Raw genomic sequence first — 115,343 nt, forward strand, 5'->3', positions numbered from 1 at the left:
AGGTGGAGATGCCGACGCCATTGTCTCGTGCCAGGCGCGCGACCTGTGTGGACTCACGAAACCAGCGCAGCACCAGAACCGCCTGGCTGAACACGCCCAGCGCCCGCCGGCCTCGACGTGTGCCCCGTTCACCCCGTTCGAGCAGCAACAACCGGGCCAGGTACTGGGCAAGTGCGCGCGGCACATCGAGCGTGGCACGATAAGTAATCACGTAGAGCCTCTGGTTCTCGGACTTGATCTTCGCAAATCCAGTCCTACCAGGGGCTCTACGCCTATCCACAGCCAGGCTTGACCCCAGCCGGTCGACGACAGCCAGCAAAGATCAACTTACCGAGAAAACCTCAGTAGTGTGCGATCTACATGGATCTTGGGTCTTTTTGCCGCTGGTAGTTCGGCTATGCCGAGCCCCCGAGTGACTGGTTGTGGGAGAGTCATTGACCAAGCACTCCGGTGGATCCCCGTTATCTGCGTGGCCTCCGTACATACCGAAGCGGGTGCCCGCCGGATGATCACCTCAGGTGGCGTCAACGTCCAGTACGATCCGGCCGCGGGTGCGGCCGTCCGCATGGAGCATCCGCCAGGCATCGGCGGCCTGCTCCAGCGGGAAGGACCGGTTGATGGTGATGGACAACTTCCCGGACTCAGCGAGAGCAACCAACTCGATCAGCTCGTCGGCATTCGCGCGTGCCCACACCAGATGGCCACCCTGGTCGGGAGCGGTGATGTCGGCCACGGAGGCGACCCGAGCGGGATCCTTCAAGACCCTCCGCGAGACTGCCACCGCGTCCCCGCCGTAGAAGTCGAGCGCCACATCGATGCCCTCTGGCGCGAGCCGACGCACCCGTTCGGCCAGGCCTTCGCCGTAGGTGATCGGTGTCGCACCGAGTTCACGCACATAGTCGTGGTTGCGCTCGCTGGCGGTGCCGATGACGTGTGCGCCCCGGGCCGCGGCGATCTGCACGCCGACCGTACCGACCCCACCGGCGGCACCGTGGATCAGGACGGTGTCGCCCTCGCCAATGGTGATGCGTTTGATGGCCTGGTAGGCAGTCAGCCCGTTCAGCGGAAGACACGCCGAATGCAGCCAGTCCCAGGATGCCGGCTTGCGCGCCAGAGTGCGGGCCGGGGCTGAAACCAGTTCGGCGTAGGTGCCGTTCTGCGCCCAATCCTTGACGACGAAGCCGATGACCTCGTCGCCGAGCTCGAACTCGGTGGCACCGAAACCGCGAGCCTCGATGACGCCGGCCATCTCGAAGCCCGGGATGAGAGGGAAGTGCGTCACCATGATGCCGTCGAGAGTGCCGATGCTGAGCTTTTCGTCGCCCGGGGTCACTCCGGCTGCCTTGACCCGGACCAGGAACTCCCCAGGCGCGACCGCCGGCGTCGGCTGCTCAGTGAGCTCCAGGGCGTCCGCCCCGCCGTAATGCGGGAGCGCAATTGCCTTCATGGTCACCTCATTTATTCTTCTGAACGGACGATGTTCTGTCAAACAGACAGAACTTGAGGACTGGGAGCTGCCCGGCATGATCTCCGCGACGAGTCGCAGGTCAAGTGGGCACCGCGCGGCATCCGTGCGGGCGCGAACTCTTCGGAACTGGACATTTGATCGCCCTGATCACCCACGACCGAGCTGGGCACGAAACCAGTCGCAGACGAACTCCGTGCGCTCGGCCGAATGGTTGTACATGGTGTGGTCGCCGTCGTCCCAAACCCGCAGGGTGGCGTGCGCCGACAGGTCGAGGAACACCTTCTGCTGGTCGAGGCTGACCAGTGGGTCGTTGCCGCCGTGCAGCACGAGCATCGCGGCGCTCGTATGGTCGACCGCCGGGTCGAGCCACAGGGTGCGGAATACGGCCGCGGCTTCGTCGTCGGTGTCGACGCCCAGGAGCGCCCGCGATTGTTCGCGCGCGGTGCGGAACGGCAGCGGTTCCGGCTTCGCGCTGGCCCCGTTGACGCAGCACGCGCCGAAACGGCTTTCGTGCACCGCTGCACGGGCGGCGAGCAGCCCACCGAAGCTGTTTCCCCACACCCCGTACGGGCCGTCGTAGCCGGTCCGGGCACGCACGGCGTCGAGTGCCGCGCTGAATGCTCGATCGACGGTCCCGTCGAGATGGAGTCCGCCGGCCATGCGTGTATCACCCTGGCCCGGCGCCTCGAGCAGGACGGTGGATAGCCCTCGCCGGGCCAGCGCTTCGGCCTGCTGGTGAAAGGCCGGTCCCCAGCCGCTCTGCCCACCGACGATGACGACCGTGGGGCCAGAGTGATCGCCACGGCGACGAACGAACCAAGCGGTGCAGTGACCCTGTCGGAACGGGATCGACAGCTGCTCCACGCGCAACTCGGTGTCGAGATCGGCCGCTGCCTGATAGGCCTGGGTGAGCCGGACGTAGAGCGCGCGTTTGGCCGGGTGGTCGGCGTTGAAGGCCATCTGCGCGAAGATCAGGGCGGCCGTTGCCCGGCGATAACAGGCGACCGCGGTCTCGACATCACCGCCGTCGGCGGCCGCCTCCGCGCGGGTCAGCTGCGCCTCGGCCAGGCGAGTTGCGGCTTCGTGCCACGGCTGCGAAATGGGCGCGTCGGCCAGGTGGGTGGCGTCCCAGTAGTCCATGCCGTAGTCGAGCATTCGGGTGATCGGCATGGCACGCAGCAACGCGGCCCGATGCTTGCCCGCCTCCTCTGCCGATTCGACAGCCTCCATCACCGCGCGGCTCCGTTTGTGAATCGCGGTCGTGTTGCGTTCTCCTGCCCTGTTGCGACCCGATCTCGCAATGGAATGACCGGCGCCGCCTCGGTGACGGTATTGCGCAACTCGCCGAGGCCTTCGATCGCGGCGACGACCTCGTCGCCCGGCTGCAGCCAGGGGTAGGTCGCCGAGTCGTGTGTGCGTGAGAGTTCCAGGATGCAGCCGGTGCCGCAGGTGCCGGAGCCGATCACGTCGCCGGGCCTTACTTCGGCACCGCGGGAGGCGTAGGCGATCATCTCGCCGAATGACCAGTGGATGTCTGACCACAGGGCGCGGGAGTAAGGGGCGCCGTTGACCGTGCAGGTCATTTCGAGACGGTGTCCATTGCCCTCGCGGAGGTCGGCGATCTCGTCCGGGGTCACGAAGTACGGGCCGAGGCTCGTCGCGGTGTCCTTGCCTTTCACCGGTCCCATCGACAGCTTCATCTCGCGCTGCTGTACGTCCCGGCCGCTCCAGTCGTTGAGCACGCAGTAACCGGCGATGGTGTGTTCGGCGTCCTTGGCGGTCAGGTCGCGGCCGCCGCGCCCCACCACGGCAGCGACCTCCAGTTCGAAGTCGAAACACTCCGCGCCCGGCGTCATCGCCACCGGCCCGCAGCCCAGCACGGCGTAGGGGTTGGAGAAGTAGAAAACCGGCAGCTCATACCAGTCCGGTTCCATCTCGAGGCCTCGCCAGGCCCGCCCGGCCCGGACATGCTGTTCGAAGGCGTAGAAGTCGCGGACGGTCGGAGGTGTCGCGATCGGCGACAGGGGAACGATGTCCGGCAGCGGCACGGTCGCGCCGCGCCGCAGCGCGGTCCGTCCGGCCGCGAGGAGCTCGGCGTCGCCGGCCTCGATGAGAGGCAGCAGGTCTGCCACACCGTCGACGATCCGGACCAGGTCGCCGTCCACCACGCCGACGCGTGCGGACGGGCCGTCCGCGTAGCGAACGAACTTCACTGCCTTACCTCCTTGGTTGCGGCTGTATCGGCTGCCACCGCTTGTTCGCGGGTCCAGGCGCGGTAACTCTCCTCGGTGAAGCCCGTCGCGCCGTGGCGCTCGACCGAAGCCCGGATAGTTTCCAGAAGCTCCTCGGGATCGGTCTCGATGTCGATGTGTTCAACGAAAGGCTGTCGTGCCACCAGCCCGGTCTGCCAGTAGACCTCACACCGATTTGCCTCCGGATCGTAGAAGTAGACGCCGACGGCATTACCGTGCGAGACGATCATGTCGAGCTGGACGTCGTGCTCCCGGAAACGCCGGTAGAAGCCGAGAATGTCCTCGAACCGGGCGCACCGAAACGACACCTGCTGGATGAGTTTGGTTCCGACCGGCGCGTCCCGGCCCTCAGCGAGAAGCAGTTCGTGATGTTCGGTGTCCGGACGGGCGGACAGGAACCAGATGCCGAGCCGTTCGTCATGGTCGGTGACCGTAAGCCCGAGTACATCGGTGTAGAACGCCAGCTGCCTGCTCACGTCGTGACAGCGCAGGCCCACATGGCCTAGTTCCGCGACGGCCGGCGTCGGGGTAGTCACGCGACCCCCTCAAGACGTTGTTCTGTATACCAGATCATGTTCTGCACAGTAACTCGGATTCGGCAGCTCGTCAATCTTGACATGTCCCGTATGACAGAACATCGTCTGCTGGGAAGAACATAGGCCGGCTGAAGTGCCGGGCAAGCGCAAGGAGGCGCCATGGCCGCTCGAAGTCCGTACCCGGTCGACGCGAACGCGTTACGGCTGGCCGGTGAACTCCGTAAACGACGCAGGTATTTGGTGGCCAAGCTGGGCCTGCCGTCGTTGGCGTGTTACCTCGCCTACCTGTCCTTGGTGACCTTCGGTCAGAGCTTCTTGCGGATCGGCGTGCCCGGCGGATTGAGTGTCGGCTGGGTTCTGACGGCTGTGATGCTGCTGCTGCCGTTGGTCGTGTGCGCCCTGTTCGCGCGTGGGGCCCGGCGTTCGCTCGACCGTTTGCGCGAGAGCGAAGCCGGAGAGGCAAGCGGCCGATGAGCGCGCGCACTGCGGCTCTCGTGCTGTTCACGGTGCTCGTCGTGGTGAGCATGACGCTCACCTGGCTGGCGGGACGACGGACGAGGACAGCTGGGGACTTCTGGGCGGCCGGCGGGGCGATCAGCCCAGCACGGAACGCGGTCGCGACTCTGGGCGACTTCATGTCCGGTTCAGCCCTGCTGGGCGTGATCGGGCTGATGTTCCTCTACGGCTACGACGCGCTGTTCTATCTCACGATTCCGCTCCTGGCCTGGATTCCGGTGATGCTGCTGATCGCTGAACGGCTGCGCAACCTCGGCCAGTACACACTGACCGATGTCCTCGTTCGCCGCTTCCGGTCCAGATCACTCCGGAGCGTTCTGGCGATCTCGACGCTCGTGATCTCCGGTATCTATCTTCTGGCCCAGATGGTCGTAATCGGGAACCTCTTCGCATTGCTATCAGGGATCGACTACACCGTCGCAATCGTGCTCGCCGGCGTGATCATGGTGCTGTACGTCGCCATCGGCGGGATGCACGGCGCGACGGTCATCCAGTCGGTGAAGGCTGTCCTGCTGCTGGCCGTGCTCGCCGGTATGACCGTGCTGCTGGTGATCAAGTTCGGCGGCGACATCGGCGGAATGGTGGCCAAGGCGGTGGCCCCGGCCGGCGGGACGGATCCCCTCCAACCCGGCAATCTACTGAAGGATCCCTGGAACATGCTGTCGGTCGGACTCGCCGCGACCTTCGGCGTTGCGGGCCTGCCTCATCTAATGATGCGGTTCTTCACCGTCCGGGACGCGGTCCACGCGAGGCGTTCGGTCACCATGACGGTCGCGATGATCACCGTTGCGAGCATTCTCATCGCCTTCATCGGGCTCGGCGCAAGCGCCCTCCTGCGGCCGGAAACGAGGGAACTCGCCGCCTCCGGCGGAAACCTGGTCACCCCTCGGCTCGCGGAGGTACTCGGAGGCGGCTCCGGTACCTTCGGCGGCGCCGTGACGCTCGGCATCGTGTCCGCGATCGCCTTCGCCACGGTCGTCGCCGTGGTGTCCGGGCTGCTGGTCAACGCCTCGAGCGCGGTGGTGCGCGACCTCTGGAACCAGTTCGATCGTCCCGGCCCACCCGATCGCGAAGTCGCTCGCGGACGTCTCACCTCGGTGGTGATCGGGGCCGTTGTCGTCGTGATCGCTGCGGTGCTCGGACCGCGTTACAACGCGGCCGTTCTCGTCACGCTGGCTTTCGGGATCGCGGCAAGTGCCAATTTCCCGGTTCTGCTGTTCGCGCTCACGTGGCGTCGGTTCACCACATCGGGAGCCGTCACCGGCGTCCTTTCCGGACTGGGCGCCTCGGTCATGCTGATGATCCTCGGCCCAACCCTGTGGCCTGGCGCCGATCCCCCGGTCAACCTCGCCGACCCGACTCTGATCGCCCTGCCTGTGGGCGTACTCGGCTGCGTCATCGGGACACTGCTGTCCCGCCGGTCGGCACGTGAGGAGTTCGACGAGGTTCAGATCGAGTCCGAACTCGGCAGAGCAACCATCGCGAACGTCACCGGCGAACGAATCGCCGGTGAGTCCGGCACCCCCAACACGGCCGCGAACTGATTAGCGAGATCCGCCGAGACGTCGACGGGGCACTGCGGCTATTCTGGCAGGCGCACAGCTAGTTCGATTGCCAGAACAGCCGCAGTGATGACGGCGAGATGGAGGGGTTGTGACAGTGCCGGCCGCCTACCCGGTGGAATCGATCGACAACGCCGCGCGGATCCTGCTGATGCTGGCGGACAATCCGTCGTTGCGAGTTGCCGACGTGTCCGCCGAGCTGGGGGTGGCCAGGTCGACCGCTCATCGGATGCTGACCACCCTGCAGGCCCGCGACCTGATTCGCCAGGACGCCCAGACCAAGGGCTACGGACCTGGGCCCGCCCTGGCCAGGCTCGGTATCGCCGTCATGGGGGCAGTCGCCCTCCGCGACGAAGCGCGTCCCGTGCTGGAAAAGCTCGTGGCAGACACCTCGGAGACGGCACATCTGCTCGTACTGGAAGGCACCGAGACCGTCTTCGTCGAAGGTGCGGAGAGCCAGCAGGTGATCCGTGCCGGGGTGCGTACCGGGCAGCGAGGTCCGGCGCACGCGTCCGCCGCAGGAAAAGCTCTGCTCGCCGAGCTTTCCCGCGACGAGTTGCGGCGCCGCTATCCGGGAGCGCGGCTGCGAGGCGGAACCGAGCGCGCAGTGAGCACACGTCGGGCGCTCGAGACCGAGCTCGAGAGGGTAAGGGAGACCGGCTACGCCACCAACACTGAGGAAAGCGAATTCGACCTCTGCGCGGTGGCCGCCACGGTACGGAACCGGCAGGGCGTGGCCTGCGGTGCGCTGTCTGTATCCGGCCCTGCGCGGCGGGCCGAGGCCAAACTAGCCCTCCTCAGCAGCGCTGTCGTCGCCGCCGCCACCGAGCTCGGTGCGCGGCTCAGTTAAGGCGCAGGCTGAGCGCGTCCGTTCTCCGGCCCGTGTTCATGATCACTTCGCGGGGACTGGCCGAGGAGACTCATTGTGTGGGCCAAAAGCCGGTAGTAACCCGTGATGACGGCGACTTCATAGATCGTCTGCCGGTCGAGCCGGGTCGCAGCTGACGTGATGGCGTGGTCGGCCGGCTGAGGGGAACTCACTAGATGCCGGGTGAGCTCGACGACGACCTGCTCACGACTGGTGAGTGTGGCCGTTTCGTTGTTTCTGAGCGCGTCGAATATGTCTTCACCGAGACCACAGGTCCGGCCAATGGCTTCGTGCGCGGCCTGTTCGAATTGGCTTCCGGTCACGTACGCCACGGTGAGGACGGCGATTTCTCGTTCGCGGTCGGAGAGCGTCGTTCGAAACCGGACTGCGGCACCGAGAGCTTGAAGCGGTCCGCCAACCTCAGGGTACTCGACCATGAGTCCGAACGGTCCACGGAGCGTCCCGTCCAGATTCCGCAACTCGAAGTGCTGCGGACCGCGCGCTCGCGGACCATAAAGAATAGCGTCATATACCGCACGCTGCTCGTCCGTCATCTCGGACGCGAACTGATCTTGCACAGTCTGAGCTCCTTACCTCGGGCGAATCGGTCGCCTGCCGACGCCGCGTGCGCGCAGACGCAGACCAGGCCGATCTCGGCCAACACCGTCCTCGGCCGAGTGCCATTATGAGAGTCGCAGCTACGGTGTCCGGCCGGGTCCCTGCCTCAGTGAGTCGGTCTGGGACGCGGCGCCGATGGTGCCACCAACTCATTATCCCAGGCCGCCAGCCCGATCCGGACATTCGGCAATGTGGGCCGCCGACGAAGTGCCAGTTGAACTGGTCCTTTTCCGACGGCCCTTCCCGAACCAGCTGTGCCCGATTTCCGCAACAGCTGACTCTCCAGCGCTCGTCATGATTGCCGTGTTGGATACTCGCGGTAGTGGATGTCCTCGTGGCAGGTGCCGACAGACGACCAGGGTCTTGCGGCGGCGAGCAGCCATTCACATGACCACGCAGATTACGGTCCCCGCCCCTTCGGCGGTTGAGATCCTTCAGCGCCCGGATCTGATGCACTTCGGCATATTTCTCGATCCGCAGAGCTCACAGGCATCAGGTCGCCGACCACATCACGACGGCCCACCGGCCACGGCAAGGCACGATGAGCCATGCGGTGGAAACCGGCACTCAACGCCTTCGCCATCACCTTCGAAGGCCCGCATCACGCCGGACAGCGACTAACCGACACCAAGACCAGACCCGCCGTTAACCGGAGAGTCCCATTCAATCAGGCACTTGTGCTAGTAGTACCTCTAAGGTGGAGCTAAGGGGATTCGAACCCCTGACCTTCTCACTGCCAGTGAGACGCGCTACCAACTGCGCCATAGCCCCGTATGTATGTTCGCGGCTCTCACCGCTGCCTGTGCGAAATAATGTACCCCATCGCCCACGGGCCTCCGCACAGGGGGTCCGCCTCGAGCGGTCGGCCCCGGTCGGACCCATCGCTGACGGTCCTCGTCACCCGTCGTTACACCTGGTCACGCCTCGTCGCGCAGGTGGGCGCTGATGGGGAGCACGAGCGGGGTGCCGGCGACCGGGTCGGACACCACCTTCGCGTCGAGGCCGAAGACGTCGGAGAGCAGGTCCTCGGTGAGGACCTCGTCGGGTGTGCCCCGGGACACGACGGCGCCGTCGTGCATGGCGACGAGCGTGTCGGCGTAGCGGGCGGCGAGGTTGAGGTCGTGCAGCACCATCACAACCGTGGTGCCGCGTTCGGTGTGGAGCCGGTGCACCAGGTCGAGCACGTCCACCTGGTGGGCCAGGTCGAGATAGGTGATGGGTTCGTCGAGCAGCAGGAGCGACGTCTCCTGCGCGAGGGTCATCGAGATCCACGCGCGTTGCCGTTGGCCGCCGGACAGTTCGTCGACGGCACGGTCGGCGTAGGCGCTCATGCCCGTGACGGACAGTGCGTGGGCGACGGCCTCCTCGTCGCCGGACGACCACTGCCGGTACCAGTGCTGGTGCGGCTGCCGGCCGCGGGCGACGAGGTCACCGACGGTCAGGCCGGCAGGCGCACTGGGGGTCTGCGGCAGCACGCCGACGGCCTTGGCCACGTCCTTGGTCGGCAACCGGTCGATGCGTTTCCCGTCGAGCAGCACCGATCCGCCGCGGGGACGCAGCAACCGCCCCATGCCGCGCAGCAGCGTCGACTTGCCGCAGCCGTTGGGCCCGATGATCACGGTGACGGACTCGTCGGCGACGTCGAGGGTCAGACCGTCGACGACGATCCGCTCGTCGTAGCCGAGGCGGACGTGCTCGGCCTGCAGTCTGGGTGTGGTCACGCGCGGGCCTCCTTGCGCGTTCGCAGGAACAGGAAGATCAGATACGGGGCGCCGAGGATCGCGGTGAGCACGCCGACCGGCAGCCCGGGCGTCACGGTACGGACCGCGAGGTCGGCGCTCACGGTCAGCAACGCGCCCAGCACCATCGAACCGACGATCGGAGGCTGCGGGCTGCGGACGAGTCGCAGCGCGATCTGCGGTGTGGCCAGCGCGACGAAGGTGATCGGCCCGGCCACGGCGGTCGCCACGGCCGCGAGGGCCGCTGCGAGCAGCAGCAACGTCGCCCGCGCCCCGTCGACGCGGATGCCCAGACCGCGGGCCGTGTCGTCGCCGAACTGCAGCCCGCCGAGGGTGTGCACGCCCGCGATCGTCACCGGCACCAACAGCGCCAACGCCAGTGCGAGCGGCCCGATCGCCTCCCAGCCGACGGCGGCCAGATTGCCGACGATCCACGTGGTCGCGCGCGTGGCGTCGTCGACGTCGCCGACGGTCAGCAGCCAGTACACGACGTTGTTGCCGATCGCGGCCAGGCCGATCCCGACCAGCACCATCCGGTAGCTGTCCAGCCCACGCCGCCATGCCAGCGCGTACAGCAGCAGGCCCGCGAGCAGGCCGCCAGCCAGCCCGGCCAGCGGAACGCCGAGTTCCGCCACCATGCCGCTCACCTGGCCCGCCGACCCGCCGAGCACGATGACCGACACCGCCCCGACGCCCGCGCCCCACGTGATGCCGAGGATGTCCGGGCTGGCCAGCGGGTTGCGCGCGACCGTCTGGAACAACGCTCCCGCCAGTCCGAACGCGGCGCCCACGAGCACACCGGCGAGCGTGCGGGGCAGCCGCAGGTCGAACACGATGCCCGTCTCGGCACGGTCTCCCCCGCCCGCCAGCGTGCGCAACACGTCCAGCAGCGCGATGTCCGAGCTGCCGCGCCCGATGTTCAGCGCGGCCACCAGCACCAGCAGCACCAGGCACACCACCGGCACGACCACCGACCGGGGCCGGAACGAGGCCGCCAGCCTGCCCACGCGCACGTGCTTGCGGCCGGGGACGGATGCGATGTCACGTACGGCACTCATATCTTGCTCAATCCTCGCCGCCGGACCAGATGGATGAACCCGGGCGCACCGACGGCGGCCAGCAGGATGCCGACCTCCAGGGTGTCGCCCGCGACAAGCCGCCCGAGCACGTCCGCCAGCAGCACCAGCACCGCGCCGAGCAGTCCGGCGCAGGGCACGAGCCACCGGTAGTCGGGCCCGGTGAGCGCCCGCGCGATGTGCGGCACGAGCAGCCCGACGAACGCGATCGGACCGCACGCCGACACCGCGGCACCGACGAGCAGCGTGATCGCGAGAATGCCGAGGAGCCGGGTGCGGCGGACGTTGCGGCCGAGTGCCGTCGACACGTCCTCCCCCAGCGCCAGGCTGTTCAGCCCCGGCGTGTTCGCCAGGGCGAGCACGAACCCGGCGATCAGGAACGGCGCCAGCTGCCCCGCCACGGCCAGTTCCCGGCCCGCGATCGACCCGACGTGCCAGAACCGGTAGGTCTCCATGCCCTGCCTGTCCGTGAGGACGATGGCCGAGATCAGCCCGTACAGCAGGGCGCTGACGGCGGCGCCTGCCAACGCGAGCGTGACCGGCGTCGCACCTCCGCGCACGGTGCCGAGCACGAACACGAGCACCGCCGCGAGCAGTGCACCGGCGAAGCCGAACCAGATGTAGGACCCAAGCGCGGTGACGTCGAACACGACCACGGCCGTGACCACGCCGAGGGCGGCGCCCTGGTTCACCCCGAGCAGGCCCGGGTCGGCCAGCGGGTTGCGGGTGTGGCCCTGCATCAGCGCGCCGCCGACGCCGAGCGCGAGGCCCGCGAGGATGCCGAGCACGGTGCGGGGCACGCGCAGCGACCGCACGATGATGTCGTCCTCGCCACCCGCGGGCGCGACCAGCGCCTGCCAGACCGCGTCGAGCGGCACCGGGTGCGCGCCGTAGGCCAGACTCGCCGCCGAGGCGAGCAACAGCGCCAGCAGCAGCGCGACCAGGCACAACAGCCGTCTGGCGCGCCGCCGGTGCAGCGCACGGCGGCCCGTCGGGGCCCGGTCCGCCGCGAGCGTGGCGTTCATCTCGTCCGCTCCTGGTTTCGTCGTGACGACCCTTTCGCACGGGGCGTCGCTCGTTTATGGTCCCGGAACCTGTTAGGGAAGCCTAACCGAAACGGAAAGGTGGGCAATGATGCTCTTGTCTCACAGACGGCCCGCAGCCGTCACGGCCGCGGCCCTCGGACTCGCGGCATGCCTGGGCCTGACCGCCTGCGCGTCGGAGGAAGGACCGTCGTCCGGCGGCCAGGGGCAGTCCGGCTTCCCCCGCACCGTCTCCGACGCCATGGGCGAGACGACGATCGAGACCCGGCCGCAGACCGTCGCGGCGCTGGACTCGAGCTTCGCCGACGCGGCGGCCGCGCTCGAGACCGAGGTCGCGGCGTACACGAAGTACCCGTCGTCCGACGGGCTGCCGGAGTACCTCGGTGACGACCGGCAGTACCTGGAAGGAGGCACACAGGTCGGAGAACTCGGTTCCCCCGACGTCGAGGCGCTGTACGACATCGCTCCGGACCTGATCGTCTCGGCCAAGATCCGCCACGAGCAGATCCACTCCAAACTGTCCAATGTGGCCCCGACGGTGTTCAGCGAGTCCACGGGCGCCACGTGGAAGGAGAACATCCGGCTGCTGGCCGAAGCGCTCGGCAAGGAGAAACTGGCCGAGCGGAAGATCAGCGCCTACGAGGAGCGCGCCGAGGCGATCGGTGACGCGATCGAGAAGAAGGAGGGCGAGACCCCCACGTACTCGCTCGTGCGGTTCATCGAGGGTGAGCAGACCGTGCGGCTGTACGCGAGCGACTCCTTCCCCGCGATCGTCATGCGTGACGTGGGCCTGAAGCGGCCGAAGGGCCAGCCGGACTCCTCCGACGAGATCAACGTCGACATCAGCCAGGAGGACATCGGCAAGCTCGACGCCGACCGCGTGTTCGTCTCCTCCTACGCCGACGAGACGCAGCAGGCGGCCGACCCGCGCGAGAAGTTCGAGTCGAACCCGCTGTGGGACCGACTGTCGGGAGAGATCACCGACGTCGACGACGAGACCTGGTACGTCTCGGTCAGTCTGCAGGGCGCGCACGCCATGCTCGACGACATCGCCGAGCAGTACGGCGTCGACCCGGCCCGCCAGTGACGTGAGGAGAGCCGGGGCGGACAGCGCGTTCCCGCCCCGGCTCTCGTCTCGGCCGTCACCGCTCCGCCCACGGCCGTCACCGGCCGTCGCGGGTCAGCTGTTTCCCGAGGTGAGCTGGTCGATCCAGTTGTCGGTCAGCTGCACGATCTCGCCCTGGTGCGTGACGGTCGGCGTGCTGAAGCCCTTGCCCCGCGGCCCTTCCTGCATCAGGTCCGGATTGTTCGCCGTCTTCTCGAACTCCGACGTCAGCTGGTCCTCGTACTTGCCGTTCCGGATGCCCTGGGCGAACGCGTCGCCCTCGATGCCGAGGTCGCGGCCGAGCTGGATGAGCTGGTCGTCGCTGTACCCGCGGCCGCCCTCGGCGGGCTGATTCTGGAACAGGCTGTCGTGGAACTCCGTGAACTTGCCCTCGTCGGCGGCCAACAGCGAGGCGTTCGCAGCGTCCAGCGAGTAGCCGGGCGGGTCGGACGCCTCCATCAGCATCGGCACCGGGTGCGTCCGCACCAGCAACGACCCGTCGTCGATCTTCTGCTGGATCTGATCACCGAACCGCTCGTAGAACGACCCGCAGGCCGGGCACAGGAAATCGGCGTAGATGTCGATGGTCGTCGGGGCGTCCTGGTCGCCGGTCTCGACGACGACGCCCTCCCGCTTCTCCGGGACGTCGGACTGCGTCTGCGCCGCCGGGATCTGCTGTCCCTCGGTCTCGTTCTTCGACGCGTTCGTCCACAGCACACCACCGACGACCACGGCGGCCACCAGGACGACCACGCCGACGATCAGGCCGATGCGCTTGCCGTCCGACATACCCGCCGAGCCCCGCGCCTGGGCCACGACGTTCTTACCCTGCTGCTGTTGCTGCTGCCGCCGCTTCCGTGCGTTGCGTTCCGCTCCGCCCACTGGGGTCCTTCCTCGCGTTTGGTCCCCTTCTAGGCTACGTAAACCGGGTAAAACCCCTGTCCAGGGAGGCGTGCATGGAGGTTCCGCAGCTGCCGGAGCTGCCCGCGGCCGCCGTCGCGGAGGACGTCTGCGCCGCTCTGGCCGGCGACGGCGCGGCGGTGCTCGTCGCACCACCCGGCACGGGCAAGACGACGCTGGTGCCGCTCGCGCTGGCGCAGGCGTTCGACGAGCAGGGCCGCGACGGGCGGATCGTCGTCGCCGAGCCGCGCAGGCTGGCCGCACGGGCCGCGGCGACCCGGATGGCCGACCTGCTGGGCGAACCGGTCGGCGAGACCGTCGGATACGCGGTGCGCGGCGACCGCCGCACCTCGGCGCGCACGCGCATCGAGGTCGTCACGACCGGCCTGCTGGTGCGGCGGGTGCAGCGTGACCCGGAGCTGCCGGGCGTCGCCGCGGTGATGCTCGACGAGTGTCACGAACGCCACCTCGACGCCGACCTGCTGCTCGCGCTGCTGCTCGACGTGCGCGCGGGCCTGCGCGACGACCTGCGGCTACTGGCGACGTCGGCGACCGTCGCCTCCGACCGGCTCGCCGCGCTGCTCGGCGACTGCCCCGTCGTCACCGCCGACGCGCGCACGTACCCGGTCGACGTGCGGCACTCCCCGCCCGTGCGTGGTGAACGCGCCGATGCCTGCGTCGCACGCACGATCACCACGGCGCTGGCCGAGACCGACGGCGACGTGCTGGCGTTCCTGCCGGGCGCCGCCGAGATCGGGCGGGTCACGCGCGCGCTCGATCTGCCCGGCGTCGACGTCCTGCCCCTGCACGGCAGGCTCTCGGCCGGCCGCCAGGACGCCGCGTTGACCGAAGGGCCACGGCGGCGGGTGGTGCTGGCGACCGCGGTCGCCGAGTCGAGCCTGACCGTGCCGGGCGTGCGTGCCGTCGTCGACTCCGGACTGTCACGGGTGCCGCGGGTCGACCACCGGCGCGGGCTGTCCGGGCTCGTCACCGTGCGGACTCCGCTGGCGATCGCCGAACAGCGGGCGGGCCGCGCGGGCAGGCAGGGCCCCGGCGTGGCGTACCGCTGCTGGCCCGAGTACGAGACGGCGAGCCTGCCCGCCTACCCCGAACCGGAGATCCGCACCGCCGAACTGTCCCGCCTCGCACTCGAACTGGCGTGCTGGTCGACACCGGACGGCCGCGGCCTGTCGTGGTGGGACCCGCCGCCCGAGGGCGCGCTGGCCGCGGGCGCGGAACTGCTGCGCACCCTCGGGGCGATCACCGGCGACGGCACCGTCACGACGCGTGGCACCCGACTCGCCGACGTCGGGCTGCACCCCCGGCTCGCGCGGGCGCTGCTGGACGGAGCCGACGAGGCGGGCGTGGACGTCGCCGCCGAGGTCGTGGCGTTGCTCGACGCCGGCTCGGCGGGAGACGTCGACGTCGAACAGGCGCTCCGGAACCTGCGCCGGTCGCGCTCACCCGAGGCGTCGCGGGCACGTCGCGAGGTCCGCCGCCTCACCGGGCTGGCCGGCCGATCGGCGCGGGACGGTTCCGAACGGGGCGGTTCCGAACGGGGCGGTTCCGAACAGGGCGCTGCGGGGGATGGCGACGTCGCCGCGGTCGTGGCGCTGGCGTACCCGGAACGGCTCGCCCGCAGGCGGGACGCGACGTCACAGGTGTATCTGATGGCGAGCGGCACCGCGGTGGAACTGCCGCCGGGGAGCGGGCTCGCCGACGCGGAGTGGCTGGCCGTCGCCGACGCCACGCGGGAACCCGGCCGCGCCCACGGTGTCGTGCGGCTGGCGGCGCGGGCCGACGAACAGCTGGCGACGCGTGTCGCCGCGAACCTGTTGACCGAATCCGACGAGGTCACGTGGACCGGCGGGGACGTGACCGCGCGGTCGGTGCGGGCACTCGGCGCGATCACGCTCGCCGAACGCCGGTTGGCCGATCCCGATCCTCAGCGCGTGCGCGCGGCCCTGCTCGACGGTCTGCGCGACGAGGGGGTCGACGTGCTGCCGTGGCCGGACGCCGCGGTGCGCCTACGGCAGCGGCTGGCGTTCCTGCACGCGCGGCTCGGCGAACCGTGGCCGGACGTCGGCGACGACGCGCTGCTCGCCCGCGTCGACGAGTGGCTCGAACCGGAGTTGTCGGCCGCGCGCCGCCGGGCCGACCTGGAGCGGATCGACACGGCGTCGGCCCTGCGCAGGCTGGTGCCGTGGCAAGAGGCGCGCAGGCTCGACGAGCTCGCCCCCGAACGGATCGACGTCCCGTCCGGATCCAGCGTCCGCGTCGACTACTCCGGTGACGATCCGGTGCTGGCGGTGAAACTCCAGGAGACGTTCGGCTGGCGCGCCACCCCGCGCATCGCAGGCGGCGCGGTACCGGTCGTGCTGCACCTGCTCTCCCCCGCGGGCAGGCCGGCCGCCGTGACGTCCGATGTGGACTCGTTCTGGGATTCGGGGTACGCCTCGGTGCGTGCGGAACTGCGCGGGCGGTACCCGAAACACCCGTGGCCCGACGACCCGCGCACCGCCACACCGACCCGGGGGACGAAACGACGGACGTGACCGTTCTCGGCCGGGCGTCAGCTGTAGAGCGACCGCTCCGGCCGGGCGGGCAGCCGATCGGCGAGTTCGGGATCGTCCTTGTAGTGCAGACCGAGGTTGACGGCCTCGCGGATCTGCTGCCGGTTCTCGCGCACCACCTCGGCGAAGAAGTGGTCGATGCGATCGTCGGCGAGCACTTCGAGCACGATGCGGATCACGGTGTCGGTCACCGAGTGGACGATCTCGTCGTGGAACGGCAGCCGCGAGAACCGGCCGGCCTGCGGATCGTTCTTGAGTTTCTCGGTGACGATCTCGCGCAGCATCTCCTGGTTCTGCGACAGCGATCGTGCCAGGTTCTCCGGGTAGTTGCCGGTCTCGAGGACCTTCACCACCTCGTCGAGCACGACGACCGTCACGGGTTTCTTGATGGCCTGCACGATCGTCGTCGAGTAGCGCTCGACGAGCTTCTGCGTGAACCGTTCCCCGAAGGCGCGATCCGCGGTGCGCGCGAGTCGCACGACCACGACGACGATGCGGAGCAGGCGGAACCCGCGCAGGGCCGGGTGGGCGATCGGGATCATGCCCAGGATCTCGTACCAGCCGCGGAGCGGGAACATCTTCTCCCAGCCCGCCTTGTGCCACCGCCACAGGAACTCGACGAGGAACACGCCGCAGATGGCCGTGTCGACGACGAAGATCGTGTGCGCGGTCTCCTCCGAGACGTCGAAGAACATCAGGTAGCACAGCAGCGCCACCGAGCCGACGGCGAGCACGAGCATCGCCAGGTCGACGAGGCTCGGCCTGCGCCCGGCCCGCGGCGTTCCGGTGGTCATGGGCGCACATTGTGCCACCTGTGATCACTCACACGCGTCCAGCGCGGCGATCACCCTCCGCAGCCGGCCTGTGCCGACGATCGGGTCGTCGTCGCCCGGATGAACGACAGCACCTGGGGTTGTGACACGGCGTAGGCGGCCTCGGGCAGCGGCGTTCTCATGTCCGAATCCGTGCCCGTCAGAATCCGTGCCGGTCCGAATCACTCCCGACCGAGTTCCGTCCACTGCTGCGCTGCGGGAGTCCACGTTCCGGCCGAAACGTCACGACTGAGGACGGGATCGAGCATGGAGCTCACGGTTCGGTGGGCCGCATCGAGATCGTCGTCGAGCCCGACGGTCCGGGCGAGCTGGCGAAACGGCACGCGCCACAGTTCCGGCGGCGCAGGCACAGCACGTAGAGGGTCGTGCGTACCGCGCGCCGAGAAGATCGTCTCCACGGCTCGCAGCAGCTGCTGGGCGTCGAGTGTGAAGGCCTGCGCGATGAGGGCAAGATCAACGAGGTCCTTGGCCCGGCTACTCGTCCGGCCGCCGTCGTAACCCGGGTACACGCGTGCAGTTTTTCCGCCACGTGGACAGCGAGCGGGATGACCGGCACTTCGACCGGCGCGATATCGGCGAAACCCAGCACCCGGGGTGTCGTCAGGATCGCGGCTTCCAGGTGCCGGATATCGTCAGGCCGTCCGACGTCGACAACGAACTTCTCGAACGGGCGACCGGCCAGGCTCGCCGTGACCCGGAACCGATGGGCACCGCCGAACCTGTCGGGCACGTCGCCGGACCGCTCGACGGCGAAACCGAAGAAGTCGCCACGGTCCTCACCGGCCGCATCGATGAGGACCTCAAGCAGGTCTTCCCCGTCGACCCAGCATGCCAGGTCGACGTCTTTCGTCGACCTGGCCCGGTCGTTCAACCTCAGATCGAGCGCAAACCCACCCTTGAGTGCCCATTCTGCGTCCGCGACCTCGACGAGACGAGCCAGAAAGCGGTCGAACGCCAGGCGCTTGCGATCTCTCGTGATACGCCCGCCGTCACCGTCCGCGCGCGCCTTCAGCCGATCCTCCAGTGCGCGGCGAAAGGCCGGACCGGTCGAATACCTCACGCGTCCACCCGCCCCGTCGTAGCATCGACGAACTCGCGCACGCGCTTCGACCGGCCGGCGGCGACCTGGCGAAGCCTCCGGCGGGTGGTGAGTCCACGAGCGAGGGCTTGTCGGACGGCCAGCTCAACCTGCTCGGGCTGTTCACCATCGTTCAGACTATCGACGATGGCACGTTCCGGGCTGGTCACAGCCATTCCCGCTACAGTGCGAACATCCCGAGGGGATAGCGGTTCGCCCTGGGTATGGACCCGTACTCCCGGCCGCGGCCGCTGTCCGCGGTTGGCACGAGGCACCGACACATGCACCACGTCCGGAATCAGGTCGGACAGCTCGTACAGCTCCAGAGCGCTGGCATGCGACACGACGGCCTGCGCGGACCTCAGCGGGAGCCACGCCGCCACGAGGTGTTCGACCGGACTCGACGGGAAACGCCGAAACCGGTACAAGCCCCGGCGCACGCGTTCGTACTGGCCTCCGGGTCGCGCGTGATGACTCAGCGTGCTCAGGTCCATCCCCACGTCCCGTGCCTGACCGGACGTGAAGTAGCCGGCCTGCGATTCCGCTACGCGGTACAGCTGATCATGATCCACGTCCGACACAACCGTGATACTATCCCATCAACGTCGGACACACTTCCCAGTCAGGTCGTCGTCGCCCGGATGAACGACAGCACCTGGGGTTGCGACACGGCGTAGGCGGCCTCGTTGACCTCGGCGCCGTGACTGCGGGTGTCGCTGAAGCCGTGGTGCGCCTCGGGGTACAGGTGGACGATGCTGGCCGCACCGGTGCGCGACTGCAGACCGTCCTGCAGCTTGGTGAACACCTCGTGCGGAACGATCGTGTCCTGCCCCGGGTAGAGCATCATCACCGGCGCGGCGATCCGCGGGGTCTCCTCGAACGGGTCGACCGTGTGGTTGTCCGCGGGCGTGGCGGGCACCGTCGGGTGATAGGCGACGACGTTGGCGAGCCGCTCGTCCCGCGCCCCCAGCAACAGTGCGAACCGACCGCCGAGGCAGTACCCGATCACACCCACCTTCTCCAGGCCGAGCTCGCCGAACATGTGGTCCAGCAGGCGCTGCATCTCGGCCAGGCACGTCTCGTCGTCGAGACCGTGCATCAGCTCGACCATGGTGTCGAGCTCGTGATCGTCCATGCTCACGCCGTGGAACGGGTCCCAGCTCAGGGGCGTGACGCCGGATTCGGCGAGCTCGGCCGCGAACTCGCGGACACGCTGTCCGATTCCGGTGATCATGGGAAGCAACAGCATCCCGGCGCCCGTCGGCTCGGCAGGCCGCGCCAGATGCGCGCCCAGGCCGCCGACACTGATCGTCGAAGTGTCGATCTCGTCTGCCATGGGTGCGAAACTATCCCTCACAGCCGCAGCCGCCGCGGAGGGGACCGATGACGACGGACCGCACGCTCGCCGAACAGCTCGACGGGCCTCGTTTCGACGGGTTGCCCGCCGGTATCGACGCCCTTCCCGACGAGCAGAAACAGGTACTCGCCGACGCGCTGCGGCACGCCAGGCGACGGCAGGCCGCGGCGTTGCAGGAGTCCGCCGACAGCGCGTTGTCGCACATCCCGTTCTTCATCCGCCCCGCGGTCCGCAAGGCGGTGGGACTGTGACCGGGGCGCTCGACCGGCTCGCCGCACGCGCCGAGATCGTCAAGCTCGCCCGCGTACTCGGCGAATCCGAACAGCGCCTCGAGTTCCTGCAGGACGTACCCGCCGCCGACATTCGCACGTTGCGTGACCAGGCCACCGAGGCCCTGCACGGTGCGCATCAACCCGTGCTGCGCAAGCTCGTGTCGGCCAGCGGCATCATCCCGGTTCCGGTGCTGGTGACCTTGGCGCAGAAGGCGTTCGGACCGCTGCTCAGCGCACGTCTGGCCGGCCTGATCGACGGCGACCGGGGCGTGGCGATCGCGCTGAAGCTGCCCGCGCCGTTCCTCGCCGACGTCGCGGCCGAGCTCGACCCGCGCCGTGCCGTCCACATCCTCTCCGAGCTGCCGACGGCGACCGTCTCCGACGTCAGCAGGGAACTGCGCAGACGCGAGGACTGGATCACCCTCGGCAGGCTGGTCGGCGGCGTGCCACCCGAGATCGCCGAGGCGGGCCTGGCCGAGCTGAACGAACGACAGGTCCTCGAGGTCGCGTTCGTCGTCGACGACAAGTCGTCCCTGAGCACGCTGGTCGCACGCCAACCGGCCGACCGGTGCGTCGCCTACGCCCGCGCCGCCGACGAGTACGACCTGTGGCACGCACTGTTCGACCTACTCGCCCACCTCGACGACGACCTGCGCGAACGGCTCGTCACCGCAGGTCTCGACGACGATCCGGAGCTCCGCTCCCGCGCCCGCCGGGCCGCCGCGGACCTCGGCGTCGAATCCCTGCTGACCTGACCGGCCGGGCGACGCCGCCGCTGGTCAGACCGCGCGGCGGCCGCAGCGCCAGACGGCCCACGTGAGCGGGACGCCGGGCCGGTAGGCGAGGTGGGTGGCCGACGGTGCGTCGAGCACGTGCAGATCGGCGCGCGCACCGGCACGCACCGTCCCCACGGCGCCGTCGCCGGCGTCACGGCGCAGCGCCCGCGCGCCGCCCGCGGTCGCCGCCCACACGGCCTCGCGCACCGTCAGGCCCATCTGCAGCACGGCCGTCGCCACGCAGAACGCCATGGACGTCGTGTACGAACTGCCCGGGTTGGCGTTGCTGGCCAGTGCGACGGTGGCGCCCGCGTCCCACAGTCTCCGCGCCGGGGCGAGGGGCTGCCGGGTGGACAGGTCGCACGCGGGCAGCAGGGTCGCGACGGTCGCCGACGAGGCCAGTGCGTCGACGTCCTCGTCGGTCAGGTGGGTGCAGTGGTCGACGCTCGCCGCATCGTGACGCACCGCGAGGCGTACGCCGGGCCCGGCGCCGAGCTGGTTGCCGTGCACCCGCACCCCGAGTCCCCTGGTCGCGGCCGCCGCCACGATGCGCTCGGACTGCGCCTCGTCGAACGCGCCCTCCTCGCAGAACACGTCGACCCACGCGGCGTACGGGGCGACGGCGTCGAGCATGTCCCCGCACACGAGGTCCACGTAGGACTCCGCGTCGGCCCCGGGCGGTACGAGGTGCGCGCCGAGATAGGTCACCTCGTCGGCGTGCCGGGCGGCGATACGGGCGGAGCGGGTCTCGTCCTCGACGGTCAGGCCGTAGCCGGTCTTCGTCTCCAGGCACGTCGTGCCCTGCCGGACGGCCTCGTCGAGGTGGGCCGTCAGGTTGGCTTCGAGGTCCGCGTCGCTCGCCGCGCGCGTGCGGGCGACGGTCGTGGCGATGCCGCCTGCCTGGTACGGCTCGCCCGCCATGCGCGCCTCGAACTCGGCGGTGCGGTCGCCCGCGAAGACGAGGTGCGTGTGGCTGTCCACCCAGCCCGGCAGCACCGCGCGCCCGCCCACGTCCACGGCGGCGTCGGCGGCGGGCGCCACGGCGGACTCGCCCACCCAGGCGATCCGGTCGGCCTCCAGCACCACCGCGGCGTCGCGCAGGATCCCCGGGCCGGGGTCGTTCGTGGTCAGCTCGCCGATACCGGTGACCACAGTGGACGCCGGATACTCAGTGGACGCCGCATATTCGGGGGACGCCGGCTGCTCGGAAGACGTCGAGTGCCGCGTGGATGCGGAGACGGCGGTGACGGGACGCGGTGTCGGGGTCATAGCAGCCTTCCGATCTCGGCCGCCAGGTCGGCGGCGGGATGTTCGACGCGGGTGTGCACCCCGTCGGATACCACGGGCCTGCCGGCGACGAGCACGTCGGTGACGTCCGCGCCGGTCGCGGCCAGCGGAGCGCCGCCGGGGGCCGCACCCGCGGTGCGGACCGAGTCGAGCCGCACGGTCACGAGGTCGGCCTGCCCGCCCGGCTCGATCCTGCCGACGTCGTCGAAGCCGATCGCGGCGTGGTCGGTCGCCGCGGCGACCAGGTCGTCGACGGCGAACCGGCCGCGCGCCTCCGCGGCCAGGCGTTCGTTCAGTTCCAGGGCCCGCGCCTCCTCGAAGGCGTCGATCACGGCATGGCTGTCGCTGCCGAGGCACAGCCGCACGCCCGCGGCCGCCAGCGCCGAGGCCGGCCCGATGCCGTCACCCAGGTCGCGTTCGGTCGTCGGGCAGAAGCACGCGCGCGTCCGCGACGCTCCCAGTGTCGACATGTCGTCGTCGGTCAGATGCGTCGCGTGGACGACGGTGGTGCGCTCGGCCAGCACGCCGTGCCGTGCCAACAGTGCCGTCGGCGTCACGCCGTGCACCCGCAGGCAGTCCTCGTTCTCGCCGCGCTGTTCGGACAGGTGGACGTGCAGCGGCCTCCCGGTCGCCCACTCGGCCACGGCCGACAGCTCCGTCGCGGGCACGGCGCGCACCGAATGCGCCGCCGTGCCGACGACGACGTGGTCACCCTCCGGCCGGAACGCGCCTACCCTGGACGCCCAGCCGTCGGCGTCGCCGTCACCGAAGCGCAGCTGAACGCCCTCGAGGGGCTTGTCCGGGCCACCGGAGAGGTAGCACGTGTCGAGCAGGCAGATGCGGATCCCGGCGTCGGCGGCCGCCGCGACGAGCGCGGCGCTCATCGCGTTCGGGTCGTCGTAGCGCCTGCCGCGCGGGCCGTGGTGCAGGTAGTGGAACTCGCCGACGCTCGTGTACCCGGCCAGCACCATCTCCGCGTAGACGGCCCGCGCGAGGCGGTAGTACGCGTCGGGGTCGAGCCGTTCGGCGAGGCGGTACATCAGCTCGCGCCACGTCCAGAACGTGCCGCGGTCGCCGTGCGTACGCCCGCGCAGCGCCCTGTGGAACGCGTGCGAGTGCGCGTTCGCCATGCCGGGCAGCGTCAGGCCCCGCAGCGTCGTGCCGCGCCGCGCTCTGCCGGGTTCGACCGCGACGATCGCCCCGCCCGCCACGTCGACGCCCACGCCCTCGGCCGGTCCGCCGGGCAGCCACGCGTACTCGCACCAGTACTCGGTCACCCCGTCCGCGCTCCCACTCACGCCGCCGATCCCGCTCACTCCGACAGCCCCGCTCACGCCGACAGCCCCGCCAACACGGTCGCCAGCGCCTCCGCACCGGCGTCCACGTCGGCGTCCTCGGCGAACTCCTCGGGGGCGTGGCTGACGCCGGTCGGGTTGCGCACGTACAGCATCGCCGCGGGCACGTGGCCCGACAGCACGGCCGCGTCGTGGCCGGCTCCCGTCGGCAGCGCGGGCACGCCGCCTAGCTCGGCCGACACCGCGTCACGCAGCGCCGGGTCGAACACCACCTCGTCGCCCCACGACTCCTCACGCAGCTCGACGGTGCAGCCCTCCGCCTCGGCGGCGGCCCTCGCCGCGGCCTCGACGTCCCGCACCACCGACGGCACGTCGGGTCCCCGGGCGTCGAGCCAGAGGTCCACGGTCGAGGCGATGACGTTGGTTCCGCCGGGGTTCGCCGCGACTCTGCCGACGGTGGCACGCGTGCCGGGGGCGGACGTGGCGATGCGGCGCACGGCGGCGACGGTCTCCGCGGCGGGCAGCATCGGATCCCGGCGGTCGTCCATCGGCGTCGCTCCGGCGTGATTGCCCTGGCCCGCGAACGTCAGCCGCCATCGGCCGTGTGCGATCACGGTGCTGCCGACGGCGACGGGCCGGCCGAGGTCGATCAGTCCGCGCCCCTGCTCGACGTGCAGTTCGACGAACCGGCCGATGCGGCCGACGAGTTCCGGATCGGCGCCGATGCGCTCCGGGTCGAGCCCGGCGCCGCGCACGGCGTCGGCGAACGTCGTGCCGTCGGGATCGCGCAGTCGCAGGGCCTTCTCCGCGGGCAGCGACCCGGTCAGCAGCCGGGAGCCGAGGCACGGCACCCCGAACCGGCCGCCCTCCTCCTCGCCGAACACGACGACGCCCAGTGGCTTCGCGGGCGTCACACCGCGCGCACGCAGTATGTCCACTGCAGACAGTGCACTCACGACACCGAGAGGGCCGTCGAACGCGCCACCGCCGGGAACCGAGTCGAGATGACTGCCGGTGACGACGGCGTCCGGTCCGGGATCTCCCCACCACGCCCAGAGGTTGCCGTTGCGGTCCTGTTCCAGGTCGAGCCCGCGTCGCCGCGCCTCGCCCGCGAACCACTCGCGCAGTTCGCACTCGGCGCCGTCGAACACGTGCCGGGAGTATCCGCCACGCATGCGGTCGCGCCCGACGTCGGCGATGTCGGCGAGCAGTCCGCTCGCCCTCGTCTCCGGTGTGCCTGTCACGTCCACCATGGTCACTGCCACATCGGGACGGTCAGGCCACCGGCCGTGGCGGCCTCCGCGGCACGCTCGTAACCGGCGTCGACGTGGCGCAGCACGCCGGTGGCCGGGTCGTTGCCGAGCACGCGTTCGAGCTTGCGTGCGGCGAGCTCGGTCCCGTCGGCGACGGTGACCTGGCCCGCGTGGATCGATCGGCCCATGCCGACGCCGCCGCCGTGGTGGATGGACACCCAGGTGGCGCCGGACGCCGTGTTCACGAGGGCGTTCAGCAGCGGCCAGTCGGCGATCGCGTCCGAACCGTCCATCATGGACTCGGTCTCCCGGTAGGGCGAGGCGACGCTGCCCGAGTCGAGGTGGTCGCGGCCGATGACGACGGGCGCCTTCAGCTCCCCGCTCGCGACCATCTCGTTGAACCGCAGGCCCGCGAGGTGCCGCTCGCCGTGACCGAGCCAGCAGATCCGCGCCGGCAGACCCTGGAACGACACCCGTTCACCGGCCATGCGGATCCAGCGGGCGAGGGACTCGTTCTCGGGGAACAGCTCCAGCACCGCCCTGTCGGTGGCGGCGATGTCGGCAGGGTCGCCGGACAGCGCGGCCCATCGGAACGGGCCCTTGCCCTCGCAGAACAGCGGCCGGATGTAGGCGGGCACGAAGCCGGGGAAGTCGAACGCCCGCTCGTACCCGGCGGCCTGGGCCTCGCTGCGCAGCGAGTTGCCGTAGTCGAACACCTCGGCGCCGCGGTCGAGGAACCCGACCATCGCCGCCACGTGCTCGGCCATCGACTCCCGCGCCCGGTCGGTGAACTCGTCGGGTTTGGCGGCGGCGTAGTCGTGCCAGTCCCCGACGTCCATCCCGGACGGCAGGTAGGCCAGCGGGTCGTGGGCCGACGTCTGGTCGGTGACGATGTCGACGTCGACGTCGCGGCGCAGCAGTTCGGGCAGGACCTCGGCGGCGTTGCCGATCACGCCGACCGACAGCGCGCGGCGGTTCGCCTTGGCCGTCGTCACGCGGGTGATCGCGTCGTCGAGGTCGGTGGCCAGCTCGTCGAGGTAGCCGGTTTCGAGCCGGCGCTGCGCGCGGTGCGGATCGCATTCGATCACCAGCGCCGTGCCGTCGTTCATCGTCACCGCAAGCGGTTGCGCGCCGCCCATGCCGCCGAGTCCCGCCGTGACCGTCAACGTCCCGGCGAGCGTGCCGCCGAAGCGCTTCTCCGCGACGGCCGCGAACGTCTCGTACGTGCCCTGCAGGATTCCCTGGGTGCCGATGTAGATCCACGATCCGGCGGTCATCTGGCCGTACATCGTCAGGCCCAGGTTCTCCAGTCTGCGGAACTCCGGCCAGTTCGCCCAGTCGCCGACGAGGTTGGAGTTGGCGATGAGCACACGCGGCGCCCACTCGTGGGTGCGCAGCACCCCGACGGGTTTGCCGGACTGCACGAGCAGCGTCTCGTCCTCGGCCACAGTGGCCAGGGTTCGGACAATGGCGTCGTAGCTGGCCCGGTCACGGGCGGCCTTGCCGGTTCCGCCGTAGACGACGAGGTCCTCGGGACGCTCGGCGACGGCGGGGTCGAGGTTGTTGCGCAGCATCCGCAGCGCGGCCTCGGTCTGCCAGTTCTTCGTGGTCAGGCTCATGCTTCCTCCACACAGCTCTGGACGGCACCGGAAGCGATGAGCTCCTCGGCCGCGGCGATCTCGGGGGCGAGGTGGCGGTCGGGGCCGGGACCGCCGACGCGGGTGCGCACCAGGTCGCGGACCGCACCGGTCACCGGGGCGGGCCGCAGCGGCGCGCGCAGGTCGAGGGCGCGCGCGGCGGTGAGCAGCTCGACCGCCAGTACGGTGCGCAGGCCGTCGACGCCGCGGCGCAGCTTGCGCGCCGCCGACCAGGCCATGGACACGTGGTCCTCCTGCATCGCGCTGCTCGGGATCGAGTCGACCGACGACGGAGTGGCCAGGCGCTTGAGCTCGCTGACGATGCCCGCCTGCGTGTACTGGGCGATCATGTGGCCGGAGTCGACGCCCGGATCGTCGGCCAGGAACGCGGGCAGGCCGTGCGACCGGGCGACGTCGAGCATCCGGTCGGTGCGGCGCTCGGCGATCGAGGCGACGTCCGCGACCGGGATGGCGAGGAAGTCGAGCACGTACCCGAGCGGCGCGCCGTGGAAGTTGCCGTTGGACTCGACGCGCCCGTCGGCGAGTACGACCGGGTTGTCCACGGCGGAGGCGAGCTCCCGGTCGGCGACCGCCTCGGCGTGGGCGAGCGTGTCCCGCGCGGCCCCGTGTACCTGCGGAGCGCAGCGCAGCGAGTAGGCGTCCTGCACCCGGGTGCAGTCGGGGCCGCGGTGGCTGGCGACGATCTCCGACCCCGCCAGCGCCTCGCGCATCCGACGCGCGGAGACGGCCTGTCCCGGATGCGGGCGCAGTGCCTGCAGGTCGTCGGCGAACACGCGATCGGTGCCGAGTTGCGCCTCGACGCTCATCGCCGCGGTCAGGTCGGCGACGTCGAGCAGTCCGGCGAGGTCGCGGGTGGCCAGCGCGAGCATGCCGAGCATGCCGTCGGTGCCGTTGGTGAGCGCGAGGCCCTCCTTCTCCGCCAGCGTGACCGGGGTGATCCCGGCGTCCCGGAGCGCGTCGGCTGCGGGCCGGACGGCACCGTCGGCGGCGACGACCTCGCCCTCCCCCATCAGCGCGAGCGCGACCGCGGACAGCGGAGCGAGGTCCCCGGAACAGCCGAGCGAACCGTGTTCGGGCACGACCGGGGTGATGCCGGCGTTGATCAGCGCGGCGAGGGTGTCGACGGTCGAGGTCCGCACACCCGTGTGACCGGTGGTCAGCGTGCGCAGCCGCAGCAGCATGAGGGCGCGCACCACCTCGGTCTCGACGGCAGGCCCGGCACCGGCCGCGTGCGAGCGGATCAGCGAGCGCTGCAGGTCGGCCCTGCGTTCCGGCGGGATGCTGCGCACGGCCAGCGCACCGAACCCGGTCGACACACCGTACGACGGCGTCGTCGCGTCGGCAAGAGCGTCGACGTGCGCGCGGGCGGTGGCGACGTTCTTCCGCGCCACCGCGTCGACGGCCACCCGGGCACCGCCGCGAGCAACGGCGACGACGCCGTCGCGTGTCAGCGGAGCGGATCCGATCACTACCTCGTTCGGCTCGTTCGGCATGCCCTCATTGCACCGCGCGGAGGGCGGGCTCATCAGCGCCGCCGGTAGGATTTCCGTCTCGGATCCCAGACAGGAGGGCTGATGGCGCAGGACAGAGCCTCCACCGACAGTGGCGGGAACGCCCAGGGAAACGTCCCTGCGCTGCGGCGCGGGCTCGCGCTGCTCGGCGTGCTGGCCCGGCACGCGGGACCGGTCTCGGCGGCGACGCTGGCACGCGAGGCGGGCGTCCCCCGGTCGTCGACGTACCACCTGCTCACCGAGCTGCAGGCCGCCGGGTTCGTCGTCCACCTGCCCGCAGAGCGACGGTACGGACTGGGCATCGCCGCGTTCGAACTCGGCTCGTCGTATCTGCGGCACGACCCGCTGGAACGCCTGGCTGGGCCGATCCTGCGCAGGCTCGTCGACGAGACCGGGCACACCGCGCACCTGGGCGTACTGCACGGTGGCGAACTCGTCTACCTCATCAAGGAACGCCCGCCACAGCCGCAGACGGTCGTGACCGACGTGGGCGTCCGGCTACCCGCGCATCTGACGGCCTCGGGCAGGGCGATGCTCACCCACCTGCCGAAGCCTCAGGTCAGGGCGCTGTATCCGACCGCGTCGGCGTTCGTCCGGCGCACCGGCAGAGGGCCGCGGAGTCTGGCCGAGCTGCGGACGACCCTGGCCGCCCACCACCGGCTCGGCTGGGCGATCGAGGACGGCCACGTGACGGCGGAGTTCGCGTCCGTCGCCCACCCCGCGTTCGACCACGGCGGCAGGCCGCTGGCGGCCATCAGCCTGACCTTCCGCCACCACTGCCACGACGGCGACGCGGGCGGTGATGGGTCGGACGGTGCCGGCGGGTCGGGCGGTGCCGGCGTCGAATGCGGGGCGACCTGGCCCGACCTCGCCGAGCGGGTCCGCCGCGCCGCCGCCGAACTCACGACCCGCATCGGAGGGCTGCCGCCCACCACCTGACCCGCTGCCCCGCAGTCACCCGGCACGCAGTCACGCAGTCACGCCGAGACCTTCTCCGGCAGGAACTCCTCGCCCTCGGCGGCGCCCGTGCCCGGCCTGCGCCGTTCCGGGGCGGTGCGGTGGTGGGTGGCGTACAACGTCAGGCCGACGAACGTGAGGCCGCCGACGAGGTTGCCGAGCACGGTCGGGATCTCGTTCCACAGCAGGTAGTCGCCGACCCCGAAGCTGCCGCCCATCATGAGCCCGGTCGGGAACAGGAACATGTTGACCACACTGTGCTCGAAGCCCATGTAGAAGAACAGCAGGATCGGCATCCACATGCCCAGGACCTTCCCCGGAACCGACGTCGACATCATCGCGGCGACGACCCCGGTCGAGACCATCCAGTTGCACAACACGCCCCGGACGAACAGCGTCAGCATGCCCGCGGCGCCGTGTTCGGCGTAGCCGACGGTCCTGCTTTCGCCGATCGAACCGAGCTGCTGCCCGACGTCGTTGGGGTCGACGCTGAACCCGTAGGTCACGATGATCGCCATCATCAGCGCCACGGTCAGTGCGCCCGCGAAGTTGCCGACGAACACCAGTCCCCAGTTGCGCAGTACCTGCTTGGCGCCCACGCCGCGCCGCTTGTCGAGCCACGCCAGCGGAACGAGCGTGAAGACACCCGTCAGCAGGTCGAAGCCCATCAGGTACAGCAGGCAGAAACCGACCGGGAACAGCAGGGCGCCGACCAGCGCGTTCCCGGTCTCCACGGTGACGGTCACCGCGAACGCGGCCGCCAGCGCGAGGATCGCACCGGCCATGTAGGCCCGGATCAGCGTGTCCCGTGTGGACAGGAACGCCTTGGACTCGCCCGCGTCGACCATTGCGCCGACGAACTCGCGCGGCTTCACGTAGGACACGACGTAGCTCCTCACCGAAAACACGGAAACACTCACTCGGGCGGCAGTGTCGCCGCATGTCGTGTCCTCCCCGTGTCACCACGTGAACTCCACGTCACGGAGACCGCACAGGCCATCACCTCGGCGGGGAGCCCGGGAATCCGGGAATGCCATCACCCACGCGGACCGTCCGGACGAATCGGGCCGAACGGTCGTTGACACTGGGCCGTTCGGCGCAGTCCCGGTTCGTCGGCACACTCGCCGATCGGCAGCCGTTCAAAGGTCGTTCATCGCGACCTGCAGAGCGGGACACGTCGGACGTGTGGGGTGAATTCGACCTTCCCGGACTTGCAAGGAGTGTCAGTAATGGTCGACCGACCCACCACCCCCACCGCCCTGTCCCGCCGCGGGTTCCTCCGCAGCGGCGCCGCCGTCGGCGCGACGTCCGCGCTGCTCGGCATGATGGGAGCCACGACCGCGTCGGCGAAGCCGGGACGTGGCCCGCGCCAGGCCGAGGACAACGGCGGTTACGGCCCGCTGCAGCCCGCGCCCGGTGGCGAGCTGCTGCTGCCCGCAGGCTTCTCGTACGTCGCGTTCGGACACACGGGAACGCCGATGAGCGACGGCACGCCCACGCCGGCCATGCACGACGGCATGGCCGCGTTCGCGGGCGAGGACGGGCTGATCCGCCTCGTGCGTAACCACGAGAACAGCGGGGGCGCGGCGTTCGCCTCGCCGTCGTACGACGCGGGCGCCGCGGGCGGCACCACGACGATGGTGTTCGACCCGGAGAAGATGCAGCTCGTCGACACGTTCCCGAGCCTCACGGGCACGATCCGCAACTGTGCCGGCGGTCCGACGCCGTGGGGTTCGTGGCTCTCCTGCGAGGAGACGTTCACGGGCCTCGACGTCGACACGCCGCACGGGTACGTGTTCGAGGTGCCCGCCGGCGCCGACAGCCCGGTGGACCCGGTGCCGTACAAGGAGATGGGCCGGTTCACGCACGAGGCCGTGGCGATCGACGAGGCCACCGGCATCGTGTACCAGACCGAGGACCGCGGCAGCGCCGGGTTCTATCGGTTCGTGCCGAACGTGCCGGGTGACCTGTCCGCGGGCGGCCGGCTGCAGATGCTGGCGATCAAGGACCAGCCGAACTTCGACACGCGGATCGGTCAGAAGCCGAACCGCAGGCTTCCGGTCGAGTGGGTCGACATCGACGACCCGGACCCGGACAGCGACGACAGCCTCGCCGTTGCGCGGCAGGGCTGGGCCAAGGGCGCGGCCGTGTTCGCGCGCCTCGAGGGTGCCTGGTTCGGCGACGGGTCGATCTACCTGAACTCGACGAGCGGCGGCGACGCCGGCATCGGCCAGGTGTGGGAGTACCGGGCGCGCGGCAACTCGGGCGGCCAGCTCGTGCTGGTGTACGAGTCGACCGACCCGGACGTGCTCGAGAGCCCGGACAACATCTGCGTCTCGCCCAACTCGGGCGGCCTGGTGCTGTGTGAGGACGGCAGCGGCAAGGACCTGCTGCGCGGTGTGACGAACCGTGGCGAGGTGTTCGACTTCGCCGAGCTCAACTCGTCGAACACGAGCGAGCTCGCGGGTGCGACGTTCTCGCCGGACGGGAAGATCCTGTTCTTCAACGTCCAGTCGCCGGGCATCACCTACGCCGTCACCGGGCCGTGGGAGCGCGGAGCGCTCTGAGTGAGCCAGTAGCGCGGAGAGCTCCGAGTGAGGCTGTAGTGCGGAGCGTTCCGAGTGAGGCTGTAGTGCGGAGCGTTCTGTACACCGAGTAGCGCGGAGCGCTCTGATCGACGTGGCGCTCCGCCGGTGAAGGCGGAGCGTGTGGACGGCCCCGGTGGTTTCGCGGGAACCGCCGGGGCCGTTCCGTCGCTGGTGACAGCTCCGTCGTTGGTGACAGTTCCGTCGTTCGTGGCAGCGACGCCGCCACCGATCACGTTCCTCCGGTAGGATGACGTCATCCGGTTTGTCCGGCCGTCGGCCGGATCCGGCGGAAGCGGCGTTCGTGCAGCGTCTCGCCTGCGGAACGGCGCAGCTGTCGAATGGCACAGCGGTTCGAATGGCACAGCGGTCCGCCGGGAACGCCGTGACCGGAATGTCTTGACGGTGACCTGCCAGGAAGGGCGATGGACGACAGTTGTAGTACCGGCACCCGGATCGTGAGCGAGAGCACCGCGAGGTGCCGCACATGATCTGGGCCCTCAGCCTCCTGCTCGGCATCGTCGTCATCCTGGCCGTGATCGCGGCCAACGGTTACTTCGTGGCGCAGGAATTCGCCTACATGGCCGTCGACCGTTCCCGGCTCGCCGCGCTGGCCGAGTCGGGCGACCGATCGGCGCAACGTGCGCTGGCGATCACGCGCCGCACGTCGTTCATGTTGTCCGGCGCGCAACTCGGCATCACCGTGACGGGCCTGCTGGTCGGTTACGTGGCCGAGCCGCTGGTCGGCAACGCCCTGGGGACGGCACTGGGTGGGGTCGGTGTGCCGACGTCGGTCGGTATCGCGGTCGGCACCGTGGCCGTGCTGGTGGTGTCGACGCTGGTGCAGATGCTGGTCGGCGAACTGTTCCCGAAGAACCTGGCAATCGCCGTTCCCGAACGTGTCGCACTGTGGCTGGCCGGGTCGACGACGCTGTATCTGACGCTGTTCGGCTGGCTCATCAGGTTCTTCGACGCCGCGTCGAACGCGCTGGTGCGGCTGCTGCGTATCGAGCCCGTCCATGACGTGGAGCATTCGGCGACGGCGCGCGACCTCGAGCACATCGTGGCCGACTCGCGCGCCACGGGCGATCTGCCCGCGGACCTGTCGGTGCTGCTCGACCGGGTGCTGGACTTTCCCGACCAGGACGTCGAGCACGCGATGAATCCGCGGGCACGGGTCGACGTGGTGGCGGCCGAGACCCCGATCTCCCGTGTCCGTGAGCTGATGGCCGCGGGTCACACGCGCTATCCGGTGGTCGACGAGGCGGGCGACGTTCTCGGCGTGGCCGAGTTGGCCGCCGTGTTGGCCCGGCCCGCCGACGACGAGACGCCGGTGTCGCAGCTGTGCCGCCCGCCGTTGCTGGTGCCGACGACGATGGCCCTGCCCGACGCCTACGCCCGGTTGACCGCGAGCCGCAACGAGCTCGCCTGTGTGCTGGACGAGTACGGCGGGTTCGCGGGCATCCTCACGATCGAGGATCTGGCCGAGGAGCTCGTCGGCGAGTTGCAGGACGAACACGACAGCCCGGAGCCTCCGCCGGTGACGGTGCAGGACGACGGCAGCTGGCTGGTCGGCGGCGACGTACACGTCGACGAGGTGGAGCGCGCTGTCGGTCACGACCTGCCGTCCGAGGACGTGGAGACGGTCGCGGGCCTGACGATCGCGGCGCACGGGGCGTTGCCTCCCGCGGGTGCGACGGTGCTGGTCGACCTGCCGCAGTCGGGGGCCGAGCTCGCCGAGCCGGACCCGCCCGCACCGCCGGTGCTGCGAGTGGACGTGCTCGACGTGGACCGTCACGTGCCGTCGCGGCTGCGGCTCACGCTGCAGTCCGCCGACACGTCGGCCGACGCCGACGGCGAGTCCGCGAGGGAGGAGGCACGATGAGCAACCCCTGGATCGTGGTCGCCGCGTCCGTGCTGATCCTCGTGGCCAGCGCGTTCTTCGTGGCGGTCGAGTTCGCCACGCTGGGGGCGAAACGCCATCGCCTCGAGGAAGCCGCCACGACGAGCCGTTCGGCGCGCGCCGCGCTGCGCAGTTCCCGCGAACTGACGTTGCTGCTGGCGGGCTGCCAGCTCGGCATCACCGGCTGCACCCTGGCGCTCGGTGCGGTCACCAAACCGGCCGTGCACCACGGGCTCACCCCGCTGTTGGAGGCGGTGGGCGCGCCCTACTGGCTGGCCGACGCGGCCGCGTTCACGATCGCGCTCGTCGCGATGACGTTCCTCCATCTGGTCGTGGGCGAGATGGCGCCGAAGTCCTGGGCGATCGCCTATCCGGAGCGGTCCGCGACCCTGCTCGCGCTGCCGGCCCGCGTGCTGGTGGCCACGACGCGGCCGCTGCTGTCGACCATCAACACGGCGGCCAACGCCCTGGTGCGGCGAGCCGGTGTCACCCCCGCCGACCAGGTGGCGACCGGGCAGAACCCGGAGGGACTGCGGCAGCTCGTGAAACACTCCGTCGAGGCGGGCACGCTCGACGACCTGTCGTCGGAACAGCTCTCCGGCGCGTTGGACCTGCAACGTGTGACGGTGCGCACCGTCGCGACGGGACCACTGGTCACGGTGCCCACGTCGGCGACGGCCGCGGCGGTCCGGGAGGCGGCCCGCGACTCCGGACACCGGCGCATCCTCGTGGGAGACGGCGACCCACGCTCGGTCGTCCACGTCCGCGACGCCCTGCTGCTGGCCGACGACGCGCCGATCGCGCCGGTGGCGTACCCGGTGCTCGACCTGCCGCCGGACACGCCGCTCTACACGGCGCTGACGCGGATGCGGGAGACGTCGCAGCACCTCGCCGTGGTCCGGACCTCCGGCGGCACCCGGGTGATCACGATCGCGGACATCCTGGGACGCGTGCTGCCGGGCGAGTCGACGACCGCGGACGCGGGCAGCGGCTGAGCGTCCCCGTCGGCACGGCACGGGACTCAGCCCTCGCCCGGCGGCCGTCCACGGCCGCCGGGCGTTCCCCACGACGAACGGGTCGCGCGTGGATCCGGCCACGAACTCGGCGTACGGGCCCGCGTCGAACGGCGCCGCGGCGTCCAGCGCGGCGAGTGCCTCGTCCGGCAGCCGCAGGTCGAGTGCGGCGACGGTGTCGGCGATCCGCTCGTCCGACCGGAACCCGATGAGGGGATGGATCGCGGGCGACCGTGTCCGGCTCCACGCGATCGCGACGCGGCCGGGCGTGGTGCCGAGGTCCCCGGCGATCTCGGTGAGCGCCGTCGCCACCCGTTCCCGAACGGGCGAGGCGCCGTCGCCGGGTGCGGTCAACGTCCCGTGGTCGAGGACTCCCCAGGCGGCGACGGTCAGCCCGAGTTCGTCGGCCATGGGCAGGATTTCGCGCTCGATGTCGCGGTTGACCAGGCTGTACGGCACCTGCACGGCTTCCGGCCGGGTCCAGCCGTTCCGGTCGGCGATCGCGTCGGCCCTGCTGATCGTCCACGCAGGCATGTCGGACAGGCCGACGTACCGGACCTTGCCCGCGCGGACGAGGTCGTCGAGCGCGCGCAGCGTCTCCTCGACGGGCGTGTGCGGATCCCAGGTGTGCACCCACAGGATGTCGACGTGGTCGGTGCGGAGCCGCCGGAGGCTGCGCTCGAGCGTCGCGACGAGGTTCTTGCGGTGCGCCCCGGCGGCGTTGGGATCGCCGGGATCACGGCTGAGCCCGAACTTGGTGGCGACCACGAACCGGTCGCGTCCGGTGATCACCTCGCCGAGCAGGCTCTCGCTCTCGCCGTACGCCGACGCCGTGTCGATGACGTTGCCCCCGGCGTCGGCGTAGGCGTCGACGATGCGGCGGGTCTGCGCCGCGTCGGGCAGCCGCATCGCGCCGAGGAACAGTTCCGAGACCCGCAGTCCTGTGCGGCCGAACAATCGATATCGCATACGCCCACCCTCGTCGACCGCGGCGATCGGAGGGAGGCCTCGACAGGGCCACCCTCGTAGACTCGGCGACGTGACCGGGGCGACGGGATCGGACGCCGCAGGGACGGACGCGGCCGCACCGGACGTGGTGGGGACGGACGTGGCGGGGACGGACGGCAACGCGCTGGGCACGTTCCTCCGCGCGCGGAGGGAGGCCGCTGCGCCCGAGACGCTCGGGCTGCCGAACGGCCCCCGCAGGCGGACGCCGGGGCTGCGGCGGAGCGAGCTGGCGCACCTGGCCGGGGTCAGCGTCGAGTACCTGACACGGCTCGAACGCGGCGCCGACCGCAATCCGTCCCCGCAGGTACTCGCCGCCCTCGCCAAGGCGCTCGAGCTGGGCGCCGACGAACACGTACACCTGTTGCGCCTGGTCAAAGGCGGTGACGGCCCGTGCACCGCGCAGCGGCCACCGCTCCGGCCCACCGTCGTGGCACTGTTGCGGGCCGTCGCGGGCACACCCGCCGCGGTGCTCGACCGCACCGGCGCCGTACTCGCCCGCAACGACGAGTTCGCCGTGCTGTACCCGCCGGACGTCGACAACCTGCCGCGCTTCGTGTTCACCGACCCGCGTGCACCCGAGCTGCTGCCGGACCGGGAGGCGATCGCCGACGAATGGGCCGTGCGGCTGCGCGCCGCCGCGGACCTGGGCGACGGCACCGCACGCGCCCTGGCCACGGACCTGGCGGCGGCCGCACCGGAGGGCTTCGCAGCCCGCTACGCGCGTGCGACCCGGATTCCCGCGTGGACCGGAACCGAACGCCGAACCGGTCCCGAGGGCCCGCAGACCTGGCGGTACGAGGCGCTGGAGATTCCCGAGACGGACGAGCACCGCCTCGTCGTGTACCTGCCGATGTGAACCCGCGACGCTGCGAACCCGTGACGCTGCGAACCCACGACGCTGTGTGAACCCGGCGGGCGTTCCGGTCGTCAACGCCACCGGACGACGTCGTCGGCCCAGGCGTCGAGGAGCGCGTCGTCGTGGCTGACGGCCAGCACACCGGTGCCTGCGGCGGCGACGCTCCGCACGAGGTGCACGAGCAGGGCGGTCGTGGAGGCGTCGACCATCGACGTCATCTCGTCGCAGATCAGGTAGCGCGGCCGCAGCACCAGCGCACGCGCCAGGCACGCGCGCTGCAGCTGGCCGTCGGACACCTCGTGCGGCCGCCTGCCCAGCAGTTCCCGGGTGAGGCCGACGGCCTCGGTCAGCTCGGCGACGATCCCGTCGTCCCTCCGTTTCGACGCGACGAGCGGCGCGCGGACGACGGCGTCCAGCGTCCATCGTGGATCGACGGCGAGTCGGGGTTGCTGGAACACCACGCCGATGGACGTGCGCTCCGCGGCCGAGACGCGATGCCGGAAACGCCGCACCGGCCGGCCGTCCAGTGTCACGCTCCCCGACCACGGCTCCAGCAACAACGCCAGCACGGCGGCGAGCGTCGACTTGCCGCACCCGCTCGGACCGGCCAGCCCCACCGTCGCGCCGGGGTGAAGCTCGATGTCGACGCCGTCCAGCACCGGCCGTCCCCGCCGATAACCGACGACCAGGTCCGTCGCGCTCAGCACGGCACGTGTCCCGCGATCAGCCGGCCACCCACGGCGACCGGTTCCGGATCACCGTTGCACGGCGGCCCCGGCGGGTCGGGCACGCGGGCGCAGAACGCGCACCCGCCGGGCACGTCGGTCAACTCGGGAGGATGGCCGGGAATCGGCTCGAACCCGCCGTCCGGCAACGCCCCCAGCAGCCCGCGGGTGTAGGGATGCCACGGGTCGGCGAACACCTCACCCGCGGGGCCCGCCTCGACGATGCGGCCCGCGTACATCACGGCGGCGTCGTCGGCCACGCGCCGCGCGGCCGCGAGGTCGTGGGTGATCAGCAGGACCGCCGTGCCCTCGGCGGCCGCCGCCGCGAGGCCGTCGGTGACGTGGTCGACGAGCACGCGGTCGAGGCCGGTGGTCGGTTCGTCGGCGAGCAGGACGTCGGGCTCACCGGCAAGTGCCAGCGCGAACCCGACGCGCTGGGCCATGCCGCCGGACAGCTCGTGCGGATACGCGTCGAGCGCGGCCGGGGAGAGGCCCGCGCGCTCGGCGAGGCCGTCCACGTCGCCGCGGGATGCGGCACCGCGCAGCGTGGTCCCGCGCAGCGTGGTCCCGCGCAGCTGCCGCACGGTCTCGGCCAGCTGGGCGCGGGCGGTGCGCACGGGCGTGAGGTGGCTCGCCGCCGACTGGGGCACGAGCCCGATCCGCCTGCCCCTGACCTGCCGGGACATGCTGCGCTCCGGCGCCGTGCACAGGTCGAGGTCGTCTCCGGGGCCGTGCAGCAGTGCGCGTCCACGCGTCTGCGCGTTCGCGGGCAGCAGTCCCAGCAGCGCCGACGTCAGGACGGACTTGCCGCACCCGCTCTCCCCGACCAGCGCCAGCACGCGACCCCGCCGTAGCCGCAGCGACACGTCCGTCGCCGCGTGCACAACCCCCGCTTTTCCCTTGCGTCCCAACAGGAATCGCACCGACAGCCGGTCCACGGTGAGCGCACTCGCGGGCTGCCGTGTTCCCGCCGACGTCGCCGCGTCCTCGGCGGACGTCGTCGTCACACGTGTGTCCGTCACAGGGCCAACTCCGATCTGCGCCGCGGGACGAGCCGGTCGCGCAGCGTCGCGGCGATCCCGGCCGTCGCGAGGGTGGTCAGCACGAGCAGCACCGACGGGAAGGCGACGTTCCACCAGCCGCCGAGCAACAACTCCGAGCGGGCGTCCGACAGGATGTTGCCGATGCTCGCCAGGTGTGGCGGCAGGCCCAGCCCGAGGAAACTCAACGCCGTCTCGTGCCACACCGCGTGCGGCAGCACGAGCACCGCCGACAGCGCGGCCTGCCCCGCGACGGCGGGAAGGATGTGCCTGCGCAGGATGTGCCCGCGCGTGGCACCGCCCGAGATCGCCGCGTCGACGAACGGGCGACGCCGCAGCGACAGCACCTCGGCGCGCACGATGCGGGCCACGGTGGTCCAGTGGGTGACCACGATGGACACGATCACGGCCGTCAGACTCCCCCGGTACAACGCCACGATGACGATGCCGAGCAGCAGGTGCGGGACGGCGTTGACGGTGTCGAGCAGGCGCATGAGCACCCGGTCGGGCCACCCGCCGAGGAACCCGGCCACGGCGCCGACGGCGGTCCCGAGCGTGATCGCCCCGACGGCGCAGATCGCCGCGACGAGGAGCGACACGCGCAGGCCCGCCAGTGTGCGGACGAACAGGTCACGGCCCGCCTGGTCGGTGCCGAACACGTGCTCCCCGCTCGGCGGAAGCCGCACCTGGGTGTAGTCGAACAGCTGCTCGCTCGCGGGCCACAGCCAGGGCACCACGATCGCCGCCAGTACCAGCACGCCGAGCAGGCCGGCACCGACGCCGAGCCGCAGCCGCGCCCGGCCGCCCGCTCCGCCGCGCGGCGTGCCCGCCCGGGTCCGAGCGGCCTGCCGCCACTGTCCTATCGCACCGGCGACGATCTCCCGTTCAGCCATCGGCACGCACCCTCGGGTCGGTCACCACGGTGGCGATGTCGGCCAGCAACGATCCGAGCAGCACCGCGACGGTCGCCAGCAGCGCGAGCACCGCCAGCAGCGGATAGTCGACGGCCAGGCCCGCCTCCACCATCGCCGAGGCGGCCCCCGGCCACGAGAACACGGTCTCCACCAGCACGGCGCCCGTCACGAGTTCGGGCACGCGGGTGCCCAGCACGTTCAGGAACGGCAGCAGCGCCGTCGGCAGCGCGTGCCCCGTGACGACCAGTCGTTCCGGCAGGCCCCGCGCCCTGGCGCCGATCACGTGGTCGTCGGCGAGCGCGGTGAGCAGCGACTGCCGCAGGTGCAGCACCAGCCACGGTGCCTGGGACACGCCGAGCACGAGCGCAGGCAGCACGAGATGCTCGGCGACCTGTGCAAAGGTGGCATCGGCGTCGCCGTCGGTCACCCCCGCGACCGGCAGCCACCCCAGGCCCAGCGAGAACACCCCGATCGCGGCGAACGCGACGACGAAGCTCGGCAGGCCCTCCATCCCCTGGCCGACCGCCGTCACGATGCGGTCGAGCAGACCGCCCTGCCGCCACGCGGTCACGACGCCGAGAACCAGCGCCAGTAGCGCGGCGACGACGATGCCCGTACCCGCGAGCAGGAGCGTCCACGGCAGCCGCTCGGCGAGCACGTCGGCCACGGGCTGGTGGAACACCCGGCTGGTGCCGAGATCACCGGTGACGATCCCGCCGAGCCAGTGTCCGAACCGGACGACGATCGGATCGTCGAGGCCCAGTTCGTCCCGCGTGCGGTCCAGCTGCTGGTCGCTCGCGGTGAAGACGTTCTCGCCGTAGTACTGGTGGATCGGGTCGAACGGCGATGCGGCACCCAGGAGGAACACCCCGCACGCGACGACGAGCAACACCGGCACCGCCAGTGCGATACGCCGCAGCACGAGCACGCCGACGGCACGGCGCCGGGACACGGCTCCACGCCCGGCCGCCACCCCGGCGCTCACGTCGGCGCTCACGACGCCGCCGTCCAGTTCTGCACGTTCCACCACGGTCCCCAGGTCAGGCCGTGCGTGTGCGGTTCGACCACCGGCCGGTAGCCGCGCCACCCGGCGTCGCGCAGCACGTAGCTGTGGTCGAGGAACGCCAGGAACACGAATCCCGGGTCGTCGCGCAGCTCCCGCTGCACGTCGCGATAGGCCCGGGTGCGCGGCCCTGGCGAGGACGCCGTACGCGCACGGTCCAGCGCATCGTCCACATCGGAGTCCGAGTAGAACCCGGGGTTGTTGTAGCCGTCGCCCCCGTACGACGAGTGCAGCAGCGGGTAGGCGACCAGGTCGGGTTCGAACGGATTGCCGCCACCGAGGACGACGGCATCACGCGCCATCCGCGGTTCGATCGCCTCCCAGCCGAGCCCTTCCAGGCGCACGTCGATGCCGACGGCGCGGGCGTCGGACGCGAACGCCTGCGCGAACAGTTTCCGCACTCCGTCGTCGGCGGGATACAGGAGCGTGAACGCCGCGCGGGTGCCGCCGCGGCTGCGGACGCCGTCGTCGCCGGTCCGCCAGCCCGCACCGTCGAGGATGCGGCGCGCCTCGGACCTGTCGAACGGGAACGCCGAGGACGGTTCGTGCAGCTGCTCGAGCACGGGCGGGATCGGCGTGCTCGCGGGCCTGCCGTGCCCCGCGAGGATCGCGTCGATCATGCCCTCCCGGTCGACGGCGTGGTTGAGCGCGCGGCGGACGGCGAGGTCCCCGGTGACGGGATGGCGCGTCGGGAGCGTCACGGCACGGTAGTCGGCGGTCCGGTGGTGGACGACGCGGTACCCGTCGAGGTCGCGCAGGGTGTCGGCGAGCGCGGGTGGGAGGGACGCGCCGTCGAACTCGCCCGCGCGCAGCCGCTGGGCGCGCGTGTTGTCGTCGCCCGCGAAGACGACCGTGATGGTGCGCACCGCCGGCCTGCCGCCCCAATGGTCGTCGTTGGCGGTCAGCACCATGCGGTCACCTTTGCGCCACTCGGCGAGTTCGTAGGGACCGGTCCCGACGGGGTGACTGCCGAACGACGAGGTGTGCAGCGGTTCCGGCTCCGCTCCGGGGCCGGGGTCCAGCGACTCCGCGGGCACGATGCCGAGCGTCAGTTTGTGCGGCAGCGGTGCGTAGCGGTGGACGAGGCCGAACCGGACCGTGTGGCCGTCGACGGCACGGACCGAGTCGATCATCTCGTACTCCGACGCCACGGTGGCCGCGTAGCGCGGATCGGCGAGCGCGCGGTAGGTGGCGACGACATCGGCGGCCGTGAACGCGGATCCGTCGTGGAACCGGACGTCGCGCCGCAGCGGCACCGTCCAGGTGAGCCCGTCCTCGGACGCCCGAGCGGGCCCGGCGGCGAGCGCGGGGCGGAGCTCGCGGTGGGCGTCGTAGTCGTACAGGCCGTCGAAGATCTTCGACGCGCCTTCCTGACCGTGGCCGAGCAGCGGGTGAAGACTCTCGTCCTCGTACGCCGCGGCCAGTACGAGGCCGTCGTCACCGGTGTCGCCACCACTGCCCTCCGGAGCGGCGCACGCGGCGGACATCCAGGTCAGCGCAGCGACGGCGCACACGAACGCGCGGCGGCGGTGCCTCCCTCTCCGCGGCATGCCCGCCTCCCCCGCACTCGCCGTCCACGTCGGTACGACAAATTATCTTTTCATATGATCAGATGACAACAACTGACCACGAGCGCGACCTCACGGGCCGGACGTCGCGAGCCCTCGGCCTACGCCGAGGCCGGACCGATCAGAGCGAACCCATGTCGGCCGACAGCCAGTGCTCGGGCCGCATCGTGATCACGGTGTGCTCGCCGAGATGCGTGCGCTCGAACTCCAGGAACTCCTCGGCCTGCTCCGCGGCCAGATACCGGACGGCCATCTCGACGGACAGGTCGTGATCGTCCTCCGAGAACTCCGCCGGGCCTTCCACGCTGACGTACCGGATGGTCGGCTCCACCCGCTGCACCATCAGGCTGAAGCGACCCGCAGCGCGAATGGCCCGCGCCTTGCGTGACTCGGGCCCGGTGCGGACCCAGAGATTTCCACCGGGCGTGTACTGGTACCAGATCGGCACGTTCAGCGGCGCCCTTTCGGCCGATTCGACCACGGACAGCGCGCCGATGTGCGGTTGTGCCAGGAATTCTTCGCGTTCTTCCTCTGTGAGCGCCATGACTCGACGCTAACGCCGACCACCGACATCCGCCGGTTTCGCCGACCCGGACGGACGGGCCGCGGCAGCAGGACCCACTGCGTCACCGCAGCGGCCGGCCGGCGTCACCGCAGCGGCCGGTCAGCGGCCGAGGAGCCTGCGGAACGACGCCTCGACGTCCGCGCGCTCGGGGAGCTGTTCGCGCACGATGCCCTGCAGCTGCCAGCCGCAGAACAGCACCGACAGCGCACGGCCGGTCTCCGCGTCGGTGTAGCCGGCGAACAGCTCGGCCAGCGCGGTGTCCCACTCCTGGCTGACGTGCTGCAGCGCGGGCCGGTGCAGCGCCGCGATGTAGAGCTGGTGTTCGACGATCGTCTCTGCCCGCGCCGGCCCGAGGTAATGCAGTACGAGTTCCGCGAGCGCCTCGGCGAGGTCGCCGCCGGCGTCCAGCCCCGCCGCCCAGATGCGCAGGTGTTCGACATCGTCGTCGGCCGCCTGCCGGAGCGCACTGACCAGGAGGTCGTCGAGCGTCTTGAAGTAGTAGGTCGTCGAGCCGAGGGGTACGCCTGCGGCCGCGGCGACCTTCCGGTGCGTCAGCTTCTCGACCCCGACCTCGGCGACCACCTCGATGGCGGCGCGTGCGATGCGCTGCCGCCGGTCCGGATCCCGCTGCCCGGCCGCGCGCACACCGGTCGACGGCGGCGTCGGGCCTGCGGAGCTCGTATCGGGGGTAGTCACGGTCTCGGAATCCTCACCTCGGACGTCTCACGTGCGGACCGTTCACCTTGCCATGCAGGGCGCCAGGAGCGGTGCGGCGCAGATCACCGGTTCTGCGAATCCACTGCTCGGCGGCATATTTTCGCCCACTCGAACGGCGCGGCCGAATCCGTTGGTGTACAGATGTACAGGTCTGGTGTTAGTGTCCTCCACCGTCGCCGCACGGCCCGCGAGAAATGCGGTCACGGGGAAATACTCCGCGACCGCCTCGCCCGCGCCGAGGACCGTTTCCACGCGCGGAATCGCCGGGGTACGGCGGCCACGGAAGACACGGCGGCCGCGGAAACGGTGTGCCGCACCGGATCCGCAGACCCGAGGCGGTCCCGGGAAACCGCGCGAGCACGCATGCGACCAGGCCGAAGCGGACGCGCGAGCCGCCGGTGAACGCTGCCGACGACACGAACACCGACGAACGAGGAAAAGGGGCGGAAACGACCATGCCGCACGCCGACAATTCGGCTGCCACGCTGTTCATCGACGGCGAATGGAGAACCGCCGCGGGCGGAGACACGAGGCAGATCCACTCCCCCGCGGACGGGACCCTCGTCGCCACGGTCGCCGAGGCGAGCCGCGCCGATGCCGAACACGCCGTGGCCGCCGCGCGCCGGGCCTTCGACGACGGCGCGTGGGCGTCGAGCTCGGCATGGGACCGCGGTGACCTGCTGTTACGCGTGTCCGACATCCTGGTGCGCGACAAGGCCGAGTTCGCCCGCGCGGAATCGCTCGACACCGGGAAACGGCTCGTCGAGAGCGAGTTCGACATGGACGACATCGCCGCCTGTTTCCGCTATTTCGGGAAGCTCGCGGGCACCGATTCCGGGCGGGTCGTCGACACCGGCACGCCCGATGCGATCAGCCGCGTGCAGTACGAGCCGGTCGGGGTGTGCGGCATGATCACGCCGTGGAACTTCCCGTTGCTGCAGGTGGCGTGGAAGGTGGCGCCCGCGATCGCCGCCGGTGACACGTTCGTGCTCAAGCCCAGTGAGCTCACACCGAGCACCGCGATCCTGCTCATGCGGGCGCTCACCGAGGCCGGGCTCCCCGCGGGCGTCGGAAACCTGGTGCTGGGCGCGGGCGCCGAGGTCGGCAGCGTGCTGGCCGAGCATCCGGACGTCGACCTCGTCTCGTTCACCGGCGGACTCCACACGGGACGCACGATCTCCGCGCTGGCGGCGCCGACGGTGAAGAAGGTCGCGCTGGAACTCGGCGGCAAGAACCCGAACATCGTGTTCGCGGACGCCGACTTCGACACCGCCGTCGACTTCGCCCTCACCGCCATCTTCCTGCACTCCGGCCAGGTGTGCTCCGCGGGCGCGCGGCTGATCGTGCAGAACGAGCTGCACGACGCGCTCGTCGACGAGATCGTGCGCAGGGCGGAGCGGATCCGCATCGGCGGCCCGTTCGACGACGACGCCGAGACCGGGCCGTTGATCTCGGCCGGACACCTGCGCAAGGTCGAGGATTACGTCGCCAGGTCCGTGGCCGAGGGCGCGGTCCTGCGCACCGGCGGCGGGCGCCCGGAGGGCGAGCGCTACGCCGACGGCCACTTCTACCTGCCGACCGTCCTCGACGAGGTGCAGCAGGGCTCGTATGCCGTCAGCGAGGAGTCGTTCGGGCCGGTGCTGACCGTCGAGCGGTTCACCGGCGAGGACGACGCCGTGCGGATCGCCAACGACACGCACTACGGCCTCGCCGGGGCCGTGTTCACCGGCGACCCCGCGAAGGCCCAGCGCGTGGCGAACCGGCTGCGGCACGGCACCGTCTGGGTCAACGATTTCCACCCGTATCTGCCGCAGGCGGAATGGGGCGGCTTCAAGCAGTCCGGAATCGGCCGCGAACTCGGCCGCGGCGGTCTGGGTGAATACCAGGAAGCCAAGCACGTCTATCAGAATCTGCGCCCCGGGCCGCAGCACTGGTTCTCCGGCGAATAGGCCGGAATCGCGGCACGGAAAACGATTCGCGGCACTTTCCGCACTACGCAGGAAACGACCACCCGGGAGAGGTGTGTCCGCACCCCGTCCCGGGAAAGGAGTTCAGGGCATGAGTGCGCCCAACCACGACGCCGGACTCGGCGAGTTCGGCTACACCAACAAACTGAAACGCAGTCTCGGCGGATTCCACACGTTCGCCGCAGGGATCAGCTACATCTCGGTGCTCACCGGCAGCTTCCAACTGTCCTACTTCGGACTCGGCCTCGGCGGTCCCGCCTACTGGTGGTCCTGGCCGATCGTGTTCGTCGGGCAGTTGCTGGTGGCGTTGAGTTTCGCCGAGCTGGCCTCGCGCTATCCCATCGCGGGCTCGGTCTACAACTGGGCGAAGAAGCTCGGCGGACGTCACGTCGGCTGGCTCGCCGGCTGGATGATGCTGCTGGCCTCGATCGTCTCGATCTCGGCCACGGCACTGGCCTACCAGAACACGCTGCCTCAGATCTGGGAAGGATTCCAGTTCGTCGGCGACGGCGGCAACGCCACGGACGCGGCCGTCAACGGCATCGTGCTGGCCATGCTGCTGATCCTGTTCACCACGCTCGTCAACGCCTACGGCGTGCGGCTCATGGCCCGGATCAACAGCACGGGCGTGTTCATCGAGCTGGTCGCCGCGGTGGCGCTGATCGTGGCGCTGGCGCTGGTCGTGGTGAACCCGCCGACCGTCGTGTTCGAGACCGCAGGCACGGAATCCGCGTACGGCGGCAACTACCTGACCGCGTTCCTCGTGGCCGGTATCGCCTCGTCGTACGTCATGTACGGCTTCGACACCGCCGCCTCGCTCGGTGAGGAGTCGATCGACCCGCACCGCAACGCTCCGAAGGCGATCCTGCGGGCGCTGATCGCGTCGTTCGTGCTCGGCGGTCTGATCCTGCTGTTCGGCATGATGGCCATCCGCGACCTCGACGCCCCCGAACTCGGCGTCTCCGGTCTGCAGTACGTGCTCAGCGACGCGCTCGGTCCGTTGATCGGCAGGCTGTTCCTGCTGGGCATCTTCGTGGCGATCACCGTCTGCGTACTGGCGGTGCACACCGCCGCGATCCGCATCATGTTCGCCATGGCCCGCGACAACGCGCTTCCCGGCGGCAAGCGGCTGGCCCGGGTCAGCCCGCGGTTCCAGACGCCGGTGCTGCCCGCCGTGTTCATCGGCGTGCTCGCGGTGGTGCTGCTGCTGGTCAACATCGGCCGGCCGCAGATCTTCACCGCGGTGACGTCGCTGGCGATCATCCTCATCTACATCTCGTACCTGTTGGTCACGATCCCGATGCTGGTCGCGCGCCTGCGCGGGAAGTGGAGGCCGACGAAGGAGGAGGGCCGGTTCAGCCTCGGCAAGCTCGGCCTTCCGATCAACGTCCTCGCCGTCGTCTGGGGCCTGGGCATGACGGTGAACCTCGCGTGGCCGCGCACCGAGGTGTACAACGCCGAACCGCCGCACCACTGGTACCTGCAGTACAGCGCCGTGTTGTTCGTCGGGATCGCAGCCGTGGGCGGATTCGCGTACTACTGGTTCGTCCAGCGCCACAAGGTCGGCGTGCTGGCCGACCACGCCGCCGGGACGTCCGCATCGGACTCCGCGGCGCCCGGGCCCGACGACGACACGACAACGCCGACGACCGACCGCGAAGCCTCGAGCCTCGCCTGAGCCGGAAGGGAATTCCCATGACCGATCAGTTCGACTACGTCGTGGTGGGCGGTGGCAGCGCGGGCGCCGCGGTCGCATCGCGGCTGTCCGAGGACCCCGACGTCACCGTGTGCCTGCTCGAGGCCGGACCGTCCGATGTGGGCGATCGCAACATCCTCGAGCTGAATCGCTGGATGGCACTGCTGGAGTCCGGCTACGACTGGGACTACCTCATCGAGCCGCAGGACAACGGGAACTCGTTCATGCGGCACGCCCGTGCCCGCGTGCTCGGTGGCTGCTCGTCGCACAACTCGTGCATCGCGTTCCGGGCGCCCGCCGAGGACCTCGACGAGTGGGAGTCGATGGGCCTGCCCGGCTGGGGCGCGAAGGACGTCTTCCCGCTGTACCAGCGGCTCGAGACCAACGACGGCCCCGGGGACCACCACGGCCGCAGCGGTCCGGTGACCATCCGGAGCGTGCCGCCGAACGACCCGTGCGGCGTGGCACTGCTGGAGGCGTGCGAACAGCAGGGCATCCCCACGACCGAGTTCAACTCCGGTACGACCGTGACCCACGGGGCGAACTGGTTCCAGATCAACGCCCGCGAGGACGGCACACGCTCGTCGTCGTCGGTGTCGTACCTGCACCCCGTCATGGACAGGCCGAACCTGGAGATCCGGACGAACGCGTGGGCGAAGAAGGTCACCTTCGACGGCACCCGCGCCACCGGCGTGCAGTACCTCGACGAGGACCAGATCCACACCCGCAGCGTCACGGCGCGTCGCGAGGTCGTGCTGTCGACCGGTGCGATCGACACCCCGAAACTGCTGATGCTGTCCGGCATCGGCCCGGCCGAGCACCTGCGCGAGTTCGGCGTCGGCGTGCTGGTCGACTCCCCCGGTGTCGGCTCCACGTTGCAGGACCATCCGGAGGGCGTCATCAGCTGGGACGCCAAGCAGGAGATGGTCTCCGATTCGACGCAGTGGTGGGAGATCGGCATCTTCACCCGGACCGACGAGGGCCTGGACCGGCCGGACCTGATGTTCCACTACGGCTCGGTGCCGTTCGACATGCACACGGTGCGGCAGGGCTACCCGACGTCGGAAAACGCGTTCTGCCTGACGCCCAACGTCACGCGGGCACGGTCGAGTGGCACGGTTCGTCTGCGCAGCAGGGACTTCCGGGACAAGCCCGCCGTCGACCCGAAGTACTTCACGCATCCCCACGACATGCGGGTGATGACCGAGGGCATCGAGCTGGCGCGCAGGATCGTCGACCAGCCCGCGATGCGTGACTGGGCCGGCGCCGAACTGTTCCCCGGGCTGGACGTGCGCACCGACGACGAGATCGCCGACTACATCCGCCGCACCCACAACACGGTCTACCACCCCGCGGCGTCCGTCCCGATGGGCGCCGAGGCCGACAAGCCGCTGGACGAGCGGCTGCGGGTGAAGGGGGTGCACGGACTGCGCGTGGCGGACGCCTCGGCCATGCCGTTCCTCGTGGCGGTGAACCCCAACATCACCACGATGGCCATCGGCGAGAAGTGCTCCGACATGCTCAAGGCCGACAACGCCTGACCGCGGGCGTCGCCGGCACCGTCCGACCCCGGGGCGGTGTCGGCACCGTCTCGCCGCGTCCGGGTGCGATCCCCCGGTGCCCGGACGCGGCGGCGCCTGCCCGCGTCGCGAAACCCCGAGCGAGTAGCGCTGTACCTCAGCGCGATCACCCTGGCCGAGTTGTCCGCCGGGGTGACCGCCGCGAGGACACCCGACGACCAGGCCGCCCGGCTACGTCGGCTGCAGTGGGTCGAAAGCAGCTTCGCGCCGATACCGTTCGATGCCGAGGCCGCGCGCTTCTACGCCCAGATCTACGCACGGGTCCGCGCCGAGGGGCGCAAGCCCCGCAGGCGACTCGCCGACCTCCAGATCGCCTCCATCGCCGGTGCACACCGCTGGCCACTCGTGACGCGCAATCCGGCCGACTTCACCGGCCTCGAATCCCTCGTCGAGCTCATCGCGGTGTGACCGCCGGTGTGCGTGACCGGGCGCGGGATGTGACCTGCGTCCGAGATGTCGGGTATCGGCCCGGCGGGGACGGCGCGTCGGCGATACTCCTGCGGTGACCTGGATGATCTGGCTCATCGGCGGGCTCGTGCTGATCGGCGCAGGGGTGGCGAGCGCGTATCTGCCGCGGCTGCGCGCACACGCGGAACGGAAACGCGCGGCCTGGGCGACGGCGAAAGCGACGATCGCCGCCGCAGAGGTGAGCCGCGACGCCTGCACCGCCGACGTCCCCGAAGCACGACGGCTGCTCTCCGAGGCCGAGGCGATGAGCGGCGGCCCGGACGCGGCCCGCGTCGCGACGGAGCTGGCCGAACGGGCCGACACGCTGTGGCGGGAGGCACGCCATGGCTGACCGCACCCTCGGAATCGTGCGCTGGCTGCTGGCGGGCCTCGCCGTCGCCGTCGCGGTGGTGTTCCTCCTCCACCAGCGCCAGGGAGACGTCGACGTCAGCTACGGGCAGTCGCCGTCGTCGGACTACGAGGAAGGTGACGCGGGCGAGCTGAGCGACCACTCCGTGCCCTCCACCGCCGAGATGGTCCGGCGCGTGCAGGCCGATCCCGTCGTCCGGTTGCCCGGGTCCGACGCGCAGTGGAACCGCGAGTGGCTGCGCGAGCACGTCGGCACCGGCGGTGTGCGGCTGCTGTTCGCCCCGCCGGGGCTCGACGAGCAGGAGACCGAGCGGGTGCTCGGCGTCGCCGAGGACCCCGCGCTCGCCGACGCGCCGTTCGAGCTGGTCACGGTCACCGGCACGAAGGTCCGCGGCGGCGTGTACACGGCCGCCGCCGACGACCTCGACGGGTTCCAGCGACAGTTCGCCGCGGGCGACGTCACCGGGCTGATCGCCGCGGTGATCACCGGCATGCGGGACGAGGGTGACGCTCCGACGGCTCCGCGCGTGACGTGGCGAGAACCGACCACGGCGGAGCTCGATGCGGTGGCCGCCGACCTGCAACGCGACCGGGTGCACGTCGCCGAGGGCGCGACACTGTCGGACGTGCCCGGCAACGCCTCGAACGCGTTCCCCGACACCGAACCGATGGTCGTCGCGCTGCCGCAACAAGACACCGCGCTGCAACAGGACACGGCGCAGCAGGACACGGGCCGGCCGGTTCCGGACTACGCACCGGCCCTCGCCGAGCGGTTCCCGGGCACGCCGATCGTCGTGGTGTACGGCTCGTACGTCGACTACGTCGGTCCACACCGCGAGGAGTTCTACGAGGTCGCGACCGCCGGGATGTACGGCATGCTGGGCGACCGCCTCAGCCGGTACGCCTACCCGCAGGACAACGTCCTGTTCGCATGGCTGAACAAGGTCACCGACATCCGGTACGCGGGCCTGTTCGACCGCGCGCTGCCCTACCAGCCGTTCGACCCGCTGAAGGTCACGATGCCCGCGCTGCCGTTCGTGTTCGGCGGCTGTGTGCTGGGCTTCGTCGTGCTGTCGGTGACCGCGCTGCGCCGCAGGCCCTCGCACGGCAGGCCGCCGACCGTGCGGATCGCCGCCCTGTCGGCGTTGTCGGTCGAGGTGTCCGGCCTGACCGGCGAGACCGGTAACCCGTCGTTGACCCGCGCGATCACGCACCTCAACGCGGCGAAGGAGCTCGACGGTTCCGCCGTGGGCACCAGGAACGCCCACAAACTGCTGGACAAGGCCGAAACCGAACTGGCGGAGACGGCGCGGCTGATCGGCCGCCGCGACTACGAGCCGCGACGCTACCTCGCGGGCTGGGGAGTGTGATCGGCGATGACCGTGTTGAGGAAACCGTTCACGCTGGCCGTGCTCGTCGCCGTCGCACTCGCGGGCTGGGCGGCGGTCAGCGGCGGGTTGTTCGACGGCGCCGTCGCGAGCAGGCTCCGCGCTTCGTCGGTCTACGCCGCGCCGGACTACGACCTGGACAGGTACGCCGCGGAGCGCGTGATCGGCAACCGCAAACTCACCGTCGCGTTCCTCTCCCCCGACGACGACGCGAGCGAGGTGTGCGACGACGTCGCGGGCGCCGCCGACGGCACCCTCTTCGTCGCCATGACCAGGGAGGGCGACGAGTGGTCGCCGTACGGGTGCAGCCACCACACCGACGACATCGGCACCGGCGTCGTCGCCGAATCCGTGATCTCCCGCGGCACCGACACGTTCGCCGACCGGCCGGTCGAGGCGCTGAAGGTCATGGTCGTCAACTTCGACCAGCTCGTCCGCTCCGGCCACGTCCCGGACGGCGCCCGCACGATCGACCCGCCGCTGCCGCGGTACCTGCTGGCGGGTGCGCTGCTCGGCGCGGTGGTGCTCGGCTCGGCGATCGCCTACGCCGTCGCACGCGCGATCGGCCGCCGCGCCGCCACCCGCCGCATCGACGCCGAGACCGGCGACGACGCCCGCAGCGTGCTGAACGCCGAGACGGGCGCGGTGTCCCGTGCCCTCATCGAACTGGACCGGACGTACACCCGCGCGGTCGGGGGCACGTCCACGGCGCAGCAGAACTTCGTCACGCGGTACCGCCACCTCGTCGACGAGTACGTGGCCCTGACCCGTGACGTCGCAGCCGCCGGTGACGAGGACGTGGACGCCCTCGTCGAGCGGGCACGTGAGCTGCATCGGACCGCCACCGAGCTGCAGGAGACGCCGTCGGCGCCCGTGTGACGACCGGTGCGGCCCGGCGGAAGCGCACGAGGGCGGGGACCGCCGGGTCCGGAGCCGGCGACCCTGGATCCAGGGGCTCGGCCGTCTCCGTGGGTCACTGATCGCTGGTCAACGGCACGAAGGCGACGGGCATCAGATCCTCGCGGCGCCCGCCCCGGACCCGGACGAGCTGCCCCGTGTCCCCGGAGCCCACCGGGCAGACCAACGTCCCGTCGGGGGCGAGCTGGTCGAGCAACGCGGGCGGGATGTCGCCTGCCATGGCCGCCACGGAGATCGCGTCGAACGGGGCTCGGTCCGGGGCGCCACGGGTGCCGTCCGCGGTGCGGATCTCGACGTTGTCGTGGCCGAGCTCGGCGAGCAGCTCGCGCGCACGACCGGCGAGTTCCGGCTGCCGCTCGATCGCCACGACCCGGCCGGCGCACAGGGACAGCACCGCCGCGGCGTACCCCGTTCCCGCCCCCACTTCCAGCACTTCGTCCCCGGAGCCGAGGTCCAGCATCTCCGCCATCCGGGCCACCATGTCCGGCGCCGAGATCGTCTGGCCCGCACCGATCGGCAGCGGGCGCTCGTCGTAGGCCTCCCCGGCGTGGTCCGGGTGCACGAACCGCTCACGGGGAACGACGGCCATCGCATCGAGCACGCGCGTATCGGTGACCCCGGCGCGCCGCACTCGCGCGACCATCGCCTCGCGGGCCTGTTCCGTGCTCATTCCGGGCGACCCCAGTTCTCGTTCTCGACAGTTCTCGACGGCGCTGGTCCTCGACGCCTTTCGTTCTCGACGGGCCTCGGCCCGTGACCTACCCGGCGAGGCGACCGCCGAATCACCCAGCGCCGCGTGTTGCGGATTCAGGGGACCGTGTTGCGCTTCCAGGAGATCGTGTTGCACGTCCAAGGCGCCGTGTTGCGCTTCCAGGAGACCGTGTTGCACGTCCAGGGGGCCGGCCGTCACGTGCCCGACGCTTGGTCGGCTCCGGAACCGGCGCCGTGACCCGGCGAACCTCTCGGCGACCGCCTGCAGCAGCGACCGCCGACAGGTCCGGACCCGGCGGGTGCGCCTCCGCAGTCGGCGAAGGTTCACCCGACAGCGTTCCTCACCCGACAGCGTTCCTCACCCGGCAGCACGCCTCACTCGGCCGGCGACTCAGCCGACGGTGAGGTTCAGGCGCGCATCGGTCACCAGCCCGATCAACGCCTCCCGGGTGAGCGTGTCGCTGGGGTGGCTCTGGGCGCGCAACACCAGCCCGTCGGTGCGGTAGTGGACAGCGGTCACGGTCGGCTCGTCGGCGGTCGGGAACTCCTCGGAACGCGCCTCCGCGCGGTACACCCGGACGATCGATCCGTTCGCGCCGTTCCGTGTCGCGACCAGTTCCCCCGGGGCGCTCGGGGAACGCCATCCGACGTCCTCGGCCACCGGCCCCTCGTGGCCGAACCGAACGAGACTGACGACGACCCGGTCCCCTGTGGACCGGTCCACGTAGGCGCTTCCCAGCTCCGGGGGACAGTTGACCGTTTCCATCGGGCCGCTCGGGCCCTCCTCGGTGAGGTCGATGTCCGGGAAGTGCTCCGCCAGCACATCCGGCATCGCGGCGCGGATGTCCTTCATCGTCTCGTCGGCACCGGGAAACGTACGGGAACCGGGGGCGAATCCCCGACCGGTGGGCTCACCGCCGCCCGGTTGCGCAGGCAGCTCGTCGATGTTCCGGCAGATCTCCGCCCGCTCGGGCTCCGCAGCCCGCCCGGACGTCGCCGAGTCCGCCGTGCCCGGCCCCGCGGCGGCGCGCCCGAGCCCTTCCCCCGGACCCGCCGACGTCAGCGCACCGATGGTGACAGCGGCGACGGCCACCACGGCCACCGCCGATCCCCCTGCCTGCAGCCGCCTGCGCCTGCGGGTGCCCGTGCGAGTGACGACCTCGTCCGGGTCGAACCCCAGCGGCGGCTCGTCGGCCACCGCGGCGCGCAACCGCTCGCGCATCTCCTCGTCGTTCATGGTGTGTACCTCCGCAACCCTGTCGTGGCCCCGCCCGCGGTGACGTAGTCGACCGCTGCCGACTCGGTTCCGAGCGCGGCCCTCATGTCGGCCAGTCCTCGTGCGGTCTGGCTCTTGACAGTGCCTTCGGAGCAGGCGAGCGCCTCCGCCGTCTCGCCGACGGAGAGCGACTCGAAAAATCGCAGCACCAGTACTGCCCGTTTGCGCGGCGCGAGCGTGCCCAACGCCCGTATCAGCTCGGCACGCAGTCCTTCCTGTTCCGCGGCGTCGGCGGGCCCCATGCCCGGGTCCGGCCGCTCGGGAACGAACTCGCCGCGGCTCTCGGAACGCCGCCACGGTCGGCGTCGCTCGTCGAGCCAACAGCGAAGGAGGATCTTGCGGGCGTAACCGACCGGATGATGCGCCCTCGACACCCGCTTCCAGGCGCCGTACATCTTCATCAGCGTCGTCTGCACGAGGTCGTCGGCGAGATGCCAGTCGCCGCACAACAGGTACGCACTACGGCGCAGCGCCGCCGAGTGGGCGCGGGCGAACTCGCGAAACCGTTCCTCATCAGACTTCCGCATCCGTGCTCCCTTCCAACACCACTACTGCATACGGGCACGGAGCCGGGAAGGTTGCCCGCTGCGCCGAAACGGATCGGTCACGGGACGTCACGCACGGCCGGGGCACGTGCCGAAGGGACGGTCACGACTGCGGGTCGACGCAAGCCGGGGCCGTGGCCACACCCGGCCACGGCCCCGGCGAAGGAGTGTCAGCTGCGCGCGTCGACGCCGAGCGCGTCGATCACCGCGAAGAAGACCTCGGTGTTGTCGAGTACGCCGTTGAAGCGGTCCTTCTCCCCGCCGAATAAAAAGTGACAAAACGGAATACGAAATCACAAAGGTGTCGATATATCGCAAATGTCACTCGCGAATATTCGTTTCATTCAGAAAGGAATCTTGACGGTGGCCGCGACCTCCGGCACACACAGGTTCACACCTGTTCGATGTCGAGTGCGGCGCCCGACCCGACGTGGTGTCACACGGCGAAGAAGTCCCCGACGACCTGTCCACCACCGCGCGCGGCGACCTCGTCGTGTACCCAGCCGCCGATCGCGACGTCGAGTACGCCCAGTCCGAACGGCGAGAACAGCGCCGGCGTCCCGGGTTCGCGCGTGAGGTCGCCGCGCACGACGTCGGCGATCGTGCCGTGGACGAACTCCCGGTGGCCGACCTGCTGCTCGGCGAGATGCAGCGACGTCCGCTCCCGCACGGCGTGGTCGACGTCGTCGGTGACGTTGGTGGAGGCGAGTACGAGCTCGGGCGCGAAGTCACGGAGGGAGATGTGCAGCACCACCGGAGCGTCGGCGAGCAGCGCGGGATCGGTCAGGTGCGGCGTCCCGGCCACCGTGGCGACCACGACCAGGTCCGCGCCGGCGAACGCGCCGGAGACGTCGTCGGCGACCGTCACGGGCGCGGCGGGGCCGTCGGCGGCGAGGACGTCGGCGAACCGCTGGGCGTTACCGCGATCGGTGTCGAACAACGCGAACTCGCCGATCTCCCACGACAGGTCGCGCAGGAACATGCGCACGTGGTCGCTGATCAGACCCGTGCCGACGAACCCGACCCTGCCCGCCCGGCGCTCACCGAGCAGTTCCTGCGCGCCCAGCACGGCGGATGCGGCCGTGCGCGTCGCGGAGACGATCGACGCCTCGAGCAGCGCGTACGGGTAGCCGGTGTCGTAGTCGTTGAGCACCATCACCGCCGAGGCACGGGGAAAGCCGTGCGCGACGTTGCCGGGGTAGCTGGCGATCCACTTGATGCCCGATCGCGGCGCGGCACCGTCGTCGAGGAACGCGGGCAGCGCGATGATCCGGTCCCGTGGCCGGTCGGGAAAGCGCAGGAAACTCGAATGCGGATTGGTGCTCGCACCGTCGGCGTGCGCCAGGTAGGCGGCACGGACGGCATCCAGGGCGCCTTCGCGGTTCCCCTCGATCGTCGCGGTCACGTCCGCGGCTCCGATGACGCGCAGTCCTACGGGCGGGCGCGGGCCGGTCTCGATCGATCCCTCGGTCACGTGCGGTCCTCCTCGTCGGTGTCAGTGGTTCTCGGAGTGCCGGTGGCCCTCGATGACGAGCCGGGCCGCGGCGACGGATTTGCGTACCACCAGTTCGGGCGCGTACCCGTGCTTCGTGAACACGCCGTCGAGCCAGAACATGCCGTAGCCGTGGGCCTGCGTGAACAACTGCTCCATGAGCTCGAGTGCGTTCTCGGGCCGGTCGGACACGGCGAGACACAGCATGAGGAACTGGTCGGTCAACCGCCGGGTCTGCTCGTGCAGTTCGATGTACTCACCGCTCTGGAGCCCGCCGGTGTAGATGACGTTCATGCCGGCGCGGCGTTCGATGACGTACTCGGTGTAGGCACCCGCCGCGGCGGAGAGCGCCTCGGCCGGGTCGGCGATGCCCTCGGCCGCCGCGGCGACCCGGTCGGCGAGCCTGCTCGCGACGGCGGTGGCGACGGCGGCGAGCAGGCTCTCCCGCTCGGGGAAGTGGCGGTAGGGCGCGCCCGGGCTGACCTGCGCACGCCGGGCCACCTCGGCCACGGAGAACCCGGCGACCCCCTGTTCGGCGATGAGGTCGAGCGCGACGCGGACGAGCTCGTCGCGGAGCTCGCCGCGGTGGTACCGGTCACCCATGGCCGTGAACACATTTCTGTATCGGAATATGTAAGACCCCTCTCACGTCGTTACGTGAGAGGGCCCTTACTTCGGGGCTCGTGATCGAGTATCGCAGGAGTTCTGATGAGCACAACGACGCACGCCATCGCCGCACCCGGCCCTGGCGCACCGCTGGAGCGGACCACCATCGAGCGGCGCGACCTGCGGCCCGACGACGTCCTGATCGACATCGCCTACGCGGGTATCTGCCACAGCGACATCCACCAGGCGCGCGGTGAGTGGGGCGAGGCGATCTTCCCGATGGTGCCCGGGCACGAGATCGCGGGCACGGTCGCCGCGGTCGGCTCCGCGGTGACCGAGTACCAGGTCGGCGACCGAGTCGGCGTCGGCTGCATGGTCGACTCGTGCGGCGAGTGCGAGTACTGCCGGGCGGGCACCGAGCAGTTCTGCGTCAAGGGCAACGTGCAGACCTACAACGGCGTCGGCTTCGACGGCGAGCCCACCTACGGCGGCTACAGCCGGCAGGTCGTGGTCAAGGACGCCTTCGTGTGCCGGATCCCGGACGGCATCGGCCTCGACGTCGCCGCGCCGCTGCTCTGCGCGGGCATCACGACGTACTCGCCGCTGCGCCAGTGGGGCGCGGGCCCCGGTAAGAAGGTCGCGGTCGTCGGCCTCGGCGGCCTGGGCCACATGGCCGTGAAGATCGCCGCCGCGATGGGCGCCGAGGTGACGGTGCTGAGCCAGAGCCTGAAGAAGCAGGAGGACGGCAAGCGGCTCGGCGCGACCGAGTACTACGCCACCGCCGACGAGTCGACCTTCGACGTGCTGCGCGGGCGGTTCGACCTGATCCTCAACACCGTGTCGGCACAGATCCCGGTCGACGCCTACCTCGGGCTGCTGCGCACCGGCGGCGCGATGGTGAACGTCGGCGCACCCGGCGAGCCGCTGTCCTACAACGCGTTCTCGCTGATCGCGGGCAACAAGGCGCTGGCCGGTTCGATGATCGGCGGCCTCCCGGAGACCCAGGAGATGCTGGACTTCTGCGCCGAGCACGGCATCGGCGCGGAGATCGAGACGATCTCGGCCGACGACGTCAACGAGGCCTACGAGCGCGTGTCGGCCAGCGACGTGCGCTACCGCTTCGTGATCGACACCGCCACGATCGGCGCCTGACACCCGTCGCCGGAGGCCCCGGAGACAACTCCTCCCGGGCCGCCGGCGGAGGGCGGCTATAGGGTGCCGAGCGTGAGTGCCACCACGCTGGGAGCGGACGTGAACACCGACGCGGACGGGAAGGACCCCGACGCACCGGCCCCGGAGCAGCCCGCGGGCGGTGTCGCGCGCCGGGTCGCACGTCGGATCGGACCGTCCACCACGGCCGTCGCGTGCTACGTCGCCATGATGGCGCTGTCGTGGCTGCTGGTCGAGGTGGCCGGCCTCAGCCCGCTCACCCTGCGGGGCGCGGTCACGCCGATCGCCGCAGGAGCCGTGGTCGCCGTCATCGCGATCGCGCTGGCGATCCGGTTCGCCTCCGACCGCCTCGCGGGCGCGGTCGCGGGCGTGTACGCGGGCTGGATCGGCCTGGTGCTCATCAACGCGCTTCACGGCACGCCGTTCGGCCACAACGAACTGCACAACTGGGACACCCTCCGGATGTCCGCGCTGGCCAACCGGCTGACGACCACGTGGGGCAGCACCGACGCGTTCCTTCCCGGACTGCCCTCCGAGTACCCCGTGCTGTACCCGTGGCTGGTGGCGCGTGCCTCCGAACTCCTCGACCGGCCCACCTGGAGCCTGGTCGGGGCCATGGAGATCCTGTTCATCTCGGCATCGGCGCTCGTGGCCTTCCTGCTGTGGCGCAGGCTGACGACCCCGCCCGTCGCGCTGGCGATGGCCGCCGTGGCGCCTGTCGTGTTCATGCACGGCCACAAGAGCTACGAGATCCTCACCCTCGCGGTGTTCGTGCCGTGGGTGCTGGCCACGTTCGCGGTCCTGTCGCGCGACCGGGGCGGTCTGCACTGGCTGCCCGCGGGCGTCATCGGCGGGCTGTTCGTCTGCACGTACACCGGCTACCTGATCTTCGGTGTGGCGGGCGGAATGGCGATCATCGCCGCGCGGCTGCTGCGACCGAACCGCAAGCCGTACCTGCTCCATCTCCTCGGCGTGCTGGTGACCTCGGTCGTCGTGTCCTCATGGTACGTCGTCCCGCTGGTGTGGGCCTACCTCACCAAGGCGCGCAACGTCGTCGCCGACACCTATCCGAACATCGTCATCGGCCAGGAACCGGTCCCGCTCCCGTTCCTCGAGGCGACCCCCATCGGGCTGCTGACACTGGCCGGACTGTTCGGCCTGTTCTGGTACCGCACCCGCGAATGGTGGGCCCTGCCCATGCTGCTGTTGCTCGGCGGCATCTACCTGTACTGGGCCGTCTACATGGTTCAACTGGTCGGCAACGGGCACACCGGGTTCCTCGTGAAGATCCCGCGCATGGTGACCATGGTGCTGGCGACGGCGGGCGTGCTCACGCTCGTGCGCGTGGCCAGACCGCTGGCCGAACGGTTCCGGCTCGTACCTCCACGCAGTGTCGGCGTCGCCGCACTGGCCGTGCTGCTGGTGTCGTCGGGGCTGCTGGCGTGGGACAAGTGGACACCGGGAAATCCCAAGGGTTTCGCCGACGCGGAACCGCGGGTGCAGGAGTCGGAGCTCCACCCCAATCCCGCCCTCTTCGCCCACATGCAGCCGGGTCCGGACGGCCGGCCGTCCCGGTTCGTCCCGGAGGACCTGGTGGCCACGCCGATGCCGGCGAACCGGATCGCCGCCGAGGTCGAGGCGCGGCTCGGCCCCGACGCTCGGCCGATGTCGCTGTCGACCGACATGCGGCTCTACGCCTACGAGCTCTGGTGGGGCTACCTGCAGCGCGGCCACTACTCGGCCAACAGCCTGATGCGCTACACCGAGCGGTCGGCCGAGCTGGAGAAACTCGAGGCGATCACGGACCCGGCGCGGTTCGCGGCCGCGTCGGCCGACACGCGGTTCGGCGGCATCGACGTGTTCCTGCTGCGGAAGAACCCCGACGGCTGGTACTTCAACAACCGCGTCACCTTCGACCCCGCGTCGTTCCGCGGCGGCGCGTTCGACATCGTCGACGACCTGCCCTCGGGCCTCGTGCTCGCCGTGCGGAATCCCTGACCAGGGGCCTCACTCGAGCAGGCCCATCAGACCGGGCAGCCCGAGCGACAACTCGGGCACGAACGTGACGGCCAGCAGCACCAGGAGGAGTCCGGCGAAGTACGGCAACAGCTTCGGTACGACCTGTTCGATGGACACCCCGCTGACGCCGGTGCCGACGAACAGGACCGACCCCACGGGCGGGGTCATCGTGCCGATGCACATCGCGAGGATCAGCACCATGCCGAAGTGGACGGGGTCCATGCCGAGTTCCTCGGAGATCGGCAGCAGGATCGGCGTGAAGATGAGGATCGCGGGCGTGATGTCCATGAACGTGCCGACCACGAGCAACACGAGGAGCATCAGCAGCAGGACGATCGTCTTCGAGTCGGCCACCGACAGCAGCGTGTCCGTGAGCGCCCCCGGGATACCGGTGTAGGCCATCACCCACGACATGCCCGCGGACGCGGCGATGAGGAACATGACGATGCCGGTCGCGGTGACCGTGCGGGTCACGACCTCCGTGAAGTCGCGCCAGGACATGCTGCGGTACGCCAGCGCCAGCACCAGGGTGTAGAGCACCGCGATGCCGGCACCCTCTGTCGCGGTGAAGACGCCGAAGACGATGCCGCCCACCACGACGACGATCAACAGCAACCCGGGCACCGCCCTGAGCAGCACCCGCGCCGCCTCCGCCATTCCGACGCGGCCCAGCTTCGGGTACCGCTGCCGCCGCGTGAACACGTACGCGATCGCCATGATCACGAGGCCCATGAGGATGCCCGGCACATATCCCGCCATGAACAGCGCCGACACCGACACCCCGCCCGCGACGGTGGAGTAGACGATCGCGGCGGTCGTGGGCGGGATGAGCAGGCCGGTCGGGGCGGACGCGACGTTCACCGCCGCACCGAACGCCGGGTCGTAGCCCGCTTCCTTCTGGCGGTCGTGCAGCGTGCTGCCGACCGCGGCGGCCGACGCGACGGCCGAACCGGACAGCGACCCGAACAGCGTGTTGGCCAGCACGTTGGTGTGGGCCAGCGCTCCCGGAACCCGGCCCACGGCGACGAGCGCGAGGTCGACGAGCCTGCGGGCGATGCCGCCGGTGTTCATGATGTTGCCCGCGAAGATGAACAGCGGGACGGCCAGCAACGAGAAGCTCTCGATACCGACGTTCAGCTGCTGGCCGACGACGTAGGTGGCGTCGTCGGCTGGCAGGAACATCAGCGCGGTCACCAGTGAGGCGACACCGAGCGAGACCGAGATCGGCACGCCGGAGAACAGCAGGATGAAGAAGGCGCCGAACAGGATGGCGGCGGCGGTCAGAGCGCCCATCAGTCTGTCCCCTCCGTCTCGGTCGGGACCTCACCGGTGAGGTCCTCCCAGATGTTGAGCACCTGCGCGAACACGATCGCCACACCGGCGATCGGCCCGATCGTGTAGACCAGGCCGCGGGAGATCCCCAGCAGCGCCGAGTAGTTCGTGGCCGCACCGAGCGCGAGCATCGTGCCGCCGATCACCAGCACGACGACGGCGAACACCAGCACGAGGACGTCCGTGCCGACGATCAGCCCGCGCTGCACCGGAGGTGCGAACTTGTCCCGCAGGAACAGCAGCGACATGTGTTTGCGGTGCAGGAAGGCGTACGCGGCGCTGATCAGCGACGTCCAGATGAGGGCGTAGCGCACGAGCTCCTCGGTGAAGGCCGCGGGCGTCCCCAGCACGTAGCGGGTGAACACCTGGTACAGCACCAGCAGGGTCATGACGACGAGCAGGGCGCCCGCGACGGCGGCGAGGACGCCGCCGAGCACCCGCCGGACCCGGTTCAGACGATCGTGGGTGGTCATAGGAGATCCTCAGTCCCTTCCCGACTCGATGACGGAGAGGAGCCGTGCGACCTCCGGATACTGCTCGGCGTACCGGTCGACGACCGGCTGCGTGGCTTTCCGGAAGGCGTCGGTGTCGACGTCGGTGACGAACCGGACGCCCATCTCCTTCGCCTCGGCGACCGACTCGTCGATGCGTTTCTCCCACGCGACCTTCTGCCGCTCGGTCGACGCGCGAGCGGCCTCGGAGAGCAGTTGCGCATCGGCCGGGGAGAGCCGGCCCCACGTCTCGGTGCCGATCACGAGCATGTCCGGGATCCAGGTGTGCTCGGTCATCGAGAACACTTTGGACACCTCGCCGTGTGCGCTGTCGGTCAGCACGGTCTCGTTGCTCTCGGCGCCGTCGATCAGCCCGGTCTGCAGCGACGTGTAGGTGTCGCCGAAGGCCATCACGACCGGTGCGGCTCCGAGCGCGCCGACGAAGTCGGTCTGGGACCGCATGTCCTGCACGCGCAGCTTCAGCCCCCGCAGGTCCGCCGGCTTCCGCACGGGAGTGTTCCGCGTGTAGAACGACCGCGCACCCGAGCTGTAGTAGGTCAGTCCGACGAATCCCTTGTCGGCGGTGGAACGGAAGTAGTCCGCCATCTCCGCCGAATCCATCACCTCGTAGAACTCCCGCTCGGAATCGAACAGGTACGGCAGGCCGAAGGTGTGGTAACCGGGGTCGTAGGTCGCCAGGCCCGGAGCGCTGACCCGCGTCATGTCGACGATGCCCTCGTGGAGCTGGCCGAGCACGCTCGGTTCGTCGCCCAGCTGGCCGTTGCCGTAGATCTTCACCTCGATCCGGCCGCCGCTGCGCCGCTTCACGTCCTCGGCGAACGAGTCGAGTGCCTGCGAGGTGACGTGGTCGTCGCCGAGGTTGTTCGCCAGGGTCAGCACCAGTGGGTTCTCCGGCGTCGCCTCGGCGCTCGTCCGCGCGCCCGACGCGGGCGCGCACGCACCCACCGCCGCGACGAGGATCAGGGCGATGATGCCGCTCATGCCACTGATCAGTCGGTTCCTCATGCCTGCCTTCCTCACATGCCGATCATGTCGACGGGCTCGAACGAGACGTCGACGGTGAGATCACAGCCGGGGTCGGGGGTCTTGATCAGCACGGACCCGAGTCCGATGTCGTAGTGCCAGCCCACCTCGGCGGCGTCGAACCGGCCGCGGTGCAGGTACTGCGGGATGCGCTCGCCGTCGACGTCGACGCGGTGCGGACACTTCCCCGGCCGGACGACGTCGAACAGCAGCCGCTCGACCGGGCTGCGGTACTCGCCGCGCCGCGACAGCTGCAACCGCACCCGCTCCCCGGCGCTCATGCGGACCTCGGTCTCGCGGAACGCGCCCCGTTCGTGATCTCGGGTGAGGCCGTCGTCCTCGTACAGCGTGAACTCGCCGTCCCGCTCGGGGACGCAGATCAGCCGCAGGTCCGTCACCTCGTCGCGGGTGGCGCTGTCCACGCGGCTCTCCGCCATCGGCACGATGCCGCCACCGCGCAGCAGCAGCGGGATGGAGGCCAGGTCCACCGGCTTGTCCACGACCCGGCCGCCGTCGTGACGCTCCCGGGTCCAGAAGTCGTAGAACACCTCGCCCGCGGGCAGGTACGCGCTGCGGGTGTCGGCGCCCGGGTCGAGCACGTTCGCGACGAGCAGCGCGTCGCCGAGCATGAAGTCCTCGAAGACCTCGTCGACGGCCGGATCGTCCTGGAAGGCGCTGACCAGTGGCTCCATGAGCGGCCCGCCGGTCACCGTGGCCCGCGCCGTGAGCGAGTACAGGTACGGCAGCAGCCGGTAGCGCAGCCGGACGGCGTCCCGGACGTAGCGGGTGTGGTCGGGGTACATCCACGGCTCGGTCACCGTGTTGTCGGAGTTGACCGAGTGGATGGAGAAGCGCGGCTGGAAGACGCCGTGCTGCACCCAGCGGACCAGCAGCTCCGGATCCGGCGCGGGCCCGTGGAACCCGCCGATGTCGCAGCCGTGGTGCGGGAAACCGGACAGTCCCATCCCGAGGATCGTGGCGACGTTGTGCCGCAACGACTCCCACGACGTCGAGTTGTCGCCGGCCCAGCTCTGGGCGTAACGCTGGATGCCGGCGTGCCCGGACCGGCACACGATGAACGGCCGCGCGTTCGGAGCCGTCTCCGCGACGGCGTCGCGGCTCACGTGGCACATGAGGTTCGACATGACGCTGCGCAGCCTGCCGATCGTCGCGCCCGCACCCTCGAAGTCCACTCGGGAGTCGGTGTCGACGATGCCGTCGTACTCGCAGTTGTCGTTCCACACCGACGTCGTGCCCTTGCTCAGCACCGCGTCGATGAGCCATCGCCGCCACGCCTCACGCGCGGCGGGTTTGGTGAAGTCGACGAACCGGCCCGGCCCGCCCCACCAGGCGCCGACCGCGGGTCCCTCGCCGTGGACCGCGGCGGCGTCGGCGCTACGGGTGACGAAGACGTCCTCGTCGCGGAACTGCTCGAGTCCGGGGTGGACGTCGAGCACGCCGGGCTTGACGTTCGGCGACACGGTGATGCCGCGCTCGGCCATCGCGGCGAAGAACCCCTCGGGATCGGGGAACCGGCGCTCGTTCCACGTGAACACGCACCGTTTCGGCCCGGCCTCGGTGTCCTGGGTGGTGTATCCCGACGAGAGCTGGAATCCGTCGACGGGGATACCCTCTTCCCGTGCGATGTCGATGAAATCGGTGATCGCCCTGTCACCGTCGGAGTCCATTTCGGAGTAGTACATCGACGAGGCCAGGTAGCCGAGCGCGTATTTGGGCAGCAGCGGTGGCCTGCCGGTCAGCATCGTGTAGCGGCGCACCACGTCCCGCATTCCCGGGCCCGCGATGAGGAAGAGGTCGACGTCGCCGCCGTCGGCGCGGTAGCGGCTGTGCGGGGGCCAGTAATTGCTCCGCTGCCTGCCGAGGTCGAATTCGCAGTCGTAGGTGTTGTGGTAGAAGTAGCCGACCGCTTTCCGGTTCTCGCGGTTCAGCTTGAGATAGAACGGGATGTGCTTGTACAGCGGATCGGTTTCGCGCGGGTCGTAACCGAGCGCGTCCTTCGGGCTCATCGTGACGAGTTTCTGCGCCTTGTTCAACGGCCCCGTGGTCTCACCGAAACCGTAGAAGGCGTCGGCGGCGGAGATCTCGCTCGTGTGGCTGCGGCGACCGTTCGCGTCGGCCAGGTAGCCGAGACCGGCGACGTCGGAGTGCAACAGCGCGCCCTCGTCGTCGTGGACGCGGATCCGGAACGGGTCCTTCTCGATGTCCACCCGCAGGTTCCCGCCGGTCATGCGGACGCGGTCGCCCAGGTCGTCGAGCTCGAACGGCGCCGGGGTCACGCAGGTCCGCTCGGTTCCGAAGAACGCGTCGAGCCGATCCGGCCACGCCGTCGTGGTCAGCGTGTAGGACTCTTCGGCGAAATCGCCGTCGAAACCGGCTCGAATACGCAGAATGCCGTCGGCCACGACGACGAGTCGGATTTCCACACCGTCGGTGTGAATCCGGACCCACTCGCCTGCCCGCTGCACTCGCTCGACTCGTGATGTGACACGCACGGGAACTTCTCTCGATCCGACGAATTGCTGACTGTCACCGGCGGCGGGTCGTTCCCGGGGAAACGGCCACGTCCCTGCCGGGCCCACCGGCCCTGACGTGTTCACCAATCATGAACGGTTCCGTCCCGCAACCGGTTCACCGGCAGGTACGCCCGCTCGTACGGGTACCGCGCGGCCAGTTCCTCGTCGACGTGGATGCCGAGACCGGGTTCCTCGCTCGGACGCAGACCGCCGTGGGCGAACTCGTACGTCGGGCCGAACACGTCGTGGGTCTCCCGGCTGTGGACCATGTACTCCTGGATGCCGAAGTTGTGCAGTGCCAGGCCGAGGTGCACCGCGGCGGCGAGCCCGACCGGCGAGACGTCCGTCGGACCGTGCATGCCGGACTTGATCTGGTACATGGCCGCGTAGTCCATGATCCGCCGCACGCTCGTGATGCCACCCGCGTGCGTGATCGGCGAGCGCACGTAGTCGATGAGCTGTTCGCGGATCAGGTGCTGGTAGTCCCAGATCGAGTTGAACACCTCGCCGATCGCCAGCGGAGTGGTCGTGTGGTGACGCACCCACCGCAGCGCTTCCTGGTTCTCGGCGGGCGTGACGTCCTCGAGCCAGAACAGGTCGTAGGGCTCCAGCGACGTGCCCAGCTTGGCCGCCTGGATCGGCGTCAGCCGGTGGTGCGCGTCGTGCAGCAGGGCGATGTCCTCGCCGAACTCGCCGCGGACCGCCTCGAACACCGACGGCACGTGCCGCAGATAGGCGCGCGTGTCCCACGTTTCCTCGGCGGGCAGCGCCGCACGGCGGGCGGGTTCGTAGTCGTAGCGGTCGTCGCTGTCGCCGCCGCCGACCGACGCCGCCGCGCTGGAGGCCACGCCGTACACCGAGTCCAGCCCCGGCACGCCGGTCTGGATGCGGATGGCGCGGAACCCCTCGTCGAGGTGTTTGCGGACCGAGTCGAACAGCTCCGGGATGTCCTTGCCGCTGGCGTGGCCGTAGACCAGGCACCGCTCCCTGCTCGCACCGCCGAGCAGCTGGTACAGCGGCAGTCCGGCGACCTTGGCCTTGATGTCCCACAGCGCGGTGTCCACGGCGGCGATCGCCGCCATCGTCACCGGACCGCGCCGCCAGTACGCGCCCCGGTACAGGTACTGCCAGGTGTCCTCGATCGCGTGCGCGTCGCGGCCGCTCAGCAGCGGCACGACGTGGTCGGTGAGGTAGCTCGCCACGGCCAGCTCCCGCCCGTTCAGCGTGCCGTCGCCGTAGCCGACCACTCCGTCATCCGTGGTGATCTTCAGCGTGACGAAGTTGCGTCCGGGGCTGGTGACGATGACGTCCGCGCGCTCGATGAGCACTGGTCCTCCTTGACTGCACACGACGAGTGGTCGCCGGGCCGGCCGTGCGCACACGGCCGGTGGGCGTGGCCGGGGGCTCGCGATCGGTTCAACGTAAGAGCCGCCCCGTAGACTGACAATCAGTTGCCATTTGTTGCCACAGGCACGACCCGTCGCGGAGGTATCGGTAGTGGGCGAACCCAGGCCGACGATCTACGACGTGGCCCGGCACTGCGGGGTCGCGGCGTCGACCGTGTCCCGCACGTTCTCCCACCCGAGCCGGGTCAACCCCGCGACCCGCGAGAAGGTCCGCGCCGCCGCGGACGAGATCGGCTACGTGCCGCGGCCGCTCGCCCGCGCGGAGGCGCCCGGCCGGGCACGCACGATGACGCTGGTCGTCACCGACATCGCCAATCCGTACTACGCGCCGCTGATCAAGGCCGCCCAGGCGCAGGCGCTGACCGCGGACTACACGCTCGCGCTCACCGACAGCGACGAGTCGCCGCGGGTCGAGGTCAGCAACCTGCGGCAACTGCTGGCGACCACGAGCGGGGCGATCCTGGCCACCTCGCGGTTGTCCGACGACGTCATCCGCCAGCTCGCCCAGCACCGCCCCCTGGCCATCGTCAACCGGGAGATCGACGGCATCCCGAGCCTGGTCGTCGACACCGCGGGCGGGATGCGCAAGGCGGTGCGCCACCTGGCGGCCATCGGCCATCGCCGCATCGCGTACCTGTCCGGCCCGCGCAACTCGTGGATCAACGGCGCGCGCTGGCAGGCCGTGCGCGAGGAGTCGGCCGCACTCGACCTCGACGCGACGTTCCTCGGGCCGCACCCGCCGACCCGGCAGGGCGGCCACGAGGCGGCCGACGCGCTGATGTTGCAGCGCACCACCGCGGCGATCGCCTACAACGACCTCATCGCGATCGGCACCCTGCAACGACTCCAGGCGGCAGGGGTGAACGTGCCCGCGGACTTCAGCCTCATCGGGTGCGACGACATCTTCGGCGTCGACCTCACCGTGCCCGCGCTGACAACGATCTCGGGGCCGACCGAACGGCTCGGCAGGGCCGCCGTCGACGTGCTGCACACGCAGCTCGTCCACCACACGACACCGGAGTCGGCGCTGTTCGACGCCCACCTCGTGACCCGGGGCTCCACGGCTCCGCCACCCACCGGCGACCCCACCCGGTGACATCCGGCCCCGGTCGGTGACGGACGCGTGGATGACAACTGACGGCAACCAGTTGCACTCACTGCGCACGGCGGCGAGGCTGCCCGCATGCACGGCGGCACGGCAGACACACCCGACTCCTCGTCCGCAGCCCGGCCCGTCCGGGAGACCAGGAACCTGGGCTCGGCGAACGCGCCACGCGACGTCCCGCGCGGCGGGCGGGCTCCGCTGACTCCACACCCGGACCGGCTGTTGCCACCGGAGCCCGTGCAGCGCGGCATCGCGCGGCGGCTGTACGAAAGCGTCCGCGACCTGCCGGTGATCAGCCCGCACGGCCACGTCGAGGCCCGGCTGCTCGCCGACGACGAGCCGTTCACCGACCCGGCGTCGCTGTTGGTCACCCCGGACCACTACGTGACCCGCCTGCTGCACGCCCACGGCCTGACCATGAACGAGCTCGGCGCGCGTGACGGCGACGGGGCCGAGCAGGCGACGCCCAGCGAGGTGTGGCGCGCCTTCTGCGAACACTGGCACCTGTTCCTCGGCACGGCGTCGCGGCAGTGGATCGAGGCCGAGCTCCACGACGTCCTCGGCGTGACGGTGCAGCCCTCCGCCGACACCGCCGACGAGCTCTTCGACGAACTCACCGAGCGGCTGCGCCTGCCCGAGTTCCGGCCGCGGGCGCTGTACGCGGCGTTCGGGATCGAGGCGCTGGCCACCACCGACGACCCGGCCGACGATCTGGCCCACCACCGCGCGCTCGCCGAGGACCCGTCGTGGCCGGGCCGCGTCGTGCCCACGTTCCGCCCGGACCGCTACCTGGATGCGACCGCACCCGGCTGGCCCGCGGCGTTGGACGCACTCGCGGAGGCGAGCGGGATCGACACCGGCGACTACACCGGCCTCGTGCGGGCGCTGGAGAACCGCCGGGAGTACTTCCGCGCCCACGGCGCCACGGCGACCGACCACAGCGCTCCCGACGCCCGCACGGCGTTCCTCGACGGCGACGAGGCGCAGCGGCTGTTCCAGCGGGTCCGCGCCGGAACGGGCAGCCATGACGACGCGCGGTTGCTGTCGCAGCAGCTGCTCGGCGAGATGGCGCGCATGTCCAGTGAGGACGGCATGGTCATGGCGTTGCACACCGGCGTCCAGCGCGGCCACCACCCGGAGACGTTGCGCCGCTTCGGCCCCGACACCGGTCACGACATCCCGTTGCAGGCCGAGTTCACGCGGGCGCTGCAGCCGATGCTGGAACGGTTCGGCACCAACCCGCGGTTCCAGACGGTCGTGTTCACCCTCGACGAGACCGTGTTCTCCCGCGAGCTCGCACCGCTGGCCGGGTTCTACCCGTCGGTGTACCTCGGGGCGCCGTGGTGGTTCCTCGACGCGCCCCGCGCGATGCACCGGTTCCGCGACGCGGTCACCGAGACGGCCGGTTTCTACCGCAACGCCGGGTTCATCGACGACACCCGCGGGTTCTGCTCCATCCCGGCACGCCACGACACGGCCCGCCGGGTCGATGCGGCCCACCTGTCCGGTCTGGTCGCCGAGCATCTGATCGGCGAGGACGACGCCGCACAGGTGATTCACGACCTGCACGACCGTCAGCCCCGCGCGGCGTTCCGACTCTGATGCCGACTCCGCCGACTCCCCCGCCGCGGCTCGCGCGCGCCTCCGCCGGGGCGCGCCCACCGGCCCCGGTCCGCGCCGTCCACCTCGGACTCGGCGCGTTCCATCGGGCGCACCAGGCCGTGTACACGATGGCCGACCCGGACTGGGGCATCGCGGCGTACACGTTCCGCAACGCCGACCTGCCGCGCACGCTCGCCGAGCAGGACGGGCTGTACACGTTGCAGGTACGCGGCAACGGGCAGCCGCAGGCGCAGATCGTCGACTCGATCAGCCGCGCCCACCCGGGCGGCGACACCGAGCGGTGGCTCGCCGACCTGGCCTGCCCCGACGTCGCACTGCTGACGCTGACGATCACCGAGGCGGGCTACCGCACCGCCGGTGACGGGAGTGCGATCGACCGGGTGGTCGCGGGACTGCGCGGACGTCACCGCGCGGGCGGCGCCCCGATCGCGCTCGTGCCCTGCGACAACCTGCCGGGCAACGGCGACGTGCTGCGGGCCGCGGTGCGCAGCGCCGCCGGGGACGAGGACTCGGCGTTCCGCTCGTGGCTCGAGGAGCACGTGTCGTGCGTCGACACCGTCGTCGACCGCATCACCCCGGTCGCAGGCGAGGACGACGTCGCCACGGCGGCGCGGCTGACCGGGTTCGACGACCACGCCCCTGTGGTGACCGAGCCGTTCAGCGAGTGGCTGCTGGCCGGGCAGTTCCCGCTCGGCAGGCCCACGTGGGAGAACGCGGGCGCCCGGTTCGTCGACGACCTGGCCGCGTACGAGCAGCGGAAACTGTGGTTTCTCAACGGCGCGCACACGTTGCTGGCCTACACCGGCCCTGCGCTGGGCTGCGCGACGGTCGACGAGGCCGTGCGGCATCCCGTGCCGGCGGCGCTGGTCGAGTCGTGGTGGGACACCGCGGCGCGGCACGCGTCGCTGCCGGCCGAGGATCTGGCCGACTACCGGGAACGGCTGTTGCGGCGGTTCTCGTCCCGCGGCATCCGGCACCAGCTGCTGCACATCGCCGTGGGCGGTTCGGAGAAGATCCCCGCCCGGATCCTGCCGGTGCTGCGGGCCGAACGGGCTGCGGGACAGTTGCCCGAACCCGCGGTCGCGGCACTGGCCGGGTGGCTGATCCACCTGCGGGACAGGGACGTCGTCGACCCGCGCGCCGACGAGCTCGTCGCCCTCGCCCTCGACGCCGACGGTGCCCGACGGGTGGTGGCCGCGCTGGACGCCGACCTCGCCGAGGATCGCGAACTGATCACCGCCGTCGACGACTACGTCGGCCGTCTCCGCCGATCGAACCCCTGAGGCGCATCCGCCGACGGGACACGCGCCGATCGAAACCGCTGAGGCCGAGCCGAACATCAAGGCGGACCGGGGTGCGTGACGCCGGCCCGCGCCACGTCGTCAGCGCGACTGGAGCGCGTCCAGCGCGACGGCCATGCTCGCGGCCACCCGGAAGTCGATGCGGGGGTCGGGCACGCTGATCGTGTACTTGTCGCGGATCGCGATGCCCTTCTGACTGGTCATCACGGGCTGCCCGGTCTCGTTGTCGGTGAAGTCGAAGTGGAACAGGAACGGCACCCAGACGTCGCCGAGGTACGGGATCATCGTCCAGATCCGGCGGAGGATGGCGATGAACTTGCTGCGTTCCTGGCCCTTCGCGGAGTATCCCGGCCCGTACAGCTGCCACGTCGACCGCAGCAGGCTCTTGCCGAACTCCTTGCTGAACCCGCCGAGTGCCTGGCCGTGTTCGTCGTACACGTCGTGTTCGGCGTGCACGTCGAGCTTCTGCCTGGCCTTGAACGAGAACACCTGACGGGTACGCGTCTCGTCCGAGTAGAAGATGATCTCCTCGCGCAGCTTCATCCGTTTCTGCTGCGCGAACGCGATCAGCTCCCCTTCGTCACCGTCCGGGCCGACGCCGCGGATCTCGTAGCGATTGACCATCATCGTGATCCGCTGGCGGACGAAGAACGTCGGCATGTGCATGGGTGCAGTCACGCGGCGAGTATGGCACGCCCGCCGCATCGGAGGCCGGTTCGCCGAATGCGCATGTCCGAGCAAAACCGGCCGCACCGTCGCGGCAATCGACGCCGCGCAGGTCGTCAGCGGACTGGGAGCCTCTCCGGCGGGCAGTGGCAACGGCTCGGCATTTACCGCGACGCCGCCGAGGTGTGAACTGCCTGCCGGACCGAAGCGGCCTTCCGGACCGCTCCGGACAGCACCGGAACCAGGGCAAGCGCGACATAGGCGAGAGTCATGGCGAGTATGACGGCCTTGACGCTCACGCCCGCCAAGACCGCGCCCCCAGCGGCACTGCCCAGCGGGAAGCCCAGCGACGTAACCGCGGTGCGCGCGCCCATCACCTGCCCACGTAGGTCTTCCGGGACCAGCCGCTGGACGAGGGACCGTTCGACGACGAAGTAGGGACCCCACAGGAACGCCGCCACGCCGACGAGCGCAATGGCGACCGCCACGTTGTCGGTGAGCGCCAACAGGCCGAAGAAGGGCGCACCGCTGCCAACAGCCAGCGCGATCTTGACGGCCGGACGGCGAGTGCGCAACAACGCTGGGCCGACTACGACGCCGAGCAGCGCACCACAACCGGCCACACCCACGAGCAGTCCGTACGCGCCTGAACCGGCCTGAAGTCCGTCACGGCTGAAGACCGGGTAGAAGACCTCGATCATGCCGCTGAGGAAGAGGAACACGAGGGTTGTGAGAGTGAGCGTAAGGACGGCCGGGAGACGGAACAGCGCGCCGGCGCCCAGCCACTTCTTGAGGAAGCCGGCGGGCTGCTCGGCCGACGTCTTCCCGAGGCGCGGGAGCCCGAAGCAGATCAGACTCATCAGACCGAACGACAGCGCGTCAACGATCAACGCCGGTGACGCACCCGCCCAGGCAACGATCAAGCCGGACACCGGCGGCCCGACGATGTAGGCCAGCTCCCAGTTGGCACCCAGCAGGGCGTTCGCGGATTCCAGATCGGCGTCGTCGACCAGACGCGGCACGAGCGCGCCCTCGGCGACTTCGGTCACCGCCGACAGCGTGGCACAGAAGGCCGCGATCACGCAGATGACCGGCACGCTCAGCAGCTCAACGGCCGCCAGCAGGGGCAGCAGAGCCACCAGGGCGCCTCGCAAGGCGTTGTCCCAACCGAGCAGCAGTCGCGGCTGGAACCGGTCCAGCAGCTGTCCGGCCACCGGCGCGCTGAAGATCCGCGGGAGTCCGAAGCACAGCAGGACGACGCCGAGCTGCGCCGGGCCGGCGACGGTGAGCACGAGCCAGGACAGGGCAACGGTTGTGAACGCGTCGCCGGCCCGCGAGATCAGCATGCCCAGCCAGAACCGGCGGAACACCGGGTTCCGGCGGACGATCGCCAGATCGTGGATCACTTTGCGCACGGTGTGCCCTCCTCTGCGGCCGCGCAGGACGCAACCGCGTCGACAATGCAGGTGTACCTGGTACAGCGGCAGGCGTTTCCGGCCAGCGCGCCGCGAGCGGCGTCCCTTCCGTCACCACGCTCACGGGGCTCGGACAAATGGGCACGCGCGGACGATCATCCCCGGAGTGCAGAAGCCGCATTGCGCGGCGCCGTTGTTCGGCGAAACTTTCCAGCAACTCGTCGCCGCTTTCCGCGAGCACTTCGATGGTGGTGATCCGACGCCCGCCGACCGTGGCGGCGAGGACGATGCACGACAGCGGGGCCCGCCCGTCGAGCAGGACCGTGCACCCTCCACAGTGGCCACTTCCGCACGGGGACTTCGTTCCCGTCAGGCCTGTTTCCCGCAGGCACGTGACCAGGTTGCCGCCGTCGCCGACGACTCCGCCGGTGGCGCGCGCCCCGAACGTCGTCGTCCACGGTGAATTCTTCAGCAGCCTGCGCGGGTGTCTCGACCGCGCTTTCACCGGCTGGCCAGCATGCCTCCGTCAACCGCAGCCGCGTCGGCACCGCGCCCGGCATTCCGACGGAGACAGCTGCGCTGTTCCCCGTGCGGCGCACCGCGACACTGGCGTCATTCGGCCCTCCGGCCGCACGGACGACCACTTTCCCGAATTCCATTCGACCCCCTTGAAGTCCAATTCGCGAACAATAACATAAGATTGCGATTAATAAATAAATTATCCGGCAGAATTCCGTCAATCCGATGCCGCGAGCGGAGATCCAACAGCGTTGGGTCCGCCCACAAGGTGGACGGACCCAACGCCTCTTCCTGGTCGAGGCACTACTCCGGAACCGTTCAAGGACCTCGCCGACGTCACAGGCTCGAACAGGCTCACCCTTGGGCGGACCGTCGGCCGGCTCTGCCGAGTGGGCGCTGCTTACCCACAACCCGAGGACACCGCCGGGGCGTGAAACGCGCAGTGCCGATCAACGGCGAGGCGAGTCAACCACGTTTCTGAGTGGCATTGCCCGACCGAACTGCCTCGGCGGCGTCCGGTGGAAGCCGCACCGCTTGACGGACAGTCCAGACCAGCGTGAACCCGGCGAGGACCGCGGTGACACAGAGCAGCACCGCCGGGGACAGCACGGATTCGAATACCGCCAGCAGATACGGGACGCAGAAGCCGGCGTAGGCAACCGCTTGAAACACCGCGGTCAGGCTGGCCAGGTTGTGCGTACCCGCCAGGCGGTGAACCTCCGTCAGGCCGGCTACGAGGCAGCAGCCGTAGCCGGCTCCAGCCGACGGCAGCCACGCTCAGGCCGATGGGCAGCCAACCGTCGCTTCGGGAACCGGAGTGCTGGTCGCTCGTGCGGTGCAAGGTGTCCGCGCGCTGCGCTCGTCTCGTCATGACGATCATGCTCGGGCACAGCCGCGAGGACGACGAGTGTCTGGAACGACGACATACGTACAGGTCGAGACCTGCGGACTGTCGCGCTCGGAATCACCGACAACATGTCCTTGTTCGAGCTCTCGATCCCCTGCGCGATCTTCGGCTCTCCCAGGCCGGAGGCCGCAACCAGCTGGTACGACCTGACCGTGTCTTCCACACCGGGTGCCCGGGTCGGCGCATGGTTCCGCGTGGACGGCACACGCGGGCTCACCGAACTGGCAGCTGCGAGCACCGTGGTCGTCCCTGCCTGCGATGACGCCGTCGAGGCTCCGCCGCCCGAGTTGGTGCAGGCCGTGCGCACTGCGCACGAACGCGGCGCCCGAGTGGCATCGATATGCACGGGCGCCTTCGTGCTCGCGGCCGCGGGCCTGCTCGACGGGCGACGCGCCACCACGCACTGGTCGTACGCCGAGACACTCGCGCAGCAGTACCCGGGGATCGAGGTCGACGCCGACGTGCTCTACGTCGACGACGGCGATGTGCTCACCTCGGCCGGACAAGCGGCCGGGATCGACTTGTGCCTGCACATGGTCCGCACCGACTACGGCGCCGCGACGGCCAACAGTGCCGCCCGACGCCTGGTGGTCCCACCCCATCGTGACGGTGGACAGGCACAGTTCGTCGCCGCACCGATGTCCACCGGAGGCGATCACAGCCTCAACGGCCTGCTGGATTGGGCGATCGAGCGCCTGCACCAACCGCTGACCGTCGCCGACCTCGCCCGTGAGGCGGGCCTGAGCCCACGCCAGCTCAGCCGCCATTTCCTCGCCGTCACCGGTACGAGTCCGTTGCAATGGCTCCTGACGCAACGCATCCGGCGGGCACAAGAATTGCTGGAAACGGTTCACGACAACCTGGACGACATCGCAGCGCAGGTGGGGCTCGGCACGGCGGCCACGCTGCGCCGACATTTCAACCGGCGGATCGGCACCTCCCCGGACGCCTACCGCCGCACGTTCCGATCCGACCCCGGCATACCCGAGGCACGCTCAGCAGACTGAAGGTCCGTCCTACGCCACGGCGTGTGGATTCCCCACGGGACACAGCGGACCCCGCTACGCGTTCGTCGCAGAGAGCGTTCTCGCGTTGGTTCCCATCGCGCTGTCGGCCAATTCCACCGAGCGGACGATGCCGCCGGAACCGGCGACCACGATGACGTGGCCGTCCGGAGAGCTCACACGCGCCTCCAAAGCGGACAGTTGCTCCTTGGCTGCTTCGTCGAACACATAGCCCAGTTCGGCAGCGACGTCGAGGAAAGCCAACCGGTCCATTCCGAAGTGGACGGAAATGATCGGCACACGGTCGCGCCCGTCGGACTCCTGGACGAGCCGGGTCATGCGCTCGGTGGTGCTGCAGGTGGCCCGGAAGACCACGAACGGCTCGACGCCGACCGCGATCAGTACGGGACCCGCGACGACGAGTGCCCACCCGGTGGCCGGTGCGGGCTTGGCCGCGTACAAGGCCACCACGACCACGAGGAGCGCGACCGCCGATGCCGTGACGATGCTCCTGATCTCGTTGCGGCGCGCCGACGTGCGCGGCTTTTCCACGACTGGCGGGACCGCGTCACACACTGTCCTGATCGGACGCTTACCCACCAGCAGCACCGGATCGTGGCTGCTCCCGTAAGACCGCAGCACGCGGGCACCGAGCTGCCCCGCGAGGACGTCCACGTCGGCGACGGTGCCGCCGATCTCCGACAGCGTCACCCATGCGAAATCGGCGGATGCGAGTTCTGCGGCAAGCCGTTCCCTGCCTTCTTGCCTGCCCGGCAGCGGAGGCAGCCCGACGCCCGGGACGTACCGGAACGCCAAGGCATCCGCGCTCGGTGGCGGGCCTTCCTCGTAGCCGCGCTGGGTGGCCACGAGGCGAATGTCGGTGACCGGCACCTTCCACGCTCCAGGCGCGACGGCGACGTGCTGCTGCCCGGAGAAGCACCGATCGGCCAGCTCGGCCCTTCGGCTCGCGGCCCGTTGCTTGCCGAGACGCGCCAGGTCACGGTGGACTCCGTTCCTGACGTCCGTTCAGCCTGGTCATCGGGGCGGGAGCGGTCTTGGACGAATGTCGCGCGCGCCGGGCGGCTCTACGATGGCGGCATGCGACCGGCCGAGTGGGCCCGAGACGGCGCCTGCGTGGTCCCGGTTCCGCGGGCAGATCGGACTCGGGCCGAAAACGGGCGGCACAGCTGGTGCGGTTCGACGAGACGGTGCACCGTCTCCAACCACGATGGGGTTCCGGGGGCTCGGCCCCCGCAGCCAACACCCGGAACGAGAAACCGGCGAGCCCTCTCCGCGAGCACTCGCCGGTCTTCGAGTGGACACCCAGGCGACGTCATGACGACCCGTCACAAGCGCTGGCCCGGCCCCAGCCGGACCACGCCGGGTCGGCACGAGCACGCACCGTGGGGGACTGGGGGCGCGGCCCCCAGATTCAATCGACGACACAGAAAAGGCTCGTGCTCTCCGCGAGCACGAGCCTTCCATCTGTGGAGGTGCCGGGAATCGAACCCGGGTCCTCTGCCGCCTCTCCAGGGCTTCTCCGTGCGCAGTTCGCTGTGTCTCTGCTTGGCCCCACCGGTCACGCGAACGAGCCGGTGTGACGGGCCCAGCCACTGTTGGTTTCCCTACCGGTCCCCGTGGCCGGGACCGGAGGTGAGCCTTCTAGCTGATGCCGGCAAACCGGGTCGAAGGCTTACCCGGGCCGACAGACTCGCACTCGCTCAGGCGGCGAGGGCGAAGTCGCGCTGACTATTCGTCTTGGCGCTTATATTTAGTTGCGACGACGCTTTCGGTGGTCGTTGCCTGCACCGGCACGCTTCCCGCTGGATCAACGTCCAGAGTCGAAACCGTTCACCCCCTTGGTGAGCGTCAGTGTGGATCACTGCGTCCGATCAGCATAACGCGCGTGGCAAGGCGTTAATTCCCCGGCCGTCGCACTCCCGCCGGTGGTGGGGTTGGCCCTACCGGGTTTCGGCCGGTGCGCTCCATGGTGGCCGGGGCCCTGCTCGGCGAGGCTGGGGGCATCGACGCAGAACACACCTCGCACGCAGGGAGGCGCGCCATGACACGGACACACCGGCCCCGGTTGGGCGGCGCGCTGCCGTTTCTGCTGCTCAGCCTGCCGTTGGGGATCCTCGGCTTCGTGTTCGTCGTGACGACGACCAGTGTGGGCGTCCCGACGGCGCTCGTGTGGGTGGGCATTCCGGTGCTGATGCTGCTGCTCGCAGGTACGCGCGGCCTCGCGGACCTGGAACGCGCCCGGGTGCGCGGCATGTTGTCGGCGACGGTGCCCCGGCCCTACCGGCCGTTGCCGGAAGGCCCGGTGCGGAGCCGGTGGCTGGCGCGCGCCCGCGACGCGCAGACCTGGCGTGACGCGGCGTACCTGATCATCCTGCTGCCGGTGGGGATCGTCGAGTTCACGCTGGTCGTCGTGTTCTGGTCGGTGTCGCTGGGCCTGATCACGCTGCCCGTGTACTACCGGTTCCTTCCCGAGGGCCTGTACGCGTTCCCGTCGCACGACCTGCGCTGGGTGGTCGTCGACTCGGTGCCCACGGCGCTGCCGTGGATGGCGCTGGGGGTGCTGTTGGCGTGCGCATCGGTCCCGCTCACCCGCGGCCTCGCCGCGGGGCACGCGTGGCTGGCGCGGGCGCTGCTCGGCCCCACCCAGCGGCGCATCCGCGCGGCCGAGGCCGGCGCCGCGACCGACACCGGTGCAGCACCGGGCGTCACCGCCCACAACGACACGATCACCGCGAACCTCCCTGCGGGCCACTCGGTGGCACGATGAACACGCCGGGTGAAGGAGAACTCCACGATGCACGAGGACCAGCCGTGGCCGGGCACATGGCGGACGATCGCGTACCAGGTGCTGACGCTGCCGGTACGGATCGTCGAGTTCGCCGTGCTCCTGGTGCTGCTGGTCGCCGGGATCGCGACGACCATCGTCTGGGTGGGCATCCCGCTGCTGATGCTGGCGACGGCGTTGACGCACCGGTTCGCCGACGCCGAACGGCGGTGGCTGCGGCGGTGGTTGCGCACCCCGGTGGCCGATGCGATCCGCAAACGCGGCGACGGACGCGTGCGGAACTGGCTGGCCCAGCTGACGGACGCCACGACCTGGCGTGACCTCACGTATCTGCTGGTCGCGACGCCGATCGCGATCGTCGAGTTCGTGCTCGGCGTCGTGTCGGCGATCGTCGTGCCGCTCGCACTGACGGTCGCTCCGGGGGCCGGCTGGCTGCACGGCAAGCTGGCGTTGACACTGCTCGGCCCGCCTCGGGTGCAACGCCTGGAGGCGAGGGCGACACGGCTGCAGGCGTCCCGGGCGCGCGGAGTCGACGCGGCGGAGGCCGAGCGCAGGCGCATCGAACGCGACCTGCACGACGGGGCGCAACAGCGGCTCGTGTCCGTGGCGATGACCGTCGGCAGGGCCAAGGCCAAGGTCGGCGACACCGACACCGCTGAGCTGCACACACTGCTCGACGAGGCGCACGCCGACGCGAAGCTCGCCGTCTCCGAACTGCGCGATCTGGCACGGGGCATCTACCCGGCGGTGCTGGGCGACCGTGGCCTCGACGCGGCCCTGTCCGCGCTCGCGGCGAAGTCGCCCGTACCGGTGTCGGTGTCGGTCGACCTCGACGAGCGCCCACCCGCCGCCGTGGAGACCACGACGTACTTCGTCGTCGGCGAGACCCTCACCAACGCAGCCAAGTACGCCGAGGCCTCGGACGTCCGCGTCGACGTGCGCCGCGACGGCGATACGGTGATCGCCGAGGTCACCGACGACGGCCGCGGCGGCGCCGAGATCCGCCCGGGCGGCGGGCTCGCCGGGCTCGCCGACCGCGCCGCGACGATCGACGGTGTCGTGTCGGTCGTCAGCCCGGCCGGTGGCCCGACGGTCGTTCGCGCCGAACTGCCGTGTAGCTGGTGATCGAACTTCTGGGGGTTGCGCGTGCGCGTGGTCATCGCCGAGGACGCCGTCCTGCTGCGGGCAGGTGTGCAACGGCTACTGGCCGACGACGGGATCGACACGGTGGCCGCGGTCGGCTCCGGGGAGGAGCTGCTGGCCGCGGTGCCCGAACACGAGCCCGACCTGGCGATCGTCGACGTCCGGATGCCGCCGACGTTCACCGACGAGGGTCTGCGGGCCGCGCTGCGCGCCCGCGAGATCGTCCGGAACCTGCCGGTGCTCGTGCTGTCGCAGTACGTCGAGGAGACCTACGCGATCGAACTGCTGTCCGGCGGCACCGGCGGTGTCGGCTACCTGCTGAAGGAACGCGTCTCCGACGTCACCGACTTCCTCGACGCCGCGCGCCGCGTCGCCGCCGGCGGCACGGCGATCGACCCCGAAGTCATCTCGCAGGTCATGGCACGCGGACGCAACAACCCGCTCGCCTCGCTGACCGGCCGCGAAGGCGACGTGCTCGAACTGATGGCGCAGGGCCTGTCCAACTCGGCGATCGCCGACCGGCTGGTGGTCTCGCACGGCGCCGTCGAGAAGCACATCGGCAACATCTTCGCCAAGCTCGGCCTCGACGGCAGCGTCGAGGAACATCGCCGCGTCCGCGCAGTACTGACCTACCTCCAACGCTGAACCCCACGGGACCGTGCCCGATCGGTCCGGACGGCGGTAGGGCCGGCCCCACCGGCGGCGTGGCGACAACCGGTAGGAAAGTCGGCGGCTCGCACCGCTGTGCCGGAGCGGCTCGGTAACCAGGCTGAACGCCATGACGACGAGCCTCGCCGGCGCCCCGCCGCACACCCGGGACCGCTTCCTCGACCTCATCCGCACCCTCGCCGTCGTGGGGGTCGTCGTGCAGCACTGGACCATGCCCGTGCTCGGCTACTCCGACGGCACCCTCACGACCGGCAACGCGCTGGCGACGCCGGGGTGGTGGGTCGTGACCTGGCTGTCGCAGGTCATGCCGCTCGTGTTCTTCGCGGGCGGCGCGGCCAACCTCATCTCGCTGCGCCGGGCACAGGGTGCCGGTGCCGACACCGGGACGGCGACGCGCGCCTGGCTCTCCGGCAGGCTGCGCAGGCTGCTGCTGCCGGTGCTGCCGCTGCTGGCGGTGTGGCTCGTCGTGCCCACGGTGCTGCGCGACCTGGGCGTCCCGGAACAGCCCGTCGCCGTCGGGGGCGCGATCGCCGCCCAGCTGCTGTGGTTCCTCGCCGTGTACCTACTGGCGATCGTGACCACACCCGTGATGGCGGCAGCGCACCGCCGGTTCGGGTTCGCGGTGCTGCCTGCTCTGGCGCTCGTCGCAGCGGCCGTCGACGTCGCGCGGTTCGGCGACGTGCCGTTCGTCGGGTACGCCAACGCGGTGTTCGTCTGGCTCGCGGCGGCCCAGCTGGGCTTCCACTACGTCGACGGCGCCCTCGGCAGGTTGTCGACATATCGCTCGCTCACACTGTCGGCGGCCGGTTTCGGGGCGACCGCGCTGCTCGTGGCGTTCGGCCCGTACGCGCAGAGCATGATCGGGATGCCGGGTGCGCCGGTGTCGAACATGAGCCCGCCGAACGTGGCACTGGTGGGACTCGCCGTCGGCCAGGTCGGCCTGGTGCTCGCGATGCGTCCACTGCTGACACGCGTGGCCGCGCGGCGCCCGGTGGCCGCTGCGCTGTCCTGGGCGGGACCGCGGTTCATGAGCATCTACCTGTGGCACATGCCCGCCCTGATCGTCGTGGCAGGCGTTGCGGTGGTGGCCCTCGGCTACACGACCCCGGAGCCCGGCACGCTCGGCTGGCTGGCGATGGCGCCCGCATGGCTGACCGCGACCGCCGCGGTGCTGGCTGTGCTGGTGCGGGTCGCGGGCCGTTTCGAAACCGCACCGTCCCGAGGCCGGACTCGGAGCGGCCGCACACGAAGCGACACTGCCCTGCCTGCGGCGACGCCTGCGCTGGCGACGCTCGTCGCCGCCTCGCTCCTCGGCGCGACCGGCCTGCTCGGGCTGGCTGCCCGCGGCTTCGGCAACGGTCCGGAGCTGTGGGCGGCGTTGGTGGCCGTCGCGTTCGTACTCGCCCGCCCGGCCGTGTCCGGCAGGCAGGCGGACGCCACGTCCGCCGCGGACCGATCGGAGGCGCCGGAGACGGCGGATCAGACGGCGAGGAGCTTGGCGGGCGTGTCGTGAAGGACCGAGCGAAGGAACGACTCCCCCAGCCGGTCGTCGGCCTCGGCCCAGCCTGCGATGGCGCGCAGCTGCGTGGCGTAGTCGTACGGGATGTTCGGGAAGTCGGTGCCGAGCACGACGCGGTCGGCGACGTCGGCGAGCCGCGCGGCCCAGTCGCCCGGTACGGGCATGAAGCTCTCCGTGAACGGCACGCCCACCATCGTCGTGTCGAGATGCACCCGCGGGAACCGCTGCACCAGGTCGAACGCCGCGTCGTACTCGGGCATGCCCGCGTGCGCCAGCACGGCAACCAGCCCGGGGTGGCGTTCCAGCACGCGGCCGAACACGTCGAGGCCCGTGTGCTCGCCCCGCAACGGCCCGTGCCCACAGTGCACCACCGCGGGCACGCCCGCGTCGGCGAGCATGCCCCACACCGCATCGAGGTGGGCGTCACGCGGGTCGAACGCGCCGACCTGCACGTGCACCTTGACGCAGCGCACCCCCGAGCGCAGCGCCTCCTCGACGTAACGGGCCGCCTCCGGTTCGGGGAAGAACGTCGCGGTCGGCACCGCGTCGGGTTCCCGCTCGGCGAACTCGCGGACCCAGCCGTTCAGCCACTCCGCCATACCCGGCTTGTGCGGATACACCAGCGGCGCGAACGCCTGTACCCCCATGCCCCGTAGTGCGGCCAGCCGGTCCGCCTCCGGAAGCCGGTAGTGCACCGGCCACGGCATGCCGTAGTGCTGCTCGGCGGCGTCGAAGTACGCCCACACCTTCGCGAGCATGCGTTCGGGCAGGAAGTGGACGTGGATGTCGACGAGGCCGTCGCGCCCGAGCCCCCGCACCCAGGCCGCGACGTCCTCGTCGTCCGCGGGGCCGGTCAACGGCGTCCCGCGCGCTGTTGCTTGTGCTTACCCTTGATCGCCCGGCCCATCGCCTTGGAGATCTCACGCTGCGCGTCGCGCTTCGCGATGTCCTGCCGCTTGTCGTGGGCCTTCTTACCGCGCGCCAGCGCGAGTTCGACCTTGACCTTGCCGTCCTTGAAGTAGAGCGACAGCGGCACGAGGCTGACGCCGCTCTCCTTCGTCTTCCCGATCAGCTTGTGGATCTCCCTGCGGTGCAGCAGCAGCTTCCGGGTCCGCCGCGGCATGTGGTTGGTCCACGTGCCCTGGGCGTACTCCGGGATGTGCACGTTGCGCAGGAAGACCTCGCCGTCGTCGACGGTCGCGAACGCCTCGGCCAGCGACGCCTTGCCGGCACGGAGGCTCTTGACCTCGGTACCGGCGAGAGCGATACCGGCCTCGTAGGTGTCGAGGATCGAATAGTCGTGCCGGGCACGACGGTTCGACGCGATCACCTTGCGTCCGACTTCCTTGACCATGTCTCGACTCTATCCGCCCTCGACCGGGGTGTCCTAACGGTTACTACGGGGCTGCGGTTACTACGGGGACGCCCCGCCACGGCGACCGGCTCGGGCGGCCGTGCCCGCGCCGGGGTGTCCGTTCCCGGAACCCCGACGCGGGCCCCGACCGCCTGCATTCCCTACGTGCGGACGTACGCGCGGAGGGTGACGTACCCGGTGATCGCGGAGATCAGGATCGACACCCCGAGCAGCACGGGCGCCACGGGGAACAGGATGTCGATCATCTCGATCTTGGGGATCGCCCCGCCCGTGGCCTCGAAGATCTGATCCAACGCGATGTACTTGACGCCGATCAGGCCGACCACGCCGAGGATCGCGCCGATGACGCCCGCGACGACCGCTTCCAGCAGGAACGGTAGCTGCGTGTACCAGCGGGTGGCGCCGACGAGCCGCATGATGCCCACTTCTGTCCGCCGGGTGTAGGCCGACACCTGGATGGTGTTGGCGATCAGCAGCACCGCGGCCAGCGCGGCGATCGCGGCCACGATGAACGTGCCGTCCCGGCCCGAGTTCAGCAGGTCGAAGAAGCGGTCGAGGAACTTGTTCTGGTCGTCGACGTTCGCCACGCCCGGTTGGTTGCCGAACTCCTGCACGAGCACTTCGCTGCGTTCGGGGTCGAACAGCTTGACGTGGAGCGACGCGGGCAGCGATTCGGGCCTGGCGAGTTCGACCAGTTCGGGCTGGCCCTCGAAGATCCGCTGGAACCGCTCGTAAGCCTCGTTGCGGTCCTCGAACACGACCGATTCGACGGCCTGGTTGTTCTCGAGCGCGGACCGGATCGACGAGCACGGCTCGGCGGTGCAGTTCTGGTCGTTGGCGCTGATGTCCTGCGTGAGATAGACCGTCACCTCGACGTCGTCGAGGTAGCTGGCCTGCATCTTGTCGATCGTGCGGACGAGCAGCAGACCACCGCCGAACATCCCGAGCGAGATCGCGGTGGTCAGGATCATGGCGATGGTCATCGTGACGTTCCGGCGCAAGCCGGTGACGACCTCGCTGAAGACGAAGCTGGCGCGCATCTAAGGCACGGTTCCTTGGGTCGGGGGTCGGGTACGGGCGGGGAGAGTCCGGTGGGCCGGACCGCGGCCACGACGCTCGGCGTGACGGGCTGACCGGATCGGTCAGCGGGCGGTGCGCTGCGGGGGAATCAGCGGCCGACGCCGTACACGCCTCGCCGGTCATCACGGATGACCCGGCCGTGGTCGAGTTCCACGACGCGGCGGCGCATGGAGTCGACGATCGAGTGGTCGTGCGTGGCCATCAGGACGGTCGTGCCGGTGCGGTTGATCCGCTCCAGCAGCAACATGATGTCCTGGCTGGTGTCCGGGTCGAGGTTGCCCGTCGGCTCGTCGGCCAGCAGCACGAGCGGCCGGTTGACGAACGCCCGCGCCATCGCGACACGCTGCTGCTCACCGCCGGAGAGTTCGTGCGGCATGCGGTCGGCCTTGCCGTCGAGCCCGACGAGCTCCAGCACCTCGGGAACGACCTTGGTGATGGTGTGCTTCGGCTTGCCGATGACCTCGAGTGCGAACGCGACGTTCTCGGACACCGTCTTGTTGTTGAGCAGACGGAAGTCCTGGAAGACGCAGCCGATGGTCTGGCGCAAGCGGGGGACCTTGCGCCGGGGCATCTTGGCGACGTCGAAGTTCGACACCGACACCCGGCCCTTGCTGGGCACTTCCTCACGCAGCAGCAGGCGCAGGAACGTCGACTTCCCCGACCCGGACGGGCCGATGAGGAAGACGAACTCACCCTTGTCCACGTCGACCGAGACGTCGTCCAGTGCCGGACGTGTCGAGGTCTTGTAGGCCTTGGATACGGATTCGAGCTGGATCACGATTGGGCATCCTACCCGTGCGCTCCGTTAAGGCCGGGTTGCCCGGGCCTCGGCAGGCGGGCCGTCGGGGCCTCGCAGGTCGGGCGCGCCCAGGTCGGGACTAGGCGGCGTCGGTCTCCTGTTGCTTACGCCACCGGATGCCGGCGTCGAGGAACGCGTCGATCTCACCCTCGAGCACGGCCGTCGGGTTGCCGGACTCGTGTTCGGTACGCAGGTCCTTGACCATCTGGTACGGGTGCAGCACGTACGAGCGCATCTGGTTGCCCCAGCTGGAGCCACCGTCCTTGAGCGCGTCGAGCTCGGCCTGCTCCTCCTCCTTCTTGCGCTGGAGCAGCTTGGCCTGCAGGACCTTCATCGCGGCGACCTTGTTCTGGAGCTGCGACTTCTCGTTCTGGCAGGACACGACGATGCCGGTGGGCTGGTGCGTGATGCGCACGGCCGAGTCGGTGGTGTTGACGCTCTGCCCACCGGGACCGGACGAGCGGTACACGTCGATGCGCAGGTCCTTCTCCGCGATCTCGACGTGGTCGACCTCTTCGACCTCGGGCAGCACCTCGACGTGCGCGAACGACGTCTGCCTGCGGCTCTGGTTGTCGAACGGCGAGATGCGGACCAGCCGGTGCGTTCCCTGCTCCACCGACAGCGTGCCGTAGGCGTACGACGCGCCGACCTTGAAGGTGGCGGACTTGATGCCCGCCTCCTCGGCGTAGGAGATGTCGTAGACCTCGGTCGCGTAGTTGTGCCGCTCGGCCCAACGCAGGTACATCCGCATGAGCATCTCGGCGAAGTCGGCCGCGTCGACACCGCCGGCTTCGGCGCGGATGTTGACCACGGCGTTGCGCGGGTCGTACTCGCCCGACAGCAGGGTGCGCACCTCGAGCGTGTCGATCGCCTCGGTGAGGGACGCGAGTTCGCTCTCGGCTTCGCTCTTGCTTGCGGGGTCGCCTTCGGCCTGGGCGAGCTCGTGGAGCACGCCGAGGTCGTCGAGCCGCTGCCGCAGTTCGCCGACGCGTCGCAGGTCGGCCTGCTTGTGCGACAGCTGGCTGGTCACCTTCTGCGCGGCCGCCGGGTCGTCCCACAGGTCCGGGCGGGCGGCCTCCTCCTCGAGGGAGGCAACCTCCTGGCGCAGCGCGTCGATGTCCATGACGGATTCGACCTGCGTCAGCTTGCCGTCGAGGTCCTTGACGACGTCTTCGAACTCAGCACTCACGAATGACAAGGTTACGGCAAATCGCGCGGCCGCTTGTGTGCGGCCGCGCGACGCCGGGTGATCAGTTGTTCGCCGCGACCGTGTCGAGGAGCTTCAGCGCGGCTTTGGCGTGCGCCAGGTCGAAGTCGGCGACGGCCTTGGAGACCGGGTCCTCGGCGGCCTTCGACGTGGCCTTGGCGACGTCGGCCTGCTCGGTGTAGACGGCCTTGGCGGTGTCGAAGAGGTTCTGCCGCTGCTTCGCCGTGAGCACCCTGGCGTGTACGAGGCGCAGGATGAGCGGCGACCGCAGGTGGTCGGGCGCCGAGTCGGCGGCGACCCAGGCCTTGAAGGCCTTCTTGCCGGCCGCGGTGATCACGTACTGCTGGCTGGAGCGCGGGCCCTGCTTGCCCAGTCGGACGTAGCCGGCTTCGTTCAGCGCGGGGAGTTCGCGGTAGACCTGGCTCCGCGTGACGCTGAAGAACGCCCCGAAGCGCTCTTCGGCTCCGGCGACGAGTTCGCCACCGGTGGCGGGGCCATCGTGAAGCAGGCCAAGCAGTGCTGCGGCTGTTGCGTTCAAATCGGACACACCCCCACCGTGCCACGTTTCCCGCTTTCTGTCCACTGTGGCCCTGGAACTGGTCCACAATGGAGGGGCAGAGTCCACAAGCACCAGATGGGCGATGTGCTGTGGAAATGGGTCCGTACGGCGGAGTTCGCCCTACCCGGGATGGCGCAGTGTGTTCGGCCGATGACAGTGCGTCGATGCGACGGGACTCGCTCCGGGTCGGCCGCGAATCGCGGTGCCACCCATCCGGCGGAGACCTTCACGATCCGTGTCGACACGTACCGCACATTCCCGGATGCGCTGCGTGACGCGATGCCCGCCGTTCCCACCGCCGTGAACACGCCGCCCTTTGAGCACGCCGCCTCTGAACACGCCCCGATCCGTGCACCAGGGCACCGGAGCCACCACGCGACCGACCCTGCCCGGGAGCCACGGCCCGCCTACCTGGTAGGCGGCCGACCACGTCCGGACGGAGCCGAGCGAGCGCAGCGAGCAACGGCGAAAACCCCGGCACCCACACCAACCGCGTAGTCAGACCCCGACCGCCGCCGAGGCGAGGCGAGGCTCCTCGGACGTCCGGGGGCTGAGCCCGCCGGGTTGGGGGCGTCGGGGCTGCGCCCCCACTGCAACAGCGAAAGAGACGGCAACAACGAAAGAGGGCCCTGCCCACGCACTCCGTGGACAAGGCCCTCTTGATCTCTGTAGCGGGGACAGGATTTGAACCTGCGACCTCTGGGTTATGAGCCCAGCGAGCTACCGAACTGCTCCACCCCGCGTCGTTGTGGCACCCACCTTACGCCCTGCCGTTGCCGGGCCGTAAGGCGGGTGCCACCTGGTCGTCAGCTGCGATCAGCCGCCGGAGTTCTGGAGCTCGTCGTACCGGCGGGTGGCTGCGTCCAGCTCGGAGAGCGCCTCGCCTTGCGCCTGGAAGTCGCCTTCCTCCTGGGCGGTGCGGAGCTTCTCCAGGGCGGCTTGGATGTCCTGGACGACCTGGTTCATCTCGCCGCTGTTGCCACCGCCGTCGTTGTTGTTGCCGCCGTCCTGGTTGCCGCCCTGCTGGTTGTCCCCTTGTTGGTTGTCGCCCTGCTGGTTGTCTCCGTTGTTGCCGGAGCCGTCCTGGCCGGCTGCGTCGCCGGATTCGGGTCCGGTGGCGGCGTCACCGCTGCCTTCACCGAAGACCTGGTCAAGGGCGCCCTTCAAGGTGGAGTCGAAGCCGATCCTGCCGCCGAACGACACGATGACTCGGGCCAGCTGGGGGTAGCTCTGCGAGTTGCGCTGCTGGACGTAGATGGGTTCGACGTACAGGAACCCGTCGGCGACCGGCAGGGTGAGCAGGTTGCCGTAGATCAGGTCGACACTCTGGTTGCCCAGCAGGGTGCGGTCCTGTGTGAACTCGGGGTGCGATTGGAAGGCGTTCTGCACCTGAACAGGGCCTTCGATCTGCCGTTCACCGGAGGTCGGCAACCGGAGCACGCGGATGTCGCCGTAGCTGCCGGGGTCGGACGAGACCGACATCCACGCGGCCAGGTATTGCCGCCGCAGCTGGGTGAGTGCGCTCGTCAGCTGGAAGTGCGGTTCGTCCTGCCATGGCGACTGGGAGTACGTGTAGTACGCGGGCAGTTTCGCGGCGTCGGAGTTCGGGTCGAGCCCGCCGTCCGTCGTCGGGTCCTGCGGCACGTTCCAGAACGTCTGGGTCGCGTAGAACTCCTGGGCGTTCTCCACGTGGTACTGCGTGATCAGCTCGCGCTGGAGCTTGAAGATGTCCTCCGGGTAGCGGAAGTGCTGCTCCAGTTCGTCGGAGATCTGCGACTTGGGCTTCACGACCCCGGGGAACGTCTTCATCCACGCCTTCAGGACCGGATCCTGCTTGTCCATCTGGTAGAGATCCACGGTGCCGTCGAAGGCGTCGACCGTGGCCTTCACCGAGTTCCGGACGTAGTTGATCTCGCTGTCCTGCTGTTGCGCGACGCCGCTCAGCGAGTCGGACGTCGCTTCGCCCAGCGAGGTGCGCTGCGAGTACGGGAAGTTGTCGAGCGTGGTGTAGCCATCGACAACCCACTTCACGCGGCCGTCGATGACGGCGGGGTACGGGTCGCCGTCGGCGGTGAGCCACGGGGCGATCTTCTCGACACGGTCTCGCGGGTCGCGGTTGTACATGATCTTGGAGCCTTCGCCGATGGCTCCGGAGAAGAGGATGTTGCGCTCGCCGTACTGCATGGCGAAGACGGCGCGGTTGAACCAGTTGTCGATCGACACTCCGCCCTCGCCGTCGTACAGGTAGGTGCGGTCCTGTGCCGTGTCGTACTCACCGGGCGCGGACTCCTGCTGACCGCCGACGATGGCGTAGTCCGTGGCCAGCTCGCCGAAGTAGATGCGCGGCTCCTCGACCTCCATTCCCGCACCGGTCGGGTTCTGGGTGTCGCTGGTCCCGGCGATCGGGTAACCACCGTCGCTGTCGGCACCCTCGAGGGCACGGTCGATCTGGTTGGCGGGCGCAGCGACGAAGCCGTTGCCGTGGGTGTAGACGAGGTGGCGGTTGATCCAGGTCTGCTGGTTCGCGGCCAGCCCCTCGGTGTTCATCTCCTTCGCCGCGACGAGGTAGGCCTGTTCCTCGCCGTTCACGGTGTAGCGGTCGATGTCGAGCTTTTCGGGGAAGCCGTAGAAGTTCTCCCGGCCGACCCGCTGGGTGAACGTCGGCGAGAGCACGTTCGGGTCGAGCAGCCGGACGTTCGGGATGGTGCCCTCGTCGTTGCGGATCTGGCTGGGGTCGACCTCGGACTGGCCCTCGTAGTCCTGGTACCTGACGTTGTCGATGCCGTAGGCGTGCCGCGTCGCCTCCATGTTGCGTTGGATCGACAGGGCCTCGCGCTCGTTGGCGTTCGGCCGCACGGAGAACTGCTCGAGGATGGCGGGCCACGCCACGCCGACGATCAGCCCGGACAGCAGCAACAGCACCAGCGCGATCGCGGGCAGCTGGATGTTGCGCAGGAACGCGCCGACGAAGAACGCGACCGCGCAGAACACGCAGATGCACAGCAGGATCAGCTTGGCGGGCAGCACCGCGTTCAGGTCGGTGTAGGTGGCACCGGTGAACAGGTCGTTGCGGTCCGACAGCAGCAGGTTGTAGCGGTCGAGGAAGTACTCGACGGCCTTGAGCAGCACGAACAGGCCGACGAGGATCAGCAGGTGCACTCGCGCCGGCCCCTCGACGGAGCCGCCACGACCGGCGAGCCGGATGCCGCCGAACAGGTAGTGCGCGAGGAGCCCGCCGATGAACGCCACGACCGTGGCGACGAACAGCCAGCCCAGTACCCAGCCGAGGAACGGCAGGTCGAAGACGTAGAACCCGATGTCGTTGCCGAACTGCGGGTCCTGCCTGCCGAACTCGCCGCCGTTCAGGAACATCTGAACGGTCTGCCAGTTGCCCTGGCCGGACACGCCCGCGACCAGGCCCGCGAGCACCGGGATGCCGATGCCGAAGAGTTTCACCCTGCTGGCGACGATCGACCGGTAGCGAGCCAGCGGGTCGTCCTCGCCGCTGACGGGCACGAACACCGGCCGCGTGCGATAGGCGAGCCACAGACTCAGCGCCAGCGCACCGCCCACGAGCACGCCGGTCGCCACGAACAGGATCAGCCTGGTCAGCAGCACGGTGGTGAACACGCCGCGCGCGTCCACCTCGCCGAACCACAGCCAGTCGACGTACGCGTTCAAGAACCGCGCACCGAGCAGCAAGAGCAGGACGAGGACGGCCGCGATTGTCAGCAGGATCCGGGCCCGCTTGGACAACGTGGGGAGGCCGACGGGGGGCCGAGTGGCCACAGCGCACACTCCTGAGGTCGTAACTGGCGTGGTCCAGGGGGCGCCCGTGACGGGCTCCCTGTATGCCTAACTCTACGGACCAGGGCCAGAGTTCCCGGAATGCCCCTAAACCGGGCGGCCGGGCAGTACTGCCACGATGGTCACCATGACCGACAGTGAAGGCGCGCCCGAACCGGCCGCCGAGGGCGGCGGGGCCGTCGGAAGTGGCGAGAACCTCGGCGAGGACGCCTGGCTCCTCGAGGACCTGGTGGACCAGGAGGCCGCCTCGGCGGCGGCCACGGTGGGCGCTATCGCACGCGAGGTCGAGGAGTTCGTCGCCGCGGGCGGATGGCAACAGCCACCGCAGCTGTTCGCGCTCGTCCCCACCGCGGAGCTGCTCTCCCAGCAGCCCGAGCTCGCCGACTCGCTCGACCCGAACGCCGAGCTCACCCCGGTCGCCCAGGACTCGCTGCCGGACGACGACCTGGCGGAGGCGCTCGCGACGATCGCGTGGCCGGAACTGGTCCAGGGGTGCGCGCTCGCCCAGGAAATCATCGTGCTGCCGCCCGACGCCGAGGAGGAGCTGCCCGAGGTCGACGAGTCGTCAGGCGTCTCCGACACCGACGTCGAACGGCTGAAGCAGGCGGCCGCCGGACATCCACAGCGCACCGAGGCCCGGCTCGTCGCCACCGTGCTGCGCGACGGGCCCGCCGCCTGCGTGATGCGGCTGCGCGGGGCCCGCACCGGCTCCGACGACACCGAACCGGGCGAGGAGATCGTCGAGCACCCGGAACTCGCGCCGAACCTCGTCGACGCCCTCCGCGCGACGCTGCTCCCCTGACCCGTCGCTACCCTGCCCGTGTCCCGATCGGCCACGGGCAGGGAGCATCGCCCGGCCGCGGCGGGGTCAGCCCGCGCAGGTCGGGACGGGCTTGCCGTCCCGCAGGTTGCGCAGCGCGCTGACCGCGTCCTCGAGGGTGCCGACCCGGACGAGCCGGAGCCCCTCCGGCGCCGCCGACGCGGCCTCGGCGCAGTTGCGCTCCGGCACCAGGAACGTCGTGGCCCCGTCCTCCTTGGCGGCGACCACCTTGAACGAGATGCCGCCGATCGGGCCGACGTTGCCCTGCGAGTCGATCTCGCCGGTGCCGGCGATGTGCCTGCCGTCGACGAGGTTCTCCTGCTCCAGGCGTTCGACGATGGCCAGCGCGAACATCGCACCCGCGGAGGGCCCGCCCACGTCCTCCAGCGAGATGTCGACCGTGAACGGCACGTCCGCCCGGTCCGCGGGCTGCACGCCGATGAAGCCCTGCTTGCCTCCTTCCGGGTGCCGGGCCAGCTCGATCTGCACCGTACGGGGCTGCTGCTCGCCGCGCCGGTAGGTCAGGTCGATCCGCTGACCGGGGCGGGTGTTCTCGAGCGCCGCCGTCACGTCCCGCATACCCGAGACGCGCTTGCCGTTCACCGACACCAGCTGGTCACCGGGCTCGAGCACGCGTGAGGCCGGGCTGTCGTCGACGATCTCGTCCGCGACGACCTTCACCGGGTAGCCCAGGGTGCGTAGCGCGGCGACCTCGGCGTTGCTCTGCGAACTGCGGAACTGCGCGACGTTCTCCTTGCGCACCTCCTCGTCGGTCTGCCCCGGCCGGAAGTACTCCTCCCGCGGAGCGACGGCGTATCGGCCGCTGACCCACAGGCCCAGGGCGCCGAAGAGGGTGACGTCGTCGTTGAGCGAGACGGTGGTCATGCGCAGCTGACCGTCGGTGTCGTAGCTGCGCTCCCCGTCGATCGACACGACGTGCTCACCGTCGACGTCGCCGAGGGTGTCGTAGGTCGGCCCCGGCCCGAGCGCCACGTACGGCACCTTGACGAAGGACCCCACCAGCACGAAGGCGACCACGAGGGCGGAGCTGAAAACGATCGTCCAGGTGCGCCGCGTGGGGCGCAGTCGCCGTCGCCGCTTCGGCTCGGCGTCGCCGTCCCCGGACGGCGCTGCCGCCGCGCTCTCGCCTGCCGCGTTGTCGTCGGCTGTATCGGGCCCCGTGGCTCCTGACGCGGATTTCATGTCGCCGGACTCGCTCACGGCCACAGCGTACGGCCGCCGCCCGTCAGCTCAGAGCGAAGGGCCGGTTCGGCATGCCGATCGGCGGGTCGCGGCGGCCTCGGGCCGCGTACGGTGGAGGGTATGAGCAACCCACCCTTCGGGTTCGGCTTCGGTCTGCCCGACCCCGACAACAGCTCGTCCGGCCCTGGCAACAACTCGTCCGGCTCCGGCGGTCAGGGTGGCGACCCGTTCCAGCAGCTGGGGCAGATGCTCAGCCAGCTCGGCCAGATGTTCAGCCAGGCGGGCAGCTCCTCCGGCCCGGTGAACTACGACCTGGCCAAGCAGATCGCGCTGCAGCGCCTCGCGTCGAACTCCGACGACGGGGACGCGAAACCGGGAATGGGTTTCGCGTCCGCGACCGGTGACACGCAGCAGGGCGACACCGCCGTGCGCGACGCCTCCCACCTGGCCGAACTGTGGCTCGACGAGGCCACGATCCTGCCCGCGGGGGCGACGCAGACCGTCGCCTGGACCGCCAAGGACTGGATCGAGCAGACCCTGCCGACGTGGCAGCGGCTGTGCGACCCGGTCGCCGAACAGGTGTCGTCGGCCTGGACCGAGGCGCTGCCCGCAGAGGCCAAGCAGGCGGCGGGGCCACTGATGTCGATGCTGGGCCAGATGGGCGGCATGGCGTTCGGCTCGCAGCTCGGGAACGCGCTCGCCGACCTGGGCTCCGAGGTGTTGACCTCCTCGGACGTCGGCCTGCCGCTGGGCCCGGAAGCGACGTCCGCGCTGCTGCCCGCCAACGTCGAGAAGTTCACCGAGGGGCTCGAGCGTCCCGCCAGCGAAGTGCTCGTGTTCCTCGCCGCGCGCGAGGCGGCCCACCAGCGGTTGTTCGCCCACGTGCCGTGGCTGAGGCAGCGGCTGCTGGCCACCGTCGAGGAGTTCGCCCGCGGCATCTCCGTCGACGTGTCCGGCCTCGAGCAGCTCGCGGGCCAGATCGACCCGACGAATCCGCAGAGCATCGAGCAGGCGATGTCGTCCGGACTGTTCGAGCCGCAGACGACCCCGGAACAGAAGGCCGCGCTCACGCGGCTGGAGACGCTGCTCGCCCTGGTGGAGGGCTGGGTCGACGTCGTGGTCGCCGACGCCGTCGGCAACCGCCTGCCCGGCGCGGACGCGCTGCGCGAAACGCTGCGCAGGAGGCGGGCCAGCGGCGGGCCGGCGGAGCAGACGTTCGCCACACTCGTCGGACTCGAACTGCGGCCCAGGCGGATGCGTGCCGCCTCGACGTTGTGGCAGATGGTCGGTGACCGGCACGGCACCGAGCAGCGCGACCACCTCTGGTCGCATCCCGACCTCATGCCCACGACGGACGACCTCGACGAGCCGACGGACTTCGCCGACCGGCTGGGCGGCACCGTCATCGGCGACGACGTGGACCCCATCGCCGAGCTCGAGAAGACCGAGCGCGCCGAGGCCGAAGCCGCCGCGTCCGGTGCCGGTGCGTCGGATGCCGGCACGGACACCTCCGATGGCGGGGACTCCGCGACGGGACGTGCCGACGGCGGCTCCGGCGGTGACTCGGCCGGCGGTGACTCCGGTGATTCCGGGAGCAGCGACGACGGGCCGGACCGCCCGTCCGGCGGCCAGGGCTGATCCTCCGCCGACCTTCCGCGCGCCGCCCCCACTCGGTCGCATCTGCCTTCGGCAGGTGACCGGGTGGGGGCGGCGTTCGCGTGTCAGTCGTCGCCGTCGGGGTCCTCGTGCGCGTCGTCGGCGTCCCCGCTGATACCGAGGTGAGCCGCCGCCGACAGGCCTTCGAGGTACCCGATGGCGCGTTCGGTTTTCGGGTAGCGGTGCACCAGCGCCCAGAACTCGTCGTTGTGGTCGGCCACCCGTAGATGTGCCAGCTCGTGCACGAGGACGTAGTCGAGCACCCACGACGGCACCTCGCGCAGTCGTTCGCTGACCCGGATCGTGCGGTTCATCGGCGTGCACGACGCCCAGCGGGTGCGCATCGGCGGGACCCAGCGCACGCTGGCGGGCTGGGCAGCGCCGTCGAGGTACCGCGTGGACAGCTCGGTGCACCGCAACAACAACGCCTCGTCGGACGCGCTCGCCGGCGAGGCCCTCTTGTTCTCGGTGCGCCTCAGCTTCTTCTGCATCTCGGCGACCCAGTGCTGTTCCTCGGCCTTGGTCATCGTCGCCGGGATGAGCACGACGGTCGTGTCGCCGTCGCGGTAGGCCGTGACGGTACGGCGGCGCCGGGCACTGCGCCGCACCTCGACCTTCTCGTCCGCCACCGGCGTCCCGCCGCCCGGCCTGTCCTGGTCGGGCTCGTCCCGGTCACGCCGGTTCTGGTTTCGCCGGTCCTGGTCCGTCCGGCGTCGGTTCTCCTTCTGGTCCTTTCCGTCGTCCCGCCGGTTACGTCGGGGTTGGGGTTGTCCGCCTTTCGGCTGCTTCTCGCGCGACGGTGAGTTCTGCGCCGTGTTCTGCGCCCGCCCGCGTTGACTCCGTAATGAGGGAACCCGTGCATCGGCCACTCGTACACGGTAAGGCGCGCCACCGACATTCGGGATGGCTGGAACATCACAACGTCGGAGTTGTCCACATTCACGTTCACCTGTGGATAACCCTGATCGGGTGTCCCACGGTGACCGCGTTTCCCGTCACCCTGTGAACATGACGCGAACACTCACCGACACCGGGTCGCTGCCGGAGCGGCCACGGGTTGTGCCGGGCCTCGAAGTCCTGGAACGCGGCGAAGGGGCACTGCAGATCGGACTGGAGCCCCGGCACGCCGTCGTCCTGGACACGCTGTCGCCGATGCTGATGGACCTCGTGCGAGGCCTCGACGGGAGCCGCAGCACCGGCACTCTCGTGCAGCTCGCGCGTTCCCAGTGCACCTCCGACGAGGAGGCGGACAAGGCGGCCGACGATCTGCGGCTCGTGCTCGCAGGGCTCGCCGAACGCGGCCTGATCGAGGAGACCGACGCACCGGCACACGCGCGCTCCGTGCGCACCGACGAACCCGCACTCTGGACACTGACCCGTTCCCGGCCGCGCCGGACCGCCGCCGCACGCTGGGCCCGGAGCACCGTCCTGCTCCAGGGTGGCGGCAGGCTCGCCGCGGCGCTGGCCCGGATTCTCGCGACGGCCGGCGTAGGGCACATCGATGCCCACGCCGACGGGCGCGTCGGCCCGGAGGACCTCGGCACCGGGTTCGTCGACGGTGACATCGGCACTCCGCGGCGGCAGGCCGTCACGAACCTGGTCAAGCGGACCAACTCGGCCACGAAGACCGGCAAGGTGCGGGGTAAGCAACGCCCGGATCTGGTGGTGCTCACGGACACGGTGGTGCCGGCCCCGGAGCTCGTCAACGAGCTGATGGTGGAGCGGCAACCGCATCTGCTGGTGCGCGTCCGGGACGGCAACGGCATCGTCGGCCCGCTCGTCCACCCGGGCCGGAGCAGCTGCCTGCGCTGCGCGGACCTCACGCGGACGGCGCACGACCCGTCGTGGCCTCGCGTGGCGAACCAACTCGCGGGGCGCCTGCCGCGGACCGACCTGTGCAGCGTCACGGCCACGGCCGGCGTCGCGGGCGGGCAGATCCTGCGCGTTCTCGATCCCGAGGAGTCGGTGCCGCCGACCTGGAACGGCACCATCGAGATCGACGCGTTCGGCGGCACGGCAGCCGCCTCCGGCTGGGCGCCGCATCCGTCGTGCCCGTGCGGAGCCGCCGCCGTCGCGCAGCCCGCTCCCCAGGCGCACCGGCACGGCGCAGGCGCCACGCCCGCCCAGACCCCGACACCGGCCGGTCAGGACGGTGACCCCAACCCGTAGAAGCCGTCGAGATGCCGAACCGATCCCCACGACGTTGATCGACAAGGCAGAATCGCGGACGTGACGGAACACCGCGAGGCCCGGGACACCTCCGACGAAGCCGCTACGGCGGACACCGCGGAGGTCACCGACGCCGCCGACACAACGGCCACGGACCACGCCGATGCCGACTCGGCGTTGCCGCGCAGGACCGTCGCGCGCACGGCGAAGCTGGCGAGCCTGCCGCTGGGTATGGCGGGCCGGGCGGTCGGCGGCTGGGGCCGGCGGCTGACGGGTCAGAGCGCCGAGGAGGTCAACGCGGGGCTGTCGGCGAAGGCGGCCGAGCAGCTGTTCGAGGTGCTGGGCACGCTCAAGGGCGGCGCCATGAAGTTCGGGCAGGCGCTGAGTGTGTTCGAGGCGGCCGTGCCCGACGAGCTGGCCGAGCCGTATCGCGATGCGCTGACCAGGTTGCAGGCCGCCGCTCCTCCGATGCCCGCCAAACAGACCCACCGCGTGCTGGCCGAACAGCTCGGGCGCAGCTGGCGGCAACGGTTCGCCGAGTTCGACGACGAACCGACCGCAGCGGCCAGCATCGGCCAGGTGCACCGCGGCACGTGGCACGACGGGCGCGCCGTGGCCGTCAAGGTGCAGTACCCGGGTGCCGATGACGCCCTGCGCGGTGACCTGCGCCAGCTGCAGCGGTTCAGCCGCCTGTTCCAGAGCCTCGTACCGGGCACCGACGTCAAGCCGCTGCTGGCCGAGCTCGCGGACCGCATGGACGAGGAGCTCGACTACCGCAGGGAGGCCGACAACCAGCGGGCGTTCTCGAAGGCGTTCGCCGGCGACGAGCAGGTCCTGGTTCCGCGGGTCGTGGCGAGCTCGCCCAAAGTGATCGTCAGCGAATGGGTCACGGGCACGTCCTACTCCGAGATCATCCGCAGCGGCACCCGTGACCAGCGGGACGAGGCCGGGCGCCTGCTGGCGGAGTTCCACTACTCGTCGCCCGCCCGGGCACAGTTGCTGCACTCCGACCCCCACCCCGGCAACTTCATGCTGCGCGAGGACGGCCGGGTGTGCGTCATCGACTTCGGAGCCGTCGCACGACTGCCGTACGGCGCCCCGCCCGCGATGGGCAGGATCATGCGGCTGGCGCTCGAAGGCCGGTCCGAGGAGCTGTACGCCGCGCTGCGCGCCGAAGGGTTCGTGCGGCCGGACACGGAGATCGATCCCGACGACGTCTACGCATACCTCCATCCGATCGTCGCCCCGCTCGCCGAGGAGCGGTTCCATTTCTCCCGCCGATGGGCCCAGGACCAGGCACTCCGCATGGGCGACCTGCGCGGCCAGGACTTCCGCACGGGACGCTCGCTCAACCTGCCGCCGCACTGGCTGTTGATCCACCGGGTGACCGCGGGTGCCATCGGCATTCTGTGCCAGCTCGACGCCGAGCTGCCGTTGCGTTCGATCGTGGAGGAGTGGCAGCCCGGTTTCGCCGACTGACGGTCCGGCGCCGGGGAGTTGTCCACAGGTTTCGCCGGAACGGCAGAAATTCGCCCCTCGCCGGGCCGAGTTGTCCACATTTTCTCCGAACCGTCCCGGTCGCGCTTCGCGCTCGGCACGCTCGAGCCATGACTGCTCTTGCCGACGCGGCGCAACTGGCGCCCGCCTCGAACGACAATGTGCTGACCACCGCGGAACTGCGCGCACGCGGCGTGTCCGAGGGCACCATCGCGCGCCGGTGCCGCCCCGGAGGGCCGTGGCGCCGGTTGCTGCCCGGGATCGTGCTGCTCGATGCCTGCGAGCCCACCCGAAGACAGCTGGTGCGCGCACTGGCGCGTTACGTCGGGCGCGAGGGGGTCGTGACGGGCGGCGATGCGCTCGGCGCCCACGGCCTCACGCTCCCGAGAACACCCGCGGTGCACGTTCTGGTGCCGAAGGGACGCCGGATGCTCTCGCCGACGTTCGCCCTCGTGGAGAGGACGACCCGACCCCCGGAACCGGTCGTCGTCGACGGCATCCCGTTCGCGCCCCCGACCCGGGCCGCACTCGACGCGGCGCGCCGCGAACGCGATCCCGGACGGCTGCGCGACCTGCTCGCCCTGCCGATCTACTACGGCCTGACCACCGCCACCGAGCTGCGTTACGAACTCGACGCCGGCAGCCAACGCGGCTCGGCAGCCGTACGGGCCGAACTGCGCGCGATCGACCGTGACCGTGACACCTACACCCGCGCGTGGGCCCGCGAGGTCCTCCGTGACGGCCCGCTGCCGCCGCCGCGGTGGGACGTCGCGGTCCACGACCGGCGCGGCAGGTACATCGGCACGGTCGACGCGTGGTGGGACGAGGTCGGCCTCGGTTGGCAGTTCCACCCGGGCGACAAGCCGCATCTGGGACATCTGGCGCTGGCCGCCGCCGGCGTGACGGTCGTGCGGACCGACCCCGACCGGCTCACCACGGACCGGCGGGGCGTGCTCACGGAACTGGCCAAGGCCTTCCGCACGGCCGCCGACCGCAGGCGACCGGCGGTGCAATGCCTGGCGACGGCGGCCGCATGAGACATCACCAGTACTCGGTGGGCAGTTTTCCCTCGATGTCCCGCACGTGCTCACGGACGCAGCGCGGGCACAGCCAACGCGTACGCCCCGATTCGGACTCGCGCAGCCACCCCAACCCGACGGCGACCGCCTCCGTGTCGGCACGCTCGCCGCACAGGCCGCACGTCACGGGCGCCCGGTCCCTCCCCGCGGCGTCCGTCACGACGTCGTCCCGAGGTAGGCCGTGCGATCACTCGGCAGACGCACGTCCTCACGGCGGCCGGCACCGGAGCGACCGATGTCCACCCCGGTCGCTCCGGTGGCGAGATGACCGGTGATCCGGTCGGCGACCTCGGTCGTAGCGGTGCTCTCGGGTTCGGCCAGTGCGCGCATGCCCCACAGGCGTGCCGCCCTGTCGACGTCGTCGTGCGTGTGTGCTGCCATCCCGCCGATTCAACACCGGCGGAACGGGTGGTGGCGAACGGACCCCGCGGTCGTTCGCCACCACCCCGGCGGCCTACCGATCGTAGTGCTCGGCACGCCGCGAGGCCCAGCGGGCGACCCGTTGCCAGCGTCGCGCGGCGCGCCGCCGGCGTTCGGCGCCACCTCCCTCGGCCTGTTTCCGTAGTTCGCGTATTCGGTCTCTGGTCAGTTCCTCGTGCAGCAACATGGGTGATGTCTCCGTGTTCGGCTGATCGGACGTGAGGCGGTGCGATGTCGCCTGCGGCAGGTACGCGCGACCTGGCTGCTGGCCGGCTCCGGTCGTCATGCGGCGCTCCGTTCCCGCGATTCGGGAACCGGGTGCTTCCGCGGGCGACCGCGCGGCCGCTTGCGGGCCACGACGGCACCGCGTTCGAAGATCTCGCCTCCCCAGACGCCCCACGGCTCACCGCGGGCCAGCGCACCTTCGAGGCAGGCCGAGCGCACGGGGCACTCCCCGCACAGCGTCTTGGCGCGTTCCAGGTCGGCCGGCTTCTCCGCGAACCACAGGTCCGCGTCGCCGGTCCGGCAGGGCAGGTCGACATCGGTGGACTCTCCGGAGTCGATCAGTTCGGCGACTCCGGTCGTCCCGGCCAACAAGGCGGAGAACGTCTCCTCTGACGCGGAGACGGTGGCCGTTGGCATGGCGGCTCCTTCGGTAACGAGTGTGTGCGGATGAGTCAGCGGATCCACACAGCCCTCGAACAGCACGAAGGCCGCGGATCCGATGGGGTTCCGCGGCCTTCGAGAGCCAGATGCCTAGCCTGTCGCTAGACGGCGCCTCTCGCATGAGCCGGGCGGAACCCGGGACGTGTCCTGGATCTGGATCGGACGCAGCTGACGACGGCGCTCCGGACGCGGCACCGGGTTGCCGAGGTCGGCAGCGGTGAACGCCGGGTCGCCTGCCGGAGCGTGCGACGCCGTGCCCCCACGCACGTCGAACACACCGAGGTCACACAGATCCAGGGACATGCCGGCACGCCGGCGGTCACGATCGACCGACGCACAGGACAACGGCGCGTGCACGAAGTGCCCGTCACGGAGCAGGGTCGACCGGTTTCCGGAGATGCCGGCGATGACGATCGTCGTCTCGAACTTCATTGCGGGCACCTCCTCTCACATCGGTCGGCCACCGCCGGGGCGGCCGCGCGTCTTCAACCTGGTCACTGCAGGTTATTGCGGTCACACGTGACGGGGCAACTGATTTTTCGAAAAGTTCGCCACTTTCCCCGGAAAACCACCGTGACCAGCGATGACACCCGTCACGACGACTCGCCGCACGAACGGGCCGGGACGGAGACGGCGGCTGCGGGCGGGCAGCCGACGGCGACCGGTGGTCCGGCACTGGTCCGGCACCCTCGCCGGCGCCGATCCCGGTGGGCGGAACCCGGCTAGCCGCTCGCCTCGTCACGCACCACGGCGAGCACGTCGTCGCCGAACTGCTGGAGCTTGGACGCCCCGATGCCGGAGATACCGACGAGCCCCTTGCTGTCCGTCGGCCGCTGCTCGGCGATCGCCACCAGGGTCGAATCGGTGAACACGACGAACGCGGGCACGTTCAGCTCGCGGGCGCGTTCCGTCCGCCACTCCTTCAACCGGTCCAGCAGATACTCGTCGACGTCCGCCGGGCATTTCGTGCAGCGGCCGAGCTTGACCTCCATCGTCGAGATCAGCGGCCGGGCGCAGATGCGGCACGAGTTGGCGAACTTCGTCTGCTTGCCGGACTTCGCCACGCGCGCCGCCGGATGGTCCTCCGGCACCAGGCCGTACAGGAACCGGCTGCGGCGGCGGTTGCGCCTGCCGTCGGGGTGTCGAGACAGGGCCCAGCTCAGCGACAGGTGTTCCCGGGCACGCGTGACGCCGACGTAGAACAGCCTGCGTTCCTCCTCGACGGCCTCGTCGTCGCCGTCGGCGCGCTGGATCGGCACGGTGCCGTCGGCGAGACCGACGAGGAACACGGCGTCCCACTCGAGGCCCTTCGCGGCGTGCAGCGACGCCAGGGTGACGCCCTCCACGGTCGGCGGGTGCTGCACGGCAGCACGCTGGTCGAGTTCGGCGACGAGCCTGCCGAGGGTCGCGTCCTCGACGGTGCCCGCCAGATCCTCGGCGACCTCGACGAGGGCCAACAGCGCGTCCCAGCGTTCCCGCGCCGCTCCCCCGGCCGGTGGCTGTTCGGTCAGGCCGACACGGGCGAGCACCCGCCTGCACAGCGCAACCAGCTCGCCGCGCGGCTCGTCCGCCGCGGCGGTGCGCAACGCGGAGATCGCCTGCCTGACCTCCTGCCGCTGGAAGAACCGTTCGCCCCCTCGGACGAGGTACGGCACTCCCGCCTCGGACAGGGCCTGCTCGTACGCCTCGGACTGGGCGTTCACGCGGTACAGCACGGCGATCTCCCTGGCGGGAACGCCGTCGTCGAGCAGCGCACGGATCCGCGTCGCGACGGCCGCGGCCTCGGCGGGTTCGTCGTCGTACTCGGCGAATCGGGGTTCCGGGCCGTCGGCCCGCTGTCCGATGAGTTCGAGGCGCGATCCGGCGGGCCTGCCCCGCGCGGCACCGATGACGCGGTTGGCCAGCGACACGACCTGCGGCGTCGACCGGTAGTCGCGTTCGAGACGCACCACGGTGGCCTCGGGGAACCGGCGGGTGAACTCGAGCAGCGGACGGGGCGAGGCACCCCCGAACGAGTAGATCGTCTGGTTGGCGTCGCCGACGACGGTGAGATCGTCGCGGCCGCCGAGCCACGCGTCGAGCAGCCGCTGCTGCGCAGGTGTGACGTCCTGGTACTCGTCCACGACGAAACACCGGTACCGCTCGCGGAACTCGTCGGCCACTGCCCGGTGCTCCTCCAGTGCGGCCGTCGTGTGCAGCAGCAGGTCGTCGAAGTCGAGCAGCTGGGCCTCGTTCTTCGTCCGCTCGTATCCGCGGTACAGCTCGGCGATCCGCTCGGCCGGTTCGGGAATGTCCCGCTTCAGCCTGGCGACCACGGCCGGGTAGTCGTCCGGGCCGACGAGGGAGGCCTTGGCCCATTCGATCTCGCTGGTGAGGTCCCGCAGCACCTCCACTTCCGTCGGCAGTCCCAGCCGGTTGGCGGCCTGGCCGACGAGGCGGAGCTTGTTGCCGTCGACGAGGTCCCATTGCCGTTCACCGACGACGCGCGGCCAGAAGTAGCGGAGCTGGCGCAGCGCGGCGGCGTGGAAGGTGCGGGCCTGCGCCGCCTCGACACCGAGTCCGCGCAACCGGGTGCGCAGCTCCCCCGCCGCGCGCGACGTGAACGTGACGGCGAGGACCTGACCTGCGGAGACGTGCCCGGAACGGACGAGGTAGGCGATACGGTGCGTGATGGTGCGGGTCTTGCCGGTGCCCGCTCCCGCGAGCACGCAGACGGGCCCGCGCGGGGCGCAGGCGGCCGCGCGCTGTTCGGGGTCGAGGCCCTCGAGCAGTTCCGGATGACGGTTCGACGACGCACTTCCCACGTCCTGCATCCTCGCAGAGGGGACCGACGGCACAGCCGCAGGCCGGGCGCCCGTATCCTGGCCATTATGGCGGAGAAGCGGGACAAAGAGGCTGCCAAGCAGGCCAAGAAGGAAAAGAAGGCGGCGAGCAAGGCGCGCCGTGGCCAGATCTTCCAGGCGTTCCATATGCAGCGCAAGGAAGACAAGGCCCTGATCCCGTTGATGCTCGGGACCTTCGTGGTCATCGCGGGCCTGGTCTTCCTGCTCGGTCTGTGGATCGGCATCGAGTGGCTGCTGCTGCCGCTCGGCATCCTGCTGGGCGTGCTCGGTGCGATCATCCTGTTCGGCCGCCGCGTGCAGAAGAACGTGTTCGCGAAGGCCGAGGGGCAGCCGGGCGCGGGCGCGTGGGCGCTGGACAACCTGCGCGGCAAGTGGCGCGTGACGCAGACCGTGGCGGCGACCACGCAGCTGGACGCGGTCCACCGGGTGCTCGGCGGGCCGGGCGTGGTCCTGGTCGCCGAGGGCGCTCCGCACCGCGTGAGGAACCTGCTGTCGCAGGAGAAGAAGCGGATCGCCCGTCTGGTCGGCGACACCCCGATCTACGAGGTGGTCATCGGCGACGAGGAGGGGCAGGTTCCGCTGCGCAAGCTGCAGAACCACCTGATGAAGCTGCCGCGCAACCTCAAGGGTCCGCAGGTCGACGCCCTCGAAACCAAGCTCTCCGCACTGGGTAACCGCGGCGCGGCGATGCCGAAGGGCCCGATGCCGCAGGGCGCCAAGATGCGCAACGTCCAGCGGACCGTCCGCCGCCGCTGACGCCGCCCCGCACAGCTCGGTTCATGCGAGAGCGGGCCGCCTCCCCTCGGTGGAGGCGGCCCGCTCTCGTGTGTCGGATCCGGCGGCCGGGCTGTGCGCGAGCCCGGTGAAGGCGTTCACCGCATGCGAACGACGACAGTGCCGGTGAGGCGGTCGTGCCAGCCGCGGGCGTCGACGTTGCGTACCGCGGCGGGAATGAGGAGGAAGGTGAGTGCGCAACGCACGAGCGCGCGCCACAGTCCGGGGACACCGCCGCCGTCGAGTCGGCCGATGCGGATTCCGCACAGGCCCATACCGGGGGTGAAGCTGAACCACGCCGCCGAGACGACCGTGACGACGGCCCACGTGGCCAGTGACCACAGGTTGAACGACTCCATGGCGGCCATGTCGTCGACGTCGGGTCGGACGAACAGCGCGGTGAGCAGTGAGGCGAGCACCAGGTCGGCGAGCAGGCCGACGAAACGGCGGCCCGAGCCGGCCGCGGCGCCGATGCCGTCGGCGGGTAGGCCGAGGCGCTGCCCGGGCCAACGCGGCGGGTCCTGATCGGCCGCCGCGGACAGGTTCGCCAGCCACTCTCCGGTCCATCTAGCCACGCGAACAGGGTATGTCGCCGGTTCGGCGGTGCACCGAGCGGCCTGACGTGGGACGATCCGATATCGGCCGATCCGTTAACCCCGGTGAAACATACGGGTGACGGTCGGGCAACACCGCCCTCTTAGCTTGGGCCGAAGAGAGCAAGGCCGTACGAGCTCGAACCAGAAGGAGTCACCGAGGGTGTCCACTACTGCCGACGATGTCCTGCGTCTCATCGCTGACGAGGATGTGCAATTCATCGATGTGAGGTTCTGCGACCTTCCCGGGATCATGCAGCACTTCACCGTCCCCGCCAAGGCGTTCGACGCGGACGCGTTCGAAGAGGGTCTGGCCTTCGACGGCTCCTCGGTTCGAGGCTTCCAGTCGATCCACGAGTCGGACATGCTGCTGCTGCCCGATCCGGCAACGGCGAAGATCGACCCGTTCCGGCAGGCCAAGACGCTGTCGATGAACTTCTTCGTGCACGACCCGTTCACGCGCGAGCCCTACAGCCGCGACCCGCGCAACATCGCGCGCAAGGCGGAGCAGTACATCTCCGAGTCCGGCGTCGCCGACACCGTGTTCTTCGGCCCGGAGGCCGAGTTCTACGTGTTCGACGACGTGCGTTTCGACTCGTCCGAGAACTCCACGTTCCACGAGATCGACTCCGTCGAGGGCTGGTGGAACACGGGCCGCAAGGAAGAGGGCGGCAACAAGGGTTACAAGACCAAGTTCAAGGGCGGCTACTTCCCGGTGCCGCCGGTCGACCACTACGCCGACCTGCGTGACGAGATCTCCCAGCACCTGATGGGCTCGGGCTTCGACCTCGAGCGTGCCCACCACGAGGTCGGCACCGCGGGTCAGGCCGAGATCAACTACAAGTTCAACACGATGCTGCACGCCGCCGACGACCTGCAGCTGTTCAAGTACATCGTGAAGAACACGGCGTTCGAGAACGGCAAGACCGCCACGTTCATGCCGAAGCCGCTGTTCGGCGACAACGGGTCGGGCATGCACTGCCACCAGTCGCTGTGGAAGGACGGCCAGCCGCTGTTCTACGACGAGTCCGGTTACGCCGGCCTGTCGGACACGGCCCGCCACTACATCGGCGGCATCCTGGCCCACGCGCCGAGCCTGCTGGCCTTCACCAACCCGACGGTGAACTCGTACCACCGGCTCGTGCCGGGCTTCGAGGCGCCGGTCAGCCTGGTGTACTCGCAGCGCAACCGTTCCGCGTGTGTCCGCATCCCGATCACGGGCAACAACGCCAAGGCCAAGCGCATCGAGTTCCGCTGCCCCGACTCGTCCGGCAACCCGTACCTGGCGTTCGCCGCGATGATGATGGCCGGTCTGGACGGCATCAAGAACAAGATCGAGCCGCCGGAGCCGATCGACAAGGACCTGTACGAGCTTCCGCCTGAGGACGCGAAGGACGTCAAGCAGGTCCCGGCCGACCTCGACACCGTGCTCACCGCCCTCGAGGCCGACCACGACTACCTGCTCGAGGGTGGCGTGTTCACCCCCGACGTCATCGAGAAGTGGATCGCGTTCAAGCGCGAGGAAGAGATCGACCCGCTGCGGCTGCGTCCGCACCCGTACGAGTTCGCTCTCTACTACGACGTGTGATCGTCAGCGCGTAGGCCACCACCTGCGACAACGGCCGGCGGCGGGAGCTCCAGGAGCTCCCACCGCCGGCCGTTCGCATGCCCGCGGCGTGTCCACGCCCGCGGCGGGCATGCAGCGGGACCCGACATGAAAGAACGCCGACGCGAGCAGCGCTCACGTCGGCGTTCGGAAGGTTGTCGGTCAGGTGCCGCGCAGCAGGTCCAGGTCGACGCCCGCGTCGCGGATGCGCTCCATCGGACCGGGCACGAGCTTGCGCTTCTCCAGGTCCATCAGGCCGAGGGTGGATTCGATCTCCGCGGAGACGGTGCCGTCGAGTTTGGTGATCACGTTGTCCATCCAGAAGACCTTCTTCTCGTCCTCGAACCGGGACACGCACGACACCGTGGCCTCGTCGCCCCAGCGCATCTCCCGGCGGAACCGGATGTGCGATTCCAACATCACGATGCCGATGCCCTGCTTGATGAGCCCCTCGGTGACGCCTGCGGCGACCGCGAGCTCGGTACGCGCGATCTCGCCGTACTGGTGGTACACCGCATGGTTCAGGTGGCCGTTCGGGTCCAGCTCGTACGTACGGACCTTGACCTGGATCGAGAAGGGTTCACGCTCAGTCACGGGTGCCACCGTAAACTCCGCGGGCGGCACCGGTCCGCCGAAGGTGAGCAGCCGCTCACTACGCGGCCGTCACTGCTCGTAGAACAGCCGCTCCACAACGGCGTGCGCCTGCCGGGTGGTCTTGCGGTAGGTGTCGAGGAACTCCCCCGCGTCGTCGTCCACGCCGTACCCGAACACGCTCGCCACGGCCGTCAGCTCCCGCCCCGACGTCGGCAACTGGTCGACGGCCTTGCCGCGGACCAACATCGCCGCGTTGCGTGCCCGCGTCGCCAGCGACCACGCCTCACGCAGCGCATCGACGTCCTCACGGGCGGCCAGGCCGGCCTCGGCCATCGCTTCGAGCGCCTCAGGGGTCGACGTGGTGCGCAGCTCCGGCACCTCGTGGGCGCGGCGCAACTGCGCCAGCTGCACGGTCCATTCGACGTCGGCGAGGCCGCCACGGCCGAGCTTCGTGTGCATCGACGGGTCCGCGCCGCGCGGCATGCGCTCGGTGTCGACTCGCGCCTTGATGCGCCGCACCTCCCGCAGTTTCGCCGCGTCGAGTCCGCCCTCCGGATACCGGAACGGATCGACGGCGGCGATGAACCGATCTCCGAGGTCGGTGTCTCCCGCGAGGAACCGGGCCCGCAGCAGTGCCTGCGCCTCCCACACCTCGCCCCAGCGTTCGTAGTACGCGCGGTACGACTCGAACGTCCGCACGAGCGGGCCGCTGCGCCCTTCCGGACGGAGGTTCGCGTCCACCTCCAACGCCGGGTCCTGCGTCGGTGCGCCGAGCATCTTCCGCACCGTTTCGGCGACGGTCGTGGCGAACTTGAGGGCCTGCTCGTCGGTGGCCTCGGAGGTGCGCTCGCACACGAACAGCACGTCGGCGTCCGAGCCGTAGCCGAGTTCGCTGCCGCCGAGCCTGCCCATGCCGATCACGGCGATCCGCGCGGGCACACTGCCCACCTGGGCCTGCTGGTACCGCGTCGCCGCTTCGAGGGCGGACTGCAACACCGCCGCCCACACCGACGACAGCGCGTCGCACACCGCGGGCACGTCGAGCAGGCCAAGGACATCGGCGCACGCGACCCGCAACATCTCGTGCCTGCGCAGCGACCGCGCCGTCGCGACGGCCGCCTCCAGGCCCGGCTGCCGGCGTGCCGCCGCCCGCAGCGACGTCGCCGTCTCGGCGGGCGGGCGGCCACGCAGCCGTTCGGCGTCGCCGAGCATGTGCAGCACCTCCGGCGCCCGCACCAGCAGGTCCGGCACCAGCCGTGACGTGCCGAGCAACGTCGCCAGGTTCTCGACGACGGCCGCTTCGTCCCGCAGCACGCGCAGGTACCACGGGGTGTCGGCCAGTTCCTCGGACACGCGGCGGTACGCGAGGAGCCCGCCGTCCGGTTCCGGCGTGTCGGCGAGCAGGTCCAGCAGCACCGGCAGCAACGTCTGCTGGATGGCCGCGCGCCTGCTCACACCGTTGGTCAGGGCCCGGATGTGCTGCAGCGCGCCTTCCGGGGATGCGAATCCGAGGGCGGTGAGCCGCTGTTGCGCCTGTTTCGCCGTCAGCCGCAGCGCAGCGCTGGGTACGCGTGCGACGGAGTCCAGCAACGGCCGGTAGAACAGCTTCTCGTGCAGCCGGCGGACGCGCCGGACGTGCTTGCGGAAGGCCGTGTCGAGCTCCTCGGATCGGGTCCGTGCCCCCGAGGAGCGGATGCCGGCGGCCCTGGCCAGCCAGCGCAACGCGGTGGTGTCGTCCGGCTCCGGGTACAGGTGGGTGCGGCGCAGCGCGCGGAGCTGCAGCCGGTGTTCGAGTACGCGGAGGAACTCGTACGACTCGGCCATCTCCTCGGCGTCGGTCCTCGCGACGTAGCCGCCGGTGCCGAGCGCCGCCAACGCGTCGAGGGTCGAGGCCGACCGCAGTTCGTGGTCGATCCGCCCGTGCACCAGTTGCAGCAGCTGCACCGCGAACTCGACGTCGCGCAGCCCGCCGCGGCCGAGCTTCAGCTCCCGATCGGCGATCTCCGCGGGGATGTGTCTCTCGACGCGGCGGCGCATGTGCTGCACGTCGGCGACGAAGTTGTCCCGTTCCGCCGCGGACCACACCATCGGCGCGACGAGTTCGGCGTACCGGCGGCCCAGGTCGGCGTCGCCTGCCGCGGGGCGGGCCTTGAGCAGAGCCTGGAACTCCCACGTGCGTGCCCACTTCTTGTAGTACGCCTCGTGGCCTTCGAGGGTGCGTACCAGCGCGCCGGCTTTGCCCTCGGGGCGGAGCGCCGCGTCGACCTCGAAGCACGCCTTACCGACGACGCGCATCATCGTCGTCGCCAGCCGGGTGCCGACCTGCAGGTCCCCGTCGCCGACGAACACGACGTCGACGTCGCTGACGTAGTTGAGTTCGCGCCCGCCGCATTTACCCATGGCGATCACGGCGAGGGTGGCGTCGGCGGAGCCGCGGGTCTCGTGTTCGGCCACGGTCAGCCCTGCCTGCAACGCGGCGTCGGCGGCGGCCGTGAGCGCGTGGGTGGTGTCGGCGAACGTCGCCGCCTCGACCTGTGTGTCGACCAGGTGGCCGAGGTCCGCCGCCGCGATCTCCAGGACGAGGCCCCGGTAGGCCCTGCGGAGTGCCTGTTCGGCATCGCCACCGGCCAGCACGTCGCCGTCGACGTGGACCGCGGCCTGCAGGGTCGCCGCGTACTCGGCTGCCGGTGTGGGCGTGTCGAGCCGTCGCCACGCGTCCGGTGCGCCGACGAGGTAGTCACCCAGCGCCGTCGACGAGCCCACGACGCCGAGCAGCTTTCCGCGTACGACCGGGTCGGTGCGCAGCGCAGCGTCGAGGTCCGGCCACCCGTCGCGGTCGGCGTCCCGGATCCGGTCGATGGTGCGCAGCGCCAGATCCGGGTCCGGCGCGTGGGCGAACGCGGCCAGGAGCGGTTCCGCGCCCGCGTCCGGTCCTGCGTCGGTCCACCAGCCCGCGGCGCGCAACTCGTCGGCGGCGTGGTCGGACGTGAAGCCGAATCTGGCCGTCGAGGCCGCTGGGCGAACGCTGTCTACCATCGGCTCCTACCGTAGTCCCACCGCCGGGAACACGGTTGGTGCAATCAGGCCAGTGGGAGTCCCCGCCGCGGGTCGTCCGCGGGCCGCAGCGTGCCTGCGGCCAGGTCCACGAACCGGTGAGCGAACGGCCGCCACGTTTCGGCGATGTCGGCGTGCATGCGGTCGACGGTGTCGACGTCGAACGCCCCGGGTTTCGCCACGCCCGCCACGTCGGGAGAGCGCGCCACCCAGGTGTCCACGATGTCGCGGGTGGTTTCGATGTGGAACTGCAGCCCGTAGCCGCGTTTGCCGACGCGGAACGCCTGGTGGGGGTACAGCGGCGTCGACGCCAACAGGGTCGCGCCTCCCGGCAGCATCTCGATCGAGTCCCGGTGGAACTCGAGGACGTCCGGCATCAGCGGCAGCTCGGCGAAAAGAGGATCGGTCCACGCCGCGTCCTTCTTCGACACGAGTTTCGGCCCGGCTTCCGGCCCCTGCGGGCCCGGGTTGACGACACCGCCTGTCGCTGCGGCGAGCAGTTGCCCGCCGAGGCACACGCCGAGCGTGGCGACACCGTTGCCCACCGAGGTGCTCAGCAGCCGGCGGACGTCCGCGAGCCAGGGATACGTGTCGTCGGCCAGCGCGTTCATGCCGCCCCCGAGGCAGACGACCCCGTCGTAGCCGTCGGCCGTGACCGGCACGTCGTCGGTGCCTCCGAGCCGGGTGTCGAGTTCGGCGCCCGCCTCTTGGAGCCATTCGCCGAGGGTGCCGGCCGGAACCGCGTCGTCGGGCTGGACCACCAGGATGCGTGTGCTCACGCCGTCAGCCTAGTCCTTCCGCCACGGGCCGCGATGACCGTGGTTACGCAGGAACCTACTCGTCGGTTGGTCGGAGCCCGTTGCCACGCAGCCGTGAGGACGGACTGCAGGACGGGGCGCCGAGAGTCATCTGCGCATCGGTGCCGGCTCCGACCTTCGAAGGATCACGGCTCCGACTTTCGGATGGTTTTGCCGGAGAGTCCGCACGGGTTGACCAGCTCCGGACACCTCGGGGAGCACAACCGGACGACAGTCCACGTTCTACAGTCCGTTATGGACAGCTGATCTATCTGTGACATCAGACCCCAAAAGGGCCAATACCAACATCGCTCCGACTGCTCTGTTCGGCGCAAACCCCCATCCACCGCAAACGGATTCGGCAAAAAAATGCGAGCATGGGCCCAGCGGAAACGAAGGGTCATCCTCATGACACACGGTCCGTCGTTGGTATAGCATCCACAATCGTCACAAACACTGCCGTGCGGCACTCATGTGCACGGCCGATTTGAAGTTGTCGGCCGAACGGACTAATCGTGCCCGCGGCGAGCATGGCGAACCTGGGGGTTCCTTGTCCATTTCATCACCCTCAATTGGCGAACCGTTGTTCGCTGCTTCACCCGGAGTTGAGGTGAAACAGAATCTGTCAGATGGCAGCGCAAAAACAATTTTTGCCGGCGCCGGCATGCCGGCGCCGTCGGACGCCGCCGATACCATCGGCATGGACCGATCCACGCGGATAGCGAGCCTTCCCAAAGGCGTCACCACAGGCGAGCGCGGGACCTGCGCGACACACCCCCGCGACGACCGGAGTCCCGGACTCCCCTTCGACCTCTCGGCATCCTCGACAGCCAGCACCTCGACCGGTTTCGAGACCGCCGCGGGACACGAACTGGCCATCCGGGGTCGCCCCCGCGACCCCGACCACCTCCCCCGGGACCTGTGCGAAGCGCCGACGGGCACGCCGTCCGCATCCCCGAGCAGGCCGCGGCCGCTTTCCCTGCCGAATCCCCGCGACATTCCGGGTGGAACTTCCACGCACAATCATGCGTCAAAGCTCGGGGGAGCGTTCGAGCTCGACGCTCCTTCTCCGAATTATCGAGACGCGGTGACAACACAACGAGGGCCGTGAATAGTTTTCCCAACGAGGGACCCGGCGCGATGTCGGGCCAGGAGACAAATTACCGGCAGTTCCGAAAGAGGACTGCCCCATGGCAGGCACCCACAACTCACCCCAGGTCCAACGTCCTTGTTTGGTCACGCCTGAAACCACATAACAACCGGCATGGCCGCGGGGGTCTGATTGGCCCGCCTTGATTAATTCCGCAGATACTCCGGTGCACCTCCACGTGTCCACACCACGACAACTCGTTGATGCTCGGCTCCTCCCTGCAAGGTTTTACGCACCGTCGACGACAGCGACGACGGGCGCAACAGCTGCGATGCCCCCGCCGCCTGCGCACCCGTGATCTCTCCCCGAAACCGTTCCCGAACCCCGAACAGGAACCCGAACCATGCTTGTGAACGTATCCGGCGAGCTGCTCCCCACCAGTGACGTCGTCCGGGACTGGCGAAATACGGTGAGGCTCCTGCAGGACCGCGGCCTCTCCGAAGGCGAACGAGTGGCCTTGTCCGCGGACAACAGCGGCGACCTCGCCGTCACCCTGATCGCGCTCATGGAGCTGGGCGTCTCGATCGCACTGATCGACCGTGGGCTCGCCCAGGCAGAGTGCGCAGACCTCGTGAGTGAATCCGGTGCGGACTGGTTCATCTCCGATCACCCCCACCTCGACGGCCCCTTCGACCGAGTCGAGGCCAACTGGCTCAACCTGGACACCCTCGCGGCCGAGCGTTCGGTGTACGGCGATGCGGACCACGGCGAGGCCGCCGAACGACCGGAGTACGGCTTCCCGCGCTGGGCCGAACGACAGGACGGCCTGATCGTGTGGACCTCCGGCAGTAGCGGCCGCCCGAAGGGCGTGGTCCGCACGGGGGCATCGGTGCTGCGCAATATCGACGCAACTCAGGCTCGAATGGGATACGACGAGCGGGACGTCCTGCTGCCGCTGCTTCCGTTCACGCATCAGTACGGTCTGTCCCTGCTGATGTTGTGGTGGAAGGCCGGATGCACGCTCGCCGTCGTCCCCAGCAAACGCATCGACCATGCACTCGACACGATCAAGCGGCATCGGGTGACCGTGGTCGACACGGTTCCCGCCTCATACGAGCTGATGCTGCGGCTGATCAACTCACGCAGACTGCCGAAAAATGACATCGCCTCAGTGCGCATGTGGTGTGTCGGAGGCGAACCACTTCGCGACAGTCTGCGCACGCGGTTCGCAGAGCAGATCGGCTCACCCCTGCTCGACGGTTACGGCAGCAGCGAGGCAGGCAACATCGCACTCGCCGGCCCCGATGCCCCCGCGCATTGCGGACCTCCACTGGACGGTGTCGCGGTGGAGATCCGCGACCACTCGGGGCATCCCGTCGACCCCGGTGAGATCGGCGAAGTGGTCGTGCACACACCGGATCTCATGCACGGGGTGCTCGAGCTCGACGGCGACATCCGGCCGGCGGACGCGTCCCCACTGCACACGGAGGACATCGGATTCGTCGACGAGCACGGAAATCTCTGTGTTCTGGGGAGGAAGAACGCCGTGCACCGGTTCGGGCACACCCTGTACCCGGACGCCATTGCGGCCAAGGCGGCCGCCGCAGGCGTTCCGGTCTCCGTGGTGCCGGTGGAGGACGCGAACGAATCCGCACAGTTGGTATTCCTTGTCGAGGACCCGGGGCGCCGTACATCCGCGCACTGGAGACGGGCGCTGTCTGTCGTCCTGGCCGAACACGAGCGGCCCGATCGCATCGTCGTACTCGACGAGTTCCAGCAACTGGGCAACGGTAAGGTCGACCGGCGCACGATGCATCAGATCGCGGCCTCGGCCGTCGCGATGGACGGGGTCAAGGGAGTCATCCCGGTCAAGCGGGACCCGGCGGGCGCCTCCGAAACGGCGAGGCCCTCGGTCATTCCCTTTCCCGACCGGCTCGAGAACCTGGACGCCGTGGCCGGAGCTCTGCGCGAGCGGCGCGGTGAGCTCCTCGCGGTTCTCACCGAGGTGTGCGACTACAAGACCGCCTACGGCGAGATCGACGCGTCCATCGCCGCTCTCGAAGGTGCGGCCGCGGAGGTGACCCGGTTCGAGCCGGGTCCAGTGGACCAGATCGCCGTGCTCATGCCGTCGAACATTCCGCTCTACAGCTACGTCCTGTACCTGCTCATCCCCAGCCTTTACAGCCGCCGAGTCGTCTTCCGCCCATCGCGCCGTATTTCCGACCAGACCCGTAAGCTGCACGAACTCCTGTCGGGATTGCACGGACTTCCGATCGTGCTCGACGAGAACGACCAGCGTACGTTCATGGCCGAGGAGGGCGCCGCCTCGAACGTACTGGTGTTCACCGGTACCTACGGCAATGCCGAGAAGATCCGCGCCAAACTCCGTAGCGACCAGTTGCTGCTCTACTTCGGGCAGGGCGTCAATCCGTTCATCGTCGCCGCGGACGCCGACCTGCAGTCGGCAGTGGACGGCCTTATCAGAGCGCGCATGCTGAACTCGGGGCAGGACTGCTTCGGCCCGGACGTGGTCTACGTCGACGCGGCGGTGGGCGCGCAGTTCTGCAACCTGTTGTGCCGCCGCGTGGAGAAGTTGCGCTACGGGACTTTCGACGACCCGAACGCCGACTACGGCGCAATGTTCTACCTCGACGCGTTCGACGCCTCGCTCGAGTTCCTGAGCAAGAACCGGGACTATCTAGCAGTGGGAGGTCAGGCGAACTTCGCGGACAACCATCTGCGTCCTACCGTGCTGATCCAACCCGCCAACCAGACCATGAAGCCACCCGAACTGTTCGCGCCGATCTTCAACGTGGTGCCGTTCACCTCGCTGGCCTGGCTTCACGAGGCCGTCATGCACCCGTACTTCGAGGAGCGGTCCCTGGCTGCCACCGTGTACGGCACACTGCCCGAGACGGTCGAGATGCTCGGGACCAGGCACGTCGTGACCGTGAACGAGACGATCATCGACGTGGAGAACGGCAACCTGCCTTTCGGCGGCACCGGTATCCGCGCGAACTACGCTGCCATCGGCAAGAAGCGATATGCACAGCCACTGTTGATCAGTAAGGCCGTCGCGGACCATCTCACCAAACCCGCCGCCGATTCCGGCGCCGCGACCACAGAGCGGATCGCATGATGCCCGCTGCCACGACAACTGTGCGGGGCTGCTGGAACGCCGTCGTCAGCGTGCTCGCGCAATCCGGGGTTCGCGCAGCCTTCGGCCTGCCTGCCGATGACCTCGACCTGCTCGCAGCGGTCGCGGACTCCGACATCGACCTGACGGTCTGCCGCGACCAGCGCAACGCCGCGTTCATGGCCACCGGCTACGCCATCGCGTCCGGCCGGCCGGGGGTGTTGCTGACCGGCAAGGGCCCCGCGCTCACGAACACCGTGACCGGCCTGCTCGAGGCTCAATACTCGGCCGCACCGGTGCTGTTGATATCCGCCGGGACAGCGGTCGAACACCGCGGCGGTGGTGCGTTCCAGGAGCTTGACCAGCTCTCGGTCGTCGCGCCGTTGACCAAGTGGGCGGCCAGGGTGGACCATCCCGACCGGCTGGTGCCGATGTTGCGACGCGCCGTGCTCGCGGCGACGAGCGGCACACCGGGCCCCGTCTACCTCGAGGTGCCCGATCACCTGCTGACCGACGAGATCCCGCTTACGGTCGATACGACCGTGGTCGAGCGCCCCGCGACGGTGACCGTGGCGGCCGACTCGGCCGCCTCGTCGTCACTGCGCCGGGCACGCCGTCCACTGCTGCTCGTCGGGGGCGGAATGCGGCACCGTAACGCGAACCGGCTGGTGGAGACGTTCGCCGAGACCTACGGCGCGGCCGTCGCGTGCACCGCGAGCGGGCGCGGCACCGTCGACGAATCCTGTGACCTGTTCGTCGGCCTCTCCGGGCTGTACCTGCCACCACAGGCTGCTCCACTACTGGCCGAAGTGGACTGTGTGATCGCGCTCGGGAGCAGGCTGGAGGAAACCGCGACCTACGACTGGCCCGCGTCCTTCGGCCGTGAAACACCCGTCGTCCAGGTGAATGTGGAGGCCACCGAGTTCGCGACGGGCTTCGCGGGGCCGAAGATCCTCGCCGACGGAGGCGCCCTGCTCGCCGCCTGGCTGGCGACCGCGGAGCCCGGATCCCGTACCGCGTGGACCGATCGCGTACGCGAAGTTCATCAGCAACTGCGCACCGATCACGCGGACGAATTGGCGCGACTGCGGAAGGCCCCTGACCTGCACGTCGCCGAAGTGCTCACGACCGTGGACGAGGTCGTACCGGCCGACCGGATCCTGGTGCAGGAGAACGGGCTCCAGGACATGTGGTCGTATCGATTCCCGTTCTACGCCTGCGACGGAACCGGAAGCTCGGTGGTCCCGTCTGAACAGACGGCTCTGGGTTTCGGAGCCGCCGCAGCGATCGGGGTACGGCATGCCGCAGGCGGCCGCCCGGTCGTCGCACTCGTCGGTGACGGAGCGTTCGACCTGGCCGCTGCCGACATGCCGACTGCGGTGAACTGCGGCGGACTGCTCTACGTCGTGCTGCGCAACGGCGGTTACGGCTGGCTTCAGTCGCAACTCGACGGGCGCTCCGATCCGGTCCCCGGATTCACGTTCGTCGACCCGGCTGCGCGAGAGCGGCGAGGCCCTGAGCTTGCAGGACTGCGCCAGTTCACCGTCGAGGACACGGCGCAGCTGTCCGAAGTGGTCGGCCGGGCGTGGGCGTACTGCGCCGAGGGCGGTGTCGCCGTGCTGAACGTGCCGGTGCGGATGGACGACGCCCTGTTCGGCTCCGACGTCGCCGGCGGCGACTTTCCGGTGGTGTCAACCGCTGCCGGCGCCGCATCTGTTGGAAGGGACTGACACGACATGAAGACACGGCGTGGGAACGAACGTCGAGTGGTGATCACCGGATGGGGCGCCGTCACCCCGCTCGGACCGAACGTCGCCGAGACGTGGGAGGCGCTCATCACCGGTACCAGCGGTATCGGGCCCGTTACGTGCGTCGACGCGTCCGACCTTCCGACGAGTATCGCTGGTGAGGTGAAGGGATTCGACGCGGCGAAGTACCTGTCGCACAAACAACTCCGGCGGATGGACCCGTACTCGCGATACGCGTTCGCGGCCGCCGACGAAGCGCTGACCTCGGCCAAGTTCGAGCTCGACGAAGACAGGTCACCGCGTACGGGCGTACTGATCGGCAGCGGCTACGGCGCGATGTCCTCCATCAACGATCACGTCCTCACCTTGGAGAACAAGGGACCGCGCCGGGTGAGCCCACACGCCCCGGTGATGGGCGCGATCGACAGTGCTGCCCTGGAAATCAGCCTCCACTACGGAATCACCGGACCGAGCCGCGCCATGAGCAGCGCGTGCGCCTCGGGAGCTGATGCGATCGGTGAGGCTGCTCGCTGGATCCGGCACGGCATGGTCGACACCGCTGTCGCCGGCGGAGCGGAACACATCATCACCCGGGTCGATCTGTCGGCGAGCG

General features: G+C 70.1%; 98 protein-coding genes, 2 tRNA genes, 1 other RNA gene and 3 pseudogenes (1 of these 104 running past the window's edge). 39 read left to right on the top strand and 65 right to left on the bottom strand.

Annotated elements, in window-relative coordinates; translation table 11 throughout:
* The 5 genes and pseudogenes from LY13_RS11900 to LY13_RS11920 all read right to left on the bottom strand — a co-directional run.
* Window positions 1-184, bottom strand: a pseudogene (locus LY13_RS11900) (IS5/IS1182 family transposase); the annotation flags it as partial.
* Window positions 185-514: 330 nt separating this feature from the next.
* Entirely contained in the window at window positions 515-1,447 is a 933-nt protein-coding gene (locus tag LY13_RS11905; RefSeq protein WP_253828560.1) for an NADP-dependent oxidoreductase, read from the bottom strand.
* 168 nt (window positions 1,448-1,615) lie between these two features.
* Window positions 1,616-2,698, bottom strand: coding sequence for an alpha/beta hydrolase (locus LY13_RS11910; RefSeq protein WP_253828459.1), 1,083 nt, complete (start codon window positions 2,696-2,698; stop codon window positions 1,616-1,618).
* On the bottom strand, window positions 2,698-3,633 hold the full coding sequence (locus LY13_RS11915; RefSeq protein ID WP_253828460.1) for a fumarylacetoacetate hydrolase family protein: 936 nt from the start codon (window positions 3,631-3,633) through the stop codon (window positions 2,698-2,700). The genes LY13_RS11910 and LY13_RS11915 overlap by 1 nt, the downstream gene beginning before the upstream one ends.
* Window positions 3,634-3,677: 44 nt before the next feature.
* A complete protein-coding gene (locus tag LY13_RS11920) occupies window positions 3,678-4,256 on the bottom strand; it encodes a VOC family protein (RefSeq protein ID WP_308216314.1) in 579 nt (192 codons plus the stop codon).
* Between the two features lie 159 nt (window positions 4,257-4,415).
* On the opposite strand from LY13_RS11920, the gene LY13_RS11925 reads away from it, so the two are divergent.
* The 3 genes from LY13_RS11925 (at window position 4,416) to LY13_RS11935 (ending at window position 7,184) form a co-directional block, all read left to right on the top strand.
* Entirely contained in the window at window positions 4,416-4,730 is a 315-nt protein-coding gene (locus LY13_RS11925; RefSeq protein ID WP_253828462.1) for a DUF485 domain-containing protein, read from the top strand.
* 50 nt (window positions 4,731-4,780) lie between these two features.
* Complete coding sequence (locus LY13_RS11930) at window positions 4,781-6,316, top strand: solute symporter family protein (RefSeq protein WP_253828561.1); 1,536 nt, start codon at window positions 4,781-4,783, stop codon at window positions 6,314-6,316.
* 109 nt (window positions 6,317-6,425) lie between these two features.
* A complete protein-coding gene (locus LY13_RS11935) occupies window positions 6,426-7,184 on the top strand; it encodes an IclR family transcriptional regulator (protein WP_253828463.1) in 759 nt (252 codons plus the stop codon).
* Here the strand turns inward: LY13_RS11935 and LY13_RS11940 are convergent.
* The 5 genes from LY13_RS11940 to LY13_RS11960 form a co-directional block, all read right to left on the bottom strand.
* Window positions 7,181-7,780, bottom strand: a complete 600-nt coding sequence (locus LY13_RS11940; protein ID WP_253828464.1) for a carboxymuconolactone decarboxylase family protein — start codon at window positions 7,778-7,780, stop codon at window positions 7,181-7,183. The genes LY13_RS11935 and LY13_RS11940 overlap by 4 nt on opposite strands.
* Window positions 7,781-8,518: 738 nt before the next feature.
* Window positions 8,519-8,591: transfer RNA gene (locus LY13_RS11945), tRNA-Ala, on the bottom strand.
* Window positions 8,592-8,737: 146 nt separating this feature from the next.
* Window positions 8,738-9,541, bottom strand: a complete 804-nt coding sequence (locus LY13_RS11950) for an ABC transporter ATP-binding protein (RefSeq protein ID WP_253828465.1) — start codon at window positions 9,539-9,541, stop codon at window positions 8,738-8,740.
* Window positions 9,538-10,617: a FecCD family ABC transporter permease gene (locus LY13_RS11955; protein WP_253828466.1), complete on the bottom strand. Its 1,080-nt coding sequence runs from the start codon at window positions 10,615-10,617 to the stop codon at window positions 9,538-9,540. Before LY13_RS11955 ends, LY13_RS11950 begins: the two co-directional genes overlap by 4 nt.
* Entirely contained in the window at window positions 10,614-11,660 is a 1,047-nt protein-coding gene (locus LY13_RS11960; RefSeq protein ID WP_253828467.1) for a FecCD family ABC transporter permease, read from the bottom strand. Before LY13_RS11960 ends, LY13_RS11955 begins: the two co-directional genes overlap by 4 nt.
* Before the next feature lie 106 nt (window positions 11,661-11,766).
* On the opposite strand from LY13_RS11960, the gene LY13_RS11965 reads away from it, so the two are divergent.
* The gene (locus LY13_RS11965) at window positions 11,767-12,765 is read left to right on the top strand and encodes an ABC transporter substrate-binding protein (RefSeq protein WP_253828468.1); all 999 of its coding nucleotides are present in this window, start codon (window positions 11,767-11,769) and stop codon (window positions 12,763-12,765) included.
* Between the two features lie 93 nt (window positions 12,766-12,858).
* Here the strand turns inward: LY13_RS11965 and LY13_RS11970 are convergent, their stop codons facing one another.
* Window positions 12,859-13,665 carry a DsbA family protein gene (locus LY13_RS11970; protein ID WP_253828469.1) on the bottom strand — a complete coding sequence of 269 codons (807 nt, stop codon included), beginning with the start codon at window positions 13,663-13,665 and terminating at the stop codon, window positions 12,859-12,861.
* A 74-nt stretch (window positions 13,666-13,739) separates the two neighbouring features.
* Between LY13_RS11970 and hrpB the strand changes: the two genes are divergently transcribed.
* Window positions 13,740-16,238 carry an ATP-dependent helicase HrpB gene (hrpB, locus tag LY13_RS11975; protein ID WP_253828470.1) on the top strand — a complete coding sequence of 833 codons (2,499 nt, stop codon included), beginning with the start codon at window positions 13,740-13,742 and terminating at the stop codon, window positions 16,236-16,238.
* Between the two features lie 17 nt (window positions 16,239-16,255).
* Here hrpB and LY13_RS11980 read toward each other — a convergent pair whose 3' ends face one another.
* From LY13_RS11980 to LY13_RS11995, 5 genes and pseudogenes are all read right to left on the bottom strand, one after another.
* Window positions 16,256-17,050 carry an ion transporter gene (locus LY13_RS11980; RefSeq protein ID WP_253828471.1) on the bottom strand — a complete coding sequence of 265 codons (795 nt, stop codon included), beginning with the start codon at window positions 17,048-17,050 and terminating at the stop codon, window positions 16,256-16,258.
* A gap of 200 nt (window positions 17,051-17,250) precedes the next feature.
* A complete protein-coding gene (locus tag LY13_RS26170) occupies window positions 17,251-17,598 on the bottom strand; it encodes a nucleotidyl transferase AbiEii/AbiGii toxin family protein (RefSeq protein WP_372493819.1) in 348 nt (115 codons plus the stop codon).
* 5 nt (window positions 17,599-17,603) lie between these two features.
* Window positions 17,604-18,149 (bottom strand): annotated as a pseudogene (locus LY13_RS11985) (nucleotidyl transferase AbiEii/AbiGii toxin family protein); the annotation flags it as partial.
* Entirely contained in the window at window positions 18,146-18,748 is a 603-nt protein-coding gene (locus LY13_RS11990; protein ID WP_253828473.1) for a type IV toxin-antitoxin system AbiEi family antitoxin domain-containing protein, read from the bottom strand. The gene LY13_RS11990 and the pseudogene LY13_RS11985, both read right to left, overlap by 4 nt.
* Before the next feature lie 41 nt (window positions 18,749-18,789).
* Entirely contained in the window at window positions 18,790-19,503 is a 714-nt protein-coding gene (locus LY13_RS11995; protein WP_253828474.1) for a dienelactone hydrolase family protein, read from the bottom strand.
* Between the two features lie 47 nt (window positions 19,504-19,550).
* Here LY13_RS11995 and LY13_RS12000 point away from each other — a divergent pair, with 47 nt between their 5' ends.
* Both LY13_RS12000 and LY13_RS12005 read left to right on the top strand, forming a co-directional pair.
* Window positions 19,551-19,775, top strand: a complete 225-nt coding sequence (locus LY13_RS12000; RefSeq protein ID WP_253828475.1) for a hypothetical protein — start codon at window positions 19,551-19,553, stop codon at window positions 19,773-19,775.
* On the top strand, window positions 19,772-20,551 hold the full coding sequence (locus tag LY13_RS12005; RefSeq protein ID WP_253828476.1) for a hypothetical protein: 780 nt from the start codon (window positions 19,772-19,774) through the stop codon (window positions 20,549-20,551). The genes LY13_RS12000 and LY13_RS12005 overlap by 4 nt, the downstream gene beginning before the upstream one ends.
* A 24-nt stretch (window positions 20,552-20,575) precedes the next feature.
* On the opposite strand, the gene hutI is transcribed toward LY13_RS12005, so the two are convergent.
* The 5 genes from hutI to hutH are packed head-to-tail and all read right to left on the bottom strand — an operon-like array spanning window position 20,576 to window position 27,558.
* On the bottom strand, window positions 20,576-21,841 hold the full coding sequence (gene hutI / locus LY13_RS12010) for an imidazolonepropionase (RefSeq protein ID WP_253828477.1): 1,266 nt from the start codon (window positions 21,839-21,841) through the stop codon (window positions 20,576-20,578).
* Window positions 21,838-23,136 carry a formimidoylglutamate deiminase gene (locus LY13_RS12015; RefSeq protein ID WP_253828562.1) on the bottom strand — a complete coding sequence of 433 codons (1,299 nt, stop codon included), beginning with the start codon at window positions 23,134-23,136 and terminating at the stop codon, window positions 21,838-21,840. The genes hutI and LY13_RS12015 overlap by 4 nt, the downstream gene beginning before the upstream one ends.
* Before the next feature lie 53 nt (window positions 23,137-23,189).
* Window positions 23,190-24,398: an allantoate amidohydrolase gene (locus tag LY13_RS12020; RefSeq protein WP_308216315.1), complete on the bottom strand. Its 1,209-nt coding sequence runs from the start codon at window positions 24,396-24,398 to the stop codon at window positions 23,190-23,192.
* Window positions 24,399-24,409: 11 nt separating this feature from the next.
* Window positions 24,410-26,026, bottom strand: coding sequence for a urocanate hydratase (gene hutU, locus LY13_RS12025; protein ID WP_253828478.1), 1,617 nt, complete (start codon window positions 26,024-26,026; stop codon window positions 24,410-24,412).
* A complete protein-coding gene (gene hutH, locus LY13_RS12030) occupies window positions 26,023-27,558 on the bottom strand; it encodes a histidine ammonia-lyase (RefSeq protein ID WP_253828479.1) in 1,536 nt (511 codons plus the stop codon). Before hutH ends, hutU begins: the two co-directional genes overlap by 4 nt.
* An 81-nt stretch (window positions 27,559-27,639) precedes the next feature.
* On the opposite strand from hutH, the gene LY13_RS12035 reads away from it, so the two are divergent.
* Window positions 27,640-28,515, top strand: a complete 876-nt coding sequence (locus LY13_RS12035) for an IclR family transcriptional regulator (protein ID WP_253828480.1) — start codon at window positions 27,640-27,642, stop codon at window positions 28,513-28,515.
* A 38-nt stretch (window positions 28,516-28,553) separates the two neighbouring features.
* Here LY13_RS12035 and LY13_RS12040 read toward each other — a convergent pair whose 3' ends face one another.
* Window positions 28,554-29,417, bottom strand: coding sequence for a formate/nitrite transporter family protein (locus LY13_RS12040; RefSeq protein WP_253828481.1), 864 nt, complete (start codon window positions 29,415-29,417; stop codon window positions 28,554-28,556).
* Between the two features lie 345 nt (window positions 29,418-29,762).
* Between LY13_RS12040 and LY13_RS12045 the strand changes: the two genes are divergently transcribed.
* The 3 genes from LY13_RS12045 (at window position 29,763) to LY13_RS12055 (ending at window position 34,016) form a co-directional block, all read left to right on the top strand.
* Window positions 29,763-31,100, top strand: coding sequence for a PhoX family protein (locus tag LY13_RS12045; RefSeq protein ID WP_253828482.1), 1,338 nt, complete (start codon window positions 29,763-29,765; stop codon window positions 31,098-31,100).
* A gap of 505 nt (window positions 31,101-31,605) precedes the next feature.
* The gene (locus LY13_RS12050; RefSeq protein WP_253828483.1) at window positions 31,606-33,003 is read left to right on the top strand and encodes a hemolysin family protein; all 1,398 of its coding nucleotides are present in this window, start codon (window positions 31,606-31,608) and stop codon (window positions 33,001-33,003) included.
* Window positions 33,000-34,016 carry a CNNM domain-containing protein gene (locus tag LY13_RS12055; RefSeq protein ID WP_253828484.1) on the top strand — a complete coding sequence of 339 codons (1,017 nt, stop codon included), beginning with the start codon at window positions 33,000-33,002 and terminating at the stop codon, window positions 34,014-34,016. The genes LY13_RS12050 and LY13_RS12055 overlap by 4 nt, the downstream gene beginning before the upstream one ends.
* A gap of 195 nt (window positions 34,017-34,211) precedes the next feature.
* Here the strand turns inward: LY13_RS12055 and LY13_RS12060 are convergent.
* A pseudogene (locus tag LY13_RS12060) lies at window positions 34,212-35,003 on the bottom strand (aldo/keto reductase); the annotation flags it as partial.
* A 70-nt stretch (window positions 35,004-35,073) separates the two neighbouring features.
* Between LY13_RS12060 and LY13_RS12065 the strand changes: the two are divergent.
* Entirely contained in the window at window positions 35,074-35,898 is an 825-nt protein-coding gene (locus tag LY13_RS12065) for a helix-turn-helix domain-containing protein (RefSeq protein ID WP_253828485.1), read from the top strand.
* Window positions 35,899-35,969: 71 nt separating this feature from the next.
* Here the strand turns inward: LY13_RS12065 and LY13_RS12070 are convergent, their stop codons facing one another.
* The 7 genes from LY13_RS12070 to LY13_RS12100 form a co-directional block, all read right to left on the bottom strand.
* The gene (locus LY13_RS12070; RefSeq protein WP_253828486.1) at window positions 35,970-36,605 is read right to left on the bottom strand and encodes an ABC transporter ATP-binding protein; all 636 of its coding nucleotides are present in this window, start codon (window positions 36,603-36,605) and stop codon (window positions 35,970-35,972) included.
* A complete protein-coding gene (locus LY13_RS12075) occupies window positions 36,599-37,630 on the bottom strand; it encodes an ABC transporter ATP-binding protein (RefSeq protein WP_253828487.1) in 1,032 nt (343 codons plus the stop codon). The genes LY13_RS12070 and LY13_RS12075 overlap by 7 nt, the downstream gene beginning before the upstream one ends.
* A gap of 11 nt (window positions 37,631-37,641) precedes the next feature.
* A complete protein-coding gene (locus tag LY13_RS12080; RefSeq protein WP_253828488.1) occupies window positions 37,642-38,556 on the bottom strand; it encodes an ABC transporter permease in 915 nt (304 codons plus the stop codon).
* Entirely contained in the window at window positions 38,549-39,607 is a 1,059-nt protein-coding gene (locus LY13_RS12085; protein WP_253828489.1) for an ABC transporter permease, read from the bottom strand. Before LY13_RS12085 ends, LY13_RS12080 begins: the two co-directional genes overlap by 8 nt.
* Window positions 39,571-41,190 carry an ABC transporter substrate-binding protein gene (locus LY13_RS12090; protein WP_253828490.1) on the bottom strand — a complete coding sequence of 540 codons (1,620 nt, stop codon included), beginning with the start codon at window positions 41,188-41,190 and terminating at the stop codon, window positions 39,571-39,573. The genes LY13_RS12085 and LY13_RS12090 overlap by 37 nt, the downstream gene beginning before the upstream one ends.
* 139 nt (window positions 41,191-41,329) lie before the next feature.
* The gene (locus tag LY13_RS12095) at window positions 41,330-41,752 is read right to left on the bottom strand and encodes a pyridoxamine 5'-phosphate oxidase family protein (RefSeq protein ID WP_253828491.1); all 423 of its coding nucleotides are present in this window, start codon (window positions 41,750-41,752) and stop codon (window positions 41,330-41,332) included.
* A gap of 120 nt (window positions 41,753-41,872) precedes the next feature.
* A complete protein-coding gene (locus tag LY13_RS12100; RefSeq protein ID WP_372493817.1) occupies window positions 41,873-42,469 on the bottom strand; it encodes a TetR/AcrR family transcriptional regulator in 597 nt (198 codons plus the stop codon).
* A 476-nt stretch (window positions 42,470-42,945) separates the two neighbouring features.
* On the opposite strand from LY13_RS12100, the gene LY13_RS12105 reads away from it, so the two are divergent.
* From LY13_RS12105 to LY13_RS12135, 7 genes are all read left to right on the top strand, one after another.
* Complete coding sequence (locus LY13_RS12105) at window positions 42,946-44,439, top strand: aldehyde dehydrogenase family protein (RefSeq protein ID WP_253828565.1); 1,494 nt, start codon at window positions 42,946-42,948, stop codon at window positions 44,437-44,439.
* 109 nt (window positions 44,440-44,548) lie between these two features.
* Complete coding sequence (locus LY13_RS12110; protein WP_253828492.1) at window positions 44,549-46,135, top strand: APC family permease; 1,587 nt, start codon at window positions 44,549-44,551, stop codon at window positions 46,133-46,135.
* A gap of 17 nt (window positions 46,136-46,152) precedes the next feature.
* On the top strand, window positions 46,153-47,694 hold the full coding sequence (locus LY13_RS12115; RefSeq protein WP_253828493.1) for a GMC family oxidoreductase: 1,542 nt from the start codon (window positions 46,153-46,155) through the stop codon (window positions 47,692-47,694).
* Between the two features lie 63 nt (window positions 47,695-47,757).
* Window positions 47,758-48,141: a type II toxin-antitoxin system VapC family toxin gene (locus LY13_RS12120; RefSeq protein WP_308216316.1), complete on the top strand. Its 384-nt coding sequence runs from the start codon at window positions 47,758-47,760 to the stop codon at window positions 48,139-48,141.
* Between the two features lie 103 nt (window positions 48,142-48,244).
* Complete coding sequence (locus LY13_RS12125) at window positions 48,245-48,532, top strand: DUF6403 family protein (protein ID WP_253828566.1); 288 nt, start codon at window positions 48,245-48,247, stop codon at window positions 48,530-48,532.
* Window positions 48,525-49,919, top strand: coding sequence for a hypothetical protein (locus LY13_RS12130; RefSeq protein ID WP_253828495.1), 1,395 nt, complete (start codon window positions 48,525-48,527; stop codon window positions 49,917-49,919). Before LY13_RS12125 ends, LY13_RS12130 begins: the two co-directional genes overlap by 8 nt.
* Before the next feature lie 6 nt (window positions 49,920-49,925).
* Window positions 49,926-50,816, top strand: a complete 891-nt coding sequence (locus tag LY13_RS12135; RefSeq protein ID WP_253828496.1) for a hypothetical protein — start codon at window positions 49,926-49,928, stop codon at window positions 50,814-50,816.
* A 94-nt stretch (window positions 50,817-50,910) separates the two neighbouring features.
* Here LY13_RS12135 and LY13_RS12140 read toward each other — a convergent pair whose 3' ends face one another.
* From LY13_RS12140 to LY13_RS12160, 5 genes are all read right to left on the bottom strand, one after another.
* Window positions 50,911-51,525: a protein-L-isoaspartate(D-aspartate) O-methyltransferase gene (locus tag LY13_RS12140; RefSeq protein ID WP_253828497.1), complete on the bottom strand. Its 615-nt coding sequence runs from the start codon at window positions 51,523-51,525 to the stop codon at window positions 50,911-50,913.
* Between the two features lie 432 nt (window positions 51,526-51,957).
* Window positions 51,958-52,803: a hypothetical protein gene (locus LY13_RS12145; protein ID WP_253828498.1), complete on the bottom strand. Its 846-nt coding sequence runs from the start codon at window positions 52,801-52,803 to the stop codon at window positions 51,958-51,960.
* A complete protein-coding gene (locus LY13_RS12150; protein WP_253828499.1) occupies window positions 52,800-53,369 on the bottom strand; it encodes a SigE family RNA polymerase sigma factor in 570 nt (189 codons plus the stop codon). Before LY13_RS12150 ends, LY13_RS12145 begins: the two co-directional genes overlap by 4 nt.
* 454 nt (window positions 53,370-53,823) lie before the next feature.
* Window positions 53,824-54,861 carry a 2,3-diaminopropionate biosynthesis protein SbnB gene (sbnB, locus tag LY13_RS12155; protein WP_253828500.1) on the bottom strand — a complete coding sequence of 346 codons (1,038 nt, stop codon included), beginning with the start codon at window positions 54,859-54,861 and terminating at the stop codon, window positions 53,824-53,826.
* 21 nt (window positions 54,862-54,882) lie between these two features.
* Window positions 54,883-55,482, bottom strand: coding sequence for a TetR/AcrR family transcriptional regulator (locus tag LY13_RS12160; RefSeq protein ID WP_253828501.1), 600 nt, complete (start codon window positions 55,480-55,482; stop codon window positions 54,883-54,885).
* A 105-nt stretch (window positions 55,483-55,587) separates the two neighbouring features.
* Between LY13_RS12160 and LY13_RS12165 the strand changes: the two genes are divergently transcribed.
* Together LY13_RS12165 and LY13_RS12170 are read left to right on the top strand one after the other, a co-directional pair.
* Window positions 55,588-56,637 carry an NAD(P)-dependent alcohol dehydrogenase gene (locus LY13_RS12165; RefSeq protein ID WP_253828502.1) on the top strand — a complete coding sequence of 350 codons (1,050 nt, stop codon included), beginning with the start codon at window positions 55,588-55,590 and terminating at the stop codon, window positions 56,635-56,637.
* A 72-nt stretch (window positions 56,638-56,709) separates the two neighbouring features.
* Window positions 56,710-58,653, top strand: coding sequence for an arabinofuranosyltransferase (locus LY13_RS12170; protein ID WP_253828503.1), 1,944 nt, complete (start codon window positions 56,710-56,712; stop codon window positions 58,651-58,653).
* A gap of 9 nt (window positions 58,654-58,662) precedes the next feature.
* Here the strand turns inward: LY13_RS12170 and LY13_RS12175 are convergent, their stop codons facing one another.
* The 5 genes from LY13_RS12175 to manD form a co-directional block, all read right to left on the bottom strand.
* Window positions 58,663-59,967: a TRAP transporter large permease gene (locus LY13_RS12175; RefSeq protein WP_253828504.1), complete on the bottom strand. Its 1,305-nt coding sequence runs from the start codon at window positions 59,965-59,967 to the stop codon at window positions 58,663-58,665.
* Window positions 59,967-60,479, bottom strand: a complete 513-nt coding sequence (locus LY13_RS12180) for a TRAP transporter small permease (protein WP_253828505.1) — start codon at window positions 60,477-60,479, stop codon at window positions 59,967-59,969. The genes LY13_RS12175 and LY13_RS12180 overlap by 1 nt, the downstream gene beginning before the upstream one ends.
* 9 nt (window positions 60,480-60,488) lie before the next feature.
* Entirely contained in the window at window positions 60,489-61,523 is a 1,035-nt protein-coding gene (locus tag LY13_RS12185; RefSeq protein ID WP_253828506.1) for a TRAP transporter substrate-binding protein, read from the bottom strand.
* A gap of 11 nt (window positions 61,524-61,534) precedes the next feature.
* Window positions 61,535-63,985: a glycoside hydrolase family 31 protein gene (locus tag LY13_RS12190; protein ID WP_253828507.1), complete on the bottom strand. Its 2,451-nt coding sequence runs from the start codon at window positions 63,983-63,985 to the stop codon at window positions 61,535-61,537.
* Window positions 63,986-64,155: 170 nt separating this feature from the next.
* On the bottom strand, window positions 64,156-65,403 hold the full coding sequence (gene manD, locus LY13_RS12195; RefSeq protein ID WP_253828508.1) for a D-mannonate dehydratase ManD: 1,248 nt from the start codon (window positions 65,401-65,403) through the stop codon (window positions 64,156-64,158).
* A 169-nt stretch (window positions 65,404-65,572) separates the two neighbouring features.
* On the opposite strand from manD, the gene LY13_RS12200 reads away from it, so the two are divergent.
* The 3 genes from LY13_RS12200 to LY13_RS12210 all read left to right on the top strand — a co-directional run bounded on the left by LY13_RS12200 (window position 65,573) and on the right by LY13_RS12210 (window position 69,492).
* Entirely contained in the window at window positions 65,573-66,577 is a 1,005-nt protein-coding gene (locus tag LY13_RS12200) for a LacI family DNA-binding transcriptional regulator (protein WP_253828509.1), read from the top strand.
* 87 nt (window positions 66,578-66,664) lie between these two features.
* On the top strand, window positions 66,665-68,188 hold the full coding sequence (uxaC, locus tag LY13_RS12205) for a glucuronate isomerase (protein ID WP_253828510.1): 1,524 nt from the start codon (window positions 66,665-66,667) through the stop codon (window positions 68,186-68,188).
* Complete coding sequence (locus tag LY13_RS12210; protein ID WP_253828511.1) at window positions 68,188-69,492, top strand: mannitol dehydrogenase family protein; 1,305 nt, start codon at window positions 68,188-68,190, stop codon at window positions 69,490-69,492. Before uxaC ends, LY13_RS12210 begins: the two co-directional genes overlap by 1 nt.
* 99 nt (window positions 69,493-69,591) lie before the next feature.
* On the opposite strand, the gene LY13_RS12215 is transcribed toward LY13_RS12210, so the two are convergent.
* The 3 genes from LY13_RS12215 to LY13_RS12225 all read right to left on the bottom strand — a co-directional run bounded on the left by LY13_RS12215 (window position 69,592) and on the right by LY13_RS12225 (window position 72,782).
* A complete protein-coding gene (locus LY13_RS12215) occupies window positions 69,592-70,188 on the bottom strand; it encodes an LURP-one-related family protein (RefSeq protein WP_253828512.1) in 597 nt (198 codons plus the stop codon).
* Window positions 70,189-70,340: 152 nt separating this feature from the next.
* Window positions 70,341-71,591 (bottom strand): MFS transporter, encoded by a 1,251-nt coding sequence (locus tag LY13_RS12220; RefSeq protein WP_253828513.1) that lies wholly within the window; start codon window positions 71,589-71,591, stop codon window positions 70,341-70,343.
* Between the two features lie 984 nt (window positions 71,592-72,575).
* The gene (locus tag LY13_RS12225; RefSeq protein WP_253828514.1) at window positions 72,576-72,782 is read right to left on the bottom strand and encodes a hypothetical protein; all 207 of its coding nucleotides are present in this window, start codon (window positions 72,780-72,782) and stop codon (window positions 72,576-72,578) included.
* A 270-nt stretch (window positions 72,783-73,052) separates the two neighbouring features.
* On the opposite strand from LY13_RS12225, the gene LY13_RS12230 reads away from it, so the two are divergent.
* A complete protein-coding gene (locus LY13_RS12230) occupies window positions 73,053-74,024 on the top strand; it encodes a helix-turn-helix domain-containing protein (protein WP_253828567.1) in 972 nt (323 codons plus the stop codon).
* Window positions 74,025-74,078: 54 nt separating this feature from the next.
* Here LY13_RS12230 and LY13_RS12235 read toward each other — a convergent pair whose 3' ends face one another.
* Window positions 74,079-74,912 carry a YbaB/EbfC family nucleoid-associated protein gene (locus tag LY13_RS12235; RefSeq protein WP_253828515.1) on the bottom strand — a complete coding sequence of 278 codons (834 nt, stop codon included), beginning with the start codon at window positions 74,910-74,912 and terminating at the stop codon, window positions 74,079-74,081.
* 594 nt (window positions 74,913-75,506) lie between these two features.
* Window positions 75,507-75,880: a transfer-messenger RNA gene (gene ssrA / locus LY13_RS12240) on the bottom strand.
* 203 nt (window positions 75,881-76,083) lie between these two features.
* Between ssrA and LY13_RS12245 the strand changes: the two genes are divergently transcribed.
* The 4 genes from LY13_RS12245 to LY13_RS12260 all read left to right on the top strand — a co-directional run bounded on the left by LY13_RS12245 (window position 76,084) and on the right by LY13_RS12260 (window position 80,152).
* Window positions 76,084-76,809: a sensor domain-containing protein gene (locus tag LY13_RS12245; protein WP_253828516.1), complete on the top strand. Its 726-nt coding sequence runs from the start codon at window positions 76,084-76,086 to the stop codon at window positions 76,807-76,809.
* Between the two features lie 27 nt (window positions 76,810-76,836).
* Window positions 76,837-77,952 carry a sensor histidine kinase gene (locus LY13_RS12250; RefSeq protein WP_253828517.1) on the top strand — a complete coding sequence of 372 codons (1,116 nt, stop codon included), beginning with the start codon at window positions 76,837-76,839 and terminating at the stop codon, window positions 77,950-77,952.
* Window positions 77,953-77,973: 21 nt separating this feature from the next.
* A complete protein-coding gene (locus LY13_RS12255; protein WP_253828518.1) occupies window positions 77,974-78,615 on the top strand; it encodes a response regulator in 642 nt (213 codons plus the stop codon).
* Between the two features lie 133 nt (window positions 78,616-78,748).
* Window positions 78,749-80,152 carry an acyltransferase family protein gene (locus tag LY13_RS12260; RefSeq protein ID WP_253828519.1) on the top strand — a complete coding sequence of 468 codons (1,404 nt, stop codon included), beginning with the start codon at window positions 78,749-78,751 and terminating at the stop codon, window positions 80,150-80,152.
* Here the strand turns inward: LY13_RS12260 and LY13_RS12265 are convergent.
* From LY13_RS12265 to LY13_RS12300, 8 genes are all read right to left on the bottom strand, one after another.
* On the bottom strand, window positions 80,119-81,015 hold the full coding sequence (locus LY13_RS12265; RefSeq protein ID WP_253828520.1) for an amidohydrolase family protein: 897 nt from the start codon (window positions 81,013-81,015) through the stop codon (window positions 80,119-80,121). The two genes, LY13_RS12260 and LY13_RS12265, sit on opposite strands and share 34 nt — an antisense overlap.
* Window positions 81,012-81,512 carry an SsrA-binding protein SmpB gene (gene smpB / locus LY13_RS12270; RefSeq protein ID WP_253828521.1) on the bottom strand — a complete coding sequence of 167 codons (501 nt, stop codon included), beginning with the start codon at window positions 81,510-81,512 and terminating at the stop codon, window positions 81,012-81,014. The genes LY13_RS12265 and smpB overlap by 4 nt, the downstream gene beginning before the upstream one ends.
* Window positions 81,513-81,673: 161 nt before the next feature.
* Window positions 81,674-82,573, bottom strand: coding sequence for a permease-like cell division protein FtsX (gene ftsX / locus LY13_RS12275; RefSeq protein WP_253828522.1), 900 nt, complete (start codon window positions 82,571-82,573; stop codon window positions 81,674-81,676).
* A gap of 128 nt (window positions 82,574-82,701) precedes the next feature.
* On the bottom strand, window positions 82,702-83,391 hold the full coding sequence (ftsE, locus tag LY13_RS12280) for a cell division ATP-binding protein FtsE (RefSeq protein ID WP_183659147.1): 690 nt from the start codon (window positions 83,389-83,391) through the stop codon (window positions 82,702-82,704).
* A 100-nt stretch (window positions 83,392-83,491) separates the two neighbouring features.
* Window positions 83,492-84,601, bottom strand: a complete 1,110-nt coding sequence (gene prfB / locus LY13_RS12285; protein WP_253828523.1) for a peptide chain release factor 2 — start codon at window positions 84,599-84,601, stop codon at window positions 83,492-83,494.
* A gap of 61 nt (window positions 84,602-84,662) precedes the next feature.
* Entirely contained in the window at window positions 84,663-85,166 is a 504-nt protein-coding gene (locus tag LY13_RS12290; RefSeq protein ID WP_253828524.1) for a PadR family transcriptional regulator, read from the bottom strand.
* 681 nt (window positions 85,167-85,847) lie between these two features.
* Window positions 85,848-85,921 (bottom strand) — tRNA-Met (locus tag LY13_RS12295).
* A 73-nt stretch (window positions 85,922-85,994) separates the two neighbouring features.
* Window positions 85,995-88,967 (bottom strand): UPF0182 family protein, encoded by a 2,973-nt coding sequence (locus LY13_RS12300; RefSeq protein WP_253828525.1) that lies wholly within the window; start codon window positions 88,965-88,967, stop codon window positions 85,995-85,997.
* Between the two features lie 145 nt (window positions 88,968-89,112).
* On the opposite strand from LY13_RS12300, the gene LY13_RS12305 reads away from it, so the two are divergent.
* Window positions 89,113-89,787 (top strand): PPA1309 family protein, encoded by a 675-nt coding sequence (locus tag LY13_RS12305; RefSeq protein WP_253828526.1) that lies wholly within the window; start codon window positions 89,113-89,115, stop codon window positions 89,785-89,787.
* A gap of 66 nt (window positions 89,788-89,853) precedes the next feature.
* Here the strand turns inward: LY13_RS12305 and LY13_RS12310 are convergent, their stop codons facing one another.
* Window positions 89,854-90,864, bottom strand: a complete 1,011-nt coding sequence (locus LY13_RS12310; protein WP_372493820.1) for a YlbL family protein — start codon at window positions 90,862-90,864, stop codon at window positions 89,854-89,856.
* 264 nt (window positions 90,865-91,128) lie between these two features.
* Between LY13_RS12310 and LY13_RS12315 the strand changes: the two genes are divergently transcribed.
* On the top strand, window positions 91,129-92,646 hold the full coding sequence (locus LY13_RS12315) for a zinc-dependent metalloprotease (RefSeq protein ID WP_253828528.1): 1,518 nt from the start codon (window positions 91,129-91,131) through the stop codon (window positions 92,644-92,646).
* A gap of 83 nt (window positions 92,647-92,729) precedes the next feature.
* On the opposite strand, the gene LY13_RS12320 is transcribed toward LY13_RS12315, so the two are convergent.
* Window positions 92,730-93,293 (bottom strand): M48 metallopeptidase family protein, encoded by a 564-nt coding sequence (locus LY13_RS12320; RefSeq protein WP_253828529.1) that lies wholly within the window; start codon window positions 93,291-93,293, stop codon window positions 92,730-92,732.
* Window positions 93,294-93,672: 379 nt separating this feature from the next.
* Here LY13_RS12320 and LY13_RS12325 point away from each other — a divergent pair, with 379 nt between their 5' ends.
* From LY13_RS12325 to LY13_RS12335, 3 genes are all read left to right on the top strand, one after another.
* Complete coding sequence (locus LY13_RS12325; RefSeq protein WP_253828530.1) at window positions 93,673-94,833, top strand: ThiF family adenylyltransferase; 1,161 nt, start codon at window positions 93,673-93,675, stop codon at window positions 94,831-94,833.
* A gap of 177 nt (window positions 94,834-95,010) precedes the next feature.
* The gene (locus LY13_RS12330) at window positions 95,011-96,312 is read left to right on the top strand and encodes an ABC1 kinase family protein (RefSeq protein WP_253828568.1); all 1,302 of its coding nucleotides are present in this window, start codon (window positions 95,011-95,013) and stop codon (window positions 96,310-96,312) included.
* A 128-nt stretch (window positions 96,313-96,440) separates the two neighbouring features.
* Window positions 96,441-97,367: a hypothetical protein gene (locus LY13_RS12335; RefSeq protein WP_253828531.1), complete on the top strand. Its 927-nt coding sequence runs from the start codon at window positions 96,441-96,443 to the stop codon at window positions 97,365-97,367.
* 4 nt (window positions 97,368-97,371) lie between these two features.
* Here the strand turns inward: LY13_RS12335 and LY13_RS12340 are convergent, their stop codons facing one another.
* The 6 genes from LY13_RS12340 to LY13_RS12365 form a co-directional block, all read right to left on the bottom strand.
* Window positions 97,372-97,569, bottom strand: coding sequence for a hypothetical protein (locus tag LY13_RS12340; protein WP_253828532.1), 198 nt, complete (start codon window positions 97,567-97,569; stop codon window positions 97,372-97,374).
* The gene (locus tag LY13_RS12345; protein ID WP_253828533.1) at window positions 97,566-97,790 is read right to left on the bottom strand and encodes a hypothetical protein; all 225 of its coding nucleotides are present in this window, start codon (window positions 97,788-97,790) and stop codon (window positions 97,566-97,568) included. The genes LY13_RS12340 and LY13_RS12345 overlap by 4 nt, the downstream gene beginning before the upstream one ends.
* 73 nt (window positions 97,791-97,863) lie before the next feature.
* The gene (locus tag LY13_RS12350; protein ID WP_253828534.1) at window positions 97,864-98,115 is read right to left on the bottom strand and encodes a hypothetical protein; all 252 of its coding nucleotides are present in this window, start codon (window positions 98,113-98,115) and stop codon (window positions 97,864-97,866) included.
* Window positions 98,112-98,471, bottom strand: a complete 360-nt coding sequence (locus LY13_RS12355) for a WhiB family transcriptional regulator (protein WP_253828535.1) — start codon at window positions 98,469-98,471, stop codon at window positions 98,112-98,114. The genes LY13_RS12350 and LY13_RS12355 overlap by 4 nt, the downstream gene beginning before the upstream one ends.
* A 114-nt stretch (window positions 98,472-98,585) precedes the next feature.
* Complete coding sequence (locus tag LY13_RS12360; RefSeq protein ID WP_253828536.1) at window positions 98,586-98,927, bottom strand: hypothetical protein; 342 nt, start codon at window positions 98,925-98,927, stop codon at window positions 98,586-98,588.
* Window positions 98,928-99,217: 290 nt separating this feature from the next.
* Window positions 99,218-101,299: an ATP-dependent DNA helicase UvrD2 gene (locus tag LY13_RS12365; protein WP_372493818.1), complete on the bottom strand. Its 2,082-nt coding sequence runs from the start codon at window positions 101,297-101,299 to the stop codon at window positions 99,218-99,220.
* A 66-nt stretch (window positions 101,300-101,365) separates the two neighbouring features.
* On the opposite strand from LY13_RS12365, the gene LY13_RS12370 reads away from it, so the two are divergent.
* A complete protein-coding gene (locus tag LY13_RS12370; RefSeq protein WP_253828538.1) occupies window positions 101,366-102,094 on the top strand; it encodes a DUF4191 domain-containing protein in 729 nt (242 codons plus the stop codon).
* 116 nt (window positions 102,095-102,210) lie between these two features.
* Here the strand turns inward: LY13_RS12370 and LY13_RS12375 are convergent, their stop codons facing one another.
* Window positions 102,211-102,687: an RDD family protein gene (locus tag LY13_RS12375; RefSeq protein ID WP_253828539.1), complete on the bottom strand. Its 477-nt coding sequence runs from the start codon at window positions 102,685-102,687 to the stop codon at window positions 102,211-102,213.
* 181 nt (window positions 102,688-102,868) lie between these two features.
* Between LY13_RS12375 and glnA the strand changes: the two genes are divergently transcribed.
* Window positions 102,869-104,293 carry a type I glutamate--ammonia ligase gene (gene glnA / locus LY13_RS12380; RefSeq protein WP_253828540.1) on the top strand — a complete coding sequence of 475 codons (1,425 nt, stop codon included), beginning with the start codon at window positions 102,869-102,871 and terminating at the stop codon, window positions 104,291-104,293.
* A gap of 180 nt (window positions 104,294-104,473) precedes the next feature.
* Here glnA and LY13_RS12385 read toward each other — a convergent pair whose 3' ends face one another.
* The 3 genes from LY13_RS12385 to LY13_RS12395 all read right to left on the bottom strand — a co-directional run bounded on the left by LY13_RS12385 (window position 104,474) and on the right by LY13_RS12395 (window position 108,738).
* Window positions 104,474-104,905, bottom strand: coding sequence for an acyl-CoA thioesterase (locus LY13_RS12385; RefSeq protein ID WP_253828541.1), 432 nt, complete (start codon window positions 104,903-104,905; stop codon window positions 104,474-104,476).
* A gap of 69 nt (window positions 104,906-104,974) precedes the next feature.
* Window positions 104,975-107,941, bottom strand: a complete 2,967-nt coding sequence (locus tag LY13_RS12390; RefSeq protein ID WP_253828542.1) for a bifunctional [glutamine synthetase] adenylyltransferase/[glutamine synthetase]-adenylyl-L-tyrosine phosphorylase — start codon at window positions 107,939-107,941, stop codon at window positions 104,975-104,977.
* A 44-nt stretch (window positions 107,942-107,985) separates the two neighbouring features.
* Window positions 107,986-108,738, bottom strand: a complete 753-nt coding sequence (locus LY13_RS12395) for a type 1 glutamine amidotransferase (protein WP_253828543.1) — start codon at window positions 108,736-108,738, stop codon at window positions 107,986-107,988.
* A 1,511-nt stretch (window positions 108,739-110,249) separates the two neighbouring features.
* On the opposite strand from LY13_RS12395, the gene LY13_RS12400 reads away from it, so the two are divergent.
* The 3 genes in view from LY13_RS12400 to fabF are tightly spaced (at most 36 nt apart) and all read left to right on the top strand, a layout consistent with a single transcriptional unit that may run on beyond the window.
* Window positions 110,250-112,985: an aldehyde dehydrogenase family protein gene (locus LY13_RS12400; protein WP_301298855.1), complete on the top strand. Its 2,736-nt coding sequence runs from the start codon at window positions 110,250-110,252 to the stop codon at window positions 112,983-112,985.
* The gene (locus LY13_RS12405) at window positions 112,985-114,712 is read left to right on the top strand and encodes a thiamine pyrophosphate-binding protein (protein ID WP_253828545.1); all 1,728 of its coding nucleotides are present in this window, start codon (window positions 112,985-112,987) and stop codon (window positions 114,710-114,712) included. Before LY13_RS12400 ends, LY13_RS12405 begins: the two co-directional genes overlap by 1 nt.
* Window positions 114,713-114,748: 36 nt before the next feature.
* On the top strand, window positions 114,749-115,343 hold the 5' end (the start) of the coding sequence (gene fabF / locus LY13_RS12410; protein ID WP_253828546.1) for a beta-ketoacyl-ACP synthase II. 632 nt of this gene lie beyond the right edge of the window; only the first 595 of its 1,227 coding nucleotides appear in the window; the start codon lies at window positions 114,749-114,751; its stop codon lies off the right edge, out of view.

Origin of the sequence: Prauserella aidingensis, assembly GCF_024171865.1 — a bacterium.
Classification (GTDB): domain Bacteria; phylum Actinomycetota; class Actinomycetes; order Mycobacteriales; family Pseudonocardiaceae; genus Prauserella; species Prauserella aidingensis.

Bases quoted from the DNA above. Each gene is read 5' to 3' on its own strand.
- LY13_RS12050 (WP_253828483.1), top strand. From the start codon at position 31,606: ATGATCTGGGCCCTCAGCCTCCTGCTCGGCATCGTCGTCATCCTGGCC.
- LY13_RS12110 (WP_253828492.1), top strand. From the start codon at position 44,549: ATGAGTGCGCCCAACCACGACGCCGGACTCGGCGAGTTCGGCTACACC.
- LY13_RS12355 (WP_253828535.1), bottom strand. From the start codon at position 98,471: ATGCCAACGGCCACCGTCTCCGCGTCAGAGGAGACGTTCTCCGCCTTG.
- LY13_RS12080 (WP_253828488.1), bottom strand. From the start codon at position 38,556: ATGGCTGAACGGGAGATCGTCGCCGGTGCGATAGGACAGTGGCGGCAG.
- LY13_RS12160 (WP_253828501.1), bottom strand. From the start codon at position 55,482: ATGGGTGACCGGTACCACCGCGGCGAGCTCCGCGACGAGCTCGTCCGC.
- LY13_RS12090 (WP_253828490.1), bottom strand. From the start codon at position 41,190: ATGCCGCGGAGAGGGAGGCACCGCCGCCGCGCGTTCGTGTGCGCCGTC.
- LY13_RS12165 (WP_253828502.1), top strand. From the start codon at position 55,588: ATGAGCACAACGACGCACGCCATCGCCGCACCCGGCCCTGGCGCACCG.
- LY13_RS12140 (WP_253828497.1), bottom strand. From the start codon at position 51,525: ATGAGCACGGAACAGGCCCGCGAGGCGATGGTCGCGCGAGTGCGGCGC.
- LY13_RS12405 (WP_253828545.1), top strand. From the start codon at position 112,985: ATGCCCGCTGCCACGACAACTGTGCGGGGCTGCTGGAACGCCGTCGTC.
- LY13_RS12045 (WP_253828482.1), top strand. From the start codon at position 29,763: ATGGTCGACCGACCCACCACCCCCACCGCCCTGTCCCGCCGCGGGTTC.
- LY13_RS12325 (WP_253828530.1), top strand. From the start codon at position 93,673: ATGACGCGAACACTCACCGACACCGGGTCGCTGCCGGAGCGGCCACGG.
- LY13_RS12130 (WP_253828495.1), top strand. From the start codon at position 48,525: ATGGCTGACCGCACCCTCGGAATCGTGCGCTGGCTGCTGGCGGGCCTC.
- LY13_RS12095 (WP_253828491.1), bottom strand. From the start codon at position 41,752: ATGGCGCTCACAGAGGAAGAACGCGAAGAATTCCTGGCACAACCGCAC.
- LY13_RS12400 (WP_301298855.1), top strand. From the start codon at position 110,250: ATGCTTGTGAACGTATCCGGCGAGCTGCTCCCCACCAGTGACGTCGTC.
- LY13_RS12345 (WP_253828533.1), bottom strand. From the start codon at position 97,790: ATGGCAGCACACACGCACGACGACGTCGACAGGGCGGCACGCCTGTGG.
- LY13_RS11955 (WP_253828466.1), bottom strand. From the start codon at position 10,617: ATGAGTGCCGTACGTGACATCGCATCCGTCCCCGGCCGCAAGCACGTG.
- LY13_RS11980 (WP_253828471.1), bottom strand. From the start codon at position 17,050: ATGACCACCGGAACGCCGCGGGCCGGGCGCAGGCCGAGCCTCGTCGAC.
- LY13_RS12135 (WP_253828496.1), top strand. From the start codon at position 49,926: ATGACCGTGTTGAGGAAACCGTTCACGCTGGCCGTGCTCGTCGCCGTC.
- LY13_RS11930 (WP_253828561.1), top strand. From the start codon at position 4,781: ATGACGCTCACCTGGCTGGCGGGACGACGGACGAGGACAGCTGGGGAC.
- LY13_RS12180 (WP_253828505.1), bottom strand. From the start codon at position 60,479: ATGACCACCCACGATCGTCTGAACCGGGTCCGGCGGGTGCTCGGCGGC.
- LY13_RS11910 (WP_253828459.1), bottom strand. From the start codon at position 2,698: ATGGAGGCTGTCGAATCGGCAGAGGAGGCGGGCAAGCATCGGGCCGCG.
- LY13_RS12185 (WP_253828506.1), bottom strand. From the start codon at position 61,523: ATGAGGAACCGACTGATCAGTGGCATGAGCGGCATCATCGCCCTGATC.
- LY13_RS12335 (WP_253828531.1), top strand. From the start codon at position 96,441: ATGACTGCTCTTGCCGACGCGGCGCAACTGGCGCCCGCCTCGAACGAC.
- LY13_RS11965 (WP_253828468.1), top strand. From the start codon at position 11,767: ATGATGCTCTTGTCTCACAGACGGCCCGCAGCCGTCACGGCCGCGGCC.
- LY13_RS12370 (WP_253828538.1), top strand. From the start codon at position 101,366: ATGGCGGAGAAGCGGGACAAAGAGGCTGCCAAGCAGGCCAAGAAGGAA.
- ftsX (WP_253828522.1), bottom strand. From the start codon at position 82,573: ATGCGCGCCAGCTTCGTCTTCAGCGAGGTCGTCACCGGCTTGCGCCGG.
- LY13_RS12150 (WP_253828499.1), bottom strand. From the start codon at position 53,369: ATGCGGAAGTCTGATGAGGAACGGTTTCGCGAGTTCGCCCGCGCCCAC.
- LY13_RS12210 (WP_253828511.1), top strand. From the start codon at position 68,188: ATGCCGACTCCGCCGACTCCCCCGCCGCGGCTCGCGCGCGCCTCCGCC.
- uxaC (WP_253828510.1), top strand. From the start codon at position 66,665: ATGCACGGCGGCACGGCAGACACACCCGACTCCTCGTCCGCAGCCCGG.
- LY13_RS12055 (WP_253828484.1), top strand. From the start codon at position 33,000: ATGAGCAACCCCTGGATCGTGGTCGCCGCGTCCGTGCTGATCCTCGTG.
- LY13_RS12390 (WP_253828542.1), bottom strand. From the start codon at position 107,941: ATGGTAGACAGCGTTCGCCCAGCGGCCTCGACGGCCAGATTCGGCTTC.
- LY13_RS12115 (WP_253828493.1), top strand. From the start codon at position 46,153: ATGACCGATCAGTTCGACTACGTCGTGGTGGGCGGTGGCAGCGCGGGC.
- hutI (WP_253828477.1), bottom strand. From the start codon at position 21,841: ATGACCCCGACACCGCGTCCCGTCACCGCCGTCTCCGCATCCACGCGG.
- hrpB (WP_253828470.1), top strand. From the start codon at position 13,740: ATGGAGGTTCCGCAGCTGCCGGAGCTGCCCGCGGCCGCCGTCGCGGAG.
- LY13_RS12145 (WP_253828498.1), bottom strand. From the start codon at position 52,803: ATGAACGACGAGGAGATGCGCGAGCGGTTGCGCGCCGCGGTGGCCGAC.
- LY13_RS12105 (WP_253828565.1), top strand. From the start codon at position 42,946: ATGCCGCACGCCGACAATTCGGCTGCCACGCTGTTCATCGACGGCGAA.
- LY13_RS12125 (WP_253828566.1), top strand. From the start codon at position 48,245: ATGATCTGGCTCATCGGCGGGCTCGTGCTGATCGGCGCAGGGGTGGCG.
- LY13_RS12250 (WP_253828517.1), top strand. From the start codon at position 76,837: ATGCACGAGGACCAGCCGTGGCCGGGCACATGGCGGACGATCGCGTAC.
- LY13_RS12360 (WP_253828536.1), bottom strand. From the start codon at position 98,927: ATGAAGTTCGAGACGACGATCGTCATCGCCGGCATCTCCGGAAACCGG.
- LY13_RS12260 (WP_253828519.1), top strand. From the start codon at position 78,749: ATGACGACGAGCCTCGCCGGCGCCCCGCCGCACACCCGGGACCGCTTC.
- LY13_RS12000 (WP_253828475.1), top strand. From the start codon at position 19,551: ATGACGACGGACCGCACGCTCGCCGAACAGCTCGACGGGCCTCGTTTC.
- LY13_RS11905 (WP_253828560.1), bottom strand. From the start codon at position 1,447: ATGAAGGCAATTGCGCTCCCGCATTACGGCGGGGCGGACGCCCTGGAG.
- LY13_RS12350 (WP_253828534.1), bottom strand. From the start codon at position 98,115: ATGACGACCGGAGCCGGCCAGCAGCCAGGTCGCGCGTACCTGCCGCAG.
- LY13_RS11960 (WP_253828467.1), bottom strand. From the start codon at position 11,660: ATGAACGCCACGCTCGCGGCGGACCGGGCCCCGACGGGCCGCCGTGCG.
- LY13_RS11995 (WP_253828474.1), bottom strand. From the start codon at position 19,503: ATGGCAGACGAGATCGACACTTCGACGATCAGTGTCGGCGGCCTGGGC.
- LY13_RS12035 (WP_253828480.1), top strand. From the start codon at position 27,640: ATGGCGCAGGACAGAGCCTCCACCGACAGTGGCGGGAACGCCCAGGGA.
- hutU (WP_253828478.1), bottom strand. From the start codon at position 26,026: ATGAGCCTGACCACGAAGAACTGGCAGACCGAGGCCGCGCTGCGGATG.
- smpB (WP_253828521.1), bottom strand. From the start codon at position 81,512: ATGGTCAAGGAAGTCGGACGCAAGGTGATCGCGTCGAACCGTCGTGCC.
- LY13_RS12175 (WP_253828504.1), bottom strand. From the start codon at position 59,967: ATGGGCGCTCTGACCGCCGCCGCCATCCTGTTCGGCGCCTTCTTCATC.
- LY13_RS12245 (WP_253828516.1), top strand. From the start codon at position 76,084: ATGACACGGACACACCGGCCCCGGTTGGGCGGCGCGCTGCCGTTTCTG.
- LY13_RS11925 (WP_253828462.1), top strand. From the start codon at position 4,416: ATGGCCGCTCGAAGTCCGTACCCGGTCGACGCGAACGCGTTACGGCTG.
- LY13_RS12315 (WP_253828528.1), top strand. From the start codon at position 91,129: ATGAGCAACCCACCCTTCGGGTTCGGCTTCGGTCTGCCCGACCCCGAC.
- LY13_RS12305 (WP_253828526.1), top strand. From the start codon at position 89,113: ATGACCGACAGTGAAGGCGCGCCCGAACCGGCCGCCGAGGGCGGCGGG.
- hutH (WP_253828479.1), bottom strand. From the start codon at position 27,558: ATGCCGAACGAGCCGAACGAGGTAGTGATCGGATCCGCTCCGCTGACA.